At 48.4% G+C, this 113428-nt stretch carries 108 protein-coding genes, 3 tRNA genes and 1 pseudogene (1 of these 112 cut by a window edge); 56 read left to right on the top strand and 56 right to left on the bottom strand.

Annotated features, from left to right (window positions below):
* The 4 genes from HMPREF3139_RS04685 to HMPREF3139_RS04670 all read left to right on the top strand — a co-directional run.
* Positions 1-1405 carry the 3' portion of a heavy metal translocating P-type ATPase gene (locus tag HMPREF3139_RS04685; RefSeq protein WP_070460886.1) on the top strand. 758 nt of this gene lie to the left of the window's left edge, so only the last 1405 of its 2163 coding nucleotides appear in the window; its start codon lies beyond the left edge, outside the window; it ends in the stop codon at positions 1403-1405.
* 87 nt (positions 1406-1492) lie between these two features.
* Entirely contained in the window at positions 1493-1750 is a 258-nt protein-coding gene (locus tag HMPREF3139_RS04680; protein ID WP_004519821.1) for a hypothetical protein, read from the top strand.
* A 122-nt stretch (positions 1751-1872) separates the two neighbouring features.
* Positions 1873-2439, top strand: coding sequence for an SGNH/GDSL hydrolase family protein (locus HMPREF3139_RS04675; RefSeq protein ID WP_070460885.1), 567 nt, complete (start codon positions 1873-1875; stop codon positions 2437-2439).
* A 119-nt stretch (positions 2440-2558) separates the two neighbouring features.
* Entirely contained in the window at positions 2559-2873 is a 315-nt protein-coding gene (locus tag HMPREF3139_RS04670) for a CsbD family protein (RefSeq protein WP_070460884.1), read from the top strand.
* A gap of 64 nt (positions 2874-2937) precedes the next feature.
* Here HMPREF3139_RS04670 and trpD read toward each other — a convergent pair whose 3' ends face one another.
* Both trpD and HMPREF3139_RS04660 read right to left on the bottom strand, forming a co-directional pair.
* The gene (gene trpD, locus HMPREF3139_RS04665; protein ID WP_003747072.1) at positions 2938-3966 is read right to left on the bottom strand and encodes an anthranilate phosphoribosyltransferase; all 1029 of its coding nucleotides are present in this window, start codon (positions 3964-3966) and stop codon (positions 2938-2940) included.
* 88 nt (positions 3967-4054) lie between these two features.
* Positions 4055-4645 (bottom strand): aminodeoxychorismate/anthranilate synthase component II, encoded by a 591-nt coding sequence (locus tag HMPREF3139_RS04660; protein WP_003683598.1) that lies wholly within the window; start codon positions 4643-4645, stop codon positions 4055-4057.
* A 175-nt stretch (positions 4646-4820) separates the two neighbouring features.
* Here HMPREF3139_RS04660 and HMPREF3139_RS04655 point away from each other — a divergent pair, with 175 nt between their 5' ends.
* The 3 genes from HMPREF3139_RS04655 to kdsA all read left to right on the top strand — a co-directional run bounded on the left by HMPREF3139_RS04655 (position 4821) and on the right by kdsA (position 7741).
* A complete protein-coding gene (locus HMPREF3139_RS04655; protein ID WP_070460882.1) occupies positions 4821-6362 on the top strand; it encodes a YdgA family protein in 1542 nt (513 codons plus the stop codon).
* Positions 6363-6440: 78 nt separating this feature from the next.
* Positions 6441-6824 (top strand): aspartate 1-decarboxylase, encoded by a 384-nt coding sequence (gene panD, locus HMPREF3139_RS04650; protein ID WP_036490602.1) that lies wholly within the window; start codon positions 6441-6443, stop codon positions 6822-6824.
* Between the two features lie 74 nt (positions 6825-6898).
* A complete protein-coding gene (gene kdsA, locus HMPREF3139_RS04645) occupies positions 6899-7741 on the top strand; it encodes a 3-deoxy-8-phosphooctulonate synthase (protein WP_070460880.1) in 843 nt (280 codons plus the stop codon).
* 57 nt (positions 7742-7798) lie between these two features.
* Here kdsA and mutL read toward each other — a convergent pair whose 3' ends face one another.
* From mutL to HMPREF3139_RS04615, 6 genes are all read right to left on the bottom strand, one after another.
* The gene (gene mutL / locus HMPREF3139_RS04640) at positions 7799-9775 is read right to left on the bottom strand and encodes a DNA mismatch repair endonuclease MutL (RefSeq protein ID WP_070460878.1); all 1977 of its coding nucleotides are present in this window, start codon (positions 9773-9775) and stop codon (positions 7799-7801) included.
* A 36-nt stretch (positions 9776-9811) separates the two neighbouring features.
* The gene (locus HMPREF3139_RS04635) at positions 9812-10294 is read right to left on the bottom strand and encodes a GNAT family N-acetyltransferase (RefSeq protein WP_003747064.1); all 483 of its coding nucleotides are present in this window, start codon (positions 10292-10294) and stop codon (positions 9812-9814) included.
* A 72-nt stretch (positions 10295-10366) separates the two neighbouring features.
* Positions 10367-11503, bottom strand: a complete 1137-nt coding sequence (locus tag HMPREF3139_RS04630) for a 5-(carboxyamino)imidazole ribonucleotide synthase (protein WP_070460876.1) — start codon at positions 11501-11503, stop codon at positions 10367-10369.
* Between the two features lie 83 nt (positions 11504-11586).
* Positions 11587-12156, bottom strand: coding sequence for an RNA 2'-phosphotransferase (locus tag HMPREF3139_RS04625; protein ID WP_070460874.1), 570 nt, complete (start codon positions 12154-12156; stop codon positions 11587-11589).
* Positions 12157-12199: 43 nt separating this feature from the next.
* Positions 12200-13675 (bottom strand): anthranilate synthase component I, encoded by a 1476-nt coding sequence (gene trpE / locus HMPREF3139_RS04620; RefSeq protein WP_070460872.1) that lies wholly within the window; start codon positions 13673-13675, stop codon positions 12200-12202.
* A 135-nt stretch (positions 13676-13810) separates the two neighbouring features.
* The gene (locus tag HMPREF3139_RS04615; RefSeq protein WP_070460870.1) at positions 13811-14188 is read right to left on the bottom strand and encodes a hypothetical protein; all 378 of its coding nucleotides are present in this window, start codon (positions 14186-14188) and stop codon (positions 13811-13813) included.
* Between the two features lie 136 nt (positions 14189-14324).
* Between HMPREF3139_RS04615 and HMPREF3139_RS04610 the strand changes: the two genes are divergently transcribed.
* Positions 14325-14945: a Smr/MutS family protein gene (locus HMPREF3139_RS04610; protein WP_070460868.1), complete on the top strand. Its 621-nt coding sequence runs from the start codon at positions 14325-14327 to the stop codon at positions 14943-14945.
* Between the two features lie 52 nt (positions 14946-14997).
* On the opposite strand, the gene HMPREF3139_RS04605 is transcribed toward HMPREF3139_RS04610, so the two are convergent.
* The 6 genes from HMPREF3139_RS04605 to dnaB all read right to left on the bottom strand — a co-directional run bounded on the left by HMPREF3139_RS04605 (position 14998) and on the right by dnaB (position 19845).
* A complete protein-coding gene (locus HMPREF3139_RS04605) occupies positions 14998-15486 on the bottom strand; it encodes a PilX family type IV pilin (RefSeq protein ID WP_070460866.1) in 489 nt (162 codons plus the stop codon).
* A 4-nt stretch (positions 15487-15490) separates the two neighbouring features.
* On the bottom strand, positions 15491-16036 hold the full coding sequence (locus tag HMPREF3139_RS04600) for a pilus assembly PilX family protein (RefSeq protein ID WP_070460864.1): 546 nt from the start codon (positions 16034-16036) through the stop codon (positions 15491-15493).
* Complete coding sequence (locus HMPREF3139_RS04595; RefSeq protein WP_070460863.1) at positions 16015-16950, bottom strand: PilW family protein; 936 nt, start codon at positions 16948-16950, stop codon at positions 16015-16017. The genes HMPREF3139_RS04600 and HMPREF3139_RS04595 overlap by 22 nt, the downstream gene beginning before the upstream one ends.
* A 2-nt stretch (positions 16951-16952) precedes the next feature.
* The gene (gene pilV, locus HMPREF3139_RS04590; RefSeq protein ID WP_191620578.1) at positions 16953-17600 is read right to left on the bottom strand and encodes a type IV pilus modification protein PilV; all 648 of its coding nucleotides are present in this window, start codon (positions 17598-17600) and stop codon (positions 16953-16955) included.
* 12 nt (positions 17601-17612) lie between these two features.
* Positions 17613-18281, bottom strand: a complete 669-nt coding sequence (locus HMPREF3139_RS04585) for a GspH/FimT family pseudopilin (RefSeq protein ID WP_070460935.1) — start codon at positions 18279-18281, stop codon at positions 17613-17615.
* A gap of 157 nt (positions 18282-18438) precedes the next feature.
* Positions 18439-19845 (bottom strand): replicative DNA helicase, encoded by a 1407-nt coding sequence (dnaB, locus tag HMPREF3139_RS04580; RefSeq protein WP_070460859.1) that lies wholly within the window; start codon positions 19843-19845, stop codon positions 18439-18441.
* A gap of 154 nt (positions 19846-19999) precedes the next feature.
* Here dnaB and HMPREF3139_RS04575 point away from each other — a divergent pair, with 154 nt between their 5' ends.
* Both HMPREF3139_RS04575 and HMPREF3139_RS04570 read left to right on the top strand, forming a co-directional pair.
* On the top strand, positions 20000-20581 hold the full coding sequence (locus HMPREF3139_RS04575; RefSeq protein ID WP_070460856.1) for a superoxide dismutase: 582 nt from the start codon (positions 20000-20002) through the stop codon (positions 20579-20581).
* 223 nt (positions 20582-20804) lie between these two features.
* On the top strand, positions 20805-22346 hold the full coding sequence (locus tag HMPREF3139_RS04570) for an L-lactate MFS transporter (RefSeq protein WP_070460853.1): 1542 nt from the start codon (positions 20805-20807) through the stop codon (positions 22344-22346).
* 58 nt (positions 22347-22404) lie between these two features.
* Here the strand turns inward: HMPREF3139_RS04570 and HMPREF3139_RS04565 are convergent, their stop codons facing one another.
* The 10 genes from HMPREF3139_RS04565 to cmk all read right to left on the bottom strand — a co-directional run bounded on the left by HMPREF3139_RS04565 (position 22405) and on the right by cmk (position 32198).
* Positions 22405-23250, bottom strand: a complete 846-nt coding sequence (locus HMPREF3139_RS04565; protein ID WP_070460851.1) for a DUF817 domain-containing protein — start codon at positions 23248-23250, stop codon at positions 22405-22407.
* Between the two features lie 33 nt (positions 23251-23283).
* Positions 23284-24549, bottom strand: coding sequence for a flavodoxin-dependent (E)-4-hydroxy-3-methylbut-2-enyl-diphosphate synthase (gene ispG, locus HMPREF3139_RS04560; RefSeq protein ID WP_070460849.1), 1266 nt, complete (start codon positions 24547-24549; stop codon positions 23284-23286).
* Position 24550: 1 nt separating this feature from the next.
* On the bottom strand, positions 24551-25435 hold the full coding sequence (locus tag HMPREF3139_RS04555) for a helix-turn-helix domain-containing protein (protein WP_070460848.1): 885 nt from the start codon (positions 25433-25435) through the stop codon (positions 24551-24553).
* The gene (pilW, locus tag HMPREF3139_RS04550) at positions 25436-26191 is read right to left on the bottom strand and encodes a type IV pilus biogenesis/stability protein PilW (RefSeq protein ID WP_063075505.1); all 756 of its coding nucleotides are present in this window, start codon (positions 26189-26191) and stop codon (positions 25436-25438) included.
* Positions 26192-26199: 8 nt separating this feature from the next.
* Positions 26200-27288, bottom strand: coding sequence for a dual-specificity RNA methyltransferase RlmN (rlmN, locus tag HMPREF3139_RS04545; protein ID WP_003683577.1), 1089 nt, complete (start codon positions 27286-27288; stop codon positions 26200-26202).
* A gap of 168 nt (positions 27289-27456) precedes the next feature.
* Positions 27457-27882, bottom strand: a complete 426-nt coding sequence (gene ndk, locus HMPREF3139_RS04540; RefSeq protein WP_004519785.1) for a nucleoside-diphosphate kinase — start codon at positions 27880-27882, stop codon at positions 27457-27459.
* Positions 27883-27976: 94 nt separating this feature from the next.
* Positions 27977-29113, bottom strand: coding sequence for a cell division protein ZapE (gene zapE / locus HMPREF3139_RS04535; RefSeq protein ID WP_049333700.1), 1137 nt, complete (start codon positions 29111-29113; stop codon positions 27977-27979).
* A 260-nt stretch (positions 29114-29373) separates the two neighbouring features.
* Positions 29374-29688, bottom strand: a complete 315-nt coding sequence (locus tag HMPREF3139_RS04530; RefSeq protein ID WP_003678992.1) for an integration host factor subunit beta — start codon at positions 29686-29688, stop codon at positions 29374-29376.
* 10 nt (positions 29689-29698) lie between these two features.
* Positions 29699-31384 (bottom strand): 30S ribosomal protein S1, encoded by a 1686-nt coding sequence (gene rpsA / locus HMPREF3139_RS04525; RefSeq protein WP_141743133.1) that lies wholly within the window; start codon positions 31382-31384, stop codon positions 29699-29701.
* Between the two features lie 154 nt (positions 31385-31538).
* The gene (gene cmk, locus HMPREF3139_RS04520; RefSeq protein ID WP_070460846.1) at positions 31539-32198 is read right to left on the bottom strand and encodes a (d)CMP kinase; all 660 of its coding nucleotides are present in this window, start codon (positions 32196-32198) and stop codon (positions 31539-31541) included.
* 216 nt (positions 32199-32414) lie between these two features.
* On the opposite strand from cmk, the gene ruvB reads away from it, so the two are divergent.
* From ruvB to HMPREF3139_RS04485, 7 genes are all read left to right on the top strand, one after another.
* Complete coding sequence (gene ruvB / locus HMPREF3139_RS04515; RefSeq protein WP_070460845.1) at positions 32415-33446, top strand: Holliday junction branch migration DNA helicase RuvB; 1032 nt, start codon at positions 32415-32417, stop codon at positions 33444-33446.
* A gap of 122 nt (positions 33447-33568) precedes the next feature.
* Positions 33569-35476 carry an ATP-binding cassette domain-containing protein gene (locus HMPREF3139_RS04510; protein WP_070460843.1) on the top strand — a complete coding sequence of 636 codons (1908 nt, stop codon included), beginning with the start codon at positions 33569-33571 and terminating at the stop codon, positions 35474-35476.
* A gap of 90 nt (positions 35477-35566) precedes the next feature.
* Positions 35567-35998, top strand: a complete 432-nt coding sequence (locus HMPREF3139_RS04505; RefSeq protein ID WP_070460841.1) for a type II toxin-antitoxin system RatA family toxin — start codon at positions 35567-35569, stop codon at positions 35996-35998.
* The gene (locus HMPREF3139_RS04500; RefSeq protein ID WP_070460839.1) at positions 35991-36263 is read left to right on the top strand and encodes an RnfH family protein; all 273 of its coding nucleotides are present in this window, start codon (positions 35991-35993) and stop codon (positions 36261-36263) included. Before HMPREF3139_RS04505 ends, HMPREF3139_RS04500 begins: the two co-directional genes overlap by 8 nt.
* 54 nt (positions 36264-36317) lie before the next feature.
* The gene (gene pth, locus HMPREF3139_RS04495; protein WP_070460838.1) at positions 36318-36896 is read left to right on the top strand and encodes an aminoacyl-tRNA hydrolase; all 579 of its coding nucleotides are present in this window, start codon (positions 36318-36320) and stop codon (positions 36894-36896) included.
* A 103-nt stretch (positions 36897-36999) separates the two neighbouring features.
* Complete coding sequence (locus tag HMPREF3139_RS04490) at positions 37000-37209, top strand: dioxygenase (RefSeq protein ID WP_070460836.1); 210 nt, start codon at positions 37000-37002, stop codon at positions 37207-37209.
* On the top strand, positions 37206-37574 hold the full coding sequence (locus HMPREF3139_RS04485; protein WP_070460834.1) for a VanZ family protein: 369 nt from the start codon (positions 37206-37208) through the stop codon (positions 37572-37574). The genes HMPREF3139_RS04490 and HMPREF3139_RS04485 overlap by 4 nt, the downstream gene beginning before the upstream one ends.
* Before the next feature lie 111 nt (positions 37575-37685).
* Here HMPREF3139_RS04485 and HMPREF3139_RS04480 read toward each other — a convergent pair whose 3' ends face one another.
* The 8 genes from HMPREF3139_RS04480 to dapA form a co-directional block, all read right to left on the bottom strand.
* Positions 37686-38228 (bottom strand): opacity family porin, encoded by a 543-nt coding sequence (locus tag HMPREF3139_RS04480; protein ID WP_049344773.1) that lies wholly within the window; start codon positions 38226-38228, stop codon positions 37686-37688.
* A 135-nt stretch (positions 38229-38363) separates the two neighbouring features.
* Complete coding sequence (gene hemW, locus HMPREF3139_RS04475; RefSeq protein WP_070460833.1) at positions 38364-39539, bottom strand: radical SAM family heme chaperone HemW; 1176 nt, start codon at positions 39537-39539, stop codon at positions 38364-38366.
* 96 nt (positions 39540-39635) lie between these two features.
* Positions 39636-39998 carry a thioredoxin family protein gene (locus tag HMPREF3139_RS04470; RefSeq protein WP_070460832.1) on the bottom strand — a complete coding sequence of 121 codons (363 nt, stop codon included), beginning with the start codon at positions 39996-39998 and terminating at the stop codon, positions 39636-39638.
* Positions 39979-40569, bottom strand: coding sequence for a hypothetical protein (locus HMPREF3139_RS04465; protein ID WP_234396210.1), 591 nt, complete (start codon positions 40567-40569; stop codon positions 39979-39981). The genes HMPREF3139_RS04470 and HMPREF3139_RS04465 overlap by 20 nt, the downstream gene beginning before the upstream one ends.
* A gap of 75 nt (positions 40570-40644) precedes the next feature.
* The gene (rdgB, locus tag HMPREF3139_RS04460) at positions 40645-41238 is read right to left on the bottom strand and encodes an RdgB/HAM1 family non-canonical purine NTP pyrophosphatase (protein ID WP_070460830.1); all 594 of its coding nucleotides are present in this window, start codon (positions 41236-41238) and stop codon (positions 40645-40647) included.
* A gap of 9 nt (positions 41239-41247) precedes the next feature.
* Positions 41248-41478 carry an NGO_0222 family membrane protein gene (locus HMPREF3139_RS04455; protein ID WP_003679018.1) on the bottom strand — a complete coding sequence of 77 codons (231 nt, stop codon included), beginning with the start codon at positions 41476-41478 and terminating at the stop codon, positions 41248-41250.
* A gap of 122 nt (positions 41479-41600) precedes the next feature.
* Positions 41601-42731, bottom strand: a complete 1131-nt coding sequence (gene bamC / locus HMPREF3139_RS04450) for an outer membrane protein assembly factor BamC (protein WP_049351545.1) — start codon at positions 42729-42731, stop codon at positions 41601-41603.
* Positions 42732-42812: 81 nt separating this feature from the next.
* Positions 42813-43688 (bottom strand): 4-hydroxy-tetrahydrodipicolinate synthase, encoded by an 876-nt coding sequence (gene dapA, locus HMPREF3139_RS04445; RefSeq protein ID WP_070460828.1) that lies wholly within the window; start codon positions 43686-43688, stop codon positions 42813-42815.
* A 336-nt stretch (positions 43689-44024) separates the two neighbouring features.
* Between dapA and HMPREF3139_RS04440 the strand changes: the two genes are divergently transcribed.
* The 4 genes from HMPREF3139_RS04440 to nrdD all read left to right on the top strand — a co-directional run bounded on the left by HMPREF3139_RS04440 (position 44025) and on the right by nrdD (position 49371).
* Positions 44025-45416 (top strand): nucleobase:cation symporter-2 family protein, encoded by a 1392-nt coding sequence (locus HMPREF3139_RS04440; RefSeq protein ID WP_070460825.1) that lies wholly within the window; start codon positions 44025-44027, stop codon positions 45414-45416.
* Positions 45417-45532: 116 nt separating this feature from the next.
* Entirely contained in the window at positions 45533-46675 is a 1143-nt protein-coding gene (locus tag HMPREF3139_RS04435) for a THUMP domain-containing class I SAM-dependent RNA methyltransferase (RefSeq protein WP_070460823.1), read from the top strand.
* 287 nt (positions 46676-46962) lie between these two features.
* Complete coding sequence (gene nrdG, locus HMPREF3139_RS04430) at positions 46963-47472, top strand: anaerobic ribonucleoside-triphosphate reductase activating protein (RefSeq protein WP_070460821.1); 510 nt, start codon at positions 46963-46965, stop codon at positions 47470-47472.
* Between the two features lie 117 nt (positions 47473-47589).
* Positions 47590-49371, top strand: a complete 1782-nt coding sequence (gene nrdD / locus HMPREF3139_RS04425; protein ID WP_070460820.1) for an anaerobic ribonucleoside-triphosphate reductase — start codon at positions 47590-47592, stop codon at positions 49369-49371.
* A gap of 200 nt (positions 49372-49571) precedes the next feature.
* Here nrdD and HMPREF3139_RS04420 read toward each other — a convergent pair whose 3' ends face one another.
* The 5 genes and pseudogenes from HMPREF3139_RS04420 to rfbD form a co-directional block, all read right to left on the bottom strand.
* Positions 49572-50102 carry an REP-associated tyrosine transposase gene (locus HMPREF3139_RS04420; RefSeq protein ID WP_070460818.1) on the bottom strand — a complete coding sequence of 177 codons (531 nt, stop codon included), beginning with the start codon at positions 50100-50102 and terminating at the stop codon, positions 49572-49574.
* A gap of 301 nt (positions 50103-50403) precedes the next feature.
* Positions 50404-51027: a hypothetical protein gene (locus HMPREF3139_RS11085; RefSeq protein WP_210388920.1), complete on the bottom strand. Its 624-nt coding sequence runs from the start codon at positions 51025-51027 to the stop codon at positions 50404-50406.
* Positions 51028-51572: 545 nt separating this feature from the next.
* Positions 51573-52415 (bottom strand): putative phage abortive infection protein, encoded by an 843-nt coding sequence (locus tag HMPREF3139_RS04410; protein WP_070460816.1) that lies wholly within the window; start codon positions 52413-52415, stop codon positions 51573-51575.
* A gap of 23 nt (positions 52416-52438) precedes the next feature.
* Positions 52439-55289: pseudogene (uvrA, locus tag HMPREF3139_RS04405) on the bottom strand (excinuclease ABC subunit UvrA).
* 150 nt (positions 55290-55439) lie between these two features.
* Complete coding sequence (gene rfbD / locus HMPREF3139_RS04400) at positions 55440-56303, bottom strand: dTDP-4-dehydrorhamnose reductase (RefSeq protein ID WP_070460814.1); 864 nt, start codon at positions 56301-56303, stop codon at positions 55440-55442.
* Between the two features lie 445 nt (positions 56304-56748).
* Here rfbD and HMPREF3139_RS11190 point away from each other — a divergent pair, with 445 nt between their 5' ends.
* The 4 genes from HMPREF3139_RS11190 to dld all read left to right on the top strand — a co-directional run bounded on the left by HMPREF3139_RS11190 (position 56749) and on the right by dld (position 63427).
* A complete protein-coding gene (locus tag HMPREF3139_RS11190; RefSeq protein ID WP_283127008.1) occupies positions 56749-58188 on the top strand; it encodes a calcium-binding protein in 1440 nt (479 codons plus the stop codon).
* A 163-nt stretch (positions 58189-58351) separates the two neighbouring features.
* Complete coding sequence (locus HMPREF3139_RS04390; protein ID WP_070460812.1) at positions 58352-59215, top strand: phosphoribosylaminoimidazolesuccinocarboxamide synthase; 864 nt, start codon at positions 58352-58354, stop codon at positions 59213-59215.
* Between the two features lie 236 nt (positions 59216-59451).
* Positions 59452-61572 carry a polyribonucleotide nucleotidyltransferase gene (pnp, locus tag HMPREF3139_RS04385; RefSeq protein WP_003683274.1) on the top strand — a complete coding sequence of 707 codons (2121 nt, stop codon included), beginning with the start codon at positions 59452-59454 and terminating at the stop codon, positions 61570-61572.
* A 163-nt stretch (positions 61573-61735) separates the two neighbouring features.
* Positions 61736-63427 carry a D-lactate dehydrogenase gene (gene dld / locus HMPREF3139_RS04380; protein ID WP_070460810.1) on the top strand — a complete coding sequence of 564 codons (1692 nt, stop codon included), beginning with the start codon at positions 61736-61738 and terminating at the stop codon, positions 63425-63427.
* A gap of 60 nt (positions 63428-63487) precedes the next feature.
* On the opposite strand, the gene HMPREF3139_RS04375 is transcribed toward dld, so the two are convergent.
* From HMPREF3139_RS04375 to HMPREF3139_RS04365, 3 genes are all read right to left on the bottom strand, one after another.
* Complete coding sequence (locus HMPREF3139_RS04375) at positions 63488-64852, bottom strand: sodium-dependent transporter (protein WP_070460808.1); 1365 nt, start codon at positions 64850-64852, stop codon at positions 63488-63490.
* A gap of 781 nt (positions 64853-65633) precedes the next feature.
* Positions 65634-66317 (bottom strand): 16S rRNA pseudouridine(516) synthase, encoded by a 684-nt coding sequence (locus HMPREF3139_RS04370; protein ID WP_070460807.1) that lies wholly within the window; start codon positions 66315-66317, stop codon positions 65634-65636.
* 146 nt (positions 66318-66463) lie between these two features.
* Complete coding sequence (locus tag HMPREF3139_RS04365) at positions 66464-66940, bottom strand: NGO0322 family iron-responsive protein (protein ID WP_049348077.1); 477 nt, start codon at positions 66938-66940, stop codon at positions 66464-66466.
* A 342-nt stretch (positions 66941-67282) separates the two neighbouring features.
* Between HMPREF3139_RS04365 and dnaQ the strand changes: the two genes are divergently transcribed.
* The 5 genes from dnaQ to HMPREF3139_RS04340 all read left to right on the top strand — a co-directional run bounded on the left by dnaQ (position 67283) and on the right by HMPREF3139_RS04340 (position 70742).
* Positions 67283-68020 carry a DNA polymerase III subunit epsilon gene (dnaQ, locus tag HMPREF3139_RS04360; protein WP_070460805.1) on the top strand — a complete coding sequence of 246 codons (738 nt, stop codon included), beginning with the start codon at positions 67283-67285 and terminating at the stop codon, positions 68018-68020.
* Positions 68017-68703, top strand: a complete 687-nt coding sequence (gene ispD, locus HMPREF3139_RS04355) for a 2-C-methyl-D-erythritol 4-phosphate cytidylyltransferase (RefSeq protein WP_070460803.1) — start codon at positions 68017-68019, stop codon at positions 68701-68703. Before dnaQ ends, ispD begins: the two co-directional genes overlap by 4 nt.
* Before the next feature lie 32 nt (positions 68704-68735).
* Positions 68736-69215 carry a 2-C-methyl-D-erythritol 2,4-cyclodiphosphate synthase gene (ispF, locus tag HMPREF3139_RS04350; RefSeq protein WP_070460801.1) on the top strand — a complete coding sequence of 160 codons (480 nt, stop codon included), beginning with the start codon at positions 68736-68738 and terminating at the stop codon, positions 69213-69215.
* Between the two features lie 43 nt (positions 69216-69258).
* Positions 69259-69930 (top strand): ribose-5-phosphate isomerase RpiA, encoded by a 672-nt coding sequence (gene rpiA / locus HMPREF3139_RS04345; protein WP_070460799.1) that lies wholly within the window; start codon positions 69259-69261, stop codon positions 69928-69930.
* 74 nt (positions 69931-70004) lie between these two features.
* The gene (locus tag HMPREF3139_RS04340) at positions 70005-70742 is read left to right on the top strand and encodes a thermonuclease family protein (protein WP_070460797.1); all 738 of its coding nucleotides are present in this window, start codon (positions 70005-70007) and stop codon (positions 70740-70742) included.
* Positions 70743-70938: 196 nt separating this feature from the next.
* On the opposite strand, the gene HMPREF3139_RS04335 is transcribed toward HMPREF3139_RS04340, so the two are convergent.
* The 3 genes from HMPREF3139_RS04335 to HMPREF3139_RS04325 all read right to left on the bottom strand — a co-directional run bounded on the left by HMPREF3139_RS04335 (position 70939) and on the right by HMPREF3139_RS04325 (position 71303).
* Positions 70939-71029 (bottom strand) — tRNA-Ser (locus tag HMPREF3139_RS04335).
* A gap of 62 nt (positions 71030-71091) precedes the next feature.
* Positions 71092-71178, bottom strand: a tRNA-Leu gene (locus tag HMPREF3139_RS04330).
* A 38-nt stretch (positions 71179-71216) separates the two neighbouring features.
* Positions 71217-71303 (bottom strand) — tRNA-Leu (locus tag HMPREF3139_RS04325).
* Between the two features lie 94 nt (positions 71304-71397).
* On the opposite strand from HMPREF3139_RS04325, the gene rnr reads away from it, so the two are divergent.
* The 4 genes from rnr to recR all read left to right on the top strand — a co-directional run bounded on the left by rnr (position 71398) and on the right by recR (position 76994).
* Positions 71398-73878: a ribonuclease R gene (gene rnr, locus HMPREF3139_RS04320; protein ID WP_141743132.1), complete on the top strand. Its 2481-nt coding sequence runs from the start codon at positions 71398-71400 to the stop codon at positions 73876-73878.
* 81 nt (positions 73879-73959) lie between these two features.
* A complete protein-coding gene (locus HMPREF3139_RS04315; protein WP_070460793.1) occupies positions 73960-74307 on the top strand; it encodes an arsenate reductase in 348 nt (115 codons plus the stop codon).
* Positions 74308-74452: 145 nt separating this feature from the next.
* Positions 74453-76306, top strand: coding sequence for a SurA N-terminal domain-containing protein (locus tag HMPREF3139_RS04310; protein ID WP_070460791.1), 1854 nt, complete (start codon positions 74453-74455; stop codon positions 76304-76306).
* An 82-nt stretch (positions 76307-76388) separates the two neighbouring features.
* On the top strand, positions 76389-76994 hold the full coding sequence (gene recR / locus HMPREF3139_RS04305) for a recombination mediator RecR (protein ID WP_049348472.1): 606 nt from the start codon (positions 76389-76391) through the stop codon (positions 76992-76994).
* A gap of 62 nt (positions 76995-77056) precedes the next feature.
* On the opposite strand, the gene HMPREF3139_RS04300 is transcribed toward recR, so the two are convergent.
* Entirely contained in the window at positions 77057-77344 is a 288-nt protein-coding gene (locus tag HMPREF3139_RS04300; RefSeq protein ID WP_070460788.1) for a hypothetical protein, read from the bottom strand.
* Positions 77345-77558: 214 nt separating this feature from the next.
* Here HMPREF3139_RS04300 and HMPREF3139_RS04295 point away from each other — a divergent pair, with 214 nt between their 5' ends.
* The 4 genes from HMPREF3139_RS04295 (at position 77559) to HMPREF3139_RS04280 (ending at position 82677) form a co-directional block, all read left to right on the top strand.
* Positions 77559-78809 (top strand): lipoprotein-releasing ABC transporter permease subunit, encoded by a 1251-nt coding sequence (locus HMPREF3139_RS04295; RefSeq protein WP_070460786.1) that lies wholly within the window; start codon positions 77559-77561, stop codon positions 78807-78809.
* On the top strand, positions 78802-79485 hold the full coding sequence (lolD, locus tag HMPREF3139_RS04290) for a lipoprotein-releasing ABC transporter ATP-binding protein LolD (protein ID WP_070460784.1): 684 nt from the start codon (positions 78802-78804) through the stop codon (positions 79483-79485). Before HMPREF3139_RS04295 ends, lolD begins: the two co-directional genes overlap by 8 nt.
* Before the next feature lie 132 nt (positions 79486-79617).
* Positions 79618-81381: an exodeoxyribonuclease V subunit alpha gene (gene recD / locus HMPREF3139_RS04285; protein ID WP_070460782.1), complete on the top strand. Its 1764-nt coding sequence runs from the start codon at positions 79618-79620 to the stop codon at positions 81379-81381.
* Between the two features lie 96 nt (positions 81382-81477).
* Positions 81478-82677: a hypothetical protein gene (locus HMPREF3139_RS04280; protein ID WP_070460780.1), complete on the top strand. Its 1200-nt coding sequence runs from the start codon at positions 81478-81480 to the stop codon at positions 82675-82677.
* 93 nt (positions 82678-82770) lie between these two features.
* Here the strand turns inward: HMPREF3139_RS04280 and HMPREF3139_RS04275 are convergent, their stop codons facing one another.
* Positions 82771-83172 carry an RNA-binding S4 domain-containing protein gene (locus HMPREF3139_RS04275; RefSeq protein WP_003679090.1) on the bottom strand — a complete coding sequence of 134 codons (402 nt, stop codon included), beginning with the start codon at positions 83170-83172 and terminating at the stop codon, positions 82771-82773.
* Positions 83173-83376: 204 nt separating this feature from the next.
* Here HMPREF3139_RS04275 and HMPREF3139_RS04270 point away from each other — a divergent pair, with 204 nt between their 5' ends.
* The 6 genes from HMPREF3139_RS04270 to HMPREF3139_RS04245 all read left to right on the top strand — a co-directional run bounded on the left by HMPREF3139_RS04270 (position 83377) and on the right by HMPREF3139_RS04245 (position 88726).
* The gene (locus HMPREF3139_RS04270) at positions 83377-84336 is read left to right on the top strand and encodes an acetyl-CoA carboxylase carboxyltransferase subunit alpha (RefSeq protein WP_070460779.1); all 960 of its coding nucleotides are present in this window, start codon (positions 83377-83379) and stop codon (positions 84334-84336) included.
* Between the two features lie 88 nt (positions 84337-84424).
* Positions 84425-85759, top strand: a complete 1335-nt coding sequence (gene tilS / locus HMPREF3139_RS04265) for a tRNA lysidine(34) synthetase TilS (RefSeq protein WP_070460777.1) — start codon at positions 84425-84427, stop codon at positions 85757-85759.
* A 209-nt stretch (positions 85760-85968) separates the two neighbouring features.
* Positions 85969-86568 (top strand): RNA polymerase sigma factor RpoE, encoded by a 600-nt coding sequence (gene rpoE, locus HMPREF3139_RS04260; protein WP_036493687.1) that lies wholly within the window; start codon positions 85969-85971, stop codon positions 86566-86568.
* A gap of 5 nt (positions 86569-86573) precedes the next feature.
* Positions 86574-87122, top strand: coding sequence for a sigma-E factor negative regulatory protein (locus tag HMPREF3139_RS04255; protein WP_070460775.1), 549 nt, complete (start codon positions 86574-86576; stop codon positions 87120-87122).
* A 118-nt stretch (positions 87123-87240) separates the two neighbouring features.
* Entirely contained in the window at positions 87241-88032 is a 792-nt protein-coding gene (locus HMPREF3139_RS04250; protein ID WP_070460928.1) for a TrmH family RNA methyltransferase, read from the top strand.
* A gap of 34 nt (positions 88033-88066) precedes the next feature.
* Positions 88067-88726 (top strand): YecA family protein, encoded by a 660-nt coding sequence (locus HMPREF3139_RS04245; protein WP_049348483.1) that lies wholly within the window; start codon positions 88067-88069, stop codon positions 88724-88726.
* Between the two features lie 69 nt (positions 88727-88795).
* On the opposite strand, the gene HMPREF3139_RS04240 is transcribed toward HMPREF3139_RS04245, so the two are convergent.
* The 4 genes from HMPREF3139_RS04240 to HMPREF3139_RS04225 all read right to left on the bottom strand — a co-directional run bounded on the left by HMPREF3139_RS04240 (position 88796) and on the right by HMPREF3139_RS04225 (position 93537).
* Positions 88796-89284 carry a DUF456 domain-containing protein gene (locus HMPREF3139_RS04240; RefSeq protein WP_049333782.1) on the bottom strand — a complete coding sequence of 163 codons (489 nt, stop codon included), beginning with the start codon at positions 89282-89284 and terminating at the stop codon, positions 88796-88798.
* A gap of 143 nt (positions 89285-89427) precedes the next feature.
* A complete protein-coding gene (locus HMPREF3139_RS04235) occupies positions 89428-90663 on the bottom strand; it encodes an MFS transporter (RefSeq protein ID WP_070460773.1) in 1236 nt (411 codons plus the stop codon).
* 100 nt (positions 90664-90763) lie between these two features.
* Positions 90764-91162: an extensin gene (locus HMPREF3139_RS04230; protein WP_070460771.1), complete on the bottom strand. Its 399-nt coding sequence runs from the start codon at positions 91160-91162 to the stop codon at positions 90764-90766.
* A gap of 329 nt (positions 91163-91491) precedes the next feature.
* Entirely contained in the window at positions 91492-93537 is a 2046-nt protein-coding gene (locus HMPREF3139_RS04225) for a TonB-dependent receptor (protein ID WP_070460769.1), read from the bottom strand.
* Between the two features lie 393 nt (positions 93538-93930).
* On the opposite strand from HMPREF3139_RS04225, the gene HMPREF3139_RS04220 reads away from it, so the two are divergent.
* Complete coding sequence (locus HMPREF3139_RS04220) at positions 93931-94551, top strand: TetR/AcrR family transcriptional regulator (RefSeq protein WP_070460767.1); 621 nt, start codon at positions 93931-93933, stop codon at positions 94549-94551.
* A 91-nt stretch (positions 94552-94642) separates the two neighbouring features.
* Here HMPREF3139_RS04220 and ttcA read toward each other — a convergent pair whose 3' ends face one another.
* Positions 94643-95602, bottom strand: a complete 960-nt coding sequence (gene ttcA, locus HMPREF3139_RS04215; protein WP_070460927.1) for a tRNA 2-thiocytidine(32) synthetase TtcA — start codon at positions 95600-95602, stop codon at positions 94643-94645.
* A gap of 128 nt (positions 95603-95730) precedes the next feature.
* Complete coding sequence (locus tag HMPREF3139_RS04210; protein WP_049349838.1) at positions 95731-96084, bottom strand: RidA family protein; 354 nt, start codon at positions 96082-96084, stop codon at positions 95731-95733.
* 98 nt (positions 96085-96182) lie between these two features.
* Here HMPREF3139_RS04210 and HMPREF3139_RS04205 point away from each other — a divergent pair, with 98 nt between their 5' ends.
* The 5 genes from HMPREF3139_RS04205 (at position 96183) to hemB (ending at position 100097) form a co-directional block, all read left to right on the top strand.
* Positions 96183-96668 (top strand): YbaK/EbsC family protein, encoded by a 486-nt coding sequence (locus tag HMPREF3139_RS04205; RefSeq protein ID WP_070460765.1) that lies wholly within the window; start codon positions 96183-96185, stop codon positions 96666-96668.
* 15 nt (positions 96669-96683) lie between these two features.
* Complete coding sequence (locus HMPREF3139_RS04200; protein ID WP_070460763.1) at positions 96684-97316, top strand: DnaJ domain-containing protein; 633 nt, start codon at positions 96684-96686, stop codon at positions 97314-97316.
* Between the two features lie 3 nt (positions 97317-97319).
* Entirely contained in the window at positions 97320-98192 is an 873-nt protein-coding gene (locus HMPREF3139_RS04195) for a hypothetical protein (protein ID WP_070460762.1), read from the top strand.
* A gap of 160 nt (positions 98193-98352) precedes the next feature.
* On the top strand, positions 98353-99063 hold the full coding sequence (locus HMPREF3139_RS04190) for a DUF6973 domain-containing protein (protein ID WP_070460760.1): 711 nt from the start codon (positions 98353-98355) through the stop codon (positions 99061-99063).
* Positions 99064-99095: 32 nt separating this feature from the next.
* Positions 99096-100097 carry a porphobilinogen synthase gene (gene hemB / locus HMPREF3139_RS04185; protein ID WP_070460758.1) on the top strand — a complete coding sequence of 334 codons (1002 nt, stop codon included), beginning with the start codon at positions 99096-99098 and terminating at the stop codon, positions 100095-100097.
* Positions 100098-100287: 190 nt separating this feature from the next.
* Here hemB and lipA read toward each other — a convergent pair whose 3' ends face one another.
* From lipA to HMPREF3139_RS04170, 3 genes are all read right to left on the bottom strand, one after another.
* Positions 100288-101271 carry a lipoyl synthase gene (gene lipA / locus HMPREF3139_RS04180; protein WP_070460755.1) on the bottom strand — a complete coding sequence of 328 codons (984 nt, stop codon included), beginning with the start codon at positions 101269-101271 and terminating at the stop codon, positions 100288-100290.
* 129 nt (positions 101272-101400) lie between these two features.
* Positions 101401-102003, bottom strand: a complete 603-nt coding sequence (gene lipB, locus HMPREF3139_RS04175) for a lipoyl(octanoyl) transferase LipB (RefSeq protein ID WP_070460752.1) — start codon at positions 102001-102003, stop codon at positions 101401-101403.
* Positions 102003-102278, bottom strand: a complete 276-nt coding sequence (locus HMPREF3139_RS04170; RefSeq protein ID WP_070460750.1) for an HP0495 family protein — start codon at positions 102276-102278, stop codon at positions 102003-102005. Before HMPREF3139_RS04170 ends, lipB begins: the two co-directional genes overlap by 1 nt.
* 213 nt (positions 102279-102491) lie before the next feature.
* Here HMPREF3139_RS04170 and lon point away from each other — a divergent pair, with 213 nt between their 5' ends.
* From lon to HMPREF3139_RS04145, 6 genes are all read left to right on the top strand, one after another.
* On the top strand, positions 102492-104951 hold the full coding sequence (lon, locus tag HMPREF3139_RS04165) for an endopeptidase La (protein ID WP_070460749.1): 2460 nt from the start codon (positions 102492-102494) through the stop codon (positions 104949-104951).
* A 185-nt stretch (positions 104952-105136) separates the two neighbouring features.
* The gene (locus tag HMPREF3139_RS04160; RefSeq protein WP_003683413.1) at positions 105137-105406 is read left to right on the top strand and encodes an HU family DNA-binding protein; all 270 of its coding nucleotides are present in this window, start codon (positions 105137-105139) and stop codon (positions 105404-105406) included.
* 351 nt (positions 105407-105757) lie between these two features.
* Positions 105758-106027: a FeoA family protein gene (locus tag HMPREF3139_RS04155; RefSeq protein WP_003746882.1), complete on the top strand. Its 270-nt coding sequence runs from the start codon at positions 105758-105760 to the stop codon at positions 106025-106027.
* A 27-nt stretch (positions 106028-106054) separates the two neighbouring features.
* The gene (locus tag HMPREF3139_RS04150; protein WP_049323195.1) at positions 106055-107923 is read left to right on the top strand and encodes a ferrous iron transporter B; all 1869 of its coding nucleotides are present in this window, start codon (positions 106055-106057) and stop codon (positions 107921-107923) included.
* Positions 107920-108048 carry a FeoB-associated Cys-rich membrane protein gene (locus tag HMPREF3139_RS10530; RefSeq protein ID WP_003683546.1) on the top strand — a complete coding sequence of 43 codons (129 nt, stop codon included), beginning with the start codon at positions 107920-107922 and terminating at the stop codon, positions 108046-108048. Before HMPREF3139_RS04150 ends, HMPREF3139_RS10530 begins: the two co-directional genes overlap by 4 nt.
* A 118-nt stretch (positions 108049-108166) precedes the next feature.
* A complete protein-coding gene (locus HMPREF3139_RS04145) occupies positions 108167-111097 on the top strand; it encodes a class I SAM-dependent DNA methyltransferase (RefSeq protein WP_070460747.1) in 2931 nt (976 codons plus the stop codon).
* Positions 111098-111252: 155 nt separating this feature from the next.
* Here HMPREF3139_RS04145 and mpl read toward each other — a convergent pair whose 3' ends face one another.
* Both mpl and HMPREF3139_RS04135 read right to left on the bottom strand, forming a co-directional pair.
* Complete coding sequence (gene mpl / locus HMPREF3139_RS04140) at positions 111253-112629, bottom strand: UDP-N-acetylmuramate:L-alanyl-gamma-D-glutamyl-meso-diaminopimelate ligase (RefSeq protein WP_070460746.1); 1377 nt, start codon at positions 112627-112629, stop codon at positions 111253-111255.
* A 407-nt stretch (positions 112630-113036) separates the two neighbouring features.
* Complete coding sequence (locus HMPREF3139_RS04135; RefSeq protein WP_003683576.1) at positions 113037-113375, bottom strand: P-II family nitrogen regulator; 339 nt, start codon at positions 113373-113375, stop codon at positions 113037-113039.
* Positions 113376-113428 lie beyond the last annotated feature (53 nt).

Genomic DNA, 113428 nt, shown 5'->3' with positions numbered 1-113428 from the left:
TGCCGCCGACGGCATCATCGAGAGCGGCAGCGGTTGGGCGGACGAGAGCCATCTTACCGGCGAATCCAACCCCGAAGAGAAAAAGGTGGGCGGCAAAGTGTTGGCAGGTGCGCTGATGACCGAAGGCAGCGTGGTATACCGCGCTACGCAGCTCGGCAGCCAAACCCTGCTCGGCGACATGATGAATGCGCTGTCCGAAGCGCAGGGCAGCAAGGCACCGATTGCGCGCGTGGCGGATAAGGCGGCGGCGGTATTCGTGCCTGCAGTCGTGGGCATCGCGCTTCTGACTTTTATCGCCACTTGGCTGGTAAAAGGTGATTGGACGGTTGCGCTGATGCACGCCGTTGCCGTTTTGGTGATTGCCTGTCCGTGCGCGCTCGGTCTGGCAACCCCTGCCGCGATTATGGTCGGCATGGGCAAAGCAGTGAAACACGGCATTTGGTTCAAAGACGCGGCGGCAATGGAAGAAGCCGCCCACGTCGATGCCGTCGTGCTGGACAAAACCGGCACGCTGACCGAAGGCAAGCCGCAGGTTGCCGCCGTTTATTGCGTTTCCGACAGCGACTTTGACGAAGACGCTTTGTACCGCATCGCCGCCGCCGTCGAACAAAACGCCGCTCATCCGCTCGCCCGAGCCATCGTTTCCGCCGCCCAAGCGCGCGGTTTGGACATCCCCGCCGCACAAAACGCGCAAACCGTTGTCGGCGCAGGCATTACCGCCGAAGTGGAAGGCGTGGGTTTGGTGAAAGCAGGCAAAGCCGAATTTGCCGAACTGACCTTGCCGAAGTTTTCAGACGGCGTTTGGGACATTGCAAGCATTGTTGCAGTCTCGGTCGATAACAAACCTATCGGCGCATTCGCACTTGCCGACGCATTGAAAGCCGATACCGCCGAAGCCATAGGCCGTCTGAAAAAACACAATATCGATGTTTACATCATGAGCGGCGACAACCAAGGCACGGTCGAATACGTCGCCAAACAACTGGGTATCGCACACGCCTTCGGCAATATGAGTCCGCGCGACAAAGCCGCCGAAGTACAGAAACTCAAAGCCGCCGGCAAAACCGTGGCGATGGTCGGCGATGGTATCAACGACGCCCCCGCGCTCGCCGCCGCCAACGTCAGCTTCGCGATGAAAGGCGGCGCGGACGTTGCCGAACACACCGCATCCGCCACGCTGATGCAACATTCGGTCAATCAGCTCGCCGATGCCCTGCTGGTGTCGCAGGCAACTTTGAAAAACATCAAGCAAAACCTGTTTTTCGCCTTCTTCTACAATATCTTGGGCATTCCGCTCGCTGCGCTTGGCTTTTTAAACCCCGTCATCGCAGGCGCGGCAATGGCGGCAAGCTCGGTTTCCGTGTTGAGCAATGCCTTGCGCCTGAAACGGGTGAATATTGAGTGATAATATAAAGGCCGTCTGAAGACTGTTTTTTCAGACGGCCTTTAATCCATATTTTCTGATTTCGAGACTCAAGCGGGAGTATGTCGTATGGACATGATGTTGTTTACCAATATTGTATTGATTGTTTTATGTATTTTTACCATGTTGTTGGTGTGGTCGCGCAACTGGAAACGTAAGCAGGCGTATTTTGAGAAAATCAAAAGCAACCCGGAAAACCTCAAATGGGTTGGGCAAAATCTGACCGGTCAGGAATGGAAGGATTTGAAAGCCGTGAGCGACCGTTTTGGGCTGCCCATGTTGCAGGCTAAGCAATTAATTGATTTTTATAAAAACAGTCAGCGTTAATTGATGATTTAACGATAGAACTTGACTGAAGTTAAGGCCGTCTGAAATAGCACTCTTATAATAATATAAGTGATATTTCAGACGGCCTTGCTGTTGATTCAAATAAAGGGAGGAGAACAAAAATGACCGTTTACTTAATCGGCGACTCCGTTCGGCTTGCTTCGGAGCCTTACACGCGCGCCGCTTTGCCTGAGGTGGATATTGTTTCTCCATCGGAAAACTGCCGTTCGTCGCATGATGTGTTAGAGCATATCAGGCAATGGACAGAGGGCGCGACTGTGGGAGACATTATCCACATCAATTGCGGTTTGCACGACATCCGCCATAATCAAGGCTGTAATGAGCCGGTGGCCGATATAAAAACCTATCGCAGCAACCTGATTCAAATTTTCGATTATCTGAAACAGACAGGGGCAAAAATTATTTGGGCGAGCAGTACGCCGTTTTTGGAAAGCGTACACAATATCGTCAAACCCTCGCGCCGCTATCTGGCCGACTTGAAGGCCTATAACCGTGTGGCGGAGGATTTGGCAAGGCAATATGGTTTTACCGTCAATGATTTATACAGTCTGATGTTTGAGCAGGATTTGACCGATGTGATGCTGTGCGATGGACTTCATTTCAATGAGTTCGGCAGCAAGATGATAGGCGAGGCAGTAGCCGAAGCGATATTGAAACAGTTGTGCTAACTTGACGTAATCCATTTTTATTATGTTTTTAATATTGAGACAGACTTTAAGTTGCAACCCAATATCTATTGGGGTATAGTGATTACTCTTATCAACATGAAACTAAGAAGGAATAAATGATGACTGGCAAATTAGATCAAATCAGCGGTGAAGTAAAAGAGAAAGCCGGCGAAGTTCTTGACGATTCCAAACTCAAAGCTGAAGGCGTAGTTCAACAAGGCGTCGGTAAGACAAAAGAAGTTGCTGCGGATGCTAAAGAAAAAGCAGAAAACTTTGCAGGCGAGGCTAAAGAAAAAGTAGAAAACTTTGCAGGTGAAGCTAAAGAAAAAGCAGCTCATTTAGCCGGTGAAGCCAAAGAGAAAGTAGCACACTTGGCTGAAGAAGCCAAAGAAAAAGCTGAAGGCTTGATTAATGATATTAAAAGCAAATTTTAATATTTAAAGAATAAAAGGCCGTCTGAAAGATTTTTCAGACGGCCTTTGTTTATGGTTTTAAAGTTTAGGCAAACTGTTTGCCAAATTCGATAAACTCGTCTTTTTTGGCTTTGGCTTTGCCGGAGTCGATGGCTTCTTGCGCGGCTTTGACACCGTCCGCCAGCGATGCGACCACATTTCCTGCGTAGAGCGCGGCGGCTGCATTGAGGACGACGATGTCGCGTGCGGCACCGACTTTGCCATCCAGCACTTCGTTCATTTTTTGCAGGGATTCTTGCGCGTTTTCGACTTTGATTTCGTCCAAATTGCGGCGGATTTCCATGCCGAAATCGGCCGGGCTGATATCGTATTCGGTGATTTTGCCGTCTTTCAGTTCGGCAACGCGGGTTTTGCCGGTCAGCGTGATTTCATCCAAACCGCCTTCGCCGCACACAACCAAAACATGTTTGGAACCAAGCTGTTGCAATACGCGGGAAAGAATGCCGCACAAGTCGATGTGGAACACGCCCAAGAGTTGGTTTGCCGCGCCGGCAGGATTGGTCAGTGGGCCCAAGATATTGAAGATGCTGCGGAATCCGAGCGAACGGCGGACAGGGGCAACATAGCGCATGGCGCTGTGATGGTTGGGCGCGAACATAAAGCCGATGCCGGTTTGCTGAATGCTTTGGGCAACCTGTTCGGGGTTGAGATTGAGGTTGGCGCCCATTTGTTCCATGACATCGGCAGCGCCGCTGGATGAAGAAACGGAGCGGCCGCCGTGTTTGGCGACTTTCGCGCCTGCCGCAGCCGCGACAAACATGGAAGTCGTGGAAATATTGAAGGTTTTGGCACCGTCGCCGCCCGTGCCGACAATATCGACCAAGTCATCGGCGTTTTCCAGCGGCACTTTAGTGGCAAATTCACGCATCACGCTGGCTGCGGCGGTAATCTCGGAAACGGTTTCAACTTTAATCCGCAGGCCGGTCAGGATGGCGGCGATTTGCTCGGGCGGAACTTGGCCGCTCATGATTTGGCGCATGAGGTCGGTCATTTCATCGTAGAAAAGTTCGTTGTTGCTGATGAGGCGTTCAATCGCTTGTTGAGGGGTAATCATGATTTTTCCTTTGTTCGTGTCCGATGTGATTCAGGCCGTCTGAAAATGCGGTTTGAACACTGTCAAACACCTTTCAGACGGCCTTTCATTAAGATTTTTGCGGACGATAGTCTTTGAATTCTTCCAAGAAGTTTTTCAGCATATCGTGGCCGTGTTCGGTCAGCAGGGCTTCGGGGTGGAACTGTACGCCTTCGACGGCATATTCTTTGTGGCGTACGCCCATGATTTCGCCGTCTTCCGTCCATGCGGTAATTTCGAGGCAGTCGGGCAGGGTGGCGCGGTCGATGGCCAGGCTGTGGTAGCGCGTGCAGTTGACCGGATTGGGCAGGTCCTTAAACATGCCTGTGCCGTGATGGAAAACGGGGGAGACTTTGCCGTGCATCATCGTTTGCGCGCGCACGACATTGCCGCCGAATGCTTCGCCCATGGTTTGATGGCCGAGGCACACGCCCATGACGGGCAGCCTGCCGGCAAAGTGCTGCATGGCTGCAACAGAAATGCCTGCTTCTTTAGGGGAACAAGGGCCGGGGCCGATGACCAGATATTGCGGTTTTAGGGCTTCGATTTCTTCGATGGTGATTTCATCGTTGCAGCGTACCAAAACTTCCTGCCCCAATTCGGCAAAGTATTGGACGATGTTGTAGGTGAAGCTGTCGTAGTTATCAATGAATAAAAGCATTTGCAAACCTTTAATGACATTTCGGCAGACAGGGTAAGGCCTGCCAAAAGTATAAAAACCGTTTATATTTGCATAATATCACAATCTTCCCCTAAAGGCCGTCTGAAACGGCGGATAAGACAAAACAGCTAAAAAATGCTATGCTTTACGCTTTGAACCTAATCTGTTTGAAGTGATGAAAAAGTATCTTATCCCGACTGCCGCCGTTGTTGTCGCCGCTGCGCTCGGCACGCCTTATTATCTTGGTGTCAAAGCGGAAGAAAGCCTGACCGAGCAACAAAAGCTGTTGCAGGAATCCGGTTTCCTGACCGTTGAGTCCCACCAATACGATCGCGGCTGGTTCAGTTCAACCGAGACGACCGTCATCCGCCTCAAACCGACCCTGCTTCAAAATACGCAAAAATACCTGCCGGACAATTTGAAAACCGTCCTGCAAGAGCCGATTACGGTCATCAATCATGTGACGCACGGCCCGTTTGCCGGCGGCTTCGGTACGCGCGCTCACGTGGAAACCGAGTTCCAATATCATCCGGAAACCAAAAAAGTTTTGGACCGCTTCTTCGGCCAGCAAACGCCGTTGACCATGACCAATACGGTTTACCTTTCCGGCGACGGCAAACTCAGCCTCAATATCCCCGCCTTCGACTATGAAGAGCTCTCAGGTATCAAGCTCAACTGGAAAGGCTTTAGCGGCAATACCGATTACAGCCAAGGCTTCAAAAGCTATCGCCACGATTACCTTGCGCCGTCTTTACAAGTCAAATTGGCCGATAAAGGCGATGTGTCTTTGGAAAACCTGCGCTTCCAATCCGAAACGGAAGACGGCCTGACCAAGCTTGCTTTGGGCAAGAGCAGCATTACGCTGGATAAATTCCTGTTGCAATGGAAAGAAAACATCGATTACAACGTTAAGTTGAACGAATTGGTCAACCTTGTGACCAACCTGCAAATCGGTGCATTCATCAATCCGACCGGCACGATTGCTCCGTCTAAAATTGAAGTCAGCAAACTGCGTTTCGATACCCAAACCGGCGAAGTCGATAAATTCATCAACAGCGAAGGCCGCTTCCAATTTGAAAGCCTGACTTATGGCGAAGACAAATACGGCCCTCTGGATATCAATGTCGCTGCCGAGCATTTGGATGCGGCATCACTTCTGGCATTGAAAAACAAAATTGCCGAAGTGTCCGTGAAGAAAATGAGCGAAGAAGAAATTCAGGCTTCCTTGATTCAGACGGCCAAAAACGAGGCTTCGGGCCTGTTTACCAACAATCCGGTTTTAAACGTCAAAACCTTCAAATTCACCATGCCTCATGGCGATGTCGATGTCAGTGGCAAACTCGCGTTTAAAGGTTTGGCAGCCAAAGACCTCAACAATTTGGGCGATATGCTGAAGAAAACCGAAGCTGACTTCAACATGAGCGTACCGAAAAAATTGTTGGAGCAGCTCGCCGTCAACCAAGCAAGCAGCCTGTTTAGCGTCAATGCCGAAGATGAAGCCGCAGGCCGTGCCAGTATTGACGATATCAACGAGACCTTGCGCCTGATGGTGGACAGCACCATCAAAAGCATGGCAAGCGAGAAATATCTGACCTTAGAAGACGATAATGTCAAAACCCATCTGACTCTGCAAAACAGCGAGTTGAAATTAAACGGAAAAGTCCTTCAAAGCGACCCGGAACCCGAGTTTGACGAATCAGACTTTCCCAATAACTAATCCTCAATCACACAAACAGCGGTTTTAGCTTCACTGAAGTTAAAACCGCAAATCAACCCACAATCAAAAAGGAAACCCATGTTCCGTACCATGCTCGGCGGCAAAATCCACCGTGCCACCGTTACCGAAGCCGATCTCAACTACGTCGGCAGCATTACCATTGACCAAGACCTGTTGGATGCGGCAGGTATTTGCGTGAACGAAAAAGTCGCCATCGTCAACAACAACAACGGCGAACGTCTTGAAACCTACACCATCCCCGGCGAACGCGGCAGCGGCGTCGTTTGCCTCAATGGCGCGGCCGCGCGTTTGGTTCAAAAAGGCGATATCGTGATTATCATGTCTTACGTCATGTTGTCCGAACCCGAAATTGCAGCGCATGAGCCGAAAGTCGTCCTCGTCGATGAGAACAATAAAATCCGCGACGTGATTTCTTATGAGCCGCCGCACACCGTGTTGTAATATTCAAACAAAGGCCGTCTGAAACGTTTCAGACGGCCTGTTTCCCAAATTCAACTTATCTGAAAGGCTTTGCCGTGAATATCCAAATCAACAACATCACCGTCAGCAACGATGCGCCCTTTACCCTTTTCGGCGGCATCAATGTCCTTGAAGACCTCGACTCTACGCTGAAAGCCTGTGAACAATACGTTAAAGTAACTGATAAACTCGGCATCCCTTACGTGTTCAAAGCCTCTTTCGACAAGGCAAACCGCTCTTCCATTCACTCTTTCCGCGGTGTGGGTCTGGACGAAGGCATGAAGATTTTTCAAGCGGTAAAACGTGAGTTTAACGTTCCCGTGATTACCGACGTTCACGAGCCTTACCAATGCCAGCCGGTTGCCGAAGTCTGCGATGTCATCCAGCTTCCTGCCTTCTTGGCACGCCAAACCGATTTGGTGGTGGCAATGGCGAAAACCGGTAATGTCATCAACATCAAAAAGCCGCAATTCCTCAGCCCGTCTCAAATGAAAAACATCGTCGAGAAATTCCAAGAAGCAGGCAACGAGCAAATCATTTTGTGCGAACGCGGCGCAAATTTCGGCTACGACAATTTGGTGGTCGATATGCTCGGCTTTGGCGTGATGAAAAAAACGTGTAACAACCTGCCCGTTATTTTTGACGTAACCCATTCCCTGCAAACGCGCGAATCCGGTGCCACCGCATCAGGCGGCCGTCGCGCCCAAGTATTGGACTTGGCGCTTGCCGGTATGGCAACCCGATTGGCCGGTTTGTTCCTTGAATCTCATGCCAATCCCGACCAAGCCAAATGCGATGGCCCAAGCGCATTGCCGCTTGCCCAATTGGAAGATTTCCTGACCCGTGTTAAAGCAATCGATGAAACCGTGAAATCGTTTGCACCTATGGATATTCGTTAAGGGCGAATAAGTCAAAAGGCCGTCTGAAAGCATTTTCAGACGGCCTTTTTATCGGCGTTACTGTCCGCGTAAAAACAACGCATCCAATTCTTTTAAAGTCAGTTTGACCCAAGTCGGACGACCGTGGTTGCACTGGTTGCTGCGCGGCGTGTTTTCCATATCGCGCAGGAGTGCGTTCATTTCGGGCAAAGTCAGTTGGCGGCCGGCGCGGACTGAGCCGTGGCAGGACATGGTGGCGAGGATGTGGTTTTCGTGTTCCTCGATGGTTTGGCTGCTGCCGACTTGGGCAAGTTCGCCCAATACATCTTTGGCCAGCGAAACAACGTCGGCTTTACCGAGCATGGCGGGAACTGCGCGGATGGCAAGGATATTGCCGCCCATGTCGGACAATTCCAGCCCGAAGCCTGCCAGGGTTTCGGCATGATCGGTAAGGGCGGCGCATTCTTCGTGGGACGCGGCAAAGGTTACGGGAATGAGCAGGCGCTGGCTTTGCAGGTTGCCGTTTTCCTGACGTTGGCGTTTCATTTTCTCGTAGTTGACGCGTTCGGCGGCAGCGTGCATATCGATGAGCAACAGGCTGTCTTCGGCTTGGGCAAGGATGTAGATGCCTAAGAGTTGGGCGATGGCGAAGCCGAGAGGCGGCAGTTCGGATTGGGAGGGAAGGCCGTCTGAAAGCGGCGTATCTGTTTGGGGAGTAGGCGTTTCAGACGGCATATTACCGAAACGTGCCTGCTCGAATTGGCTCAACTCAAGGTCGATGTCGTCGGTTTTTTTGTAGAGCTCGGCATAAGTATTCATGGCCGCGCGGCTTTCTCGTAGGGACAGGCTGCGTTGTTGCGGCGCGCGCGCGGCTTGGTAAGGCATGGGCGCGGTTTTGCCTGATGAGCCAAAGGCATTGCGTGTATCGGGTTTGTTGCCTGTCGGGTAGTTTGATGTGTTATCAAACAGATTTTCGCTGCCGTTTTCAGACGGCATTGTGGTGGAAACAACGCCGGTAATGTCATGCAGCACTTCGCCTGCGTTGCTGACGCTTTCGGTCAAGTCGGCGCGCGTGTCGGCAAGTGCTTTGTTGAGTGTGTGGAACACAAGTTGGTGCACCTGCTGGCTGTCGCGGAAGCGGATTTCGGTTTTGGTCGGGTGGACATTGACATCCACGGCTTCAGGCGGCAGGTCGAGAAAGAGGACGAAAGCAGGCGTCAGCGCGTTGTGCAATACGTCTCGGTATGCCTGCTTGACGGCATGGAGCATGACTTTGTCGCGCACGAAGCGATGGTTGACGAAGCAGTATTGTTTGTCGGTTTTGCCTTTGGCGAAAGTCGGCTTGGCAATCGCGCCATAGAGCCGCAGCGCGCCATTGCCGCTGTCAATTTCCAATGAGGCCGTCTGAAAATCATCGCCGACAATGGCGGCAATCCGTTCATGCAGGCTTTGTGCAGGAAGTTTGAACACTTGTTTGCCGTCGCGTTTGAGTGAGAAGGTAATGTGCGGATGCGCCAGCGCAAGGCGTTCGAGCATGGTGGCACAGTGGGCGTATTCGGTGTTTTCGGATTTGAGGAACTTGCGTCTTGCTGGTGTATTGAAGAAGAGTTCGGCGGCTTCGATGGTGGTACCGACGGGGTGGGCGGCGGCGGTGGGGCTGCTGAGTTTGCCGTCTTCAGCTTTGACTTGGGTCGCGTGCGCGCTGCCGTCTTGACGGCTGGTCAGGGTCAGGCGGCTGACGGAGGCGATACTGGCCAAGCCTTCGCCGCGAAAGCCCATGCTGGCAACGTGTTCCAAATCGTTTAAGGTTTTAATTTTGCTGGTGGCGTGGCGGTGGAGCGCAAGCTCGATGTCGTCCGGATGGATACCGCTGCCGTTGTCGCTGACGCGGATCAGGCGGATGCCGCCGCCGGCCAGCTCGACTTCAATCGCCGTCGCGCCTGCATCGATACTGTTTTCAACAATTTCTTTCAAGGCGTTGGCAGGGCGTTCGACCACTTCGCCGGCGGCGATTTGGTTGACAAGATGGTCGGGCAGGGCGGCAATTCGGGACATCGGTTTCTTTCAAAAAAGCTACGGCGGAAGGGGAAATTACAGGTATTTGCGCATCAATTCGCATTCGACTCGGACGGTTTTGTTCAGCTGCAACACGGCAGTGCCGAGCGATTCGTAGCGGTTGAGGCGATAGAAAGGCACGGAATTGAGCGAGGCATACAGTTTGAGAAAGCTGAGGCCTGCATTTCGTGCCATTTCTTCGGCGCGGCTGAGCAGGGCCGTGCCCAAGCCGAGATTGTGGAAGAGCGGATGGACGTATAAGGCGTCCAGTTGCGCTTCTTTGAAATCGACTTGGAAGAAGCCTTGAATCAGCCCTTTGTATTCGACTACCCACAAGGCTTTGTTTTTATCGGAGATGGTTTCCAAATAGCTGTTGATGTCGAGCAGACTTTCCCATGCGTGCATAATGGTTTCGTCGTAACTGCGGATGCAGGCGTATTGAACGGCATGCAGATGGGCGTTGTGTATGGCTTGGCAGTCTTTTTCGGTTGCCGGACGGAGGATGGTCAGAAGGCTCATGGCGGATGGTCGGAAAAATTGATTTCAGACGGCCTTTGGCAATCAAAGGCCGTCTGAAAAAAGTGGGTAAAGTTACAGGCTTTGATGCAAAGTTTGTGCGGTTTGGAACGCGTTGTCCGCATCGTTGGCCAAGACGGTGAAGTGGCCCATTTTTCGGCCTTTGCGCGCGGCTTTTTTACCGTAAAGATGCAGATGTGCATTCGGGTTGCTTTGCAGCGGCAGCCATTCGGGTTCGCCGCCGTCTTCTTTCCAAACGTCGCCCAAAATATTCGCCATACAGCAAGAACTCAGCAATTTAGTGTCGGCCGGAGGCAGGTTGCACATCAGGCGGACCTGTTGCTGGAATTGGTCTGCCGCGCAGGCGTCGATGGTGTGATGGCCGGAGTTGTGCGGACGCGGCGCGATTTCGTTGACGACCAATTCATGCGTGTCGCCGACAACAAACATTTCTACTGCCAATACGCCGACGTAGTTTAATTCATCGGCCAAACGCTGTGCCATCTGCCGCGCCTGTTGCTGAATGTCGGCACTCAGTCGGGCTGGGACGATAGAGTAGGCGAGGATGCCGTTTTCGTGAATGTTTTCGGCAGGGTCGAAAGTTTGCACGTTGTCATTGTTCAGACGGCATACGATAACGGAAATCTCGCCGCGCAAATCCACCATTTTTTCCAAAACGCAATCCACGCCGCCGTGTTCGGCAAACGCGGCTTTGAGTTCATCCAATGTTTTTACGCGGATTTGGCCTTTGCCGTCATAGCCCAAAGTAGCGGTTTTCAGGATGCCGGGCAGAAATTGTACGCTTTCTTCAGTGATGTCTTCGGCTTTGCAAACTGCTTGATATGGTGCGGTTTGCAGACCTGCTTTGCGTATCCATGACTTTTCCTGAATGCGGTTTTGCGCGATGGCAACGCAGTCACCGCTGGGGGAAACGTTGGTGTGTTTGGCGAGAAAACGCATCGCGTCGGCATTGACGTTTTCAAACTCGGTCGTAACCGCCGCGCATTTTGCCAATTCTTCCAAAGCAGCTTGGTCGTCAAACGGCGCGCATAAATGACGGTCGGCAAATTCTGCTGCCGGCGCATTCGGGTCGGGATCGAGTACAGTTACTTTGTAGCCCATGGTTTTGGCAGCAACAGTAAACATTCTGCCTAATTGTCCGCCGCCAAGAATGCCGAGCATAGCAGGAGGGAGGATGGGGGATGTGTTCATGGATAATCGCTTTATGAAGAAATTGGGTAGGGTGTTTGCGGGCTGTCTGAAAAGGGTTTATGGGTTTCAGACGGCCTGATGTTTTAAAGTTTGCCGATAAATTGCGGCGGAACGTTTTCAGTTAACCATACGCCGTTGTCCGCCAGATAAAATTGATGTCCTGCCGCAAGCATGGCGACAGTGTCGATGGTCAATACAACCGGCTTGCCGTGGCGGGAGCCGACGTTGACGGCTGTTTCGGCATCGGCAGACAGATGGACAAAATGGCGCGAGGCAGAATGCAGTCCTTGTTCCAATATAGACGGCACAGACCGCTCAGCCGTACCGTGATACAAAATTTGAGGAGGTGTCGCCACTTTGTGTTCAACCTGAACTTGTGCCGTCGAATGACCTTGCGCCGCGCGGATGCGTTTGCCGTCTTCGGAAATCGTAAATCGTTTTTTATCGTTGTTTTCGACCACTTCCAACAATACTTCGTATGTCAGCGGATTGCCCGTAAAGCCGCGCTCGGGATGGTTTGCCTGCGTCAGTAGGGTATCAATATCCACCCAGCCGTCTTTATCCAAAGTAATACCGATTTGCTCGGGATGATGACGCAAGATAAAGCTGAGGAATTTGCTGATGGATTTTAGTTGTTTTTCGTTGAGTATCATAATCTTGTTGTTTAGTCATTTCAGAGCGCAGGCCGTCTGAAAATTATTTATCCAACCCTTCTTGCACCATTTGTGCTGCGCGTATTACTGCGCGGGCTTTATTTTGGGTTTCCTGCCATTCGGAGGTTGGGTCGGAGTCGGCAACTACGCCTGCGCCGCTTTGGACGAAGAGGGTATTGTTTTTAATCACGGCGGTGCGGATGGCAATGGCCAAGTCCATGTCGTTGTTGAAACTCCATACGCCGACTGCGCCGCCGTAGATGCCGCGTTTGCTCGGTTCGACTTCTTCGATGATTTCCATAGCGCGGACTTTAGGCGCGCCGGAAAGTGTGCCTGCCGGGAAGGTAGCGGCGAGGATATCCATATTGGTCATGCCGTCTTTCAGACGGCCTTCGACGTTGGAGACGATGTGCATCACATGGGAATATTTTTCAATCACCATTTTGTCGGTGACTTTGACTTCGCCGGTTTTACTGATACGGCCGACGTCGTTGCGTCCTAAGTCAATCAACATGACGTGTTCGGCAATTTCTTTGGCATCGCTCAGCAGGTCTTGCTCGTTGGCGAGGTCTTCAGCTGGTGTTTTGCCGCGCAGGCGCGTGCCGGCGATAGGGCGGACGATGACATCGTCGCGTTCGCGGCGGACGAGGATTTCGGGCGAAGAGCCGACAATATGGAAATCGCCGAAATCGTAGTAGAACATATACGGCGATGGGTTCAGCGTACGCAGGGCGCGGTAGAGGGCAAGCGGATTATCGGTAAATTCCATGCTCATGCGTTGGCTGGGGACAACCTGCATGCAGTCGCCGGCAAAGATGTAGTCTTTGATTTTATTGACGCAGGCTTTAAAAGGTTCTTCTCCAAATTCGCTGACCGCTTGAGTTTGCTTGCTGCCGAGGGAAAGTGGGATGGCGCAACTTTGGCGTAACTGGGTACGGATGTCTTCAAGACGTTCGCGTGCGCGTTCGTAGCCGTTGGTCTGAGACGGATCGGTATAAACAATCAGGTAGATTTTGCCGCTTAGGTTATCCACTACTGCAAGCTCTTGCGAGAGCATCAGGAGGATGTCAGGCGTACCGAGCGGATCGGCTTTGGCCGTATGTTTCAGGCGGTGGGAAAAATGTTCAAAATTGTAGATGGTTTCATAACCAAAGTAGCCGACCAGGCCACCGGTAAAGCGCGGCAGGCTTGGGATTTCGGGCGTTTTGAAGCGGTTGTGGAAGGCTTCGATAAAGGGCAGGGGATTGCCGTCGTGTTGTTCGACGATTTCGCCGTTTTGATACACATCGACATGTTTGCCGCTGGTTTTGAGATAGTGGCTGCAAGGCAGGCCGATAAAGGAATAGCGGCCGAAGCGTTCGCCACCGACAACGGATTCGAGCAGGTAGGTGAAAGGCTTGTTGGCAAGTTTGAGGTAGATTGAGAGCGGTGTGTCCAAGTCGGCAAGCAGCTCTTGAACGAGTGGAATGCGGTTGTAACCTTGTGCGGCTTGGGCTTGGTATTCTTGTTTGCTGATCATCTTGATAAGTCTTTCAGACGGCCTGTTTTAGGGTGTTAAATCGTGTGAAGAGTATAGCATTTTATTGGGATTGTTGACAGTCTGAGCGTTATGTCAGATATGGAAAACGCCGTCTGAAAAAGACGGCGCGAGGTATCAGGCAAGGGTATTGGAGATTTTGTTTTTCCGGCTTCGTTTCCACTTGAAGAGATAAGCGGCAATAACGGGAATCAGGGCAATAATGGATTTGAATGTCCAGCCTGAATACCATGTACCTTCGGGAACATCGCTTGCAAGCCAAGTGAAGTACGGCCACCAACAGGCAACTAGGCTGCCGAGGAACAGCGGCCAAATATGACGGCTTAAGTTGCGTTGCCATAAAAGGAAACAGATGGCCGCCCAAACGAAAGTCAGTACGGTAATCAGGAGAATGGTGTAGGCATCTGAAATCAGGATGGCGGCAATGTAGTAGCTGAGTACGACCCATAATAGGGCAAGTATCAAGACGATGATTTCTTCCGGGCGTTTAAACATATTTTCTCTCTTTTGTAAGACTGGCAATACGTTAATACTATACCCTAAACAAGAAGCGATGATAAGAGTCTTTCAGACGGTCTTGTAATCGGGTTTGCTATAATGTGCGCAATCAATTTTTTGGAAAGGACAAACCATGACGGCAAACTTTCAAGAAACGCTGAAGGCTTTGGGCAAACAGGTGAAAAAGGAAGCCGCGGAGCGGGAAGCCGAAGCGAAGGCTAAAAAGCTGGTAGAGGATGTAGATTTCAGCAAGGCGGTTGGCAAGGTTACGCCGTTGAAAAATGCCGGTAACTATTATGAACAGCCTCGTGATAAATCACCTATCAAGCCGCGACCTAAAGAAATGGCGACTTTGGAGCAGGAAGATTATTTTTATGTAGGCAGCGGCGGCTGGGAAGAACCGCCGGCTTCGTTCAGTAAAAACGGGCAGGGTAAAAATGATTTGATGCGTTTGCGAAACGGCCATTATCCCGTGGTGGCGGATGTAGATTTGCACGGCTATACGCAGGAAGAAGCGCAGCAGGTATTGAACGAATTTATTGAGTTTACGAAAAAACGCGGTGTTTGCGGCGAGATTGTCCACGGCAGCGGCTTGGGTTCTGCAGGCTATAAACCGGTTTTGAAAAATATGACGCGTCGCTGGTTGATGCAGCATCCTGATGTATTGGCTTATGTCGAGCCTCGACAAGGCAATGATGGCGCAGTCAGGATCTTGTTGAAACGCCAACGCCGAGACGATGATTGGAAACAGTAAAATATAAAAAGCAGTGTCGATAAAATGACACTGCTTTTTTATGGTTGTCAGACTAAGAAGATTTCTTTTTGGAAACCGATTCGCAACCTTTTCCATTGGTCATTGTGGTTTTGAAATCTTTGGCAGAATCCATATCAGTGCATTTGTAAGCATTGCCCAAACTATCCATCCAAACGGAAAGGGTGTAGCCAGTTTTTGTGGGAATGGCTTTCAAACGATAGGCTCGGCTTTTATTGGTATCAATCATTTCGGCAGAGTATTGGTATTTGTCTGCCAAATCTTTATGGCCTTTATATGAGGAAATAAAGTCATCCAACTTGGTTTTAATCTCATCAGTTTTCCACTTTGGATTTTTAACCATCTGGGTTTTAAAAGCAGAATTGATGGCAACTAACTCGGCATGCGCTTGTGATTGGTAGCCGCGTTCAATGTAGCGGTTGTAAGAGGGAATGGCAATGATGCTCAGAATGGCTAAGATGGCGACGGCAATCATCATCTCAACCAGCGTAAAGCCTAGTTGTTGGGTAGAGGTAGTATTCATTTTATTATTCGCTGGCAACGTAAGACTGAAGGACGACTTGGGTATTGGCATTCTTACCCCATGCTTTGGCAGTAACGCGGTAGGTAATTCGACCCTCGGTAGTTTTGCCTAAATATTCGATGATGTAGCGTGGATTGTTTGCGATGCCGCTTTTTTTATCTAAAGGATATTCCGTACCATTGGTGTCAATACACAGGCTTTTGTCGCATTTACGCTTCCAAGCATCTACGGTTGGGCTACCTTCTTCAGTAAAATCGCCATTGGATTTGACATTTGGTGTGGAACATAAACCTTTTTCACATTTTGCGGTAAAAGTAGTCTTTTTCCCTTCAATATCAAAAATTTGATTTTCACCTTCACGCAATGCCGCTTCGGCCAAAGTGGTTGTCAGTTTGCGGTCGGCATCGTTGGTGCTGATACGCTGTTCAGTATTGTAGGACTGGGTAGCTGTGACCACGAGCAGGGCGATGACGACCATCATCATTAAAACGATAAACAAAGCATAGCCCTGCTGCCGGTCAGGTTTGATTAGAGTGATCGGTCGGCGCATACGTTTCCTCCGCGGATAGTGGCATTAATATTATAGATATCGACTTTATTGTCTTGTTCTTTTGATGGGTCAATACTGCCGTTATTCAGTACGATTTGGATAGAAGCCGGAGACTTAGCCTCAGCTGAGATATCCAATGCGTTTTTGTAATCAAATGATTCTGTATTTACTCCGCTGGCAGATGCATTTTCAGAATTAGGACATTCTGCATAGATATAGTGGATATCCATGGTTGTAATGCCTTTAATCAACAGCTGCGGATTACTCCATGAGCCATCATTTGATAATTGGAAACGGAACAAACCGCTCTCTTCGCCAAGTTTGCCGACAGCGTAGGCAATCATTTCATGTTTCATGATGGCGATACTGCCGTCTTGATCAGAGTCGTTAATTTTTAAAGCCAATTTTGCCGCCGCCAAATCTTTAATTTCTGTTTGAGGCTTTGCAATGCCTGAGCAGCTACTAACAATAGCAGTTTTTGCAGCAGGGTTTGCTTTGTCGATTCCATATTGAAACAGCAGGGCTTTGCCGGTTTGAGCAAAACCTGCATAGCCTAATTTATTGATTTCTTTAACCGGTAACAGCTTATTCACACTAGCTGTTTTCAATGTGTATTCATCCGAGCTTTTGTCTTCTATTACTGCAGAGGCGGGAGAATTCGACATATTGAAGCAACCGAAATTGCCTGCCATACGCGCATCGCGGACGATCATATTGGCGGTGTTGCGCAAATCTTGCTGGATACCGATGCGGGAGTTGGCAGATTTGTTTAATCCGCGTGCAGTGAAGTAGGTGGAGCTGACAGCCATTAAGACGATCATACTGAGCAGACTGGCAACCAGAAATTCAAGGATGCTGAAACCGCGCATCGCGGTTTTATTGGGAATATGGTTGAGTAAGCGTTTATTGTTCATTGTTAGTCTCTTACGCGTGATTGGTAGGTATAGACAACGTGATGCCCCGATTTATTGAGATTTTTTGCGCTATTTTCTTCTTCGACATCTTGCAACCATAAAACTTTCACGATGGTCGTGTCGCCTTTGCCATCGCATTTTGCGTTAAACCCATTTTCGTAAGTCGGCTCTGCACCGGAAGAATCTTTACAGATGGTCGAGAAGACTTGGGCTTCGGGAAGGGCTTTGGCTAAGTCGGCCTTAAACTGGGCAATTTGCGCCTGCGCAAGTTGCGCTTTGGTCATTTTGGCTTCAAATTTTGCAGTTTGTTTAGAGTCTGATTTGAGGTAGGCATCGTAGGATTTTTTATAACGAGTAGTTTTTTCGCCTGCAGTATCGGTTTCTTCAGAGAGCGTCGGATTAATGAGCATGCCTTCAATCAAATTTTGCGTAATTTGGGCGACTGTGGTTTGATTTTCAGACTCACGCACGTTGGATACGGTACGTAATTGAACAGCCAGAAGGGCCAGTACGCCGATAGCAAGGACAAACATGGCAATCAAAACTTCAATCAGGGTCATGCCTGATTGAAGTTTTGGGGTAAAGCTTGATGAGCTCGTTTTCAGACGGCCTTTAAATGATCTGAGATGAGTAGGATTAGTAATGTTCATAAGATACCGTTGTTATTCTTTGGAAGTGTATTCACACATTTTGCGCTCATCGTTTTTAGCACAGATTTCGACATGCCCATTGCCATTGATTAAAAGTACGGTAGCACGGGCTTTCTTGGTTTCAGCATCGGTGGCAGATTTATCTGACAGGCTGATTTTGATGTGGCCGTCTGAAAATTGATAATCCTTGCCATCAGTTGAATGGCCAAATGTACCATTGGGAAGAAATCTCCACCAGACTTCTTTTGGAGCTGAAGCAGAGAGGGCAGAACGGTCATTGCCGATAGGGATATAGTTGAAGCTGTATTCTACTTTTTCGGTATCTCCATTAAGAATAATGGAGCGGATGGATAAATCGACTGTATCGTTTTTATAGTTGGAATCTCCGTTTTTATCGGCGTAGGCCAACATACCATTACCGGCATATTTGGAATCGCAACCATTATTGGGCGAGCCATCGGATTTGATTTTGACCGGGCAGATGTAAACGGGAAGATTGAGACGGACGGCCTCATTTCGCGCGAAACGCAGCAGATTAGCAATTTGCTCTGCTTGCGATGCCGCACGTCTGGAGGCAATCCATTGATTCATATTGGGAAGTGCGATGACGGCCATTACTGCTGCAATAGTAATGACGATCAGCAACTCAATTAGGGTGAAGCCTTTTTGTGTCTGATACATGAGTGATTTTTTGGTAGTAATGTGTTGGGTAACTGACGTTTTCTCTTTTGCATTTGCCTGTGGCAATGCTTTTGCTTTTATTGGATTTATTCTAAACGATTTTGGAATGCGTGACTAATAAAATATGAAATTCGGTTAGTTTTTCAGACAATCTGTCTCAATCTTCCATCAACATAGATTCTGGAACATAGGCAGCATTATCAAATTTGGTAAATTGACCCATCCAAGTGAGGAATACTTTCCCGACTGGACCGTTACGGTGTTTGCCGATAATACATTCCGCCAAGCCTTTTGCGGGTGATTCTGAGTTGTAGTATTCATCACGATACATGAACATAATCAAGTCGGCATCTTGTTCGATTGCGCCGGACTCACGCAAGTCGGACATCATCGGGCGTTTGTCGGTACGCTGTTCAACGGTACGGCTCAACTGCGACAGGGCAATGACGGGAACTTGCAACTCTTTCGCCAATGCTTTGAGGGAGCGCGAAATTTCGCCAAGTTCGGAAGCACGGTTGTCAGAACGGCCGGAGCCTGACATTAATTGCAAGTAGTCGATGACGATCAAGCCCAATTTACCGTTGAACTGGCGAGCAAGACGGCGGGCGCGGGCGCGCAGTTCGAGCGCGGTCAAGCCTGGAGTTTCATCGATATACATGGGTGCATCGGAGAGTTTAACAACTGCTTCGTTCAGACGGCCCCAGTGTTCGTCTTGCAATCTGCCGGTTTTTAAAACGCTTTGGTCTAAACGTCCGACTGAACTCAGCATACGCATAACCAGCTGCGCACCGCCCATCTCCATCGAAAATACGGCGACAGGCAGCTTGCCCTCTACGGCAACGTGTTCCGCAATGTTGATCGAAAAGGCAGTTTTACCCATGGAAGGACGGCCTGCGACGATAATCAAATCGCCCGGTTGGAGGCCTGATGTTTTTTTGTCGAGGTCGATAAAACCTGTCGATATGCCGGTTACTTCATCAGGATTGTCGCGCGAATAAAGCATATCGATGCGCTCGACCACTTCTTTCAAAAGGTCGGGCATCTCAAGGAAGCCTTGTTTGGATTTGGCGGTACTTTCGGCGATTTGGAATACTTTGTTTTCTGCCTCGTCCAAAAGCTGGCCTGCATCGCGCCCTTGCGGATTGTATGCGCTGCGTGCAATTTCCGTGCCGACTTCGGCAAGCTGGCGCATGATGGAACGCTCGCGCACGATTTCGGCGTAGCGGCGGATATTGGCAGCAGACGGCGTGTTTTGCGCCAGCGTAATCAGATAATTGAATCCGCCTGCCGCTTCCAATTCTTCATTGCGCTCCAAACTTTCTTGAACGGTAATGACGTCTGCAGGACGGCTTTCATTAATCAGGTTGGCAATCGCACGAAAAATCAGGCGGTGTTCGTGGCGGTAGAAATCTTCGCCGGAAACGACATCGGCAATACGGTCCCAAGCAGAATTTTCCAGCATCAGACCGCCTAAGACGGATTGCTCCGCTTCTGTGGAATGTGGCGGCAGTGACAATGCGCTGATTTCACGGTCTTCAGACGGCATATCGGAATAATTGCTCATGACGGGCATCTCTGGCTGGAAAATTGCAATCCACTATTATAGCGCAGTGTAAGTTCAATTGGTTTGTTTAGGCTAAAGCAGGTAAAATAGCAATGTTGTCGATTTGACAACACACACTACCAAAATATAAATATCAATAATTAGGAGCATAAAAATGGAACACAAGCTGCCACAATTGCCTTATGAACTGGATGCGTTGTCCCCTCATCTGACCAAAGAAACTTTGGAATTTCACTACGGCAAACACCATCAAACTTACATCACCAATTTGAACAATCAAATCAAAGGCACTGAGTTTGAAGAAATGCCTTTGGAAGAAATCCTGAAAAAATCTTCCGGCGGTATGTTCAACAACGCTGCCCAAACGTGGAACCATACTTTCTACTGGCTGGGCTTTACCCCTAAAGGCCAAGGCAAACCTGCCGGCGAATTGGCTGCGGCCATCGATGCCAAATGGGGCAGCTTCGAGAAATTCCAAGAAGCGTTCGATGCTTGCGCGGCCGGTACTTTCGGCTCTGGTTGGGCATGGTTGGTGAAAACGCCTGCCGGTGAATTGGATCTGGTTTCTACTTCCAATGCAGGTACTCCGCTGACTACTGAAAACACTCCGCTGTTGACTTGCGACGTATGGGAACACGCCTACTATATCGACTACCGCAACAGCCGTCCTAACTACCTGAAAGGTTTCTGGGAAATCGTTAACTGGGATGAAGTTGCCAAACGCTTTGCCGCATAAAACGATATGAATGAAAAGGCCGTCTGAAGAATTTTCAGACGGCCTTTTTGTCGATATGGGCGTGATGAAATGGTTTAGATGAATGTTTTTTCTGTTTGATGCGCAAAATTATCATGGAGCAGAAAAAAGGATAAACGAGAGATTATGCTAAAATATTGTCAACAATTTTTCGATTCCGCATGATATGGAATCAGCGTTTGACACATATAGACAAGAGGATTTTATGAAATTTTTAGACCGTGAGGCGATCATTGCCAAACCCGGCTTTAATCGTTGGCTGGTACCGCCCGCTGCTTTGGCCGTGCATCTTGCCATCGGGCAGATATACGCTTATTCCGTGTTCAATGCGCCGCTGACCAAGCTTATCGGTATCACTGAGTCGGCTGCAGGAGATTGGAAGCTGACCACGGTGGGTTGGATTTTCAGTATTGCCTTGGCGATGTTGGGCGCGTCTGCGGCCATGTTCGGTACATGGATGGAACGCGTTGGGCCGCGTAAAGCAATGTTTGTTGCCGCCTGCTGCTTTAGCTTGGGCTTTTTTGTGTCGGCGATCGGCGTCCATACGCACAATCTGTTTTTGCTTTATTTGGGCAACGGTGTGATTGGCGGGGTTGGTTTGGGCTTGGGCTATATCGGGCCTGTATCGACTTTGATGAAATGGTTTCCCGATAAACCAGGCATGGCTACAGGTTTGGCGATTATGGGTTTTGGCGGCGGCGCGATGTTGGCTTCGCCTTTGTCGGTATCGCTGATGAGTTTTTTCTCCAGTGAAACTTCGGTTGGCGTCGCGCAGACTTTTGTGGTTTTAGGGTTGTTTTATTTGGTGTTGATGATGTTCGGTGCATTTACGATCCGTGTACCTGCCGATGGCTGGAAACCTAAAGGTTATGTTGCGCCGAAAATCAAAAGCAAATTGGTCAGCAGTAATCATGTCAATGTCTCACAAGCCATGAAAACGCCGCAATTCTGGCTCTTGTTTTGGGTGTTGTGTCTGAACGTGACGGCGGGTATCGGCGTTTTGGGTCAGGCTTCTGTCATGATTCAGGAGCTGTTTTCTGAAACTTCTGTCGGTAAACAGGCTGCCATTGGTGCGGGTGCGGCGGCAGGTTTTGTGAGCCTGTTGAGTCTGTTTAATATGGGGGGGCGCTTTTTGTGGTCCAGCGTGTCCGACAAAATTGGCCGTAAAAATACTTATACTATTTTCTTTGTGCTCGGCTCGCTGTTGTATTTTGCCATTCCGTCGATTGGCGAGAGCGGGAACAAGGCTTTGTTTGTTATTGGATTCTGCGTCATCATTTCCATGTATGGCGGCGGTTTTGCAGCGATTCCGGCGTATCTGAAGGATTTGTTCGGCACTTATCAAGTCGGTGCAATCCACGGCAGGATTTTGCTGGCATGGTCAACTGCGGCTGTTATTGGCCCGGTGTTGGTCAACTATATCCGCCAAAGTCAAATTGAAAGTGGCGTTCCGGCTGCTGAGGCTTATAGCATTACCATGTACATTATGGCAGGTTTGTTGATTGTCGGTTTGTTGTGTAATTTGAGTGTCCGTTCGGTTCACGAAAAGCATCACGAAAAAGACATTAAAGTCGCGGCACATAGTGGCAACCCCGATGATGAAACCGCTGTATCCGATGCCTATCTGATCAGCAAGAAGGTATCAGCCGGCGGTATCGGCGTATGGTGGCGCTGGGCTTTGGTCTGCATTCCTTTGGGCTATGGCGTCATTATGGTGTTTGTTAAAGCCTTAAGTTTGTTTAATTGATTGTTGAAAATTAAAGGCCGTCTGAAAGTTTCAGACGGCCTTTTCAAATGTTAAATAACTAATCTTTTGATACGCTGATGGTATGTTTGATGTGTTTTAAATTCGCGACGATGGTAAAAGTCATCATCACCAGTAATGCCCATGAACTCCATTTGCTGATGTGTACCGATGCCCACGCGCCGATTTGGTTGGGATAGCGCCAAACGCCGAATAGGGTTCCCAAATTTTCCGCCAGCCAAATGAAAAATCCGATCAGGACGAAAGCGAGCAGGAGCGGCATTTTGCGAGTGGTGTCATAGGGCGTGTATAAGACCGTTGTCCGGGCGTATAGGCCGAGAGCAAAAGCAGCGAGATACCAGCGATAGTCGCCGATATAGTGATGGGTGAAGAAATTGATATAAATCGCCAGTGCGCACAAAGTGCCCAACCAATACGGCGGATGGCTTTTGATTTTGAGGTCAAACAGCCGCCATGCTTGAATGATATAGCTGCCGACTGCGGCATACATAAAGCCTGCAAACAGCGGTACGCCGCCAATTTTGGTGTATGCCTCATCCGGATAGCTCCAAGACTGGATATCACCTGAGGTTTTGAACCATTCTAAAGCAAAGCCCACCAAGTGAAACAGCGTAATCGATTTCACTTCATCCCAAGTTTCCAGCTTGAAATACAGCATGGCTGCTTGTACGGAGATGGCAAAAATCAGCAGCAGGTCATAGCGCGAAATCCCTAACCAGCCTGTTTTTGGGATGAGGAACATGGCAATGAAAAACAAGCCTGCAAATAAGCAGGCTCGTGCTTCTTTCAAACCGAAGAACCAAAATTCAACGATAAAGCGTCGCCAACCATGCAAATCCTTGCGTTTGGGATGCTCAGTCAGCCAAGTATCCAGTTTTCCCAACATATTTTCAGACGGCCTCTTTATCTTGATAATGTTTTAGGCAGACTGAATTGGAATGACACGGTTTTGCTTACGTTTTGCGCCACCTTCGCAATAGTTGGTTTTGACATAATCTTCAACGATTTGTAAAAACTCGGCAGCGATATTGTCACCTTTGAGGGTCACTTTGCGTTCACCGTCTACATAAACCGGTGCAATCGGAGTTTCGCCTGTACCGGGCAGGCTGATACCGATATCGGCAAGCTTGCTTTCGCCCGGGCCATTGACTACGCAACCCATTACGGCAACGTTCAATGATTCAACGCCTGGATACTCAGTGCGCCAAATAGTCATTTTTTGGCGTAAATAGTTTTGTACGTCTTGCGCCAATTCTTGGAATACGGTGCTGGTGGTACGGCCGCAGCCTGGGCAGGCTGTAACCATTGGTGTGAAGGAACGCAAGCCCATGGTTTGCAGGATTTCCTGACCGACAATGACTTCCTGAGTGCGCGAACTGCCGGGCTCGGGGGTTAGGGAGATTCGAATGGTGTCGCCGATGCCTTCTTGCAATAATACGGCCAGAGCTGCGGTGGAAGCCACAATGCCCTTGCTGCCCATGCCAGCCTCAGTCAGACCGAGATGGAGCGGGTAACGGCAACGGCTGCCTAATTCCCGGTAAACCTGAATCAAGTCTTGTACGGCGCTGACTTTGCACGACAAAATGATTTTGTCTTCAGGTAAGCCCAAAGCCACGGCTTTTTCTGCCGATTCCAGCGCCGAAACAATCAAAGCCTCTTTCATGATTTCTTCAGGCGGCTTCGGTGTAGCAGAAGCTAGGTTGGCATCCATCATGCGCTTGGCAAGGCTTTGATCAAGCGAACCCCAGTTCACTCCGATGCGTACGGCTTTATTGTTTTTTGCCGCTGTACGAATCATAAAGGCAAATTTCTCATCGCCTTTTGCGCCTTTGCCGACATTGCCTGGGTTGATGCGGTATTTAGACAGGGCTTTGCCGCACTCGGGAAATTCAGCCAATAAGCGTTCGCCATTGAAATGGAAATCACCAATCAAAGGCGTGGTATAACCCATATCGTCTAAGCGGCTGCGGATTTCGGCGACTTTGGAAGCTGCTTCTGGAGTATTGACCGTGATGCGTACCATTTCCGAGCCGGCATCGCTCAACTCTTTGACCTGTCGGGCGGTTGCTTCTGCATCTGCGGTGTCGGTATTGGTCATAGATTGCACAACAACGGGCGCATCCGAACCGACGATGAGATGATCGATTTGTACTTGATGTGTCAGACGGCGTTTAGGTATGGTCATTTTAGTTTTTTCCTGCAACAAAAGAGGCGGATTTTTCACCGGCAACACGGTATTTCAAAGGTTCGATAGGTGTGCCGCCGTAATTGGCTTCAGAGCCGGCTGCAATACCGATCCAAACATTGTAAGGCGCGCCGCCTCTCAGATGTTGTTCGCTTCCGGCCGGAACGATACGGCTGAATACTACTTTTCCATCTTTGTCTGTAATAATCAGATTGCTTCGGTATTGGACTTTAATCCAAAGTTCGTCTTTCTCAACTTTGACGGCAGGCTTCTCATCTTGTACGACGGCGGAAGCTGCTGAGGCAGCTTGATCATTAGCCGCTTCAGACTTATTGGTGATTTCTTTTTTGCCGTCTTCTGTCATTTCGCTAACGGCAACATTATCCGTTTTTAAGGCAGGCGTTTTCATCGTATCAGCAACATCTTTGCTGTTCTGAATATTTGCCTGCTCATTTTCAAAACTGGATTTGCTTTGCCAAAAGTAAACGCCGCCTACAGCCAAAGCCAATGCGGCTATTCCCAATATCCATTTTGGGAAGCCTTGTTTCTCAGTGTCTTTGTAGCTTAAGCCGGTGTTAGTGCTGCGTGTTACCGCGTATACATGGTCTTCAAGTTGCGGAGTAATGGAGAGCAAATGTTTGGCGATGGTTTGTTCGTCAATTTTCAGAAATCGTGCATATGAACGCAGATAGCCTGAAACAAAGACTAAACCGGGAAAACCTGAATATTCCCCTTTTTCCAAAGCATCAATTTGTTCGGCAGACAGTTTCAAACGTGAAGCAACATCTTGAATATCGATTTTGGCATCAGTTCTGTGTTTGCGTAATTCATCCCCCAATGTTTTGGCGGCTTGTGTGTCGTAGTTGATTTTATCGTTATTTTCCATTTAGTGGCCCGTTGTGACAGTTTGTAGTTCGTCTGAATAGGGGAAGTTTGCCCTAAGTTGGGCTTCATATTCGTATGCGGCGTGTTTATTGCCCAAGGCGGTAGCCAAACGCCAGCCTAAGAGTAAATCGTCAGCCTGCAGGACATCAACTTTGCTTTGGTATTGGCGGAAATAATAGTCGGCATCGTTCAGATTGCCTGCCATCATTTTGGTTCGGGCAAGTTCTTTGAAAGCAGGGAAGAATTGCGGATTCGCTGCTAAAGACCTTTCCAAATAGGCTTGGGCTAAAGAGTATTGGCCTAACCTTGCGCTGCAAATGCCTTTATTCATATTGGCAATAAAGGGGCTCGGGTAGGTCGGGTCGGCCAGTGCCTTATCAAAATAAGCCAAAGATTCGGCTGGTGCATTCATTTGATTGCACAAAAACCAACCGTAGTTGTTGTTAACTTCTGCACTATCAGGTTTTAAAGACAATGCTTTAAGAAAGCTTTCCTGGGCTTTGTCTTTAACCTTCAAATACTGATAAATCTCAGCGCGTACCAACCAAGCAAGGTCATTTTTGGAATTGGACTTAAGCGCCTCTTCGATACTTTCAGTAGCTTGGCGGTAGTTTTGGCCGCGCATATATTCCACAGCCAGTTGGGTTTTGATATTAGAAACTTGAATGGCACGTTCTTTAGGGCTTGGGCCGGAAGAGGAAGCGCAGGCAGAAAGAGTCAGTGCGGTAAGTAAAGCGAATCCGAACTTGATTTTCATAATTAACCTTATTGTTCGACCAAAATCTGTTGCCATTTTTGTTGGCGGCGTGTTTTATCTTGTACTTGTCCGGCCAATTGTCCGCAAGCGGCATCGATATCGTCGCCGCGGGTTTTGCGGACAGTAACGACAAAGCCGGCTTGTTGCAGAATATCGCGGAAGACACGGATATTTTCATTGGTAGAACGTTCGTAGCCGGAATTTGGGAAAGGATTGAACGGAATCAGATTGAATTTGCATGGTACGTCTTTAACCAATTCAATCAATTCGCGCGCATGTTGTGCTTTATCATTGATACCGTCGAGCATAACGTATTCAAAGGTAATAAAGTCACGGGGGGCTTTGACCAGATAACGTTGACAGGCCGCCATCAATTCTTTGAGCGGGTATTTTTTGTTGAGAGGAACAATCTGATCGCGCACTTCATCGTTGGATGCGTGTAAAGATACAGCCAAAGCAACAGGCATTGCATCACGCAGTCTGTCCATTTGTGGAACCATGCCCGAAGTGGAAACAGTCACGCGGCGGCGGCTCAAGCCGTAGCCGTGATCATCCAGCATAATGCTCAAAGCGGTAACAACATTATCAAAGTTTGCCATGGGTTCACCCATGCCCATCATCACCACGTTGGAGATAACGCGTTCGTTTTTAGGGGTAACGCCCATGGCTTTATTTGCCCACCAAAGCTGACCGATAATTTCAGCGGCAGTCAGGTTGCGGTTGAAACCTTGTCGTCCGGTAGAGCAGAAGGTGCATTCCAATGCGCAACCGACTTGGGAAGAGATACACAAAGTTCCGCGTTCGGCCTCGGGAATGAAAACGGTTTCTACACCGTTGCCCGTACCGACATCCAGCAACCATTTGCGTGTACCATCAGTAGATTCTTGTGCCATCATTAATTTAGGCACTTCGATTGTGGCTTGTTCATTCAACTTGGCGCGCAATGATTTGGCCAAGTCAGTCATTTCTTCAAAGTTTTGTGCACCGGCTTGATGCATCCAACGCATTACTTGCTTGGCACGAAAAGGCTTTTCGCCCATTTCGGCAAAGTGTTGCGTCAGTCCGTTTAAATCATAATTCAGTAGATTGGTTTTCATGTATTTTTATGTTTCTCAGTAAAGCTTTTAAAGCAAAGAGGCTTATTGAGCAGCTTTGCTTTAAAAGCCTTTGGGTTTTCAGACGGCCTTTAATTTGTAGGACATACAAAGCAGTTTTGCCGTCCGATATGAATCGGACGGCCGTAAAGCGGCTACAGGCTTTTACTCTTAGCGTGGGCAGATTTCGCTTTGGCTGAAGAAGTAAGCAATTTCAATCGCAGCATTTTCAACGCTGTCAGAACCATGTACGGCATTAACACTGACAGATTCTGCAAAGTCGGCACGGATTGTGCCAGGAGCTGCATCGGCTGGATTGGTTGCGCCCATCAATTCGCGATTTTTGGCAACGGCGTTTTCACCTTCCAATACCTGGATCATAACGGGATTACGTGTCATGAATTTAACCAAGTCTTCATAAAAAGGTCGGTCTTTGTGTACGGCATAAAACTCTTTTGCTTCACGCTCAGAGAGATGTTTCATTTTCGCCGCAATAATGCGCAAGCCGTTTTCTTCAAAGCGGCTGTAAATCTTGCCGATGACGTTTTTTTCTACTGCATCGGGTTTGATGATGGAAATCGTACGTTCGATGGCCATGTTATGTCCTTGTTTTTATTAATAGGTAAGTTGCCGTAGCCAAGAGGCGAGGGAAGTGTATTCTACCAAATTTCGCCCCTTTTTGGGAAAGGCATTATTTGCTTAAAGTCAGGTGTGGTTGTTCCAAATAGACTTCAGATTGCATTTCGATCATACGGCTGGCTGTACGGGTAAATTCTTCGGCAAAATCGCCTTCAACGTAAATATCGTTTACGCCAACTGCGCTAGTGGCGCACAGCTTCACACGGAAATCATATAAAACGTCAATTAACCATGTCAGACGGCGTGCTTCTGCTTTTTCTTGCGGGGTTAGACGTTCTAATCCTGAAAGGAAAACCATCTCGTAATGTTCGGCTAAATACAAATAGTCAGCTTGTGAGCGCGGGCCAAAACATAATGCACGGAAATCAAACCAGATGGCGCGTTCTGACTGGGCTTTATGGGGGATTTCCCGTCCATGGATAATGCTGATGCCTGGGTTTAATTCAGAGATTCCGCTCATTTCTTTAAATAAAGCAGCGAGTTTTTGCTCGTTTTCTTCATTATTGGGGACAAAGAAAATTTCGGCAGGACGCAGCGTACGCAAGCGGTAATCTTCGCCGCCATCCACATTTAAAACGGTCAGGTTGGACTCGATAAGGGCGATGGTTGGGAGAAAGCTGCTGCGGTTTTGGCCTTGAGGATAGAGTTCGGATGGGGCGTAGTTGGAAGTGGCTACCAAGACTACACCTTCACTCAACAGGTTTTCCAGTAAACGGCCCAAAATCATGGCATCGGCAATATCACTGACGTGAAACTCGTCAAAGCATAATACGCGTGTTTCTTTGGCAATTTCTGTTGCAACGGCTTTTAAAGGATTGGCTTCGCTTTTCAAGACTTTAAGGCGTTGATGGATTTCGGCCATGAAAGCATGGAAATGCACGCGACGCTTACGGCGATAAGGGAGGCAACCGAAAAAAGCATCCATCAAAAAGCTTTTACCGCGTCCTACGCCGCCATAAAAATAGAGTCCTTTAGGTACTTGAGGGGAACGCAAGCTACGGCCGAGAAAACGGTTGCGTTTGCGTTTGAACATCATCAGCTCGGTCCATAAACGATCCAAATATTCAATGGCTCGCGCTTGGGCTTCGTCGCGGATAAAGTTGGGCTGTTCGGCTGCAGCTTGATACCAAGTCAATGGGCTGTGGTTTTCAAATGGAGGTGGTGTGAATAGTTGGTCTCTATTGCTCATGTGTAACCTTTATTATGCTTTACTGGCGATAGTTGAAACATCATCCGCAATAGTTTGGACAGTAGTTGGAATGATGTTTTCATTACAGAATAGTCGGTCTATTATAAATGATTTCAGACGGCCTGCGTTTTTTGCAAAAGCATTGTAGTAAATATAGTTGAAATAGTGTGTGATTGAGGTATGCGTGAAAAGAGCCGGCTTTAGTATTTTTGGTGAAAACAAAAAAACGCCGCATTTCTGCGGCGTTTTGCTACTAAGTATTAATGAGCACTTTCTTGCAATGCCAAGTCTACACGCTCACGCAACTCTTTACCCGGTTTGAAGTGAGGAACATGCTTTTCTGGCACTTCCACGCGTTCACCGGTTTTCGGGTTGCGCCCGATACGGGCAGGGCGGTGGTTCAAGTCGAAGCTGCCGAAGCCGCGGATTTCGATACGTTGTCCACGAGCCAGTGAGCGGGTCATGGTATCAACCAAGACTTTTACACTGTATTCGACATCTTTAGCCAGCAGTTGGTTGCCATTTTTTTCGGCAAACACTTCTGCAAGGCGAACCATCAATTCAGACTTCGTCATGTCTGCAACCTTATTCTTGGTCGCCGGACAGTTTGGCTTTCAGCAAGTCGCCCAGGCTGGTAGTACCGGCATTGGCAGTTGCAGCGGCGTTAACTGAATTCAGCGCTTCGCGGTTTTCTTTAGCGTCTTTCGCTTTAACAGACAGACGGATGCTGCGGTTTTTGCGGTCAACGGTAACGATAACGGCTTCAACTTCGTCGCCTTCTTTCAGTTTGGTAGTCAGGTCTTCAACTCGGTCAGCAGCGAATTCAGAAGCAGGCAGGTAGCCTTCAACTTCTTCAGACAGAGCAACTACGGCACCTTTGGCGTCAACAGATTTCACAGAACCTTTAACCAAAGAACCTTTGTCGTTTACGCTGATAAAGTTGCCGAACGGATCACCTTCCAGTTGTTTGATACCCAAAGAGATGCGTTCTTTTTCAACGTCGATGGCCAATACAACGGCTTCAACTTCTTCGCCTTTTTTGTATTTGCGTACAGCTTCTTCGCCGGCTTCAGTCCAAGACAGGTCAGACAAGTGAACCAGGCCGTCGATGCCGCCAGGCAGACCTACGAATACGCCGAAGTCAGTGATAGATTTAACTGCGCCGGAGATTTTGTCGCCTTTGTTGTGGTTGGCGGCAAACTCTTCCCAAGGGTTAGCTTGGCATTGTTTCATACCCAAAGAGATACGGCGGCGGTCTTCGTCGATTTCCAGGATCATTACTTCAACTTCGTCACCCAATTGAACAACTTTGCTTGGGTGTACGTTTTTGTTGGTCCAATCCATTTCGGAAACGTGTACCAAACCTTCGATGCCTTGTTCGATTTCAACGAATGCACCGTAGTCAGTCAGGTTGGATACTTTACCGAACAGGCGGGTACCTTGTCGGTAACGACGGGTCAGGCCGCTCCAAGGATCTTCGCCCAGTTGTTTCATACCCAAAGAAACGCGTTGTTTGTCTTGGTCGAATTTCAGGACTTTAGCTTCTACTTCTTGACCAACTTCCAAAACTTCGCTTGGGTGTTTCACACGGCGCCATGCCAAGTCGGTGATGTGCAACAGACCGTCGATGCCGCCCAAGTCAACGAATGCACCGTAATCGGTGATGTTTTTAACGATACCTTTGATAACTGAACCTTCTTGCAGGTTTTCCAGCAAGGCTTTACGCTCTTCGCCCAAAGTAGCTTCCAGAACAGCGCGGCGGGACACAACAACGTTGTTGCGTTTTTTGTCCAGTTTGATCACTTTGAATTCAATTTCTTTGCCTTCGAAGTGAGAAGTGTCTTTTACAGGACGTACGTCAACCAAAGAACCCGGCAGGAATGCGCGGATGCTGTTGATCATAACAGTCAGACCACCTTTGACTTTGCCATTGATAACGCCGGACAGGATGTCGCCGTTTTCCATAGCTTCTTCCAAAGCGATCCAGTCGGCAGCGCGTTTGGCTTTTTCGCGGGACAGTTTGGTTTCGCCGAAGCCGTTTTCAACAGATTCGATGGTAACGGTAACGAAATCGCCAACTTTAACTTCAATCTCGCCCTGAGCGTTTTTGAATTCAGCAACATCAATCAGAGATTCTGATTTCAGACCTGCGTTAACGGTAACGAAGTTTTGATCGATGCCGACTACTTCGGCAGTAATCACTTCACCTGGGTTCATCTCTTGCAGGGTAAAGCTTTCTTCCAGCAGCTGGGCAAAATTTTCCATAGTCATATATACTCTTTTCGGTACACCGCCAAGGGGTGCGGGTTAGGTTTGAAATGACCTGCCGTCCTTGGCGCGGCAGGTTGGGAAATGTTTTCAGACGGCCTTGTTATAGGGCTAACAGGCCGTCTGAAATGAAAACTTCGCGATTATACTCCAAATTTTAAACTTTATGATACCAATCAAGCACTTTTTTTACAGCTTCTTCGATAGAAAGGTTATCGGTATCTAAAAGCAGGGCGTCGGGCAGCTGTTTCAACGGAGCAACAGGGCGGCGGCGGTCTGCTTCGTCGCGCGCTTCAATGTCCGACAAAATACGCTCGAATGCAACGCCTTCGCATGGGATACCGAGTTGTTGGGCGCGACGTTGGGCGCGGACATTGGCACTTGCGGTCAGGAAAATTTTTAATGCAGCATCAGGGAAAATAACCGAGCCGATATCGCGGCCGTCGGCGACCAAGCCTTTTTCGGTTAGGAAGTCGCGTTGGCGTGGCAAAAGGGCGGTACGCACTTTAGGCAACTGCGCGACGGCAGATGCGCCCATACCGATCGCTTCGGTACGGATTTGCTCGGATACATCTTCGCCGTTTAATAATACGGCGCTGCCTTCAAATTGTGCGGGCAAAGTTTCTGCCAGTGTGCTGACGGCGTCTTCATCTGTCCAGGCAACATTTTGTTTTTGTGCGTAAAGCGCAGTCAGGCGGTAAAGCGCACCGGAGTCGAGGTAAAGAAAACCCAAGGCTTCGGCTACGCGTGAGGCAACCGTTCCTTTACCGGATGCGCTGGGGCCGTCGATGGCGATAACTTTTTGCTTGAGGCTCATGTGTTCTCCTGAATGCGATAGGTATTTGAATTAACCGTTTATTATACGTTGCTTTGGCCGTCTGAAAACGAAAATTTTTGTGTGATTTAGATTTGAGGGAAAAGCGGCTCGGCCTTATCAGGTATAATGGCCAAAATCATAATTTAACCGCTTTATCTGATTGTTCGGGCCGTCTGAAACAACGGGTCGGGAACGGTCTTAGAATTTAGAAACATTATGTTACAAACCGATAATCTTACTTCTGCACAACCTCAGCGCATTATCACTGCTCAAAATATTTCCGCTCAGGAAGAATTGCTTGAACGCGCTTTACGTCCGAAAACTCTAGACGACTATATCGGACAGGATAAAGCAAAAGAGCAGTTAGCTATTTTTATTCAGGCGGCAAAAAAACGTGGTGAAGCGCTTGACCACACTTTGTTGTTTGGTCCTCCGGGTTTGGGCAAAACTACTTTGGCGCACATTATTGCCAAAGAGTTAGGAGTTAATTTGCGCCAAACCAGCGGCCCGGTTTTGGAACGTGCTGGCGACCTTGCAGCCTTGTTGACTAATCTCGAGCCGCATGATGTGCTGTTTATCGATGAAATCCACCGTTTAAGCCCAGTGGTTGAAGAAATCCTTTATCCTGCGCTTGAAGATTATCAGTTGGACATCATGATAGGCGAAGGTCCGGCCGCGCGTTCGGTCAAAATCGATTTGCCGCCGTTTACATTGGTGGGCGCAACGACCCGTGCCGGTATGTTGACCAATCCGTTGCGCGACCGTTTCGGTATCGTGTCCCGATTGGAGTTTTATCAGAATAAAGATTTGGCGACTATTGTTGCCCGTTCTGCTCAACTATTGCAGTTGGATATGGGCGACGAGGGCGCTATGGAAGTGGCCAAGCGCAGCCGCGGCACTCCGCGTATTGCCAACCGCCTTTTGCGACGTGTACGCGATTATGCCGATGTGAAAAACAACGGCATCATTGATGCGGAAATTGCCGATGCGGCTTTGAGTATGCTGGATGTGGACGGGCAAGGTTTGGATGTGATGGACAGGAAATTCCTTGAGGCGATTTTGCACAAGTTCAGCGGCGGTCCTGTCGGGTTGGAAAACGTGGCCGCTGCGATTGGCGAATCGACCGATACCATCGAAGATGTGATTGAACCATATCTGATTCAGCAGGGCTTTTTGCAACGTACACCGCGCGGACGCGTAGCAACCGAACGAGCCTATCTGCATTTTGGCTTGAAGGTTCAAGAATAATAATGAAGGTCGTCTGAAAACTGCTTTCAGACGGCCTGATACTTTCAATTTCATATGATTGTCGGCAAATATCTGCCGATAATTGGTTAAAATGTTCCCCTTTTCTTTTTTGAAGTTTCCCCATGAATATCTTATCCGTAGAAAATGCTTCTTTTGCTGTCGGTCATGTCGCCTTGCTCGACAAAACTTCTTTTCAACTCGACAGCGGCGAGAAAATCGGTTTAATCGGCCGCAACGGTGCGGGTAAGTCTTCGTTTTTAAAAATCCTCGCCGGTGTACAAAAGCTTGACGATGGACAGATTATTGTTCAAAACAACCTCAAAATCGTTTATGTGCCGCAAGAATCCTTTTTTGATAAGGATGCAACCGTATTTGATACCGTTGCCGAAGGATTGGGCGAAATTCGCGATTTATTGAGCCGTTATCATCATGTCAGCCATGAGTTGGAAAATGGTTCGAGTGAGACTTTGTTGAAAGAGCTCAACGAATTGCAGCTTGAAATCGAAGCGAAGGACGGCTGGAAACTGGATGCGGCAGTCAAGCAGACATTGGGCGAACTCGGTTTGCCGGAAAACGAAAAAATCGGCAACCTCTCCGGCGGGCAGAAAAAGCGCGTCGCCCTGGCGCAGGCTTGGGTGCAAAAGCCCGACGTATTGCTACTGGACGAACCGACCAACCATTTGGACATCGACGCGATTATCTGGCTGGAAAACCTGCTCAAAGCATTTGAAGGCAGCTTGGTTGTGATTACCCACGACCGCCGTTTTTTGGACAATATCGCCACGCGCATCGTCGAACTCGACCGCGGCACTCTGCGCTCCTATCCCGGATCGTTCTCCAAATACAGCGAGAAAAAAGCGCAAGAGTTGGCAGTCGAGGCGGAACATAACCGCTTGTTTGATAAATTCCATGCTCAGGAAGAAGCATGGATACGCAAAGGCATCGAAGCGCGCCGTACCCGTAATGAAGGCCGCGTGCGCCGTTTGGAAGAGCTGCGCCGCCAGCGCGCCGAGCGCCGCAATGTACAAGGGCAGGTCAACTTTAAGCTCGACAGCGGCGAAAAAAGCGGCAAAATCATCGCCGAATTGGAACACGCTTCTTTTGCCTATGGCGACAAAGTCATCATGGACAAATTCTCCGCCATTTTGCAGCGCGGCGACAAAATCGGCTTAATCGGTCCAAACGGTATCGGTAAAACCACCTTCCTTAAGCTGATTTTGGGCGAATTGCAGCCGACCTACGGCAGAATCCGTATCGGCAGTAAACAGGAAGTTGCTTATTTCGACCAGTTCCGCAGCGCGTTGAACGAAAACGACACCGTGTTTTACACGCTCGGACAGGGCAATGATTACGTTGAAGTCGGTGGTAAGAAAAAGCATGTGATGAGCTATTTGGAAGATTTCCTGTTCCATCCAGCCCGCGCACAAAGTCCCGTTTCATCACTCTCCGGCGGCGAACGCAACCGACTCCTGTTGGCAAAACTCTTTACCCGCCCTGCCAATATCCTGGTCTTGGACGAACCGACCAACGACTTGGACATCGATACCCAAGAGCTGCTCGAAGACCTGTTGCGAGATTACCAAGGCACGGTATTCCTTGTCTCGCATGACCGTATGTTCTTGGATAATGTGATTACTCAAAGCATTGTTTTCGAAGGACAAGGCCGTCTGAAAGAATACATCGGCGGCTATCAGGACTATATCGACGCAAAATCGCGGGAAGATAAAATTCAGACGGCCTCTGCGCCTAAAGCGGTTGCCGAGCCTGAAAAAATCAAACCCAAAGCCAACCGCACGGTCAAACTTTCTTATAAAGAACAGCGCGAACTCGATGCCCTGCCTGATGAAATCGCCGCTTTGGAAACCGAGCAGGCTGAAATCAATACCCAGCTTTCCGATCCTGAAATTTTCAAAGATTACGAAAAAGCAGGTGCATTGCAAAGCAGGGCTGAAGAAATTGAGATGTCGCTTTTGGAAAAGCTGGAACGCTGGGAATGGCTGGAAGCGAAACAAAATGGCGAAGCGGTTTAAATTAGGAATTTTGTCCCAAAGTAGGGCAGATATTTTTCTAAATCATGCCGTCTGAACCCCGAATATTCAAAAACAAGGTCTACAACCAACATGAAAAAAGTCGAGAAAAACGTATTGGTGCTGCATAGCGCTAAGGAAATGTTTGAGCTGGTGGACAAAGTTGAGGACTATCCAAAATTTTTGCCGTGGTATAGCAAGACCGAAGTCATCGAACGCAAAGGCAACGAACTAAAAGCGCGCCTGTTTATGGACTATATGCGTGTCAAGCAATCATTTGCGACGCACAATCACAATATCCCGGGGCAGGAAATCCGCATGGATTTGCTCGAAGGGCCGTTTAAAATCCTGCGTGGCACTTGGAAATTTATCGACTTGGGCGATGATATGTGTAAAGTCGAATTCAGATTAGAATACGATTTCTCCAATGCCATACTCTCTGCCATGATTTCCCCGGTGTTCGGCCATCTCGCCGGTACATTGGTGGATGCTTTTATTAAAGAGGCCGACCGCCGCTATGCTTGAGATTGAAATTGTTTACGGACTAGCCGATAGGCAAGTGTTGAAGGGTATGACCGTTGCCGAAGGTACAACCGTACGCGAAGCTGCCCTGCAAAGCGGTTTGGAGGTGGAGTTCCCAGAGTTGGATTTACAGCAAGCGCCTTTGGGTATTTTCGGCAAGGTCGTGAAAAGTGAGACTGTGTTGCGCGATGGCGATCGGATTGAGGTTTATCGTCCATTGTTGATTGATCCGAAAGAAGCGCGACGTAAACGCGCTGGGCAAGAATAAATCAAAGGCCGTCTGAAACTTTTTCAGACGGCCTGTCAAACTGAAAGAACAGTAATGAGCTTGAAAATTAAATTAATCGTCGGTTTGGGCAATCCAGGCCAAGAATACGAACAAACGCGCCACAATGTTGGCTTTTGGCTGTTGGATGAACTGGCGTGGAAATGGAAAGTTAATTTTAAAGACGAAAAGAAATTTTACGGCGAAGTAGCACGCGCCACTACGCCTGATGGTGATGTTTGGCTGCTCAAACCCATGACCTTTATGAACCGCTCCGGTCAGGCCGTTGCCGCTTTGGCTCAGTTTTACAAAATCAAGCCGGAGGAAATCTTGGTGATCCATGACGAGCTGGATATTCCATGCGGCCGTATCAAATTCAAACTTGGCGGCGGCAACGGCGGACACAACGGCCTCAAAGACATTCAGGCTCGTTTGGGTACGCCTAATTTCTACCGCCTGCGCTTGGGCATTGATCACCCTGGCGACCGTAATCTGGTTGTCGGTTATGTGTTGAATAAACCGTCAGCGGAACACAGACAGCAAATTGATGACTCCATCGCCAAATCCCTGCAAGGATTGCCGGCCGTGTTGAATGGCGAATGGGAAGAAGCAACACGTTTTTTACACAGTAAGTAAGCGTATCCGAATCAAACGGGCAGCCTTGCACATCATGTTCAGACGGCCTGAAAACAGGCAGCGCGATCTGACTAGCGATAAACCAATTAAAGAAACAGTAAATATGAACGAACTGACCAGCCTTATGCAGACCGAAGCCCCAGGCATTGTTGGCGAAACATTAGACTTCTGCCTTTACGAATGCAGTATTGAAGATGCCCCGGATGCTGAAGAAGTGGCACAATGGCGTGATATTTTGAAGGCTCGGGGTGGGAAATTTGTCCGCTTGGCAGACATCTGCCAAACATGGCTGGATGAAGAGGCCGAGAAATGAAAGCCTTACCATTAAACAAATTTACTGTCGCTGCCTGTATTTGGTTTGCCGCCGCCATTTATGCCTTACTTTTCAAAGAGGGCGGCAATAGCGCTCCACCATTTCCCCATTTTGATAAAGTTGGCCATTTCGGACTGTTTTTCGGACAGGCATGGCTGTGCGCAAAAATATTTATTCAAGACAATAGGAATATTCCCCATAAAGGCATTCTGTTTGCCGCTTTATTGTTTGCAATAGGAAGCGAGCTGGCTCAGGCATTTCTGACTACTACGCGCCAGGGTTCGATCGCGGACGGCATTGCCGATATGGCAGGTACGGCTGCGGCGCTGTGGTTTGCAGCAAAAGTAAAAGCAGCAAAAAGTTAGACATATTTAAACAACTTAAAGGCCGTCTAAAATCCTGAGAAACAGGTTTCAGACGGCCTTTTGTTACTTGATGCATGAAGCAATCGTTACTTCATGCCAAGTATTTAAATATTAGAATTTTACGCGTACACCGGCAGATACTTCGTGGGAATGGAGCTTAACGTTATTGATCTTGCTCCAGTGGTTATAGCGATAGCCTGCATCCAGTGCTACATTTTGAGTTACATCATAACTTACACCAGCCATTGCACCTACGCCAATTTTAGTATCCTTACGTTCAGCTGTTTGTTCGGCTGTTTGATATTTATGAGTAGAGTGGTTAAGACCCAGGCGAACACCTACATAAGGTTTTACAGGAGCTTGCAGGTCAAAATCATAAATAGCAGATACACCGGCACTGTGATATTTAGCCTCAGCATATACCGAAGGTACATTAATCTTTGCAGATTTATAATGCGTATAGTCGGCAGCAACACGGAAATCGCCGAAATCGTAGCCTGCAGAAATACGAGGGCTAAAGCCTTTAATTGATGCGCCACCCAGTTTTACAGTAGCATGACCAGCATCAGCCTGAACATAAAAACCTTTGGTTTCATCAGCCAATGCAAATGCAGGCAGGGAAAGAGCAATCAGTGTTACCAGAACTTTTTTCATTGTTTTGTCCTTAATGTAGGATTAGGAGTAGTGGATAATCGCCGGGATTGTTCATTCCCAACAATTATTCTGATTGTATTTTCTTGTGGAAAATTAAGCAAATCTAAAAATGTGTCAGCTGTTGTAAAATCGCACTTATAAAAAACACTGTAACAAATCGTTTAAGAACAAACAGCCTTGTTCGGTCGGGCGGAACACGGTCGGGTCTGATTCAAGCAGGTCTTTTTGTCTGGCGGTTTCGATTTGTGCCATGATTTTTGCAGTGGGTACGCCGGTACGTTCCTGCAACATTGCGGCAGGTACGCCGTCGGTCAGGCGCAGGGCGTTCATCATGAATTCGAATGGAAGGTCTTCGGCGGCAACGGTTTTGCGTTCAACTGCTTCATGCGGATTGCTCTGCATGGTGGCAAGATAGTCGTTGGGATGACGGCGGCGGACAGTTCGCTCGATGCGGTCGGGATAGGAAATTTTGCCGTGTGCGCCCGCGCCGATGCCCAAATAATCGCCGAACTGCCAGTAGTTCAAATTGTGGCGGCACTGCATATTAGCTTTTGCAAAAGCCGATGTTTCGTAGTGGACAAAGCCTGCGCCTTCCAGCGCGCCGTGTACGGCATCTTCAATATCCAATGCTGCTTCATCTTGCGGCAAATCTTTTGGCGGCGTATGACCAAAAGGTGTGTTCGGCTCCATGGTCAGATGATATGCGCTGATATGCGATACGCCTGTTGCAATAGCGGTTTGCACATCGTTTAAGGCCGTCTGAACCGTTTGGTTTGGCAGGGCATACATCAAATCGATATTGACTTTTTCAAATAATTTCAAGGCAGTATCAATGGCTGTCAGGGCTTCTTTGCCGTTGTGAACGCGTCCCAATCGAGCAAGCATATCGTCGTTAAAACTTTGTACGCCGATAGACAGACGCGTAATGCCTGCGTCTTTAAATCCTTGAAACTTCTCAATTTCAAATGTGCCGGGGTTCGCTTCCAAAGTAATTTCCGCTTCGGGTTGCAAGCGCAACAGTGAGCGCACGCCGCTTAACAAACGGTCAATCGATTCCGCTTGAAACAGGCTGGGCGTACCGCCGCCGAAGAATATGGTTTCCACCGGTCTGCCCCAAATATTCGGCAACTCAAGCTGCAGGTCGGTTAATAGGGCATCGATATAGGCTTCTTCCGGCAGGCCGTTTTTCAGGCTGTGGGAATTGAAGTCGCAATACGGGCATTTTTTGATGCACCAAGGAATATGGATATAGAGTGATAAAGGAGGTAGGGCGGTTAGCTGGCCGGGGCGTTGGAAGGTGATTTGGGTCATGATATGTGTTGAGGCTTGAGGCCGTCTGAAATTTTTAGGGCCTTATTTTAACTGAAATGTCGGCCGGGAAAGTAATCAGTAGGAAATTTGCGCAGTCTAAGCGCTCAAAAAAGCTTCAATTTCTTCTTCTGATAATTTGGAATTGCAGACAAATTTTATTTTGCCTTGTGAGATGTTGAGTAATGCGGGAACAGTTTTGATGCCGTGTTGTTCACGAAAAGTTTTTAAAGCCGCTTTGTTGCTGCTGTCTGTAAAGCGGATGGTAAACTGCTTGTTTAAGGAAACGGTAGACAGTTTTGCAACAAAACGGCGACAGTATGAACAGCTTGGTTTGCCTAAAAAGACGATAGCAGTTTCTTGACTGTCAATGAGTTGCAGAAGTTCGTCAGGTGTGGTTGGGATGAAGGCAGCAACGTGTTTTGCAAAGGCTGCCAATTCTTCAGGTGAGGGCTTGGGCATGGGAATGAATGTAAGGTAGGCCGTCTGAAGGTTTCAGACGGCCTTTGGTTTTTATGTAGTTAAAGTCTTTTTTGCATCCAAGATGAGAGTTTGGGTGCACCGAATAGCAGGAAAATGCCGATAAAAAGCTGCGCGATGTTGGCAAGTATGCCGGCTTGGTTTTGTGCGCCGAGGTCCGCCCAAACGGATGTATGTGTGTCGATAGCAATAGACTGTACAAAAAGATAGAGAGAGAGAACTGGTAAATTAGGTCGGGGATAGCTTGGAAAACAGTATATATGCCTATTAATACAATACCGGTCGTCAGCCATGGTGCAGGGTGTTTTGGGGCTTCCTGTACGGTTTGCAGATGTTCGGGCAACAGGCGGTTGGCAATGGTGGCAGGGAAACACCATAGCAGCAGCCATGCAATTAAATACAAGCCGTAGAACATCAGTACGGGCGGAATTTGTTTGCTGTCATACATGCTTTCTGACTGTGCGAATATGGTAGCAATGCCGCCAAGTGTTTGTACGATGCCGATTAAAACGACCAAGCGGATGGCGACAATCAGGATTTGCTTAGGGGACATGGATTTCTTTCATTATTTGTTGGATTTAGAACATCTAAAAAAACGTTTCAGGTTTTCAGACGGCCTATTATTGATTTATAAGGATTCGATTTTTCTTAATAGTTCACGCAATGCTTGGGCGCGGTGGCTTTCGGCATTTTTGATTTCAGGATCAAGCTCGGCAGCGGTGCAACCATGTTTGGCCAGATAGAAATGTGGATCGTAGCCGAAGCCGTTTGTACCGGCTGCCTCGGTCTGCCATTGTCCGCGCCAGATGCCTTCTGCGATGATGGGTTGCGGGTCGTTTTCGTGGCGGACGAGGACAAGGACGCAGACGTAGTAGCAGCTTTTGTCGTCTTTATCGGCAAGATCGGCAGAGAGTTTGGCGTTGTTTGCGGCATCGGATTTGGGGTTTTCGCCTGCATAACGTGCGGAGAAAATACCGGGTGCGCCGTTTAAGGCGTTGGTGCAGATGCCGGAGTCGTCGGCAAGTGCCGGTAAGCCGCTGTATTGGGCGGCATGACGTGCTTTAGCCAGGGCATTTTCAATAAAGGTATGGTACGGCTCGGGACATTCGGGCGTATTGAACTGCGATTGCGGCAGGACTTCGATGTTTAAGTCGGCAAAGAGGCGGGAAAATTCTTTGAGTTTGCCTGCGTTGCCACTGGCAAGGACGATTTTTTCAAACATGGTTTTTCCTTAATGGTTTTCGGTTTGCTGCATACGAGCCATTTGTGCGCGTGCTTTGTGGCGGATGTAAAGGGCAAGGCTGCCGATTTGGGCAAAAACGGCGGCAAAGGCAAACAGAAAGGCGGCAACGGCAAATTGTTTGCTGTGAATGCTCAGAAGATAAGCACCCAACAGAATCAGTACGATAAACATCAGGGTAAACAGGGCGGTCAGGAGCAGATAGGCTTTTTGTCGGGTCATGGCAGCTTGGGTAAGGGGGAAAAATGTTCTGATTATAACGTCAGATTGGGAATTTGAAACCATGCCGGATTCGTTAAAAAGGCCGTCTGAATATTTCAGACGGCCTTAAGTCGAATAACGGATTAACGCAATTCTGTGTGCAGGCGGCTCAGCAATGTGGAGGCATCGCTGCCTTTGTATGGGCTGCCGTCTTTGTTCAACAGATGGAGGCGTGCGCCATTGTTGATAGGCTCAACATACACGATGATTTCAGGATACGTTTTTGGCGCTTCTGCTTTGCCTTTGCCAAATACGCGTTTGAACAGGCCCGGTTTTTTATTGGCAACTGCTTCGCCTTCAGTTGGCGCTTGTTGAACCAAGAAAGCGCGGCGTTCGGCATTTTGACCGATAACAGTCAGGCCGATGCGGTCAAGCGCAAGGGCGGTACGGCGCCAGTTGCGGCCGTAATCGCCTGCCAGCAACAGAGTGCCGTTGTCCACACGCGCCAATTCAGAAGCATTGCTGCGGGCAGCAACGCTTTGGGTCAGGGCTTGTTCGGCTTGCTGACCGTCAACGCCCAAATATTGCATAAAGCGGGCGAGGAATGCGGCTTCGAGGTTAGGGTCGTTTTCACCCGGTTGCCACATCGTAGTGTCTTTTTTACGGTCGGCATAAACTTCTTTCATGCCTTTGTGGGCGAAGAAGATGTCGGTCGAACCGTTTTTACCTTGTTCGATGCGGATGATGAACTTGTCGCGTTCGCTGGTAGAGTAGATACCGCCCAAGCCGACTTTGTCCAACAGACGGCGCAGGCTGTCTTGAGGGATTTTGGCTCGGTTTTCTGCCCACTCGGTTTCCATTTGGCCGATGGCAGGTTCTTCAGATTTGATGTCGAAACCGTTTTCTTGCCAGAACACTTTCAGCAAAGGCCAAATTTCGCGAGGTGATTTGCCATCGACAACCAACCAGCGTTGGTTGCCGTCACGCTCAAGGCGTACGCCTTTAACGGATTTCAAGACTTCTGCATTGGCAGGTTGTTGTACAGCTTGAGTGCGGCGTTTGTTGAAGTCGCTGGCGCGGACGGCACCGCTGCCTGCCGGTAATTGATAGAGGTTGCCTTGGTCTGGGTTGTTCAAATCAGGTGGTACTTCCAGTTTGACCAAGCGGTGTGATTGACTTTGATAGTCGAGTTTGGGTTGTTCTTTTTTGCTGCCGGAACAGGCAGTCATGCTAATCAGGGCGAGGGCTACTACGATGGGTTTGATATAGGTCATCTTGTTTTCCTGTGGATGGAGTTCTTAACAGGGAGGCCGTCTGAAAAGGGTGTTTGGAATTCAGACGGCCTTATTTCCGGATCAGATTTGTCCTGATTTTTCCAGAGCGGCTCGGACTTTGGCTTGACCGGCTTCGGTCAGTGCTACCAAAGGCAGACGAACATGGGGTTCGCATTTGCCCAATAAGCTCAGGCCCCATTTGGGCGCGGCCGGGCTGGGCTCGCAGAACATGGTGTTATAAATTGGGATAAGTTGCTCGTTTAGACGACGGGCGGTCGCAATATCGCCCTCAAGGGCGGCTCGACACATATCGGCAAAGAGTTTCGGTGCAACGTTGGCTGCGACGGTTACCACGCCATGACCGCCACACAGCATGAAAGGCAGGCCGGTAGGGTCATCGCCGGAGAACACGGCAAAACCTTCAGGAACGCTGTTGATCAATTCGATGTTGTTGCCGATATTGCCGCTGGCTTCTTTCACACCGACGATATTCGGAATCTCGGCCAAACGCAAAATAGTGTCGTTGCTCATGCTCACGACGGTACGGCCGGGAACATTATAAATAATCATCGGAATCGAAGTGGCTTCGGCGATGGCTTTGAAATGTTGGTAAATGCCTTCTTGCGAAGGTTTGTTGTAGTAGGGAACAACAGATAAGGTGTAGTCCGCACCGGCTTGCTCGGCTGCTTTGGAAAGGGCGATGGCTTCGACAGTATTGTTGGCGCCTGTGCCGGCGATAACGGGAACGCGCTTGTTGACGTGTTTGACAGTGGCTTCAATAACGGCCAAATGTTCTTCGACAGGCAGGGTGGCTGACTCGCCGGTGGTACCGACTGCGACGATGCCGTCGGTGCCGTTTTCAATGTGCCAGTCGATTAAGTCATGAAGTTGTTCGTAGTTGATGCTGCCGTCTTGATTCATCGGAGTAATCAGGGCAACCAGACTGCCTTTTAACATACGGAAACCTTTAATTTTATGGTGTGGGTGGATTATTCATCGGATTGTAGCTTACTTTGTTGTTTGTGTGAAACATATCCGCTATGAGGCCGGGCCGTTTAATCGTGACTTGTCATTATCTTAATGAATAATACATTTTTAAATCATTGGTTTGTTTGTTTTAAGATGGAAAAATGATGTCAAGAATTAAAATGTGTTAAGGCGGTTTGAGGCCGTCTGAAAACGATTGGGCGGAGCTTTCAGACGGCCTGATGGTTTTGAATTTGCTGATACATTTCAAATTGGTTAAAATACGCATCTTAATATTTTTTAACGATTCTTGAGAGAAGGTTCAACATGGCCGGAATGACTGAAAAACAAGCGGAACCGCTTGATTTGGTTTATGGTTTGGAAGATAAGCCGCCGTTTGGGAATGCGTTGTTGAGTGCGGTTACGCACCTTCTAGCGATTTTTGTTCCGATGATTACTCCGGCACTGATTGTCGGTGGGGCATTGGAGCTGCCGGTTGAAATGACGGCTTATTTGGTGTCGATGGCGATGGTGGCTTCCGGTGTCGGTACTTATTTGCAGGTCAACCGTTTCGGGCCGGTCGGTTCGGGTATGTTGTCGATTCAGTCGGTCAACTTCTCTTTTGTTACCGTGATGATTGCGCTCGGTACCGGTATGAAAGAGGGCGGCTTGACTAAAGATGTGATGATTTCAACGCTCTTGGGAGTGTCCTTTGTCGGCGCGTTTTTGGTGTGCTTCTCCGCTTGGCTTTTGCCTTATCTGAAAAAAGTGATTACGCCGACTGTAAGCGGCGTGGTCGTCATGTTGATCGGCTTGAGCTTGGTGCATGTCGGCATTACTGACTTTGGCGGCGGCTTCGGTGCGAAAGCAGACGGTACGTTCGGTTCGATGGAAAACTTAGGTCTGGCATCGCTGGTGTTGCTGATTGTATTGGTTTTCAACTGCTTGAAAAACCCATTGCTGCGTATGAGCGGCATCGCGGTGGGTTTGATTGTCGGTTATATTGTTGCGCTGTTTTTGGGCAAAGTAGATTTTTCCGCCCTGCAAAACCTGCCGCTGATTACCCTGCCTGTTCCGTTTAAATATGGTTTCGCATTTGATTGGCACGCGTTTATCGTTGCCGGTGCGATTTTCTTGTTGAGCGTATTTGAAGCAGTAGGTGATTTGACGGCGACTGCGATGGTCTCCGAGCAGCCGATTGAGGGTGAGGAATATACCAAACGTCTGCGCGGCGGCGTATTGGCAGATGGTTTGGTATCTGTGATTGCGACTGCGTTGGGCTCTTTGCCTTTGACTACTTTTGCGCAAAATAACGGCGTGATTCAAATGACCGGCGTGGCTTCGCGTCATGTGGGCAAATATATTGCGGCGATTTTGGTATTGTTGGGCTTGTTCCCTGTCATCGGCCGTGCGTTTACCACGATTCCGAGTCCGGTTTTGGGTGGCGCGATGGTGTTGATGTTTGGCCTGATTGCGATTGCCGGTGTGCGGATTCTGGTCAGCCACGGTATTCGCCGTCGTGAAGCGGTTATCGCGGCAACTTCTGTCGGTTTGGGTTTGGGCGTGGCGTTTGAGCCGGAAGTGTTCAAAAACCTGCCGGTATTGTTCCAAAACTCAATTTCCGCAGGCGGTATTATGGCGGTATTGTTGAACTTGGTTTTGCCGGAAGATAAAACCGATAAAGCGGTTAAGGTTGAAACCGACAGTTTGGATCACTAAGCAAGCTTTATTCAAAGGCCGTCTGAAGTTTCAGACGGCCTTTGGTTTTTCGGCTATAATATTGTTTTTATTTGTTATCCGAGTGGTTCGGATAGCTCTACCCGGAAAGGTTTTATATGACGGTTTATTCACTTTTTATCACTTGTCCTCGCGGTTTGGAAGTGCCTTTGACGCAGGAACTCGAAAATATGGTATGTCAGGATATCCGCGCTGTTGACGGCGGTGTGGCATGTAAAGGCACGATGGAGCAGGTGTATCGCATCAACCTGTATTCGCGCGTTGCCAGCCGTGTTTTGCTGCGCTTGACCAAAGGTGGTTATCGCAATGAACACGATATCTACAAATTGGCACGAAATCTCCATTGGACAGGTTGGTTTAAGCTGGAGCAGACCTTTAAAGTCAAAGTCGAAGGCAAGCGCGCTAATGTGAAAAGCTTGGATTTTGTCGGTTTGAAAATCAAAGATGCCGTCTGCGATGCCTTCCGCGATATTTATGATGCGCGTCCGAGCGTGGGTAAAATCAACCCCGATATCCGCATTCATGCCTTTATCGATGAGCGCAATGTGGAAATCTTTATCGATACTTCCGGCGAAGCACTCTTCAAACGCGGCTATCGTCAGGATACCGGCGAAGCGCCATTAAGAGAGAACTTAGCGGCAGGTTTGCTGCTTTTGGCAGGCTACGACGGTACGCAGCCTTTCCAAGACCCGTTTTGCGGTAGCGGTACGATTGCCATTGAGGCAGCATGGATTGCGACACACCGTGCGCCGGGCTTGATGCGCCGTTTCGGTTTTGAAAAACTGCAAAACTTCGACAAAGAAAAATGGCAAGCCTTGCGCCGTGAAGCTGAAAAACAAATCAAACCGGCAGCCGCGCCCATTTCCGGCAGCGACAACGACCGTTATATGATTCGTGCCGCATTGGCCAATGCTCAAGCCGCCGAAGTGGATAATTTCATCCGCTTTGACGTGCAAGATGCGCAGACCGCTCGACCAAACGGCGAACACGGCATTATGATTTCCAATCCGCCTTATGGTGTGCGCCTTGCCGAAATTCAGGCTTTACAGGCGCTTTATCCGCAACTGGGGACATGGTTGAAACAGCATTACGCAGGCTGGCTTGCCGGAATGTTGACCGGCGATCGCGATATGCCGAAATTTATGCGCCTTTCTCCGAAGCGTAAAATTCCATTGTTCAATGGCAACTTGGATTGCCGATTGTTTTTGATGGATATGGTTAAAGGCTCGAATCGGGGCTAAAACCTGAAATAGAGGCCGTCTGAAAGATGATTTCAGACGGCCTTTTTTGATTTGTTAAAACCGTCTTTGTTATAACGGAGTTTGCTTTACGTATTCTGATTTTAGGCCGTCTGAATCGTGTTCAGACGGCCTTTTTATTGGTTTAAAACTGCTATTTTATAGTAATAGACAATCATATAAATAATAAAAATCTATTACATGAGTAAAATGCATTGTTAAATAAAAATACCATATCTAGTAGTCTTGTGTTTTAATTCGCACCATATATTGTGTTTTGTGGTATTGCAATGAGTAGCTTGAAATTTACAGTTGAGCAAATTGTCTGGCAGGAAGTGCCGGGCGAAGTGTCGCTGGCATTTCTGTTTTCAGGTTGTCCGCTGCGTTGTAAAGGTTGCCATAGTGCCGATACATGGAAAGAGGGCATTGGCACGGAATTGACCGAGGATTATTTAAAAGGCCGTCTGAAACGCTATCGCGGATTAATTAGCTGCGTGTTGTTTATGGGCGGGGAGTGGCAACCGAAAGCCTTACAGAAAATGCTGGGCATCGTGACGCAGGAAGGTCTAAAAGCCTGTTTGTACACCGGCCTGGAGCGTGAGGAGCTGGAAGCGGTTTCAGACGGTATCCTGCCTTATCTGACGTATCTGAAAACCGGCCGCTGGCAGATGGAGCTGGGCGGCTTAGACAGCCCGACCACCAATCAGAAGTTTGTCGATTTGCGCACGGGTGAAGTGTTGAACCGATTGTTTATCAAAGACAAACCCGCGCCTAAAGTGTTTCCAGTGGCTTCAATTTAGCTGGGTGCTGTATTGCACTGATTTAAATTGAATCTATTGTATTCGCTGACAGCGATGTTTCAGACGGACTGACCGTCATTGCTTGATAAATCATCCAGACCTTATAGGAGAATTAACATGATTCGGCTGCATCCCGAACAGTTAAACGGAAAACTACAATTCATGCGCGACTACATCAGCGCGCAAAACGCGGCGGACGGCTCGAAAATGGATGCCAACGCCAACGTTACCCAGAAAAACATCGCCACGATGGAAGCGGAAATCATGAAAGACTTTTTCGTGCAGATTAACCGCGCCCAAGTGTCGCGCAAAATTGCCGAAATTTTCGACCAATCCGTTGCCGACGAATACATCCGTCAGATTGAGGCGCATGAGATTTATGTGCACGACGAAACCAGCCTCAAGCCTTATTGTGTGTCGGTTACGCTGTATCCCTTCCTGCTTGACGGCTTAAGTAAACTCGGCGGCGAATCCAAGGCGCCGCAGCATCTGGCTTCGTTTTGCGGTTCGTTTATCAACCTGGTGTTTGCCATCAGCGCGCAGTTTGCCGGCGCGGTGGCGACGGTGGAATTTCTGACTTATTTCGACTACTTCGCCCGCAAAGACTACGGCGACGATTATTTGGAAACCCACGCCAAAGAAATCGCCAACCACATGCAGCAGGTAGTGTACAGCATCAACCAGCCCGCCGCCGCGCGTGGCTATCAGAGCGTGTTTTGGAATATTTCCGTTTACGATCAATACTATTTCGACGCGATGTTCGGTGATTTCGTCTTCCCCGATTTCAGCAAACCGGTGTGGACGAGCGTGGCGAAGCTGCAAAACTTCTTCCTCAAATGGTTCAATCAGGAACGCACCAAGGCCGTTTTGACTTTCCCCGTCGTGACCGCTGCGATGCTGACCGACGGCGGCAAATGCAAAGACACCGTGTTTGCCGATGAAATGGCGAAAGAGTTGGCGGAAGGCAATTCCTTCTTCGTCTATCTTTCCGATAACCCCGATTCGTTAGCTTCCTGCTGCCGCCTGCGCAACGCCATCGAAGACCGCACCTTCAGCTACACCCTCGGCGCGGGCGGAGTGGCGACCGGTTCCATCAACGTCATCACCATCAACATGAACCGGCTGGAACAAGACGGGCGCGACCTTGCCGCCGAAGTCGCCAAAATCCACAAATACCAATACGCCTACCGCAAACTGATGGAAGAATACCAAGCCGCCGGAATGCTGCCCGTTTACGATGCAGGCTTCATTACGTTGGACAAACAGTTCCTCACCATCGGCATCAACGGCATGGCGGAAGCCGCCGAATCGCAAGGCATCAAGGTCGGCTACAACGATGACTACATCAACTTCGTCCAAGGCCGTCTGAAAACCATATTTGAAGCCAACCAAGCCGCCAGCAAACACTACGGCGTGAAGTTCAATACCGAGTTTGTCCCCGCCGAAAACCTCGGCGTGAAAAACGCCAAATGGGACAAAGCCGACGGCTACAAAGTCAGCCGTGACTGCTACAACTCCTATTTCTACGTCGTCGAAGATGAAGAAATCAACGCGCTCGACAAATTCCTGCTGCACGGTAAAGAACTGGTGGACTGGCTCGACGGCGGCTCCGCGCTGCACTTGAACCTCGACGAAGCACTGCCCGAATCCGGCTACCGCTCGCTCTTGGACATCGCCGCGCAAACTGGCTGCAACTACTTCTGCGTGAACGTGCGCATCACCATCTGCAACGAATGCGGCCACATCGACAAACGCACCCTGCACGCCTGTTCCTCCTGCGGTAGTCACGACATCGACTACGGCACCCGCGTCATCGGCTATTTGAAACGCGTATCCGCATTCAGTAGCGGACGGCGTAAAGAGCACGCACTCAGGCATTATCACCGTAAAGCGGCGTAATCGTTGACAAAAAGTTACTTAAAAAAGCAAAGGCCGTCTGAAATTTCAGACGGCCTTTAGATAGACTGACTCTTTCAACTGTATGATTTTAATTAAATTAAACAACAATGCTTGATACTTTAATATTTTGAAGTTCCGTGTGATTCGCTGGTAGGGTGTGTGGCGCAGCCACGCACGCGGTCGGTAATTTTTTATAGTATTCACTCTCCGAAACTCATTACTGCCGTTTCTTTTGTTCCGCCCCAATCCAATGGCAGCCATCCATCCCGCACATAACGGTGAAACGACGAAAACGCCCAATCGCGAACATTGCTGCACAATCCATGTTTGACGGGATTGAAATGGATGTAGTCCGCGCAACGCTGCAAATCCGTTTCGTCGCGCACGGTGTGTTCGTAAAAACGCCGTTGCCAAATACCGCGTTCGTTTCGACGCTGTTTGCTGGCGGACAGGTTTTCGGCACGAGGGAAATGTGCGGAGAATTTGGTTTTAATCAGCCGCCAGCGCAGGGAATAATCCGCATCATCGAGCGGCAGCGTCCAAATGGCGTGAATGTGGTTCGGCAGTACGCATACGGCGACGGTTTCAAAGGGGTATTGTTTTTGCACATCCATATAAGCCGCACGCAATAAGTCGATATGTTCGACAAGCAGGCGCGATTTTGGGTCGGCGAGTTTGACGGTGAAAAAGAATGTACCGCCGGCAATGAAGTTTCTGCGATAACGCGCCATAGGTTTTTTGTTTGTGGTTTGGGTGTTGGAGAAGGAATGGTTTGTTGTTTAAGGTTTTAAAACTTTGTTGAAGTTGACGCTTTCAGACGACATTGGAGGCCGTCTGAAAGCGCTAGCTTCAACAAAGTTAAAAGTTGAAACGGCAAACCGTCAATCAAGCAACCGCGTGCGTGCGTACCGCACACACCCTACATGTTGGTTTTGAAGTGCCGCGTAATTCACAGGTAGGGTGTGTGGCGTAGCCACGCACGCGATAGGTTGAGTATACAGACTACGGTTTGCTAAAGTGAACAGTTAGAGCTTATTGGTTTAAATACTGTATTTTTGCATCATTTAAACTATCGGCTAGTTCTTGGATACTGTTCAGTAGTTTATCAATATCCTGTTCAGGATCAGCATAGAAATAGTCGATGGTGAACGTTAGAGTTTTACCAAACTGCTCAGGGATTGGGGGAAGAGCCAGAGCGCGCAGCTGGATACTATCTCCACCTCGTGCATGGTCGCGTACCCACCATGACAAAAACTCTAATGCTTTCAATCCGGTTTCATCACGTGTAATCATGAAGTCGATCGAAATCAAGATTTCGTCCGGTAAACCGCCATCAGTCCGTTTTAATGCACCTAACGGATAGTCACCAAACATGGGAAGCGTAAAATCATCCGATGTGATTTCGAATAGCATATGGCGATTTACCGCAGCAAGTTTGATACCGGGAATACTTTTAATGGCAGTGCTGAGTTCTTGTACGGGTTGAGGAATATCGGAATTGTCTTCGTCTGATTCCGGCTCTAATTCTTGGTTATCTTGAGTGAATGCCAAATTTTCCTGTTCTAGCTCTACAACAATTTGTTTTACTTGGATTTTTGTTTCATCTTTTTCTTGTTTTTGTTTTAGTATAGTGGAGAGAAAGTCTTTAATACTCATGATAATGGTTACTCCTAAATTTGAGATAACAGTAAAAATTTGTTTGTATTTTATTTCTTTAATGTGTCAAGATGACAAAATAATTTATAGATAAATAAACCTTAAAGTCAAGTGAGGTATGTGGCATAGCTACTCACGCAGTTGGTTGAGTATGCAGGTTACGACTTGCTACGCGTTGGTTTTGAAGTTTCGTTTGATTCACAGGTAGGGTGTGTAGCGCAGCCATGCACGCGGTTGGTTGGATATGCAGACTACGGCTTGCTACGTTGGTTTTAAGATTTCTCATGATTCACTGGTAGGGTTTGTGGCTAAACCACGAACGCGGTCGGTCGGGTATACAGGCTACGGCTTGCTTTCAGACGATTTTTGAGGTCGTCTGAAAGCGCTAGCTTCAACGAAGTTAAAAGTTGAAACACGGCAACCCGTCAATCAAGCAACCGCGTGCGTTTGATTGAAAGTTCCATGTTATTTGCAGGTAGAGTCTTAGTGTAGCAACGCTCACGATGAGTTAGGTGTGCAGGATAGAGCTTGCTACGGTTTACTTATTACGACTTATTCTTAAGTGATTTTTGATTTTCTTGTTGTTCGTTATATTCGACACAAATTTCTTTATTATCACCATAAGCTGACTTCTCATACTTAATTAAATCGGTAGATGAAATTTCATTTTGAAGATGCTCAAAAAAACTATATTTTTCTATCAGTGGTTTGAATTTCTCAATCCCCCATCTTGATAATCCACTATAAAATAGAAAAAATAACTCATCGCTAGAAATTTGTGCTCTCAGCATATGTATATAGAAAATCTTTTGTTCTTCATTTAATATGTCGGATGTGTCTACATATTTTATAGTAGTATAAATAGCCCTGAAATAATGACTCAATACTCGATGAAGAAAATCTGTGTAAAAATCTTCGTATTTTCCAATGTTTCCATTTGAATGACTAACTATATTTTCTAGAATAAAATTATCTCTCAATATAACAAAAACTATCCTTCCCGATATATCTCCAGGAATCTTTATTTCGTATTTTTCACATTTTTTCGGATTATTTTTATAAGGATAAATTCTATAAGTAACCGTTCCTTTAAAAAGACTAATCCCCGCAATAATATCCCTGATACTATTCAGCTGTTGAAAAAAATGATCTTCAAATTGCCTTGAATTTCTTTCTTCGTTTCCGACATACAAGGCAAAAAAAGCTCCTGCCATTGCTAATCCTGTAAAAATTGTATTTAGTCCTCCATATGTATCCCCCCATTGTCCAAGCTTTTCTTGCTCAATTAACCCAGTATGGTTGGAAATTAGAACAGGGTAATACCACCAAATAAGTGCCACAATAATGAAAACAATCAAAGATAAAATTTTAAATTTCAAATTTTTCATTTTACATCTCAGTTGAACGAATTTTAAGATAATATCGTTTCCAAATACTTCCCAGTATAGCTCCCCTTAACCTTCGCCACCTGCTCTGGGCTGCCTTTAGCAATAATCCGCCCCCCGCCATCACCGCCTTCCGGTCCTAAGTCCACAATCCAATCCGCAGTTTTAATCACATCCAGATTATGCTCGATAATCACAATCGAGTTGCCTTTGCCTTTCAGACGGCCTATGACTTCCAGCAGCAGCGCGATGTCGGCGAAGTGCAGGCCGGTGGTGGGTTCGTCGAGGATGTAGAGCGTTCTGCCGGTGTCGCGTTTGGATAGCTCCAAGGCGAGTTTGACGCGTTGGGCTTCGCCGCCGGAGAGGGTGGTGGCGGATTGGCCGAGGCGGATGTAGCCCAGGCCTACGTCCATGAGGGTTTGCAGTTTACGCGATACGGTGGGGACGGCGTCGAAAAATTCGCGGGCTTCTTCGACGGTCATGTCAAGGACTTGGCTGATGTTTTTGCCTTTGTATTGGATTTCGAGGGTTTCGCGGTTGTAGCGTTTGCCGTGGCAGACTTCGCAGGGGACGTACACGTCGGGCAGGAAGTGCATTTCGACTTTGATGACTCCGTCGCCTTGGCAGGCTTCGCAGCGGCCGCCTTTGACGTTGAAGGAGAATCTGCCGACGTTGTAGCCGCGTTCACGCGAGAGAGGGACGCCGGCGAAGAGTTCGCGGATGGGGGTGAACAGGCCGGTGTAGGTGGCGGGGTTGGAGCGCGGGGTGCGGCCGATGGGGGATTGGTCGACGTTGATGACTTTGTCGAGGTGTTCGAGGCCGTGGATGTCGTCGTATGGGGCGGGTTCTTCTTGGGCGCGGTTGAGTTCGCGGGCGGTGATTTTGGCGAGGGTGTCGTTAATCAGGGTGGATTTGCCACTGCCGGATACGCCGGTGATGCAGGTAATCAGACCGAGCGGCAGTTCGAGGGTGACGTTTTTAAGGTTGTTGCCGCGCGCGCCTTTGAGGACGAGCATTCTCTCGGGATTGACGGGCGTGCGTTCAGACGGCACGGCAATGGATTTTTTGCCGCTGAGGTATTGTCCGGTAATGGATTTTTCGCATTGGGCGACGTTTTCGGGCGTGTCGGCAATCAGTACGTTGCCGCCGTGTTCTCCTGCGCCGGGGCCCATATCGACGACGAAATCGGCTTCGCGGATGGCGTCTTCGTCGTGTTCGACCACAATCACGCTGTTGCCCAAATCGCGCAGGCGTTTGAGGGTGGCGAGTAGGCGGTCGTTGTCGCGCTGGTGCAGGCCGATGGAGGGTTCGTCCAAAACGTACATCACGCCGGTCAGGCCGCTGCCGATTTGGCTGGCGAGGGCGGATGCGCTGGGCTTCGCCGCCAGAAAGGGTTTCGGCGGAGCGGCTCAAGTTCAGGTAATCCAGCCCGACGTTAATCAAAAAGCCGAGCCGCTCGGTGATTTCTTTGAGGATTTTTTCGGCGATTTGTTTTTTGTTGCCGTCCAAATCCAGCGTTTCAAAGAATTGGTGGGTTTTGGTCAGCGGCCAGGCGGAAACTTCGTGCAAGGGTTCGCCGCTGACGTAAACGTAGCGCGCTTCTTTGCGCAAACGTGCGCCGCCGCAGCTCGGGCAGGCGCGGTGGTTTTGGTATTCGCGCAGTTTTTCGCGCACGGTTTCGCTGTCGGTTTCGCGGTAGCGGCGTTCGAGATTGGGAATGATGCCTTCGAAGGCGTGGCTGCGGTTGAAGGTGGTGCCGCGTTCGGACAGGTAGGTGAAGTCGATGACTTCTTTGCCTGAGCCGTGCAAGACAACTTTTTTGACTTTTTCAGGCAGTGTTTCCCATGCTGCATCCGCATCAAACTCATAATGGCGTGCTAACGATTGAATCATTTGGAAATAGAATTGGTTGCGTTTGTCCCAGCCGTCAATCGCGCCTGCTGCTAAGGATAATTCGGGATGGGCGACTACTTTTTCGGGATCGAAGAAGTTGGTGTTGCCCAAACCGTCGCAAGTCGGGCAGGAACCCATCGGGTTGTTGAAGGAAAACAGGCGCGGCTCTAATTCGGGCAGACTGTACGAACATACGGGGCAGGCAAAACGCGCGGAGAACCAATGCTCTTCGCCGCTGTCCATTTCCATCGCCAACGCGCGCTCGTTGCCGTGGCGTAGCGCGGTTTCAAAACTTTCTGCCAGCCGCTGCTTGATGTCCGCCTTCACTTTCACGCGGTCGATGACGACGTCGATGTTGTGTTTAATGTTTTTTTCCAGCTTCGGTACTTCGTCAAGCTGATAGACCTCGCCGTCCACGCGTACACGCGCAAAGCCTTGCGCCTGCAAGTCGGCAAAGAAATCGACAAACTCGCCCTTACGCTCACGCACCGCCGGCGCCAGAATCATCACGCGCGTGTCTTCCGGCAGCTTCAAGACGGCATCGACCATCTGAGATACGGTTTGGCTCGACAGCGGCAGCTTGTGTTCGGGGCAGTAGGGTGTGCCGACGCGTGCGTACAAAAGGCGCAAATAGTCGTGAATTTCCGTTACCGTGCCGACGGTGGAACGCGGGTTGTGGCTGGTGGATTTCTGCTCGATGGAAATTGCAGGCGACAAGCCTTCAATCAAATCGACATCGGGTTTGTCCATCATCTGTAAGAACTGACGGGCATAGGCGGAAAGGCTCTCAACATAACGGCGTTGGCCTTCGGCATATAAAGTATCAAACGCCAGCGACGATTTGCCGCTGCCTGACAATCCTGTTACCACCACGAGTTTGTGGCGCGGAATGTCCAAATCGACATTTTTTAAATTATGTGTACGCGCGCCGCGGATGCGGATGGTGTCATTATCGTGTGAATATTTGGGATGATGGTTGCACATATTGTCAGGCCGTCTGAAAAATAAAATAAACGGCTATTGTAGCACTTTTCAAATGACAGACTGGATAGATAAAGCATTTGATATAAAAGAAACAAAGAGGCCGTCTGAAAATATGTTTTCAGACGGCCTTGATATAGATGGATCAGCTTATCAGTCAATTTTGCGGAGAATTTCGCGCAGGGCTCTTTGCCAGTCGGACGGTTTGATACCAAACTCGGTCTCTAGGCGTGAGCAATCCATAATGCTGTATGCCGGACGCGGAGCGGGCAGGGGGTATTGTTCGGTGGTAATCGCGTTCAGTTCCGGAATGCGGAAGCTGTCGTCTAATTGGTGGGCCGTCTGAAAGATGGCTTTGGTAAATTCGTACCATGTTGCCGATTTGTTGCCACAGTAATGGAAGATGCCGCGTGGGGAAGTGGGCTGTTGCAGTAAACTGATGATGGCGTGAGCCAAGTCGCCTGCATAAGTCGGGCAGCCGGTTTGGTCGTGAACAATGGAGAGGGAATCACGTTCTTTGGCAAGGCGCAGCATGGTTTTGACGAAATTGCTGCCGTATTCGCTAAACAGCCATGAAGTACGGACGATTGTACTTTCCGGATGCGCGGCTAAAGCCAAAAGTTCGCCTGCTACTTTGGATTGACCGTAAGTGCTGCGCGGATTGGTATAGTCGGTTTCGCGGTAAGGGCGTTTGCCTTCGCCGTCGAATACATAATCAGTGGAAATATGGATAAAGCGGGCGTGTGCGGCGCGGGCGGCTGCGGCCAGGTTGTGAACAGCAGTTGCGTTGACGGCAAAAGCAGCCTCTGCGTTTTCTTCTGCTTTATCGACGGCAGTGTAAGCTGCGGCATTAACGATGGCATCTGGTTGGAAGTTTTTAATCATATGATGCACGGCTTCGGTATCGGTAATGTCTAGCGAAGTAGAGTCGGTAGCAATCAGTTCCCAATCTTCGGGCAGGCGGTCGCGCAGACAACGGGCAAGCTGACCTTTGGCTCCGGTCAATAAAGTACGCATGGTTGAGTATCTCCTCTGATAGCTGTTAAATAGGTATTCGTGTCATTATAGTGTAAATACGACAAATTCACATTATTGGCGTAGAACAAAATGCAGAGGCGGCTGTATTTGGGCAAATTATCGATATTATCTATCCATAATAATAACCATTTATTGGTATTATGTTTGTTTACTATAACTAGAGTTAAAGTTCAGCTTTTAATAAGATAGATAAAGGATCTATGCTGTTTGAGAGAATGTGAATCAATGTTAATGTTTTTATTGTTGCTAGGATAATGGAATTTAAAAACAGGCGAAACTCCGTCCTTTTATCGGCAAATTCTACCGTTTGATATTTTTGAGTAAATATTTTGCAAAATATTACTAAAATAATAATTGAGCAAGGGCGGAATTTGCTCGTTCCGTCAGCTCAATATCTTTATTAACTATTTTGGGAGTAATTATTATGGCATACTGTTACGGGGGGTATTATGCTAGACCCCTGGTTAGTTCTTACTGCGCTCCTGCGCCTAAGGCTTCCTTCTCATCTTACTACTGCGCTCCTGCAGCAAAATCTTCTGTTTCTATCGGCAGCATCGCTAGCATTGCCAGCGTCGGCGTGTCAGTAGGTAATGCGGTAACTGGTTTGGTTTCTGCTATTGCGGCTTTCTGCCCACCAGCAAAAACCACCGTTTACAAATGTGTTCCGGTTTGCCCACCTTACAACTGTGATCCAATCAAACCGACACCACCACAACCAAAACCACGACCTCAGCCTAAACCTCAACCTAAACCTGAGCCTAAACCTGAGCCACAACCAGAACCGCAACCAGAACCAAAACCTCAACCAAAACCTGAGCCTAAGCCAGAACCAAAACCTGAGCCTAAACCAGAACCAAAACCTGAGCCTAAGCCAGAGCCAAAACCTGAGCCTAAGCCAGAGCCAGACTGCAAAGACTGTGTTGACGATCATAACCAAAACAACTCATCCGGTCACGAAGATAAAAACCCAGGTAATGTCATCCGTGCTGAAGACTGCAAAGACGGCAACGTTATCCGCGGTACTGATGCTAAAGATACCATTTATGGTACTGCTTGCGAAGACATCATCTACGGTGGCAACGGCACAGACGTAATCTACGCCGGTGCTGGTAACGACACCATTTACGGTGATGCCGACGGTGACTCTCTGTACGGTGAAGAAGGTAAAGACTACCTGCAAGGTGGTGCCGGTAACGACTACCTGAACGGTGGTTCAGGTGCTGACATCATGCGCGGTGGCGACGGTAACGATGTTTATTTCGTTGACAATGCCAACGACCAAGTTATCGAGTACGGCAATGCACAAGCCGGTATCGATACTGTTCGTACCGTTATTGACTACACCTTGACCGATCACGTTGAAAACCTGTTCTTGCAAGGTATGCAAAACCTGAACGGTACCGGTAACTCTTTGAACAACAACATCGAAGGTAACGGCGGCAACAACCATCTGTACGGTTTGGCCGGCGACGACTGCCTGGTTGGCAAAGACGGTAACGACTACCTCGACGGTGGTGTCGGCAACGACATCCTGATCGGTGGTACCGGTAACGACACTTACTTCTTCGACAAAGGTTACGGTCATGATACTATCCGTGAAGAAAGCGGTAATGACACCCTGTTGTTCGGTAAAGGCGTTGCAGCTTCTGACGTATTGCTGAGCAAATCAGGTGCTAATCTGACTGTTTCTGTCGGTACTAACGACAGCATCACCATCGACGACTGGTTCACTGGTAACAATCACAAAGTTGAAAACTTCAAGTTTGCTGACGGTAGCACTTACCAAGTAACTGGCCACGGCGACTACTACTCTCTGTCTGCTGTAAACCACATCCAAGATCAGACTCAAGTTTCTGTAATCTGATAGGATGGTGATTTTCAGGGTTTTTCTCTGAAATCAACGGATAAGGCCGTCTGAAACCAAAATATAAGGTTTCAGACGGCCTTTATTTTGTAAACAATCTGACGAAAAATTCCAAATTGGGCTAAAATACCGCATTCTTCTGTCTACTAAAGAGATACCTGAAATGTCTGAAATCAGCTTGAAAAAAATCTACTCCGGCAAAGTCCGCGATTTGTACGAAATTGACGATAAACGTATGCTGATGGTTGCTTCCGACCGTCTGTCTGCATTCGATGTGATTTTGGATGACCCGATTCCGGGTAAAGGGGAGATTCTGACGCAGATTTCCAATTTTTGGTTTAAAAAACTGGCTCATATCATGCCTAACCATTTTACCGGCCATACGGTTTACGATGTTTTGCCTGAAAACGAAGCTAAAGTTTTAGAGAAACGCGCCGTCGTGGCTAAAAAACTCACTCCGGTGAAAGTGGAGGCTATTGTGCGCGGTTATCTGGCAGGCAGCGGTTGGAAAGATTATCAAAAGACAGGCTCTGTTTGCGGTATTCAACTGCCCGAAGGTATGCAGGAAGCGCAACAGTTGCCCGAAGTGATTTTTACGCCATCGACCAAAGCCGCAGTTGGCGATCATGATGAAAACATCAGCTTTGAAGAATGCGAACGCATTATCGGAAAAGAATTGGCGGCGGAGGTGCGCGCCAAAGCGATTCAGCTTTATACAGAAGCGGCCGAATATGCGAAATCTCGCGGTATTATCATTTGCGATACCAAGTTTGAATTTGGTTTGGATGAAGAAGGTACGCTGACTTTGATGGACGAAGTATTAACGCCTGACTCCAGTCGTTTTTGGCCTGCAGACCAATACAAAGTCGGCACCAATCCGCCGTCTTTTGACAAACAATTTGTCCGCGACTGGCTGGAGCAAAGCGGTTGGAATAAAAAAGCGCCTGCGCCTAAAGTGCCTGCCGATGTGATTCAAAAAACAGTCGAAAAATATCAGGAAGCATTGACTTTGCTGACTCAGGATTGATTTTTAAGTTTGAAGGCCGTCTGAAAAGGATATGTTTCAGACGGCCTTTTTATTGTATAAATACTGGATTTTAAGGATGGTTGCCTTTATAATCGAGAGTTGTTTTCAGCGCCTTAAAGGCCGTCTGAAAGCTTGTTTATAACCTGCCGCACGGTCTGAAACCCTAACTATGCACATTCGGATTTTAGTGTGCATTATTAGTGTTTTAGCAGTGCGGTATTTTGAAAGGAACAATAATGTTCAATAAACACGTTAAGACCTTCCAATACGGTAATCAAACCGTTACTTTGGAAACCGGCGAAATCGCCCGCCAAGCCGCTGCTGCCGTTAAAGTATCCATGGGCGACACCGTTGTTTTGGTTGCTGTGACTACCAACAAAGAAGTGAAAGAAGGCCAAGACTTCTTTCCTCTGACTGTCGATTACCTTGAGCGTACTTACGCAGCAGGGAAAATCCCCGGCGGTTTCTTCAAACGCGAAGGCAAACAAAGCGAAAAAGAAATCCTGACCAGCCGTCTGATCGACCGTCCGATTCGTCCTTTGTTCCCTGAAGGTTTCTATCACGACATCCAAATCGTAGCGATGGTGGTGTCTGTTGACCCTGAAATTGATTCTGACATTCCTGCAATGTTGGGTGCATCTGCCGCGCTGGTGTTGAGCGGCGTACCGTTTGCCGGTCCGATTGGCGCGGCACGCGTAGGTTATGTAAACGGCGTGTACGTTTTGAATCCGACTAAAGCCGAATTGGCTAAATCACAATTGGACTTGGTTGTTGCCGGTACTTCTAAAGCCGTGTTGATGGTGGAATCCGAAGCCGACATCTTGTCTGAAGAAGTGATGCTGGGTGCGGTTGTTTACGGTCATGATCAAATGCAAGTGGCCATTAATGCCATCAATGAGTTTGCCGACGAAGTTAATCCGGAAGTTTGGGATTGGAAAGCACCTGAAACCAATGAAGAATTGGTTGCAAAAGTACGCGAAATTGCCGGCGAAACCATTAAAGAAGCGTTCAAAATCCGTCAAAAACAAGCGCGTTCTGCCAAATTGGACGAAGCTTGGAATGCTGTAAAAGAAGCGTTGATTACCGAAGAAACCGACACTTTGGCAGCCAACGAAATCAAAGGCATTTTCAAACACTTGGAAGCCGATGTTGTCCGCAGCCAAATTTTGGACGGCCAACCGCGTATCGACGGTCGCGACACCCGCACTGTTCGTCCGTTGAACATTCAAACCGGCGTATTGCCGCGCACTCACGGTTCTGCACTGTTTACCCGTGGCGAAACCCAAGCTTTGGCGGTTGCAACTTTGGGCACTTCACGCGACGAGCAGATCATTGATGCACTGTCCGGCGAATACACCGACCGCTTCATGCTGCACTACAACTTTCCACCATACTCTACCGGTGAAGTGGGTCGCGTAGGTGCGCCAAAACGTCGTGAAATCGGTCACGGCCGCTTGGCTAAACGTGCATTGTTGGCCGTATTGCCGGAACCTGAAGATTTCAGCTACACCATGCGCGTGGTTTCTGAAATTACCGAATCCAATGGCTCTTCCTCTATGGCTTCCGTCTGCGGCGGCTGCCTGAGCCTGTTGTCTGCCGGTGTGCCTTTGAAAGCACACGTTGCCGGTATCGCCATGGGTCTGATTTTGGACAACAACAAATTTGCCGTCCTGACCGACATCTTGGGTGACGAAGACCACTTGGGCGATATGGACTTTAAAGTAGCCGGTACAACCGAAGGTGTGACCGCACTGCAAATGGACATCAAAATCCAAGGTATTACCAAAGAAATCATGCAAATCGCTTTGGCTCAAGCCAAAGAAGCACGTTTGCACATCTTGGATCAGATGAAAGCCGCTGTTGCAGGCCCGCAAGAACTGTCTGCACACGCGCCACGCTTGTTCACCATGAAAATCAACCAAGACAAAATCCGTGATGTGATTGGTAAAGGCGGTGAAACTATTCGTTCGATTACTGCTGAAACCGGTACTGAAATCAACATCGCTGAAGACGGTACCATCACTATCGCTGCGACTACTCAAGAAGCAGGCGATGCAGCGAAAAAACGTATCGAAGAAATCACTGCCGAAGTGGAAGTGGGCAAAGTGTACGAAGGTACTGTGGTTAAAATCCTCGACAACAACGTTGGTGCGATTGTCAGCGTGATGCCGGGCAAAGACGGTTTGGTACACATCAGCCAAATCGCCCACGAGCGCGTACGCAATGTCAGCGACTACCTGCAAGTAGGTCAGGTTGTGAACGTGAAAGCATTGGAAGTAGACGATCGCGGCCGAGTACGCCTGTCTATCAAAGCTTTGCTAGAAGCTCCTGCTCGCGAAGAGAAAGCAGCTGAATAATTTGATTGTGCAAGCTTGAAACAAAAGGCCGTCTGAAAATTTCAGACGGCCTTTTGTTTATTTGAATGATGAATTTAAAAATGAGTTTGCCTTTACTTTGATAAAAGGGATTACTACAATATTTGTAATTTAATAAATATATTCATTTCTCAAGGAGTATGCAATGAATGCTACACAATTAATCAGTCGGCTGACGCAAACCGTCGGCGAAAAATATATCATCACAGACCCGGCAAAAACTGAACAATACCGTCAAGGCTACCGTTTTGGCGAGGGCAAGGCGCTAGCTGTTGTCCGTCCGGGTACGGTTTTGGAAATGTGGCAAATCTTGCAGGCGTGTGTTGAGGCTGATGTTATCGTGATTACGCAGGCCGCCAATACCGGTTTGACTGGCGGCTCGACTCCTGACGGCAATGATTACGACCGCGATATCGTGATTGTGAATACCATGCGTCTGAACATCATTCAGCCGATCAACAATAACGAACAGGTTGTCTGCCTGCCCGGTTCTACCTTGAATCAATTGGAGCTGCTGCTGAAACCTTTAGGCCGTGAGCCGCACTCAGTGATCGGTTCGTCCTGTATCGGCGCATCTGTATTGGGTGGCGTATGTAATAACTCGGGTGGCGCACTGGTACAGCGTGGCCCGGCTTATACGGAAATGGCCCTGTTTGCGCAAATCAACGAAGAGGGCAAACTGGAGCTGGTCAACCATTTGGGCATTGATTTGGGCGAAACCCCTGAAGAAATTTTGACCAACTTGCAAGGTTTCCATTATCAGCGAAAAGACATTGCGCAAGATGCCGGCAAAGGGCATGACCATGCGTACTGCGATCATGTCCGCCAAGTGAATGAACCGACTGCCGCCCGTTTTAATGCCGACCCTGCGCGTCACTACGAAGCATCAGGTTGCGCGGGCAAGCTGATGGTGTTTGCCGTACGCTTGGATACGTTCCCGCAAGAAAAACAGACTGCCGTCTTCTATATCGGCACCAATGATATTAATGAGCTGACCGATATTCGTCGTGCCGCTTTGAGCGAGTTTAAAAACCTGCCTATTTCCGGTGAGTATATCCATCGTCATGCTTTTGATATTGCTGCCGTTTATGGTAAAGATACTTTTTATATCATCAAGACGTTCGGTACCCACCAACTTCCGAAACTGTTTGATCTGAAAGCCCGTGTGGATAGATTCAGCAAAAAGATAAGTTTCTTACCAAAACACTTCTCTGATAAATTCATGCAACTGATCAGTAAGATTTTGCCCGATCACTTGCCGAAGTCTATGCGCAACTATCGGGATAAATATGAACATCACCTGATTTTAAAAATGGGTGGCGAGGGCGTAGAAGAGGCGCGTGCTTTCTTGAAGGAATATTTTGCAACCCATGGCGGGGCATTCTTCGAATGTAATGCCGAAGAAACGCAGGCGGCCATGCTGCATCGCTTTGCTGTGGCTTCTGCCGCGATCCGTTACCGTTCTGTACATGATGATGAAGTAGAGGATTTGGTTGCACTCGATATCGCCTTGCGCCGTGATGATCGTGATTGGTTTGAAACACTGCCGCCGGAAATTGACAATAAAATCATCCATAAATTGTATTACGGACATTTTATGTGTCATGTGTTCCATCAGGACTACATCATTAAAAAAGGCAACGACTGCATGGCCTTGGAACATGAAATGCTCCACTTGCTTGACCAACGTGGCGCGCAATATCCTGCCGAACACAATGTCGGTCATCTGTATGAAGCCAAGCTCGAGCTGAAACAGTTCTATAAAAAACTTGACCCGACCAACAGCTTCAATCCAGGTATCGGTAAAACCAGTAAGAAGAAAAACTGGGCTGAATAAAGCATAGTCAAAACAAAGGCCGTCTGAACATTTCAGACGGCCTTTTTATATGTTTGCTTATCAGAACAGGTTGCTGATGAAAATCAGCAGAATGACCAATGGAACGAGATATTTCACATAGGCAAACCAAATATTGACCGTCGTATGGTTGCCTTTATAAAGTAATTCATCCTTCGCTTCGTCCTTCATCACGAAACCGACAAACAGCGCGGAGCCGAGCGCGGTCAGCATAAACAAGATGTTGCCGCTGATGTAGTCAAAGGCATCAAAAATATTTTTACCAAACACGGAAATATCTTTCCATGGGCCGTAGCTCAAGATGGAAGGGATATTGCCGAAGATAAAAATACCTGTCAGTACGATGGTAATAGCCGCTGCGCGGCGGATTTTGGTTTTCTCCTGAATGGTCGTAATCAACACTTCATAAATGGTCAGAGAAGTGGTCAGCGCGGCAATCAGAAGCAGTGAGAAGAAAATCACTGCAAATACAGGGCCTGCCCACATATTGGAGAACACGATCGGCAGGCTTTGGAACACCAGCGTCGGGCCGGAGTTAGGGGCAACGCCAAAGCTGAAGAGGGATGGGAAAATCATAAAGCCGGCCAACACGGCAATCAAAGTATTGGTAATCGCGGTAATCACTGCCGTCTGAACCAGATTTTCGTTTTTATCCAGATAGCTGGATAACGTAATCATCACGCCGAAACCCAAGCTCAAGGCGAAGAATACTTGTCCTAAAACGAAGACGAACAGTTCGGCGGTAATTTTGCTGAAGTCAGGTTTCAGATAGAAGGTAATGCCTTCCATTGCGCCCGGTAGGGTAACGTTGCGCACGACCATGGCAATCAGGAATAAAAACAGCAAAGGCATCAGGTATTTTGCCGCTTTTTCAATACCGCCGATCACGCCTTTGACCAAGATCCATTGGTTTACGACCACAAATAGGAAGGTGTAAAAGGCAATTTCCCAAGGGCTGTTTTCAATGTGTTCGGTAAAGAAACTTTTGGTGACTTCTCCGGAAACAGGGCTGGAAATATCCAAATTACCGCCGATGATATTGATGATGTAGCTGATAACCCAGCCGCCGAGCACCATGTAATAGGCCATGATGCCGAATGCGCCGAGTAGTCCCATCCAACCGACCAATTTCCAAACTTTGGCAACGGGTTTGCCATTCATTGTGCCGCCAAACGCATCCAGCGCGTTCACGCCTTTACGGCGACCGATGACGTTTTCGACCAAAATCATTGGAATACCGATGACCAGCATGGCGATACAGAACAGAAACACATACGCGCCGCCGCCGTTTTCACCGACCAAATACGGGAAACGCCAAGTTGCACCAAAGCCGACAGTCGCGCCGGCAACGGTAAGGATGTAAGTCAAACGGTTGGACCAGGTTTGACGGGGTTGATTGGAAGACATAAATACTCAGATGCATAAAAATAAAGACAACATTTTACCGCAAAGATTTAACGAATCTTGACTAAAGTCGGAAAAGAAAATTAGTTAAAAAAACCATGTAATGAAGAATTTTTAGTGGGTTTCTCTGGTTTGCTTGGTATTGAAACCTGCAAACAGAGAATTTGTCTGAAGCGATACGAATGATTGAAAGAGCCCTAACGATAAAGGCCGTCTGAAAGGTGGGATATGGGAAAGGGTTGTTGTGAGGAGATTGGATAGCACTAAGGTGTGCTTTCAAATATGTCGGCAACAAAGATGGTATTTCTCTGAGGTTGTCTAATAACATCCTGTAACCTTAGCTTGGATAGTCGCCGATGGTTTTTCTTTCTATAAAACGATTTGTCTGAAATTGGAACGGTACAGATTGATGCGGAAGAGACGAGAAAGAGAAAAGGAGGAATGGCAAGGTAATGAGTGGGAGATGAGGTTGAGTAATGATGGCTTCTTTAGATGAGAAAGACCGTCTGAAAGTACATTCGTTTGGTTACCAAATTTTAGATAAAAAAAACCATCTATACTAAGGGGAAAGTATAGATGGCCAAACACATTACGGGGAAAACGTCTTACTCACTTACTCACTTCTTTCGAAGCAAGTGTTACTCAGACAGGCGAATTATACAATAGTTCAGTCTTTACAGTGTTAAATTCTGTTAAATAAAAATAATAAGGTTTAGATGTTTGATTTTAAATATATAAAAAATCTATATTGTTTAAAAATTTATCGAAAAAATTTGGAATTTTTTTAGATTTGGATAAATTTCCATTCTCCTGCGGCCAAATCATCGACATTCCAGTCGCCGAATTTCTCACGATGGAGCTGCTCGACACGGTTGCCTGCGGCTGCAACCATGCGTTTGACCTGATGGTATTTACCCTCTGTAATGGTCATCATCAATGTGGTTGGGTCGGCCAATACTGCTTCGGCCGCGGCGACGGTTTCATTATCGTCATGTAGGAGGACGCCGTTTTTCAGCGTAGTGCAAAGGGTATCGTCGGCAGGATGTTTCAAAGTGACGCGGTAGAGCTTCGGAACTTTGTGTTTGGGCGAGGTAACGCGGTGGTTAAATTGCCCGTCGTTGGTAATCAGAATAATGCCGGTTGTGTCTGCATCCAAGCGGCCGACTGCCTGCATATCGATATTGCGCATGTGGTCGGGAAACAGGCTGAAGATGCTTGGATATTGCTGGGGTTTGTGCGAAGTCTCGTAATCTGCAGGCTTATGAAGCAGAATGTAGAAATAGGGCATGGGTACGGCGGCAATTTCTTCGCCATCAACAGACAGGGTATGCACTTGAGACGGATCGATATCGTTTTTGGTACGATTATGGATTTCGCCGTTGATGGCAATGCAGTCATTGTCTATCAGCCATTGGCATTGCTTGCGGCTGCCGAGGCCTTGCGATTGGATGTATTTGAGCAGTTGCATGGTTGGTTGAAAAGTAGGAAATGTTCAGACGGCCTTTATTGTACTGGAAAACCGGTGTTTAGGCCGTCTGAAAAGTAGAGGCAAAAAAATCGCCCCTTTAAAATGTTAAGGGGCGCAAAAGGAACACAAACCACTACCAAAAACTGTTACAGGGCAAATTCTCCTATTTGATGTGTTGCCGGATAAAGTGCTTTCATCAAGTCATGTGGTGAAAGCGAGAAATCTTTGCTGTTTGTCGTCAGACGGCCTTGCTGAGGCGTTAGCTCAAGCAATCGGGCGTTTGCCGACTGGATAAACTTGTTCTTCGTGCGCTGCATTTTTCTTTGCAGGGCGGAAACAACGCGGTTGTACAGACTGTCTTTTTGCTTGACTTCGCGTGTATCGGCAACCCAGCTCAAGCGTGTATTGCCGTCTTCATCTTCAATCAGCAGGATGCCGGTTTCTGATTGGGGCGATTTGCCCATACAAGGGAGCCAAACATAATATCGGCCATCTAAAGTAATGAATACTGCGTCGTGTACTTCGCACTCATCGCAACATTTGGTGGCGATTAAAGAGCGGATGGCTTGTTGGTGCAGTCTCAGAATGTCAAGGGAGACTTGCTTAAAAATACTTTCGGGCATTTTCTTCTCCTTTCATTCTGTTGTGCGGTTGTTTTGTTTCGATGGGTTGTATTATACGGCGATTTTTTAAATTTGCAAATGATAATTGTTCCTATTATTTAATTTATACGTAAGATGTTAATTATTAAAGAAATTAAATTTAAAAAAATTTGTAGAAATTGGGTTTTCTACTCAAAAATGACGTAAATAGATGGCTATTAGATAAAAAAAGAATAAAGGCCGTCTGAAAAAATCCAGCCGTAAAAAGGCATTTAAAAAGCAGCTAAAGTTTTGTTGACTATACATTTCAGACGGCCTTCAGTATGATTCAGGGCGTTTTGATAATTGCAGAAACCACCAACCATGAGCCAACGTCAGATTATCCTCGATACGGAGACCACGGGTCTTTATCCTGAAAACGGTGACCGTCTGGTCGAATTTGCCGGCTTGGAAATGATCAACCGCCAAATGACCGACTCCAACCTTCATTTATATATCCATCCCGAACGCGATATGCCGGAGGAAGCGGCGAAGGTGCATGGTTTGACGATTGAAGTATTGGAAGCGAAGAATGCGCCGCCGTTTGCCCAAGTGGGTAAACAGATTGCTGACTTTATACGTGGTGCAGAGCTGATTATCCATAATGCCAAGTTTGACGTCGGCTTCCTGAATATGGAATTTCGCCGCATGGGCTTGCCTTCTATTGAGGAACTGGGTTGTAAAGTGACCGACACGCTGGCTATGGCACGTGAAATGTTTCCGGGACAAAAGGCAAGCTTGGATGCGTTGTGTAACCGCTTTTCCGTTGACCGCAGCAAACGGGTTTTGCACGGCGCTCTAATCGACTGCGAGCTTTTGGGTGAAGTCTATCTTGCCATGACGCGTCAGCAGTTCGATCTGATGGGCGGTGAGACGGAAGAAGAGGGCGAAGTCAAACAAACCGTTATTGCGGAAACCAAACGTACCTCGCAGTTGAAAGTCATCAAAGCCAATGCGGACGAGCTGGCGGCACATGAAAAATATTTGGACGATTTGGGCGAAGCGTGTGTATGGCGCAAGGCCGAAACTTCTGATGAGGCTAATGCCGGAGCGTCAGCATGATACGCCGCAATATCGCTTTGATTCCTGCTGCCGGTGTGGGAGCGCGATTTGGTGCAGGAAAACCAAAACAATATGTTGAAATAAATGGTAAAACCGTATTGCAACATACCATAGAAATTTTTGAGCAACACTCCCGCATAGATTTAATTGCCGTTATTCTTTTGCCGGAAGATTCGGTTTTTCAGACGGCCCTGTCTGAGAAAGTGCGCGTTTTTCGAGTAGGCGGCGCAAGTCGTGCCGAAACGGTACGCAATGGTGTGTCCGTTTTATTGGAGCAAGGTTTGGCCGAGGCGCAAGACAATATTTTGGTTCATGATGCTGCACGCTGTTGCCTGCCTGCCGAAGCGTTAACGCGTTTGCTTGATGAGGCGGGTGAGAATGATGAAGGCGGTATTTTGGCCATACCGGTGGCCGATACGCTCAAGCGCTCAGACGGCAATCATCATATTGATGAAACCGTTGCGCGCGCAGGATTATGGCAGGCGCAAACGCCGCAGCTTTTTCAGACGGCCTTATTACACCGTGCTTTATCGGTTGATGATTTAAGTGAGATTACGGATGAAGCGTCAGCGGTTGAAAAACTGGGTATCCGGCCACGCTTGGTGCAGGGCGATACGCGCAATTTAAAATTGACGCTGCCGCAAGACGAATACATTGTCAGATTGTTGCTCAAGGCCGTCTGAACAATCAAAACCCATTATTTAAGGAAACAAACATGAATATCCGTATCGGACAGGGCTACGATGTCCATCAGTTGGTCGAAGGGCGAGATTTGATACTCGGCGGCGTCAACATTCCGTTTGAAAAAGGCTTGCTGGGTCATTCAGATGCCGATGCGCTCTTGCATGCGATTACCGATGCCCTGTTGGGTGCGGCCGGTTTGGGCGATATCGGCAGCCATTTTCCTGATACTGCCGCCGAGTTCAAAGATGCCGACAGCCGTGTGCTGTTGCGTGAGGCTTATCAAAGCGTGCAGAAATTGGGTTGGAAGGTGGTTAATGTCGATACGACCGTGATTGCGCAAAAGCCAAAACTTGCGCCGCATATTCCGGCAATGCGCGCTAATATCGCCGCAGATTTGGGTTTGCCTGCAAACTGCGTGAATATCAAGGGCAAAACCAACGAAAAACTTGGCTATCTGGGACGTATGGAAGCCATTGAAGCGCAAGCGGCAGTATTGCTGATTAAAGCCTAAGAGCTTAAAATTACTTTATTATTCAAACTGAAAGACTGACAACATGGCAACTCAAGACGAACTTAAACGCATTGCCGCCGAAAAAGCGGTGGAATTTGTTCCTGAAAACGAATACATCGGTATCGGTACCGGCTCTACCATCAACTTTTTTATTGAAGCTTTGGGTAAAAGCGGTAAGAAAATTAAGGGTGCCGTGTCTACTTCTAAAAAATCCAGCGAGCTTTTGGCAAAATACGAGATTCCAGAAGTTTCACTGAATGAAGTGATGGGATTGGCGATTTATGTTGACGGCGCAGACGAAGTCAACCACGCGCTGCAAATGATTAAAGGCGGCGGCGGTGCGCATTTGAACGAAAAAATCGTGGCCAGCGCATCCGATAAATTTGTCTGTATCGCCGATGAAAGCAAATATGTTTCTCGTTTGGGTAAATTCCCATTGCCGGTAGAAGTGGTTGAAAATGCCCGTTCGCTGGTGTCGCGCAAACTGCTTGCCATGGGCGGACAGCCTGAGTTGCGTGTCGGCTATACTACTTTCTATGGCAACCAAATCGTTGATGTTCACGGCCTCAATATCGACCAAGCCCTGAAAATGGAAGACGAAATCAATAAAATCACTGGCGTACTCGAAAACGGTATTTTTGCCCGCGATGCCGCAGATGTGTTGGTTTTGGGTACGGCAGAAGGCGCAAAAGTCATCCTGCCTTGTCAGGATTAATGAAGATTAATCAATCTTAAAAGGCCGTCTGAAAGTGCATTAGGTCTTTCAGACGGCCTTCAATTTGGCAAAATATGCAAATCAGTAAAATTATAAAATGGTTGCCTGTTGTTGTATCCGTTTTGGGCGCACTTGGTTACAGTTCACGTGATACTGAGGTGATTCGTACAGGGGTAAGCGTTGCTGCAACATTGGCACAAGGCGACAATATCGGTTTAGAAAAGGTCAATGAATGGCTGGGTGAAAATGTCGTCAAAGCCACATCTGACACTAAAGCCGAAGCTAAACCCAAACCGGAACAAAAACAAAAGTCATCGCGACAATCCTACACATACAACGGAAAAATCATCAAAATCCATGATGGCGATACCATGCACATTATCGATAGCGACGGCAGGAAACACAAAATCCGCATGGCATATATCGATGCGCCGGAAATCAACCAGGCTTATGGTACGCAATCACGAGACAATCTGATTGATGCAGCATTGCATAAAAAAGCCAAAGTCCGCGTGTTTGAAGCCGACCGCTACCAGCGCGAAGTTGCCCAAGTATCAGTCGGCACGATTGATTTGAATTTGATGCAAATACGGGATGGCGCCGCATGGCATTATGAAAGTTATGCCAAAAAACAACAAAGTAAAACCGCTTACACCGACTATTCGGCAGCACAAAAACAAGCCAAGGAAAAGCGTAAAGGCTTATGGAAAAAAGACAATCCGCAAGCACCTTGGCAATTTCGCCGTCAAAACCACGAGCAGCAGAACGGCAATAAAAAGCAGTCTGATAAACAATGGTTTGGGATTTGGTAGATTTTAAGAAAGAGGCCGTCTGAAAACTTTCAGACGGCCTTTAATCATTACGGTTTAGTATAAGACAAGAATGCGTCGGAGGTTTCTGATTAGAATGTAAGGGAAATAAATGTAAGGGAAATAAAAGTGTGATGTAATATTTTTAAGAAGGGCAGATATGAAAAAAGACACCGTTAGCTAGTGTCTTTAGTATCTATGGCAGAGAGGAAGGGATTCGAACCCTCGATACGCTATTCACGTATACACGCTTTCCAGGCGTGCGACTTAAACCACTCATCCACCTCTCTGTGGACTATTATCCTGACTTGTTATCAGAATAATGTAAAAACTTGACTTATTGATTTATCAGTGGTGCCCAGGAGAAGACTCGAACTTCCACACCCGTGAGGATACTAGCACCTGAAGCTAGCGCGTCTACCAATTCCGCCACCTGGGCAATTTAAATTTTCTTAAGCAAAGAAGTACCAAAATATTTGGTGCCCAGGAGAAGACTCGAACTTCCACACCCGTGAGGATACTAGCACCTGAAGCTAGCGCGTCTACCAATTCCGCCACCTGGGCTTTGCTTTATTCTTCAATTTAAGGTACAGTTGAATACCTGAACTGCGAAGAAGCAGCTATTATATATTTTAAAAAAAGAATGTCAACTATCAAAATGAACAAAAATACTAAATCTTTAAATTTACGAGAAAAAGACCCGTATTTGGAGCGGGAGAAACAACGTTACGCTCATCCGTTGCCCAGCCGTGAATGGGTCATTGAATTATTGGAACAAAAAGGTGTGCCGACAAAAATCGAAGCTTTGGCACATGAATTGTCGATTACAGAAGATGAATATGAATTCTTCGAGCGCCGTCTGAAAGCGATGGCACGCGATGGTCAGGTGTTGATCAACCGACGTGGCGCGGTGTGTGCTGCAGAAAAATTGGCATTGGTTAAATGCCGTGTCGAAGCGCATAAAGACGGCTTTGGTTTTGCCGTGCCGCTAACGCCGACAGGCGAGGGCGATTTCGTTTTGTATGAGCGTCAAATGCGCGGTGTAATGCACGGGGATATTGTTACCGTTCGTCCTGCCGGTATCGACCGCAGAGGCCGTCGTGAAGGTACGGTTTTGGATGTAGTGGAGCGTGCGCAGTCTAAAGTGGTCGGCCGTTTTTATATGGATCGCGGCGTGGCCATTTTGGAGGCCGAAGACAAGCGTTTGAGCCAAAGTATCGTACTGGAACCTGAAAGCGTGGCGCACTTTAAACCGCAATCCGGCCAGGTGATTGTGGCTGAAATTGAGACGTATCCTGAAGCGCATCGTCCTGCAGTGGCTAAGCTGATTGAAGTGTTGGGCGATTATGCCGACAGCGGTATGGAAATTGAAATCGCTGTACGCAAGCACCATTTGCCTCATCAATTCAGCGAAGCGTGTGTCAAAGCCGCGAAGAAAATTCCTGATCATGTGCGTAAAACCGACTTGAAAGGGCGTGTGGACTTACGTGATTTGCCTTTGGTAACCATTGACGGTGAAACTGCGCGGGACTTTGACGATGCGGTTTTTGCTGAAAAAGTCGGCCGCAATTACCGTTTGGTGGTGGCGATTGCCGATGTCAGCCATTATGTCCGTCCTGATGACGGAATTGATGTAGATGCTCAGGAACGCAGTACCAGCGTGTATTTCCCACGCCGTGTGATTCCGATGCTGCCGGAGAAGTTGTCCAACGATATCTGCTCGCTCAATCCTGATGTTGAACGCCTGTGTATGGTGTGCGATATGGTGATTACCTATGCCGGCAATATCAAGGAATACCGTTTCTATCCGGCAGTAATGCGTTCGCATGCGCGACTGACTTACAATCAAGTTTGGGATTGGATTTCAGACGGCCGGGATCATCCGTTTAAGCAGCAAATCGATACTCTATATAAGTTATTTAAAATCTTGCAGAAAAAACGTTTCGAGCGTGGCGCGGTTGAGTTTGAGAGCGTTGAGACTCAGATGATTTTTGATGACAACGGTAAAATCGACAAGATCGTTCCCGTTGTCCGCAATGATGCGCACAAGCTGATTGAAGAATGTATGTTGGCGGCGAATGTTTGCGCGGCAGAATTTTTGCTGAAAAACAAACATACGGCTTTGTTCCGCAATCACTTGGGCCCGACTCCCGAAAAACTGGCCACTTTACGCGAGCAGCTTGGTTTGCTGGGGCTGAGTTTGGGTGGCGGTGATAATCCGACGCCGAAAGATTATGCTGCGCTTGCCGAACAATTTAAAAACCGTCCAGATGCGGAGCTGTTGCAAGTGATGATGTTGCGTTCTATGCAACAGGCGGTTTATGAGCCGCATTGCGACGGTCACTTTGGTTTGGCTTATGGTGCATATGCACACTTTACGTCGCCTATCCGCCGTTATCCGGATTTGACGGTGCATCGTGCTATCAAAGCTGTATTGAACGGACAAATTTACCAACCCAATAAAACCTGGCAGGCTTTGGGCGTGCATACCTCTTTCTGCGAGCGCCGAGCCGATGATGCCAGCCGCGATGTGGAAAACTGGCTGAAAACTTATTATATGCGCGACAAAGTCGGCGAAGTCTTTAGTGGTAAGATTTCGGGCATGACAAGCTTCGGTATTTTTGTAACCTTGGACGACATTCATATCGACGGTTTGGTACACATCAGCGATTTGGGAGAGGATTATTTCAACTTCCGTCCTGAAATTATGGCAATTGAGGGCGAACGCAGCGGTGTCCGTTTCAATATGGGCGATACGGTTACTGTAAAAGTCGCGCGTGCCGATTTGGATACCAGCAAGATTGATTTGACCTTAATCAGCGGCGGTTCAGTCGGTAAGAAACGCGGCGGAAGAAAAGCGAAACCTGTGAGTAAGCCGACAGCTGCTGACAAGCCTGTCGAAAAGCGTAAGCGTAAACTTTCGGCTAAAGAAATTGATGAAGCGTTGGCTACTCCTGTGAAGGCAAAGAAGAGCAAGGTGAAAAGTAACCCTGCCTCTAAGCCTACTAAGCCAAGCAAACCTAAAGCCGCAAGCAAGAAAAAAGCGCAGGCGAAAACAGCTTCCGTCAAAGCCGGGCGTAAAAATAATGCTCAAGGTAAAAGCGTGAAGATTAAAGTGAAGAAAGCTGCTAAGAAATAAGTAGCATTCAATTCAGGCCGTCTGAAAAGTTTCAGACGGCCTGAATTCGTGATTTTATGAATAAAACCAAGGATAAATAAGATGATAAAACTATACGGTATTCCCAATTGCGATACGGTTAAAAAAGCGCGCAGTTGGTTGGCGGAAAACGGCATCGAGTTTGAGTTTGTAGATTTTAAGAAAAACGCCCCGACTGCCGAATTGATTGATGGCTGGCTGGAGCAGGCGGCTTTGGAAATTTTGCTCAATAAAAGAGGTACGACTTGGCGCAAGTTGGATAAAGATGCGCAAGAATCTGCCGCGACAAAAGAAGGTGCGATTTCTTTGATGGTGGGAAATCCCAGTATCATCAAGCGGCCTGTATTGGTCAAAGAAGGACAGGTTCATGTCGGATTTTCAGTAGAAGCGTATCAGGAAATTTTCGGATAAGGCATTTTTAGGTTTTTAGGCCGTCTGAAAAAGCAAGCCTCGAAAAAATACGTTACAATACGCGCTTTGAGCCTGTTTTCAGGATTTTAAGATTTTTGCGGCAGCATTTTCAGGCTGCCGCGCCAAACTTTTCTTTCGGATAAATATGTTCCATATTGTTGAAAAATATAAAACACCCGCCCAGATTGTTTTAGGTATCATCGGTCTGACCTTTATCGGATTCGGTGCCAATAACTTGTCTTCGCCGGGTTCTGATTACATTGTCAAAGTCGGGGATGAGAAGGTCAGCGAGCATGCTTTACAGATTGCGATACAAAATGAGCAGGCTGCCGGCAATAATGCGCCTTCGCGTGATGCGATATTCCAATCTTTATTGCAAAGAGCTTACCTGAAGCAGGGTGCCAAGCTGATGGGCATTGCTGTGTCTCAGGAACAAATCAAGCAAGTTATCGTGGATGATCCGAATTTCCATGATGCTTCTGGCAAATTCAGTCAGGATTTGCTCAAGAAGTATTTGGATCAGCGCAAAATGACGGAGGATCAGTTTGTTGAAGACATCCGTGAACAGTTCCAATTGCAAAATCTGTTGAATTTGGTGCAAAACGGTGCGTTGGTCAGCGATGCGCAAGCGCGTCAGTTGATTAACCTGACTCAAGCAACACGTACCATCCGTTCATTTACTTTCAGCCCTGAAGCATTTGCGGCACAAGTAAAAGTAGATGATGCGGCTTTGCAAAAGTATTATGAAGCGCATAAGAAAGATTACTTGATTCCTCAAGCCGTTAAGCTGGAATATGTGGCTTTGAACATCAAAGATTTGGCTGACAAGCAAACCGTCAGCGCAGAAGAAGTACAAAAAGCTTACGACAGCAAAAGCGTAGATTTGTCGCCAAGAGCCGAAATTGCGCATATTTTCATTCCTGTTATGCCTAACGGAGATGAAGCAAGCAATGCGGAAATTAAAGCCGAAGTAGATAAAATGGCTGCAGAGCTCAAAGCGCACCCAGATGCTTTCGCCGAGCTGGCGGCCAAGTACTCCAAAGATTTGTCTAGCAGCAACAAAGGCGGCAATTTGGGCTACCTGAGCAAAAGCGGCGGCAGTGGCTTTGGACCTGAATTTGATAAAGCGGCATTTGCATTGGGCAAAGGCGAAGTCAGCGATACCGTTAAATCATCTTTGGGTTATCACGTTATCAAAGTTTTGAATGTCGAAGCTGAGCCGACTTTGGAACAAGCCAAAGCGCGTATCGAAGCAGCCTTGAAACTGAAAAAAGCAGCTTCTGCCTTTAATGCCGCTAAAGAAAAATTGGGTGAAGATGCCTTCAATGATCCATCTTCTTTGGCAAAAGCAGCCGCCAATTCAGGTTTGAAAGTGGAAAACTTGGATGAGTGGGTGACCAAAGCGGGCGCGAAGGAAGCCGGCTTGCCTGAAGCATTGATTAATGCCGCGTTTAGTGATGATGTACTGAAGAAAAAACACAATTCTGAAGTGATCGCCATCAACAACGATACCGTTTGGGTCATTCGTGCGAAAGAAGTGCGCGAAGAGAAAATTGCACCATTTGCAGAAGTCAAAGACACTGTCCGTGCAGCATATCTGCGCTCTAAAGCTGCCAAACTGGCGGAGAAGAAAGCCCAAGAAACTTTGGCCGCATTGAAAGCCGGTAAAGCTGCCGATATTCAATGGTCGCCTGTTTCTCAATTGAGCGCACAAGATGCACGTAAAACCATGTCTCCGGAAGCTTATGCGGCTTTGCTGAAAGCGCGTCCTGTCGGCGGCAAACCTGCGTATACATTGTTGGAAGGTATGCCTGCGCCGGTGATTATGGAAGTTCAGAGCGTTTCTGCTCCTGAAAATGCCGATTCACAGATTCCGGCTGCCAAACAGGCTTTGGTTCAGCAGCTTTCTGCCAATGTGTTCGATAATTTACTCCAGTATTTGGATAAAAAAATCGATCGTAAGCAAGGCGCACAGCAAGTTAATAATGCTGCCGAATAAGCAGAGTATTTGAGTAGGGCAGCCGGATGAATTCCGGCTGTTTTCTTATTTTTAGCTATCTTTTTAAAGGCCGTCTGAAATCATGAGTAAAAATCCTGATGCCTTTGTCCGCTTGATTAATGCATTAAAAATCCTGCCCAATGTCGGCCCAAAATCCGCCCAGCGTATGGCTTACCAGCTTTTACAGTACAAACGCGAAGAAGCGCAGGAGTTGGTGGATGCTTTGCAGTTTGCTTTGAGACAGGTGCAACATTGTCGGATGTGCAACACATTTTGCGAAGGCGATTTGTGTGAAATTTGCGCAGACGAAAAACGCGATAAAAGCCGTTTGATGATTGTGCATATGCCGGCGGATGTCTCCAGCATGGAGGCGGCTAATTGTCATGATGGCCTGTATTTCGTTCTGATGGGGCAAGTCAGTCCGGCGCAGGGCATGGATATTTCGGCAGTAGCGTTAGATAAGCTGGTTGTCCGTTTGCAGGCGAGTGATATTGAGGAAATTATCATTGCAACCAACTTCACAGCCGAAGGCGATGCGACAGCATATGTATTGGCGGAATTGTTTAAAAATCTTCCTTATAAAGTCAGTCGATTGGCGAGGGGAATCCCTTTGGGTGGTGAGATGGAATATGTGGATGCTGGTACTTTGGCTCAGGCTGTTTACGATAGAAGGAATATTCAATCTTAAATGGCAATATAAAAAGGCCGTCTGAAAGTTTTTCAGACGGCCTTTTCATTGATTAAATCAGATTATTTGCAACTGACACCTTGAATTTGAGGCGTATCTCCGTTACCGACTTTGAATGCACATTTGGTTGCGCTGCTGCCGGATACGGTAACAACACCGTTTCCGCTGTTGAGGCTGACAGGTTCTTTTACGCCCATGCCGACAGCAGTGGCTGCCAGTTTTTGAACATCGGCGTCGGAGTAAGCGGTATTGTTTGAACTGATTTTGATTTCTTTGGCGGCATATGCATTGAAGCTGAATGACAAACCTACAGCTACGGATGCGAGGGCCAAGAATTTTTTGCTGTTCATTAGTGTATTTCCTTTTTGATGGTGACAAAGTGTGTCACAGCTTCAGAATAAGGGCGATTGGCAGATTGTGCAAGTTTTTCGGCGGAATTTACGGGAAGATACATGGTTTTACATACACTTTATCCCTGAATGCTATATCAGTCGGGCAATCGGACGACCTGTCGGTTTTACGGTACAATAAGCCTTTTTTGACAAACGAATGAGGCATTTTTGAATGGCTTCTTTAGAAACTTGGATAGGCCTGCGCTATTTACGTGCGAAAAAACGCAATGGCTTTATGTCATTTATTACCATGATTTCAATCGCCGGCATCGCCTTGGGCGTAACGGCGCTGATTGTGGTGTTATCGGTAATGAACGGATTTCAGAAAGAGATACGCGGTCAATTGTTGAACGTCGCACCTCATGCGGAAATCGGCTATTACGATGTCGGCAGTGCGCCGGGTTGGCAGAATTTGCGCGAATTTGTAAAAGGCAAAAAGGAAGTATTGGCCAGCGCGCCTTATGTTTCCGATCAGGCTTTGCTTGCCAATGCCGGAGAAGTACGCGGTGTGCAAATACGCGGTATCTTGCCGTCTGAAGAAAAAAATGTCGTCGATTACGGTAAGGATATGCCGGCCGGCAGTTTTGATGATTTGAAGCCGGGCGAGTTTGATATTATTTTGGGCCAAGGGCTGGCTGAGGCATTGGGTACGGAGATGGGCGGCAAGGTTACAGTGATTACACCAGAGGGTAACGTTACCCCTGCCGGCGTAGTACCGCGCTTGAAGCAGTTTAATGTAGTCGGTGTGGTAAAAACCGGTGTTTATGAAGTCGATAATACCTTGGCCATGACGCATATCAAGGATGCGCAAGTCTTGTATCGACTGGGTGAAAATGTCGGCGGGCTGCGTTTGCGACTGGCTGATCCTCAGAATGCGCCGTCTTTCATTGCCAAGTTGATTCCTGATGCTAAAAAAGATGAGGTATGGGTGCGCGACTGGACGTTTAACAACCGCAGTTATTTTGAAGCCGTTGAGTTGGAAAAACGCATGATGTTTATCATTTTGACATTGATTATCGCGGTTGCTGCGTTTAACCTCGTCTCTTCTTTGGTAATGGCGGTAACGGAAAAACAAGCCGATATTGCGATTTTGCGCACTTTGGGTTTATCCCCGGGCGGCGTCATGAAGATTTTCTTGGTGCAGGGTGCGTTTGCAGGATTCTTCGGTACGCTTGTGGGTGTAGTATGCGGTGTATTGCTGGGTTGGAATGTCGGCAAGATTGTCGCATTTTTTGAAGACCTGTTTGGCGTGCATTTGATTAACTCACAGGTTTATTTCATCGATTACCTGCCTAGTGATGTGAACTTGAAGGACGTCGCCGTTATTGCCTGCATTTCGCTTGGCTTGGCATTTATCGCCACACTATATCCGAGCTGGCGTGCTGCAAAAACCCAACCTGCGGAGGCTTTGCGTTATGAGTAAGACAATTTTGAAATGTATCGGCGTTGGCAAAAGCTATAATGACGGCGCATTGAATGTACAAGTGTTGAATCATTTAGATTTTGAAGTTGCCGAAGCGGAAAGCGTGAGTATCATCGGTTCGTCAGGCAGCGGTAAATCCACATTGCTGCACCTTCTTGGTGGTTTGGATATGCCGTCTGAAGGCAAGGTAATGTTGATGGATCAGGATTTGGGCGGTTTGAGCCAAAAACAGTTGGGCGAATTGCGCAACCGTTATTTGGGCTTTGTGTATCAGTTCCACCATCTATTGCCTGAGTTTTCTGCTTTGGAAAATGTCATGATGCCGCTTTTAATCGGCAAAATGCCCAAGGCGATGGCTGAGGAGAAGGCTGTTAAGATGCTGAAAAAGGTCGGCTTGGACAAGCGTATGCTGCACCGTCCGAGCGAACTTTCCGGCGGCGAGCGTCAGCGTGCGGCCATTGCCCGTGCTTTGGTTAATGAACCGAAATGCCTGTTGGCAGATGAGCCGACGGGGAACCTTGACCGTAAAAATGCGCAAAATGTGCTGGATATGATGCTGGATTTGAAACGCGAATTGAACACCAGCCTGATTGTGGTAACCCATGATGACGAGCTGGCTGAGCGTTTCGACCGGGTAATGACCATGAAAGACGGCAGTCTGCAAGTGCTGCAATAAGGTTATTATTTCAGGCAAATATTTTATGTTTTGAACGGTATAATAGAGGCCGTCTGAAAAATAGGTTTTCATTTATGGAAACACTGTTTTTCAGACGGCCTTTCTTTTTTCCGTATCAATCAATTCTGAGCCATGAATCCGACCGACTCTATCCTTTCCTCTGCCGCAGATGCGGCCATAGCGTTTTTCCGCCGCCACGAAGTACAGGGCGCATCCGTTATTGAGCCTTATGTGGTTCGACTGTTTGCAGCCTTGCAAAACGGGCATTCGTTTATTTACTTGGATAAAGCGGATGTCGATGCCTTAAGCAACTTGCCGAACTTGGTCGGTAATGCGGATAAACCGCTTATCCTGCAAGGCCGGAAATTGTTTTTGGGGCGGATGTGGCAGTTGGAGCATGATTTGGCTATTGAAATCAAACGGCTGGCAAGTGCCGAGGCGGAAGAAGTGAATTTTATGGCGGCTTCAAAAAGTCTGAGCGATTGGTTTGATACTAAAGACAGTAAAGAGCAACGGGATGCTGCGGCTTTGGCTTTGCTGCAAAACTTTATGCTGATTACCGGCGGGCCGGGTACGGGTAAGACGACGACCGTAGCAAAGCTTTTGGGTCTGATTTGTAATAACAGTACGAAGCTGCCCCGTATTGCGTTGGCGGCGCCGACGGGCAAAGCGGCTGCGCATATGGCACGGGCCTTGCAACGTGCTTTGGATGGTTTTGATTTGTCTCCGAGCATTAAAGCTCATTTAGAAAACTTGGAAGGGCAGACTGTCCATCGTTTGCTGAAACTGCGGCCGCCGCAAATGCGCCCTGCATTTAATCATGAATATCCGCTTGCTTTGGATGTTTTGGTGGTGGATGAGGCTTCGATGTTGGATCTACCGCTGGTATTGGATTTGTTGCGTGCCGTGCCGACCGGCTGTCGTCTGGTGTTGCTTGGCGATGAAAACCAGTTGCCGTCGGTTGGCTTGGGAGCCGTGTTGGCAGCATTGTCGCGTCCGACGGCTTTGGATAAAGAAACTGCTGAAAAGTTGGAAGTTTACCTGCCCGATCATGGTTTTGAGATTAAAGGACAGCCACAGGCTTTATCGCAAAACAATGCTAAATTGACGTTCAGCCACCGTTTTGGTGCAGACAGCGGTATTGGTTGTTTGGCAAGGGCGGTGGTGTCCGGGGAAAAGCAAACTGCGGTCGAACAGTTTGACAAGTTCCCCAAAGAATTGGAAATGAAATCAGGCCGTCTGAAAGAGCAGGTCGCCTTGCTGTATCAAAAGCAACAGGATTATTGGCAGGCCGTGGCAGAGAATAATGTCGCACTCGCCTACGGTCATGCGGCCGATGTGGTGGTATTGGCGGCTTGGCGGCAGGATGCGGATGATTTGAATCAGGCTTATCAAGAATATTTGCAACGACAAGGCAAGGTTTCGGGCGAAACGCCTTGGTTTGCCGGACAAATCATCATGATTACCCACAATGATTACATGCTGGAAGTGTTTAACGGCGACATCGGGCTGATTATGAAAGATGAAGAATCGTTGAATGGCTTGTCTGCCTATTTTCCTGAGAAAGATGGATTTAAAAAAATTGCCATCAGCCGTTTGCCCGATTTTGAATCGGCTTTTGCCATGACGGTGCACAAGAGTCAAGGTTCGGAATATCGGGAAGTATGGCTGTTTCCGCCGTCAGTGCCTGCAACGACGGAGGGCGAAGAGGAAGCCCGAGGGTTGGATAAGGCTTTGCTTTACACAGCCATTACCCGCGCGCGTGAACGTTTCGTGTTCTGGGGAAATGCAGAGGAATTGGTTAAGGCTGTGGGATGCCACCAAAAACGCAGGACGGCATTGGCCGATGCCTTGGAACGGCAGTTTGAACAGCTTGATGAGCAGGATTCTGTTTGACTTGAATCAAGAGGCCGTCTGAAAGAGGATAAAGCGTTTAAATCTGCTTGACTGATTACACTAATTTACATACGATAAAAATAATTAGTAAATAAAATGAATAATTTATACGAAATTCATAATTTTGTACGCTTTATCGAATACTTCACTTTCAATACCTTCTTTTGGAGAGTCGGCATGAAATTTCAAACCAAACTGATTGTAACCTGTATTTTATTGGCTTCATCGTCTTATTCTTTGGCAGAAAATGCTGATGGCGGGCATGATGCGGCGGCTTTGGCCACCACCAACGATTACGTCAATTCCGGCAGTATCATTCGTAAAGATGACGATAAAATCAGTATTTTCAATGATTTGTTGACTGTGAATGGTGGTTTGCGCGTACGTGCGGATACCAAAGACATCAATGCCAATAACAGCGGTATCAATCCGACGCCTGAAGATACCAATGCCAACTTTAATGCGGAGTTTTGGTTGCGCGCGAAACTGTACAAAGACTGGAAATTGGTTGCACAAATCGAGCCGAATATCGATTTGGAAACCGGTAAGTTCAACGGCGATCATGATGTGCCGGTCAATAAACTGTATGCCGAAGGTACTTTGTACAACAACATTAAAGCGCGTGTCGGTAAATTCGGCGCATTCTCTTCCTATGGCCGCGTATGGGATACCGAAGTAACCGGCGGCGAAATCTTCTTCGACAATAAAACCCTGCCTACCAAAATCTATGCGGGCCGCCGTACTGGCAATCTGAACGACAACGCATGGGGCATTGGCGGCCGCCGCAGACATTTTGCCGCGGTGCAAAGCATGTTGCCTGTGAATGAGAATATTAACGTCGGCGCAACCGTCAGCTACATGAAAGACATCGATGTACGCGGTGCGAAGAAAAATGCGGTCTTCGGAGAAATCGGTACGGACATCAAATTTAATGACGATTGGCATTGGATGGCTGCAGTCAGCAAGTCCAATATCAAAGCCTATAATGATGCCGGACAAAAAATCAAAAATGATGGCGTGTTCACTGAAGTGCGCTATAAATCAGCCGACTGGAATGCCCGCAATTCTTACGACGTATTCTTGAACTACCGCCGTGTCGGATCGTTGTCCGGTGTCTCTTCTGCTGAGGATTACAGCAAAAATGTCCAAGGCGTGCAAATCGGTGCGACCTATATTCCTTGGAAAAACTGGAAACTCAAAGGCTTCTATTTGGCCGGCAAACAGGTTACGCCTACCGTCGGTACGGATAAGCAGGATGTAAACGTTATTCGTGGTCAGTTAGAGTATAAATTTTAATCATCACAAATAAAAACAGGCAGGATGTCCTGCCTGTTTTTAGTTTTCAGACGGCATGGATATAGAGCCGTCTGAAACAATGGATGAAACGCTTTACCAGCTATCGCGCTTCATACGGTCGAGCTGGCGGCGGTCGCGTTTGGTTGGGCGTCCGTCCGGATAAGCGGCACTGATGCGACTGGCTTGGTCGAGTTGTTTTTGAGCTTCGCGTTCGGCAGCCGTTTTCATGTCTTCTTCGTAGAGTAAACGCGCTTCCGGTGCCGGGCGGCGTTGATGATTGAGCGCGGCAACTTTGAATTTGTAGGGTAGGGAGTTCAAAGTCATGTCGATGGTGTCGCCGGCAGAAATATTTTTGCTGTTTTTCACCTTCGAGCCGTTTACCAAAACCCTGCCCAGCTCAATATGTTTTTGTGCCAGCGCGCGGGTCTTGAAAAAGCGTGCGGCCCACAGCCATTTGTCCAAGCGCATGGACGAATTGTCATGATCGTTTTTCATAGCCTGTTTGAAATGATTGAACTGAATTGAAGTTTATCATAAGATACGGCACTTCATTCATTTAGTGCAGATATACTATTTCTTTGTTAAAGGCCGTCTGAAAGATTTTTTATTGCAAAAGATGGCAGTTTCCCTTTGAGAAATGCTGTCAAATACGTCTGATTAGCGTATCATGTCAGCAACCGTTACCGAGAGCTTTGTTTTATGAAACCCGTTTTTTTGGACTTCGAACAACCCATCGCCGAATTAACCAATAAAATCGACGAGTTGCGATTCGTACAAGATGAATCTGCCGTTGATATTTCCGACGAGATTGCCAGACTGCAAAAGAAAAGCAGTGAGTTGACCAAGTCGATTTTCAGCAAGCTGACTCCGGCTCAAATTTCACAAGTGTCCCGCCATCCGCAACGACCTTATACTTTGGACTACATCAACGGTATTTTTACCGATTTTGAAGAGTTGCACGGCGACCGCCATTATTCTGACGATCATGCCATTGTCGGCGGTTTGGCGCGTTTCAACGGCCAAAGCGTGATGGTTATCGGTCATCAAAAAGGCCGCGATACCAAAGAAAAAATCCGCCGTAATTTCGGTATGCCGCGTCCTGAGGGTTACCGTAAAGCACTGCGTTTGATGCAGACTGCCGAAAAATTCAATATTCCGGTCATGACCTTTGTCGATACCCCGGGTGCGTATCCTGGCATTGGCGCGGAAGAACGCGGCCAGTCTGAAGCCATCGGCCGTAATTTATACGAACTGACCCGCCTGCATGTGCCGGTATTGTGCACCATTATTGGCGAAGGCGGTTCGGGTGGTGCATTGGCAGTGGCTGTCGGCGACTACGTCAATATGCTGCAATACTCGACTTATTCGGTGATTTCTCCCGAAGGTTGCGCCTCTATTCTTTGGAAAACTGCTGAAAAAGCAGCAGATGCCGCGCAAGCATTGGGTATTACCGCCAAACGCCTGCAAGAATTGGACGTCATCGATAAAGTGATTGATGAGCCTTTGGGCGGCGCACACCGTGATTTTGAAACCACGATGAAAAACGTTAAAACCGTTTTGGAACAGCAATTAAGCGAAGCGCAAAGCATGACCATGCCTGACTTGCTTGCTCGCCGTTTCGACCGCATCATGGCTTACGGTAAATTTACCGATAAATAAGTTTTACTGCTGAAAAAGCAAGCAGATACCGCTGCTTGCTTTTTTTGTGTTCTATTTTTGAGTTATTCACAATTTCAGGCCATCTGAAATGTCGCAAGTATCCCCTGATTCCCTATTTAAAAGTTTTCAAGCAGCTGTTCCTGATTTGCCGAGCCATACTGTTGTTGAAGTTGGCTTGAGTGGCGGATTGGATTCTGTCGTCCTGCTGCATCTTTTGCATCGGATGCGCGAATTTAGCCATTTTGATTTGCGCGCCGTTCATGTTCATCATGGTTTAAGCACTAATGCCGACAGTTGGGCTAAATTTTGTCAGGATTATTGTCAGCGTCTGAATGTTGTCTTGCGAGTGTGTCGTGTCAATGTGGAAAAACAAGGAAAAGGTTTGGAAGCGGCGGCTAGGGCTGCACGATATCAGGCATTTTCAGACGGCCTGAAGAAAATTATTGTTTTGGCACACCATCGCAATGATCAAATCGAAACATTTATGCTGTCAGCCGTGCGCGGGGGCGGATTGCGCGGTATGGCGGCCATGCCGGTATGGCGTGATTTAAATGAAGAGATTCAAATTTGGCGACCGCTTTTGGCATTTTCCCGTCAGGAACTGGCTGAGTATGCGCAACAATGGGGATTATCTTTTGTTGAAGACGAAAGTAATGAAGACTCCGGCTATTTACGCAATTGGATGAGAAATCAGGCTTTACCGCAATGGCAGCAGCGTATTCCGAATTTTGAGCGGCAAATTTGTGCCAATGTTCGATTATTGCAGGAAGATTTGCAGCTTTTAGATGAATTGATTGAGTCTGAATATCAGCGCATCAGTCCAAACGGAATATTCAACATCAGTCTGTGGCGGAAATGTACGCCGCTTTTGCGTCGTCGGTTGCTTTGGTATTTTTTACGAAAGCAAACGGAATCATTGCCTTCTTATCACAGTATTGCCGATTTTGCCCGAGTGTTAGAAACCGTAGATCAGGCGCAGTTGAATTTGTCAGATGGGGAACTGGTCGCATATCGAGACAAGCTGTTTGTTTATCAGGAAAGTGAGTTTCAAAAACTGCCTTGGTGTAATGGCAGGGAAGTTCAAGGCCGTCTGAAAGATATTTTGCTCGAAAATGGTTTTGTTTTATTACCGTTTAAGGGAGGTTTGTCGGCAGAGGAGTTGGAGAAGCCGGCGGTACTTAGAAGTGTGGCCAAAAGTGATGTGATTCAGTCGGGACAGAGGGAAAAATCAGTCGAAAAACTATTGCAAGAGTGTCATATTGTGCCACTCGTCCGTAAATATTGGCCGATTATCCTAAGTATGGGCAACAAGTGCCTTGCTGTTGTTAATCTTCGGGTGGGAAGCGATGTTCAAATAGGGGAAGGCTATCTGCCTGTTCATGAAAAGTTGGTCAAATATATAGCAGAAAAGCAAAGAGAATAACTTTAAATTTAGTAAGTATTAGTAATTTAACTACTTGTGCTAAGTGTATATATAATAAGCAATACAGCTTATGTTAGAGCATCTGCACGAATAAACTTTTGCGATTAAATGTAATCTCGTGGAACTATTTCAAAGCGTTGCTGTCTTTACTGTGCACAGCACGCTTTACTATTTTTGGTTTAAAGCAGTAAAACGATTAAAGGTTGAATATGAACGATCGCCAAATAGATCAAGTTTTGGTGGAGCGCGCACAGAAAGGTGACCATAAGGCATTCGAGATGCTGATGTCCAAGTATCAGCGTCGGCTAAACAGACTGATTTCCCGTTTTATTCAGGATGAGCATGAAGTGCACGATGTAACCCAAGAGGCAATGATTAGGGCTTATCGTGCATTGGCAAATTTTCGTGGAGAAAGTGCATTTTATACATGGCTGTACCGTATCGGTATCAATACGGCAAAGAATTTCCTGACCACTTCGGGTCGTCAGTTTTTTGTCAGCTCGGAAGCGGCCAATGAGGAGGGAGATGTTCTTGATTTAACCGATCAGATTGCGGATTACCATACGCCGGAAGCTGAAATGATGAATCGGGAAATCTTGCAGACCGTCGAAGCAAGCATCGCGCAACTGCCAGACGATATGCGTCAAGCCATTACGCTTAGGGAAATGGATGGCTTGTCTTACGAAGAAATAGCTCGGGTAGTGGATTGTCCGATAGGTACAGTACGTTCGCGTATTTTCAGAGCGCGTGAACTGATTGCAAAAGATTTGCGGCCGCTGTTGGATACTTCTGAAGATCAAAGGTGGTAATAAAAATGAACGACAAAACAAATAAAGCATTGGAGTATGTGTCCGCATTGATGGACGGTGAAGCATTGACTGATGAGATGCTGGATGCCGTATTGGCAGACGAGGAAGCATTGCGCGCTTGGCATGAGTACCACATTATCGGCGACTGTATCCGTCAGGGTGCGGCGGCGAAGGTGGCTGATGAAACCATGCAAAGCAAAGCATTTACAGTGCCTCAAGCTGAGATTGCCGGCAAGCAGAAAAAATATACTCACCGCGAAGCGGCCAATAACGGCTTCTTTAAATTCTTTGCAGCCGCTGCCAGCGTGTGTGCCATTGCTGTGACGGCATGGCAGTTTACGCCGCAAACTTCTCGTGACGCTATGCCGGTTGTTGAGAAGTCTAATGTTCAGCCTGCACAAGATATCATTCCGGTAAGCGGTACGCCTGACGATAAAGTGGCTTCTGAGCCTGGTGAAACCGTTGTGCCGAATGCGGCGAAAGATGGCAAGATTGAAAACCGTCCGACTGTCCGTACCGAGCAGAAAAATGAGCAGCAGACTGTTGTGCAGTAAAAAATGAAATCATGCAAAACCCTTGCTTTATGGCAAGGGTTTTTATTTTTGCAGTAAAACCGTCAGGCCGTCTGAAAGCATAGCTTCAAAGAAGTCAAAAACAGTTATAATGCGCTCCATGAAACTGATTACCTCTGCTCAAAACGAACAGCTCAAACATTTATTCCGTCTTTTGACGCAGGCCAAAGCAAGGCGCGAAAGCGGTGAAACCGTATTGGAAGGCGTACATCTGCTGCAAACTTATTTGCAAAGCGGCGGTACGCCCAAACAGGTTTACCTGCCTGAAAAGAAACAGCAACATCCTGAAATTCAAGAAATTACGGCGCAGTTGGACGAGGGATTGATTACTTGGGTCGGTAACGAAGCGCTGTCTAAAATCACCAGTCTGACCGATGCCGATGATGTGATGACTTGGATTGATATTCCGAAACAGGCAGGCTTGCCTTCAGACGGCGATTGCGTGGTATTAGAGCGGGTACAAGACCCCGGTAATGCAGGGACGATTTTGCGCAGCGCGGCGGCGGCCGGAGTCAAGCAAATCGTGTGCAGCAATGATTCCGTGGATATCTGGTCGCCCAAAGTGTTGCGGGCGGGAATGGGCGCGCATTTTCTGCTGTCTATTTTCAGTCGGGTGGAATTATCCGCTTGGATGGAAACGTATCAGCATCCAATTTGGGCAACAGCTTTGGGTGGCCGCAATATCGGTTTGTATGAAATGAACCTCAACCAACCTTGCGCTTGGGTGTTTGGCAACGAAGGCAGCGGCGTGAGTGAAACGACGAAAGAGAAGGCTGAAGCCTGTGTCAAAATCCCCATGTTGGGGCAAACCGAATCCTTGAATGTCGCGATGGCGGCAACGGTTTGTCTGTTTGAACAAATGCGGCAACGTATCCATGCCCAGGCCGTCTGAAAACCATAATACGATTTTATTTTAAGGAACGAAAATGCAAATACTGACTTTTGATGAAGCGGCACGCAGCCGATTGATGGAATTGCTGGATGCCAAATCCGAAGCCCACAACACCATGCGTTGTGATGAAGTGCAGGGTTTTATGATGGCTTTGTTGAGCGGTCCGGATGCTTTGAATCCGACCAACTGGCTGCCTGAAATTTTGGGTGAAGAATCCTTGTTTGATGCCAAAGAGCGTACCGAAATCGAGCGTTTGGTCATGGCAATGGCCGCCGATATGCGCATGAAGCTTAATGAGAAAATCCTGCCTGATTTGTGGTTTTATGAAGACGAAGCCGGCAATCCGGATTTCTACACATGGTGTAACGCCTACCTTTACGCACTGGATATTGTGCCTACCGATTGGTTTGAGGCAGTCGATCAGGAAGAGTTTGAAGATTTGTTCTATCCGATTATGGCTTTGGGCGGCATCTATGACGATGAGGAAAACGGCGAAGTCATCTTGCATCTGAATGAAAAAGAGCTGACCCAGTTGGAATCTGATTTGCCGCACGTCCTGCTGGATATTTACTGGTATTGGCAGGCCATCATCAATAAACCGCAAACCGTCCGCCGCGAAGGCGAAAAAGTGGGTCGCAACGATCCTTGCCCATGTGGCAGCGGTAAAAAATACAAAGCCTGCTGCGGCAAATAAGAAAAATAAATAGTGAAATGAAAAGGCCGTCTGAATACTTGAAATTCAGACGGCCTTTAATGTTTTGTCTTAGAACAATGAGGCCAACCAAACAAACAGAATGGTCAGCGCAATGGTCAATGCGCAGCCGATTTTGGCCACAGTACCGATGATGAAGCCGATAAACGTACCGATACCGACTTTGCCTGCCTGCCAAGTGTCTTTGCGTGCGATAAATTCGCCGATGGCCGCACCGGTCAAAGGGCCGAGCAACAAGCCGGGAATGGAGAAGAATGCGCCGACGATGCCGCCGATAAACGCGCCCCAAACCGCGGTTTTACTTGCTCCGGTATATTTTGCCCCCAATGCCCCTGCCACATAGTCCATCGCAGTGCCGAATACGGCAACGATGGCCAAAAATGTCAGCGTACCCGAGCCAAACACTTGATAATCGCCGGCATAACCCAACAGCCATGCACCACCAAACATCAAACCTAATCCGGGCAAGGCAGGGTAAATCGTGCCTAAAATGCCGACAACAATGGCGATCAAGCCGAGAACGATGAGAACAGCAGTCATGAGGTTCCTTTTGAATTTAAGAGTGTAATAACGGCAGTATTATGGGCACATTTTGTTATATTTTCATGAGAGATTGTGCAATAAAATGAAAAATTATCCAGAGGAGCGCTCAATTAAAATCGATGAATAAATACCTAAGCGAATTATTGTGAATCACGATCCGAATGATTGAATAAATTTCTATTCAAATATAAAAGCAGGCCTACCAATACGGCCAAGTACACTGCAACCCAATACGCATCTGTATAACCAATAGCCTTTGCCAGACGTAGGGCGGAGAAACCGGCCGCGTAACTGCCGAGCAGGACGACAGAAAATTGCAGGCTGCTGTCGAGTGCAGCGGTGGCGCGGTCGGATTTGTCCATCACCAACGCTAGTATCACCGGCAGCAGTAGCGTGTAGCTCAGGCTCAGGGCGATGATTTGCGCGGGGGGCAGCCAAGGGTGGACGCGTGCGAGCGTATCGATGGCGGTCATGGATGCCAAAAGCGGCAGTTGCAGCACGTAGAGTAGGAACACGAGTTTGCGGCGTGAATAATTGCGCGAAAACCAGCCCGACAGCGGCGTAACGATCAGGCAGGCAACAGGAATGCCCACCGCCAGAATCCCGCCCGTCTGCTTCGGGTTGAAGCCCAAATCCGCCAGCTTGGGCACAAAGGTTGCCGCCATAAACGCATACGGTACGGCAACGGCAAACAGCAAAACCAGCCACCGCCAGCCCGTTTCAGGTTGCTGCCAAAAAGAAACCAGCCGCGTTGCCAACGCCGTCCAACTGCCTTGCGCCGTCGGACTTCCCGGCTCGCGGTAGTACAAGAGTTGCAGCAACATCAGCAGGCTGAACGCCAGCATAAAGCCGGCCGCCGCCGTCTGTCCGTATTCCTGATACAGCCACAACACCAGCGCGCCGCCGATTATCTTGCCGCCGCGTGCCGCCATCGTTTGAATCACGCCGCCGAAACCGCGTTCGCGGTGCGGCAGGACGATGCACGACAAACCCAGCATCGCGCAGCCGTACACCGCCGACATGGCCGAGAGCAAAACGCAGCAGGCCAGAAGTAGCGGGAAATTCTGCGTGATGTCGGTGCAGGCCATCAGCCCGAATACTGCCGAAAGCCCCAGTGTCGCCGTCAGCAGCCAGCCGCGAAACCGCCCGAACCGCCCCGCCGGCCGCTGCTCCATCAGTGCGGCAAACAATACTTTCGCTGCTTCGATACTGCCGATTAAATGAATCCAGCTCAGTTGGTTCAGGCTGTAACCGTGATTTTTCAAAATAGCGATCAGCGCGACCAGATAAAAACCGGTTAGCGTGAATTTGTAAGTGCTGCCGCCGATAAGCAGCAGCCAGTCGCGTGAGTTTGGGGAAGTCTGATTGTCGGACATCACATGATTCTTTTGAAGATAAGGCAAATAAAGGGACAAGGCCGTCTGAACATATTGGGTGGCAATACTTGATTTGTATTTAAATAGGTTTAGTATCTTTTCAGACGGCCTTCAACGCTTCTTCTGCGCGAAGCAGGGCGGTTGTTTCATCTGCTTCGACGATGTAGTTCACGCCCAGCGCGGGGCCGAGTTTGGACGATTGTTCGCGGAAGAACGCCAGTTGCGCCGCGTCGGGTTCGATGAGGAGCATGGCGGCGCAGCGTTCGGCGAGTTGCGGCCGGTGTGCCTTTATCCATTCGATGTAGGTTTTGCGGTCGGCAATGCGCTGTTCGTCGCTTACCTGCCGTCGCATGGGGGTGCAGACGGTGGCGAAGCGGCGGTTTTGGTTTAACAGGGTTTCGAATTCGGCCAGCCAGTCGGAAAAGTCGGCGACGTGGGTCAGGTCGGTCAGGTAGATGGTGCCTTCGGGCAGGGTTTTGGCGGGGGTGAAGTAGTGCATCGGATTCCTTTGGGTGTTGGGAAGCAGGGTAGGTTAATAGTTGGGCATTTATGCTTGGCTTTTTATTTAGACTTCTTGTGCCGTCATTCCCGCGCAGGCGGGAATCCAGAATGGAGACTCGAAGGCACTTCTTTATCCGATAAGTTTCTGTGCGGATAGGTCTGGATTCCCGCCTGCGCGGGGGTAGCGAAGCAGACTTGCGTAAGCTAATGACGATAATCGGTTGTTACGGCTGTTTCAGACGACCTTCGTTATTCCAGTCACCGTAGGTAGAGCATTGATGCCCGACCTACGATTGTTTCAGACGGCCTCCATCATTTCAGCCCCGCCTAAAACTTCCATTCCGCGCTCACGCCCACGCTTCTGGGGCGTTGGTAGAGTGCGTCTTGGCGGTCGGCGCTAGAAATGAATATGGGTCGGCGGCGGTTGAACACGTTGTCGGCGTAGAGCGAGATGCGGCCTTGTTTGAAGTTGTAGGCGGTGTAGAGGTTGACTTGGTTGTATGCGCCGATTTTGCCTGATTCGGCATTGTCGGCGGCGGAGTAGTAGCCGCCGTAGAAGCGCACGTCGCCGCCGGCTTCCCAGCCTTTGTCGTTCAGGTATTTCACGCCGATGTTGGCGGTGTATTTGGGCGCACGGCCGAGTTTGTTGCCTTCGATGCCACTGTCGGGATAGCTTTTGATTTTGGTGTTGAGCAGCCCCAGTCCGGTGGTGAGTTTCAGGCTGTCGGTCGCCTGCCAGTCGGCGGCAAGTTCCGCGCCGTAGGTATGGACTTTTTTGGCGTTGCGGATGACGACGGAGTTGGTGCCGAGATAGAAGGGGAGCTGCATGTCGCGGTAGTGGTTCAGGAACAGGTTGCCGGTGAGTTGCAGGCGGTGGTCTGCGCTGCGCCAGCGGGTGTACCACTCGTAGTTGTTCACATATTCGGGTTCATAAGTGTAGGTTACGACAGGGCGGCCGAAAGTGATGCCCGCGCCGCCCGGATTGTAGCCGCGCGCGGCTTTGATGCCGCTGACCCATTGGTCGGTGGGTTTGAAAGCGATGTCGATTTTGGGCAGGAACACGGTCTGGCCTTTGTCTAAATCAAGGTGCAGCGCGCCGCTGCCGCCGCTTCGTTTGTGCGTTTCTTTTTCAAGGCGGGCGGCGGCCGTGATGTCCCATTTTTCGCTGGGGCTGTATGTGGTTTCGGCAAACAGGGCGCGCACGCTGTTGCGGTCGTCAAAGGTGTTGCGGCCGCCGACGCTGCGGATATCTACCCATTCGTCTTGTTTGCTGCGGAAGTAGTGCAGTCCGGCAAGGCCTTTCAGACGACCTTTGTTGGAAAAATGCAATACCGGCTCCCATTGCAGTTCGCGGCCTTTGAGTTCGGCGGGCACGCCTTGCGGGCTGACGGTCATCGGCAGGTGCAGCCGCTCGTTGTGGTAGCGGCCGTAAATCAGTTTGTTTTCCAGTTTCAGATAGTCGTTAAGCTGCCACGATACGTCCCAGATGCCCGATGTCGAGCCGGTTACGAACACGGGCTTTTCTTTTAAAAAGCGGCGGCTGGCGGTGTTGCCCATGATTTCGTTTTGCGGCGCGCGCGAACGGATGTGGTTCAGCGTCAGGCGGCTGTAAAAATCGGGATGGTTTTCGGGCGTGAGCAGGAGTTTGAAGCGCACGTTGGTGTTTTCCACGCGGCGCGGGTTGCCGGTCGGCTCATAGGACACGAACGGTTCGTAGCTTTCGCGTTGCTGCCGCTCCGCGCTCAAGCGGAAGGCAAGGTTGTTTTTCACAATCGGGCCGGACACTACGCCGGCAACATTACGCGTTTTTTGGTTGCCCAAACCCAAGCGCAGCGCGCCTTCCCATTCGTCGGTCGGGTCTTTGGAACGCATCACCACCGCGCCCGCCACCGCGTTCTGCCCGCGCACATGGCTTTGCGGCCCGCGCAAGACTTCCACCTGCTGCATGTCCCACAGCGACTGCGTGCCGAAGGCGAATTCATTGTAAGTGGCGGAGCGGCCGTCTATGGAGAGGTTCAGGCGCGGCCGCGTGCCCGCGAAAAACGCCACCGCGCCGACGGCGGGACCGGAGCCGTCCACACCGCGCACGGTCGGCAAATCGTTGCCGCTGCCCAAGTCCACCGTGTTTACGGTCTGTTTCAGCAGGTCGGTCGCGGAAAGGTTGTGGCCGCTGCGGTCGATGTTCGGCGTGGTGAAGACGCGGTTGGACGTGGCGGTTTCAAAGCCGCTGCGGTTGGTGCGTTCGCCGGTTACGACGACTTCTTCCAACTGCACCTGTTCCGCATCTTGCGCCGCATCGGCGGCATAAATCCATTCGGAGGCGAAAGCGGCAGCAATCAATAGGGGGAGGCGGCGGAGGGTGTGTTTCTGCATTTCCTTATCCTTTCAGACGGCATACGTCGGGGTGGATTGAACATCAGGTAATCCAATTGCTCCGTCAGTATGCAAATATTTGTGTTTACACATTTACATAAAACAAACTATTAATGTAAAGTATAAGAAATAAGAAACAGGAATGCAAGTGTTTATCATTCACTTTGTTTCCCCTCTTATCGTGAATTGTCCAAAAAAATCCCTCTCCTATTTGGGGAAGAAGGTTGGAGGAGGAAAATTATGTAATCTTCATGAATTTAGCCTGCTAAGCATTCGACAGCCTCTATCAGTAGGGCAGTGAAGGAATAAGGAAAGAGGCCGTCTGAAACGCCGCCGTATTGCCATTGCCGCCGTGGGGAAATATGATGAGTATCCGACTTGCGGATAACTTTAATGAAAACCCTTTATGAACAAAATCAAAATCTTCTTACCGTCATGACTGCCAGCAAACAACAAACCATCGCCGACACCGCCCGCCGCCTGTTCCGCGAACATGGCTTTTCCGCCGTATCCGTAGGCAGCATCTGCGCTGAGGCCGACGTCAGCCGCGTCACTTTTTACAAATATTACAGCGGTAAAAACGCACTCTTGCAGGCAATAGTTACCGAGCAGAAAAACCGCGTCCGTGCCGAATTTGAAAATCTGCTTGAACGGCAATGCAGCCTGCGCGAAGCCGCTGAGGCTGTGTTTGCCCTGCAAAAACAATCGTTTGAAGAACTTTATTCCGCCGCTTTCCTGCGCGACATTGAAGAGAACATCGATTTGGAGCTGGAGCGCTTTTTCCGCGAATTGAACGAAGAAAAATACGCCTTTATGCGCGGATTCTTCCATGCTCTGCAACAACGCCGCCTGATTCAGCCCGATTTGCCGGTGGAACTCATCGACCTGTTCATTCGTCAGGCGGATATATTGATGCGCCATCCTCAACTGACCGCGCTTTATGCCGCCGCGCCGCAAAAGCTGCCGCAAGACGTATTGGGATTGCTGCTGCACGGTTTGTCAGGGAAAGAATAGATAAAAAAGAATAGAAAAATTTTAAATATGAATATTCGGACGGCCTTTCGGTAAATAGCTACCGAAAGGCCGTCTGAATGTCTAAACGCGTTTACATACCGCAGGTTTTGGGTTTATTTGCCAAAATATTGATGACTTTGCGTTCGGCTTTTTGCGGTTCGATTTTGATTTCGCTTTCGTCTTCTTCGCTGCCGTCGGAGAAACGTTCCGGCATTTTTTCGCTGTCAAACGCCAAGTCGCCGCCGTGTTTCAGGTTTTGACCGCGTTCCAAGCCGACAAAGTCGAAGAGTTCGGTATCGACTAAATGTGATGGAACGACGTTTTGCAGGGCGGAGAACATGGACTCGATACGGCCGGGGAAGCGTTTGTCCCAATCGCGCAGCATGTCGCCGATAACTTGGCGTTGCAGGTTGGGCTGGGAGCCGCAGAGGTTGCATGGGATAATTGGGAATTGCTTCAGCTCGGCGTATTTGATCAAGTCCTTCTCTTTGACATACGCCAGAGGACGGATGACGATATGTTCGCCGTTGTCGCTCACCAGTTTGGGCGGCATGGCTTTGAGTTTGCCGCCGTAAAACATATTCAGGAACATGGTGGCGAGGATGTCGTCGCGGTGGTGTCCCAAGGCGATTTTGGTGCAGCCCAATTCTTTTGCAGTGCGATAGAGAATACCGCGGCGCAAACGGCTGCACAGCGAACAAGTCGTTTTGCCTTCGTCCAACACGCGTTTAACGGTGGAGTAGGTGTCTTCTTCAACGATTTTGTAGGGAACGCCGATACTTTCGAGATAGGTCGGCAATACTTCTTCAGGGAAGCCCGGCTGTTTTTGGTCGAGATTGACGGCGACCAGTTCGAAATCAATCGGCGCACTGGCTTGAAGCTGGCGCAGAATATCTAAAAGGGCGTAGCTGTCTTTGCCGACGGAGAGGCAGACCATGATTTTGTCGCCCGGTTCGATCATATTGAAATCGTTAATGGCATCGCCGACGGCGTGGCGCAGGCGTTTGCTGAGTTTGTTGTTTTCTAATTCTTGCTTGGTTTTTTTGGACATGGCTGTTTGTGCTTTGAAATAATAGAAAAATTTAAGGGCGGTATTGTACCTCAAAAGAATAAAGGCCGTCTGAAAAACTGCGCTTGCTTGGTTGAAGCGGCGTTTTCAGACGGCCTGATATTTGTGCTTTATTTGATTTGAAGGGCGGTAATTTTGATTTCAACCTTCCAGTCTGGTGAAGCCAGTTTCGCTTCCACGCAGGCGCGGGCCGGAGCGCGCTCAGGGGCTGTCCATGCGTCCCAGGCTTCATTCATAGCGGCGTAGTCGTTCATATCGGGCAGATAGATGGTAGCTTCTAAAATGTGGGCTTTGTCGGATTGGCATTGTGCGAGCCATGAATCGATTTGCGCCAAAACGTTTTCAGTTTGTGCTTTGGCGTCGGCTTCAGGATTTTCGGGAACCATGCCAGAGAGGAAAACCAAGCCGTTGGCTACGACGGCTTCCGAATAGCGTTTGCTTGTGCCAAGATAGCGGATGTCCATGTTGTCTCCTGATTTCAAAAAGAAGGTATGGTAACATTGCAGTTGTTTACGTTCCACATTTAAGAGGGGCCGTCTGAAAAGGGTGGCGGAAAACAACCATGAGTAAAGCAGAATATCCGGTTACGCAGGCAGTGCGCTTTTTACGCAGTAAGAAAATTGATTTTGTCCCTTATGTTTATGCGTATGAAGAACATGGCGGTACGGCGCGTTTTGCCGAATGTACGGGCAAGCCCGAGCATCAGGTCATCAAAACGATCGTTTTGCAGGATGAGCATAAAAAAGGCTTGGTTGTGTTAATGCACGGCGACAAACATATTTCTACCCGCAATCTGGCGTGCGAACTGGGCTTGAAACACATCGTGCCGGCAACGGCAGATCAGGCGGCGAAATGGACAGGATATTTGGTTGGCGGTACGTCGCCGTTCGGTATGAAAACCGCATTGCCGGTTTATGTGGAAGAAAGCATTTGGGCTTTGGACGAGATTTTTATCAATGGCGGCAAACGTGGGTTTATCGTAGGCATGAAGCCTGAAAACCTGCGGACGCTCAATCCGAAAGATGTTCATGTTGCAGTCGATTCATAAAGGATAGGAATACAGATGGAACAATTAAATTTATACGAAATCTTGGGTGTATCTCAGGATGCTGATATCAGCGTTATCCGCGAGGCTTACGGTAAATTGGTTGCCAATCCGGATATTCAGAAAGATGCGGAGCGTTTCAAAGCCATCGGACAGGCGTTTGAAGTATTGTCTCATCCGGAAAAACGTCTGGCTTATGATGCGGCGATGCAGTACGAGCGTCAGGAAGTCAAAGAAAACAGCTTCAATGATACGGCGGCCAATCATACGGCAAACTATAATACAGGGAACAATAATACGGGGGGCAATATGGTCAATACGTCCAAATCCGAAGTGAAAAACTATGTTTTTATTGCCTATGTGACATATGCCTTGGGCTTGTTTATTTGGTTTACACCCGTCGTCGGTGTGATTTTGGCGTTTATCAAACGCGATGAAGCGCAAGGCAGCATTTACGCCAGCCATATTGATTATCTGATTAAGACATTTTGGGTGTCTTTGATTGGTATGGTTTTAGGGATGCTGACCATACTTATCTTAATCGGTTGGCTGATTTTGGCGGCAACCGGTGTTTGGCTCATTTATCGTGTAGTCGTCGGATTGATTAAACTGAATGAAGATAAGCCTGTTTCTAATCAAGGATGGTTCTAAAGCATGACATATTTATTGGCAAGTATCGTTTGCAGCGTGTTGGTTTCAGTACTGCTGAAAGTGGCGCGCAAGCAAAAAATCAATATCGAGCAAGCGGTGGCGGTGAACTACATCGTTGCCATCACTTTGACCATGCTGGTGTTAAAGCCTGATTTGAGTAATCCGCAGGTATTTTTACCGACTTGGTGGCTTTTTGCGGCATTGGGCATTTTGCTGCCAAGCGTGTTTGTCATTATGGGCAAATCGGTAGATGCGGCAGGTATCGTCAAATCGGATGCGGCGCAACGCTTATCGCTGTTTCTGCCGATTGTCGCTTCATTCACGCTTTTCCATGAGCAGTTGACCGAAGGCCGTCTGATAGGTTTGGTATTGGCATTTACGGCACTGTTTTTCTTGCTTTGGAAAAGCGATGGCGGCAAGAAATCCGGTGGCTTCAGCACGCAAGTAATGCTGCTTTTGGGCGTTTGGTGCGGCTACGGCGTCATCGATATTTTATTCAAACAAGTGGCAAAAAGCGGTACCGCGTTTGCCGGCAATTTGCTGGTGGCGTTTTGTTTGGCCGGCATCTTGATGTTTGGCTACCTGTTTGCCAAAGGAAGCAAATGGACCAAAGAGGGCATAGTAGGCGGTATGATTTTGGGCTGTCTGAACTTTTTGAATATTGTTACCTACATTTCTGCACACCAAATCATGAAGGATAATCCGACTTTGGTGTTTGCGGGTATGAATATTGGTGTGATTGTTTTGGGTACGCTGATTGGTGCGGCAAAATTTAAGGAAAAAATCAGCAGCATTAATGCAGCCGGTATTAGCATTGCTATTTGCTCGATAGCCTGCCTGTTTTACTGGCCGCAGATTCGCAGCTTACTGGGTTAAAAATACTCAGGCCGTCTGAAAGTTTTCAGACGGCCTTATTTTTATTATAAAATAGCCATTTATGCGCCGATTTGTCCGTATGGAAATTAATTTGCGCTTACGGGCGTTTCTATGTTAAACAAAGAAGTTGAACTCACACAATAATATCGATAGTTACATCATGAAACATATTAAAAAACACATTCAATGCGCCGTTCTCGGCATGCTGGTATTGTCCGGCTGTCAATCGTATCAGGAAGATCAAAGCCGCCGCAGCAAAATGGCTCAATTCGCGCTTAACCATCCCGTAGCTGCTCAAGTTATCGGCATGGAAGACGAAGGCTTAATCAATATGACCAGTAATGCCACACGCTTTGCCGAGCGTACAGGTTTGGACGACAAAGCAAACGGCGACAGTAGGGGAACACAGGTCAATGCCGTACGCCAAGCATTATGGCAGGCGGGGATTGCTTCCAAATTCGACAGCATTATTGCAGAAAAAGCAGGTAATGCGCGTCTGACGGATATGGAATTGCGTGAAGGTAAAGATGACTACTTCAGCCGCTACCTTGCCGACCAAGCGGTTGATCAGCGCAACAACCGTATCGGCCGCAGTATCGGCAGTGCCAAGCCTGACAGCGATATGAAAACGCTAGCGGCAAGCATTTTGTTCTACTACAACAAAGTAGGCTTATGGACGGCTTCCGAAGTGAAAAACCGTTGGCACATCAAACAGGAAAAACTTTCAGACGGCCAGTATGCCGAGGCATTGAAAAATATCGCCCAATTGGATCAAAACGGCATGACCGAACAGGAACGTAGCGGTTATAAAACCGATACGCTCAGCGAAATCAAGCGTTCGGTTAAGGCCATGCGTCAAGTCGAAGACTGATTTTAAGACTTCATCATTTAAAGGCAATTATTATGAATTTCCCTCCGCGTTATGTCTCAAACACCCGTATGCGCCGTATGCGTAAAGACGATTTTTCACGTCGCCTGATGCGCGAGCATACTTTGACAGCAGATGATTTGATCTATCCGGTTTTTGTATTGGAAGGCCAAAATCAGGAAGAGGCGGTCCCATCCATGCCGGGTGTCAAACGCCAAAGTTTGGACAAATTATTGTTTACCGCTGAAGAAGCACTGAAGCTCGGTATTCCTATGCTGGCTTTGTTTCCTGTGGTAACGCAAAATAAAACCGAGTTTGCGGAGGAGGCTTATAACCCTGAAGGCTTGGTGCCGACAGTGGTACGAACCCTGCGCGAGAAATTCCCAGAGTTGGGTATCATGACCGACGTTGCCTTGGACCCCTATACCATTCACGGCCAAGACGGTTTAACCGATGAAAATGGCTATGTCCTCAACGATGAAACCATTGAAGTTTTGGTAAAACAGGCTTTGTGTCATGCTGATGCGGGCGCACAAGTCATTGCCCCGTCAGACATGATGGACGGACGTATTCTTGCCATCCGTGAAGCCTTAGAAGATGCTGGACATATCCATACGCGCATTATGGCGTATTCGGCAAAATATGCTTCAGCGTTCTATGGCCCGTTCCGCGATGCCGTCGGCAGCTCCGGCAATTTGGGTAAGGCAGACAAGAAAACCTACCAAATGGACCCTGCAAACACTAATGAAGCCTTGCACGAAGTAGCATTGGATATTCAAGAGGGCGCAGACATGGTCATGGTAAAACCGGGTCTGCCATATTTGGATGTCGTCCGTCGAGTCAAAGACGAGTTCGGCGTACCGACTTATGCTTACCAAGTTTCCGGCGAATATGCCATGCTTCAGGCTGCCATTCAAAACGGCTGGTTGGATGGTGAAAAAACCATTTTGGAGAGCCTGTTGTCATTCAAACGCGCCGGCGCTGATGGTATTTTGACTTACTATGCGATTGAAGCGGCAAAATTGTTGAAGAAGTAAAATAAAGAAATAAATCAAAAAGCGGCAAACAGTGTTTATCCTGTTTAGCCGCTTTTTTATATTACTTAAGATTGGCTCAATAGGGCCTGACTAAGGTTTATTTTTTGAAAATCTAAAGAGTTTTGCATAAATAAAGGCCGTCTGAAAAACAGTTACCTGATTTTTCAGGCGGCCTTATATGATTTAAACCTTAGTGGTGGCTGCAACCGCCGTGGGTTTCACGCAAAGCTTCGGCTGCTTGTTCGTCTGCGTGGTAGCTGGAGCGAACCATTGCGCCGATGGCGGCATTAGTAAAGCCCAATTCGTATGCTTCTTTTTCAAAAACTTTGAATTGGTCGGGCGTTACATAGCGCAAGACGGGCAGGTGGCCGTCTGAAGGTTGCAGATATTGGCCGATGGTAATCATCTCGATATTGTTGGCACGCATATCGCGCATGATTTCGCGCACGTCCTCGTCTGTTTCGCCCAAGCCGACCATGATGCCAGATTTGGTCGGGATATGGGGCATCATTTCTTTGTAGCGACGCAAAAGCTCGAGGGAGTGTTGGTAGTTGGCACCCGGACGGGCTTTTTTATACAGGCTTGGATGGGTTTCTAAGTTGTGGTTCATCACGTCGGGCGGTGTTTCTGCCAAGATTTCCAGTGCGATGTCCAAACGGCCGCGGAAATCGGGAACAAGGATTTCGATTTTGGTATTCGGGCTGGTTTCGCGGATGGCTTTGATGCAGTCGGCGAAGTGTTGGGCGCCGCCATCACGCAGGTCGTCACGGTCGACGGAAGTAATCACGACATAGCGCAGGTTCATGGCTTTGACGGATTCTGCCAAATGTTTAGGCTCGTCAGGATCCAGCATATTCGGGCGGCCATGGCCAACGTCGCAGAATGGGCAGCGGCGGGTACAAATATCGCCCATGATCATGAATGTGGCCGTACCCTTGGTAAAGCATTCGCTGATATTGGGACAAGATGCTTCTTCGCACACGGTATGCATTTTTTGTTCGCGAAGAATGTTTTTGATTTCAAAGAATTTCTTGCCCGGTAATTTGGCGCGGATCCATTCGGGCTTTTTCAATTTTTGTTCCAATGGAACAACTTTAATCGGAATGCGTGCAGTTTTATCTGCGCCTTTCAGTTTGATGCCGCGTTTTGGGTCGTTTTTTACTTCTTCACTCATGGTGATGTGTTCTTTCTGTCGTTATAAAGGCCGTCTGAAAAGCTGATTGCGGCCTTTATGGCCTAAGGGCTTGTGGGTTCAGAGGGGCTGTTAAAGGATGGCGTTGGGGCTGAATATTTTCAGACGGCCTTATGCCAGCTCTTTTTGTAAATGCTTGGTCATTTTGTCTGCAACTTCTGCCAAACTGGGTGCCGGAGAGACATAGTCGGCAATTTGGGTCATTTCCATACCAGCATAACCGCAGGGGTTGATATGGGTAAACGGACTTAAATCCATGTTCACATTGAGAGCCAAGCCGTGGTAAACGGAGCCGTCTTTGATACGCAGGCCCAGGGAAGCGATTTTACGCTCGCCGACATAAACGCCGGGACGCTTGGGGTCGGCGGCTGCTTCGATGCCGTATTCTGCCAAAGTGGCGATGATGCTGTTTTCAAGTGCGGAAACGATATGGCGGACGCTGGTTTTACGGCGTTTGAAATTAATCATCGTATAGACGACCAATTGGCCGGGGCCGTGATAGGTAATTTGACCTCCTCTGTCAATTTGGACAACGGGAATATCGTCGCGGATGAGGAGGTGTTCGGGCTTGCCGGCCAAGCCTTGGGTAAATACGGGTGGATGTTCGACCACCCATAATTCGTCTTCGGTGTTTTCGTCACGCGAGGCATTAAATGCCTTCATGGCTTCGAAAGTCGGCAGGTAATCGACCAAGCCTTTGTGCACGATTTTCATTACAGCACCACTTTTACCAATTCGTGTGAAGTCAGGTCGCGGTAGATATTGTCGAGCTGCTCTTGGTTGTCGACATTTACTTTGACGGTTGCGCCGGTGTAGTTGCCTTTGCTGCTTGGGCGCGTAGTAATGTGGTGCGGCTCGGTATCGGGAGCATGTTTGCGCACAGTTTCCAAGATGGCGGATTCAAATTCCGGATGAACCGCGCCCATGACTTTTACAGGGAAGGTGCAAGGGAATTCAATCAGTGATTTTTTTTCAGTTGAGTCTGTCATGGTTTACTGCCTTGTTTGGTTTGCTTGGGCCGTCTGAAAAGTTTTCAGACGGCCCGAAATCCGATATATTTTATCGTAAACGTCCATATCGGGCTATTAAAAATGATGTTTTTGAAAATAGGTGCGGATAAGCTGTTTTCAAGTCTTGAAATGGAGCGCTTCAGCCCAATTTTGAGCTACATTCTGATTTAACAATGATTGAGATTATTAACTATGCCGACAAAAGACAAATATTTCGAGGAATACAGTGCGCTGGCTACCTTGCCTTTACGCGATGTCGTGGTGTATCCGCATATGGTATTGCCGCTGTTCGTCGGTCGTCCTAAATCGATTGCAGCCCTTGAGGCGGCAATGGCCAATGATGATCCGGTTTTTCTGTTGGCCCAGCTTGACCCTAATACAGAAGACCCTAAAGCTGAAGACTTGCACCAAACTGGCACAGTCGCCCAAGTTTTGCAGGTTTTGAAACTGCCTGACGGTACCGTTAAAGTATTGGTAGAAGGTATCCGTCGTGCGCGCGCATTGACGGTTGACGAAACAGGCGGACTGTTTTTATCCCATGTTGAGGCGATTGATGAAAACAGCGACAAGGACAATCCCGAAATTGAAGCCTTGCGTCGTACCTTGCTGACTCAATTTGAGCAATATGCGAAATTGAACAAAAAAATCCCTGCTGAAGTTATCAGTACCATCAGTAGTATCGATGACAACAGCCGTCTTGCCGATACCATTGCCGCGCATTTGCAGCTGAAATTAGAGCAGCGTCAATATGTACTGGAGACTGCCGGCATTGTTGATCGTTTGGAATTTCTGCTGGCGCAGTTGGAAGCCGAACTCGACATCATGCAAGTCGAGAAGCGCATCCGTGGCCGTGTAAAACGTCAAATGGAAAAATCCCAACGTGAGTATTACTTGAATGAGCAAGTAAAAGCGATTCAGAAAGAATTGGGCGAAGAAGACGAGCGCGACGAGCTGGATGCGCTGGAAAACAAAATCAAAGAAGCAGGCATGAGCAAAGAGGCTGAAGAAAAATGTCTGTCTGAATTGAAAAAACTGAAAATGATGCCGCCGATGTCTGCGGAATCTACTGTCGTGCGCAACTATATTGATACTTTGCTTGAGCTGCCGTGGAAGAAAAAATCCCGTGTCAGCAAAGATATTGCCAAGGCTGATTTGATTTTGAATGCCGACCACTATGGTTTGGAAAAAGTCAAAGAGCGCATTTTGGAATATTTGGCTGTTCAAAAACGTATGGACAAGCTCAAAGGCCCGATTTTGTGTCTGGTTGGTCCTCCGGGGGTGGGTAAAACTTCCTTGGGTGAGTCGATTGCCAAAGCCACAGGCCGACAATATGTGCGTATGGCGTTGGGCGGCGTGCGTGATGAAAGCGAAATCCGAGGCCACCGCCGTACCTATATCGGCTCTATGCCAGGCAAAATCCTGCAAAACATGGCGAAAGCGGGTGTGAAAAATCCATTGTTCCTGCTGGATGAAATCGACAAGATGGGCAGCGATTTCCGTGGCGATCCGGCCAGTGCATTGCTTGAGGTGCTGGATCCTGAGCAAAACAACAAGTTTGCCGACCACTATGCCGAAGTCGATTATGATTTGAGCGATGTGATGTTTATTGCCACTTCAAACAGCTTGAATATCCCGACTCCGCTGCTTGACCGTATGGAAATCATCCGTCTGTCCGGTTATACAGAAGACGAAAAAATCAATATCGCCATGCAATACCTTGTGCCGAAACAAATGAAGCGCAATGGTGTGAAAGAAGGCGAGTTGGTGGTTGATGAAAGTGCGGTGCGCGATATTATCCGTTACTACACCCGCGAGGCCGGTGTCCGCTCGTTGGATCGCGAAATTGCCAAAATCTGCCGCAAAGTAGTGATGCAGGTTACTTTGAATGAGGACAAGAAAAAAGCGTCCAAATCCAAAACAGTAAGCAAGGCCAAGCCTAAAGCGATTAAAGTTACTGAGAAAAATCTGCATGACTATCTGGGCGTGCGCCGTTTCGACTATGGTGTGGCCGAAAGCGAAAATCGCATCGGTCAGGTAACCGGTCTGGCTTGGACCGAAGTCGGTGGCGAGTTGTTGACCGTTGAGGCGGTTGCCTTGCCGGGCAAAGGTACGATTCAATGTACCGGCCAACTGGGCGATGTCATGAAAGAATCGGTATCGGCCGCATGGTCGGTTGTCCGTTCACGTGCTGAATCAGTGGGTCTGGCTCCTGATTTTTACGAGAAGAAAGACATTCACGTCCATGTACCTGAAGGTGCGACGCCGAAAGACGGTCCGAGTGCAGGTATCGCCATGACTTTGGCGATGGTTTCTGCCTTTACCAAAATTCCGGTGCGTGCAGACGTGGCGATGACCGGCGAAATCACTTTGCGTGGCGAAGTCTTGCCGATTGGCGGTTTGAAGGAAAAACTGCTGGCTGCTTTGCGTGGCGGGATCAAGCATGTATTGATTCCAAAAGACAACGTCAAAGATTTGGAAGAAATCCCTGAAAATGTCAAAACCGGTCTGACCATTCATCCGGTCAAATGGATTGATGAAGTGTTGGCTTTGGGTTTGGAAACTCAGCCTGAGCAATGGGCGGCTGAATTGGCGGTTGACGAAACTCCGCAAACTTCTAAGACGAAGTCAAGAACAAAAGCAACCAAGCATTAAGTTGGCCGTCTGATGTTGCAAAAAATGTGGTTTTGCCCTGAATGCCACAAAAATAGGGCAATTCCACATCTTTTACTTGACATGATAATTTCAGAATTGCTATAAAGTGCGTATGTGCTTTAAAAGTGCTTAAGCCCCGAGTATTCGGGCATTTCATCATTTTTTACGATAGGAAGGGACTAATTGTGAACAAGTCTGAATTGATCGAAGCAATTGCTCAAGAAGCCGGCATTTCCAAATCTGCTGCGCAAAAAGCTTTGGATGCTACTACTAATGCCGTAACCAACGCGTTGAAAAACGGCGACACTGTTACTCTGGTCGGTTTCGGTACTTTCTACGTCGGCGAACGCGCCGAACGTCAAGGCCGCAACCCAAAAACTGGCGAGCCTTTGACTATTGCTGCTGCTAAAACTCCTAAATTCCGTGCCGGTAAAGCATTGAAAGACGCTCTGTAATTTAGAGTCTTTCCCTGAATGGGAATAAAAAACCGATTTGATTCGGTTTTTTATTTTGAAGGCCGTCTGAAAGTTTTCAGACGGCCTTTGGTTTGTTGAGTGTATAAAAAGGCTGAAATCCTAATGATAAAAGGATTTCAGCCTTTTTAGTTTATCTTGTTACATTTGATTTTTATATTGATATACCTTATCATTAAGGGAAACAATAACAGTATTCAAAACAAACCGCACTTATCGAAAGAAGGGGCAAATAGCCATTCGTAAACAATCTTTCAAATGTGCTACACATTCATCATACTTCTCACGTTTTTTCAATAATCTATTTTTAAAACAAAAAGAAAAGAGAGACTTATGTCTGCTGTTCCTTTGTCGCGCCTGAAAAAAGGCGCAGTCGTACATATTGATTCCATTGCTCCCAATCCTGTTTTTGGTGATTTGGATACCTTGGTAACCCGTCGTCTTGCAGATTTGGGTTTTTCCAGCGGAATGCCGTTGCAAGTGATTGCAGTGGGTGGTTTTGGGAGAGGCCCGTTTGCGGTACGTTTGGGTAACCAATCTCAATTTTCCCTGCGTTCGGAAGAGGCCGGGAAGATTATGTGTCGTATCGTTGAGGCCGTTTAAGGCCGTCTGAAAGAATAAGGAAAAATGATGGAACTAAGCTATTTTGCCTTGATTGGCGCGCCAAACTGCGGCAAAACCGTTTTGTTCAACGGTTTGACCGGCTCACATGCCAAGGTTGCCAATTATCCGGGCGTAACTGTCGATAAGCGCGAGGGCGCCTTCCTCGACGACGAGGCCGTCCGCATTATCGACCTGCCGGGCACATACAGCCTACGCACGACCAGCCCCGACGAAGCGGTGGCGAAAGATGTAATGGTAGGCAAGATGGGCATTCCGCCCGATGCCATTATTGCCGTTGCCGACGCGACCAACCTGCGTATGACCCTGCGCATGATTTTGGAACTGAAAACGCTGGGACTGCCTATGGTGGTGTCGCTGAATTTGAGCGACGTGGCCCGCAAAAGGGGCTTGAATATCGACGCGGCCAAACTGAGCGAGTTGTTGGATGCACCTGTTTTGGAAACAGTTGCAGTGAGCGCGTCGGGTGTACAGGCTGTACGCGAAGCCGTGGCGAAGCTGCCGCGCAAACGCTCTTTCCCCGCAAACCCCGCCTCTGCCGAACGCACGCTCGATGCGCTGGATAGCGACAAACTTTATCAAGAAGTCGAATCGATTTTGGCACAAGTGGTACGCACCCAGATGACGCTGCCCGCATGGCACAAAAAACTCGACGACATCGTGCTGCACCCCGTCTGGGGCATGATTATGCTGCTGGTCATCCTGTTTATGGTGTTCCAAGCGGTTTACACATGGGCGGCGCCGATTATGGACGCCATCGAAGGTGGCTTTACCGCGCTGGGCGAATGGATAGGCGCCAACATGGAGCCGGGCATCCTCAACGATTTGCTGGTCAACGGCGTCATTGCCGGTTTGGGCAGCGTGTTGGTGTTCCTGCCTCAGATTACGATTTTGTTTGCCTTTATCCTGCTATTGGAAGACTCAGGCTATCTGCCGCGTGCAGCCTTCCTGCTGGATAACATCATGGCAAAAAGCGGTTTGTCCGGCCGTTCGTTTATTCCCCTTTTGTCCAGCTTTGCCTGTGCCGTTCCTGCCGTGATGTCGGCGCGTACCATTAACGACCCGCGCGAACGCCTTGTTACCATCGCGGTTGCGCCGTTGCTGACTTGTTCCGCACGTTTGCCGGTGTATGCGCTGATTATCGCCGCTGTTATTCCTGACCGTACAGTGGGTGGGATTTTCAACCTGCAAGGCCTGACATTGTTTATTCTTTATATCGTAGGCATTCTGTCGGCCGCATTGGCAGCGTATATCATGAAACGCTTGGCGCGGATGAAAGGCAATGTGCAACAATTCCCACTTTTGATGGAATTGCCGACTTTCCGTACGCCTAACTTCAAACACATCATGACCAGCTTGTGGGATAGGGTAAAAGCCTTCCTGAAACGCGCGGGTACCATCATTTTTGCGTTGGCCGTGGTTCTGTGGGGCTTGGTAAGCTGGCCGCAACCGCCTGAAGGCGCAACCGGTGCCGCCATCGATTACAGCTTGGCAGGTACGCTTGGTCATGCTATTCAGCCGTTTTTTGCACCTTTGGGTTTTACTTGGGAAATGTGTATCGCCATGATTCCGGGTATTGCCGCGCGCGAAGTGGTCGTTGCCGCATTGGGTACCGTTTATGCCGTCAGCGCGTCGTCTGAAGATGCCGTACAAAACGCATTAATTCCCATCATACACAACAACTGGGGCTTGCCGACCGCCTTTGCCTTCTTGGCTTGGTATGTGTATGCTCCGATGTGTGCCGCGACTTTGACCGTGATTAGACGCGAAACCAAATCCACGAAAAATATGCTTATGATTACAGGCTATTTGTTCCTGATGGCTTATTTTGCCGCATTTGTGGTTTACCAACTTTCTTCAAGGATACTATCGTCATGACTCAATATATTATCGTCGGCTTGATTATGCTCGCCTGCGTATTCTTCCTCTTGCGAAAATTCGTGTTCAAACCGAAAAAACGCGACTGCAGCAGTGGCTGCGGCAAATGCGGTGGTTGCGGTTAAATATTGATAACCAGAAAGAAGAAAGGTCGTCTGAAAAGAGGTTTCAGACGACCTTTTTAACGCAAACCGTTATAATAACGCCCCATCCATTTATACAATACATTCATTCCATAAAGTCATGAAAACCCTGCTCCAACTCCAAAGCGCTGCACAAAATTTCGCCGACCACTATAAAAACCAAACCGACGAACGCCGTGAAAAAGACACTTTTTGGAATGAATTTTTTGCGATTTTCGGCATTGATCGCAAAAACGTCGTCCACTTCGAATATGCCGTTAAAGACCCGAGCAACAACACCCAATTTGTCGATGTCTTTTGGGAAGGCATCTTCCTGGCAGAACACAAATCCGCCAACAAAAACCTAGCCAAAGCCAAAGAACAGGCGGAGCGTTATTTGCAGGAAATCGAGCGCACCAAGCCGTCTGCCTTACCTGAATATTACGCCGTCAGCGATTTTGCCCATTTCCACCTTTATCGTCGCGATCCTAAAGAAGGCGTAGAAAACCAATGGCAATTCCCGTTGGAAGAATTGCCCGAATACATTACGCGCGGCGTTTTCGACTTTATGTTCGGCATCGAAGCCAAAGTCCGCCAAATTCAAGAAGAAGCCAATATTCAAGCGGCGACGGCCATTGGCAGACTGCACGATGCCTTGCAGGAAGAGGGCATTTACGAAGAACACGAACTCAGGCTCTTCATCACGCGCCTGCTTTTCCTCTTTTTTGCCGACGACAGCGCCGTTTTCCAGCGCAACTACCTCTTTCAAGACTTTTTAGAAAGCTGCAAAGAGGCCGATATGCTTGGCGACAAGCTCAATCAACTCTTTGAATTCCTCAACACACCCGACCAAAAGCGCAGCAAGACCCAAAGCGAAAAATTTAAAGGTTTCGAATACGTCAACGGCGGCCTTTTCAAAGAACGCCTGCGCACTTTCGACTTCACCGACAAGCAGCACCACGCCTTAATCGACTGCGGTAATTTCGACTGGCGCAACATCAGTCCAGAAATCTTCGGCACGCTCTTCCAATCCGTCATGGACGCACAAGAGCGGCGCGAAGCAGGCGCACACTACACCGAAGCCGCCAACATCGACAAAGTCATCAACGGCCTTTTTTTAGAAAACCTGCGCGCCGAATTTGAAGCCGTCAAAGCCCTCAAACGCGACAAAGCCAAAAAACTCGCCGCCTTCTACCAAAAAATCCAAAACCTGCAGTTCCTAGACCCGGCCTGCGGCTGTGGCAATTTCCTTATCGTTGCCTACGACCGCATCCGCGCCCTTGAAGACGACATCATCGCCGAAGCGCTCAAAGACAAAGCAGGCGGCTTATTCGACAGCCCGTCCGTCCAATGCCGTCTGAAACAATTCCACGGCATCGAAATAGACGAATTTGCCGTCCTTATCGCCCGTACCGCCATGTGGCTCAAAAACCACCAATGCAACATCCGCACGCAAATCCGCTTCGACGGCGAAGTCGCCTGCCATACGCTGCCGCTCGAAGACGCCGCCGAAATCATCCACGCCAACAGCCTCCGCACACCTTGGCAGGCGGCAGACTACATCTTCGGCAATCCGCCCTTTATCGGCTCGACCTACCAAACTAAAGAGCAGAAAAACGACCTCGAAAGCATTTGCGGCCATATCAAAGGCTACGGCCTGTTGGATTACGTCTGCAACTGGTATGTCAAAGCCGCCGGCATCATGGCGCAGAATTCCCAAGTTCAGACGGCATTTGTCTCCACCAATTCCATCTGCCAAGGCCAGCAGGTCGAAATCCTCTGGGGCAGCCTTTTGAACCAAGGCATCGAAATCAACTTTGCCCACCGTACCTTCCAATGGACGAGCCAAGCCGCAGGCAAAGCCGCCGTCCATTGCATCATCGTCGGCTTTAGCCGCAAACCGCAAACGTCGTCTGAAAACGGCGGCGCAAACGCTTCGGCAAATCCCGCTCTGCCCAAATACCTCTACGACTATCCCGACATCAAAGGTGAACCCCAAAAACACGCCGTAGCCAACATCAATCCTTATCTGATTGATGCGCCCGATTTGATTATTGCCAAGCGCAAAACCCAAATCAGCGGAGAAATTGAAATGGTTAGTGGAGGCAAGCCTACCGAAGGCGGCAACCTTATCCTTTCCACCGATGAAAAAGAAGCCTTGATTGCTACCGAACCATTGGCGGCAAACTACATCCGTGCCTTCTCGATGGGTAACGAATTCCTTAATGGTATCGAACGTTGGTGCATTTGGTTTAACGGCGTACCTGATGTCAAACGCAACCACGACCTGAAACAGATGCCTCAAGTCCAAGCCCGTATTCAGGCAGTCAAAGCCATGCGTGAGGCTAGTAAAGATAAGCAAACTCAAAAAGATGCTATGACTCCTTGGCTTTTCCAGCAATTACGCAATATTTCAGACGGCAATTATCTTGCCATCCCTAAAGTATCTTCTGAAAATCGCCGTTTCATTCCCATCGGCTATTTGGATTCCCAAACTATTGCCGGAGATAAGCTATTCATGTTACCTAATGCCACTCTTTACCACTTTGGCATTCTCTGCTCCACCATGCATAATGCCTTTATGCGTACTGTTTCAGGCCGTCTGAAAAGCGATTACAGCTATTCCAGTTTAATTGTGTACAACAACTTTCCCTTCCCAGAAAGCTGCCGTAAACCCAACGATGACGAAACTGCCTGTCAGGAAGCTTCGGGCAAAAAAGGCGAAACGCCAAGGCCGTCTGAAAACAATCCCCTCCGTTCCGCCATCGAAGCTGCCGCCCAAGCCATCCTTGACACTCGCGAGAAATACCGTGCCGATGCGCTTGCTAACGATCTGCCTCCCCCTACGCTCGCCGAACTTTATGCGTCCGACGCAGGCTATCCCGACCTCGTCAAAGCACACGCCACCCTCGACAAAGCAGTAGATAAAGCCTACGGCTACAAAAAAGGCAAAAACACTGACGATGAGGCAGAACGCGTCACCTTTCTGTTTGACCTATACCGAAAGGCAATAGAAAGCCAAAATACCAAGCCGCCCAAAAAATCCAAATAAAGGCAAACGGCAAATCCGGCTTGGTTTATAACCAAACCTGATTCGCCGGAAATATCGGTTTTTCCCCATCTCATTACTTCACAACCAAAAGGCCGTCTGAAAACCAAATTCCGGTTTTCAGACGGCCTCAATCATTCAAAATTTTCAACAAACCTTTATTTCAACGCTTCCAGCAGCTTTCCGTGTATTCCGCCGAAACCGCCATTGCTCATGACCAAAATATGGTCGCCTGCTTCGGCATTTTTCACGATTTCGGCAACAAAGGCATCGAAGTCTTTGCCCACATGCAGCTTGCCGCCTAAAGGTGCGAGGGCTTCGGCGACGTCCCAGTCCACGCCGCCGGCGTAGCAGAATACTTGGTCTGCATCGTTTAAGCTTGCGGGCAGGGCGGCTTTCATGGTGCCGAGCTTCATGGTGTTGGAACGTGGCTCGAGGACGGCGAGGATGCGTGCGTTACCGACGCGCTGACGTAAGCCTTCGATGGTGGTTTCGATGGCGGTCGGATGGTGGGCAAAGTCGTCGTAAACAGTGATGCCGTTTACTGTACCTTTGATTTCCATACGGCGTTTGACGTTTTTAAATGCACTCAAAGCTTCGCAGGCCGTCTGAATATCGACTCCGGCATGACGCGCGGCAGAGATAACGGCGAGGGCGTTCATGCGGTTGTGTTCGCCCATCAGTTCCCAAGCGACGTGTCCGACCGTTTCGCCGTGATGGCGTACATCAAACGAGCCGTCGGCATGGACGGTACCAACCTGCCAGCCTTGTTCGGTACCGAATTTCTCTACGGGCGTCCAGCAGCCTTTGTCTAGAGTATCTTGCAGGCTTTGCTGCTGGCCGTTGCAGACGATGAGGCCTTCAGACGGCACGGTGCGTACCAAATGATGGAATTGGGTTTGAATGGCGCCCAAATCGGCAAAAATATCGGCGTGATCAAATTCCAGATTGTTCAAAATGGCGGTACGCGGACGGTAATGTACGAATTTGGAGCGTTTGTCAAAAAAGGCGGTATCGTATTCGTCGGCTTCGATAACGAAAAACGGCGATTTGCTGTTCGGGTCTTGGCGCGGCGTTTGCGGCAGGCGGGCGGAAACGCTGAAGTTTTCCGGTACGCCGCCGATGAGGAAGCCCGGTGCAAGGCCGGCATATTCTAAGACCCATGCCAGCATGGAGGCTGTGGTCGTTTTGCCGTGTGTTCCTGCCACGCCGAGTACCCAGTGCCGGTGCAATACGTTTTCAGCCAGCCATTGTGGGCCGGAAGTATAAGGCAGACCTTTGTTCAAAATGGCTTCAATCACATCCATGCCGCGTTTGGCAACATTACCGATAACGTAAATATCGGCTTTAAATTCGTCCAATTGAGCGGCATCAAAGCCTTCGTGTACGTCAATGCCCAAGGCTTCGAGCTGGGTACTCATCGGCGGATACATCTTGGCGTCGCAACCGCTGACTTTAAAACCTGCTTCTTTGGCAATAGCCGCTACGCCGCCCATAAATGTACCGCCGATACCGATAATGTGGATGTGTTTCATGATAAGACCGTTTTGGGAATGAATTAATTTTAAAGCCGTCATTATAACGGAGTTTGGATAAAGAAAGGGGTCGTCTGAAAAGTTAGGCAACAATAAGAATAGGAAAAAAACACGAGGAATTTGATTTTAAAAGGAGGGCATTGAGGTTTTGCAAGTATGGGATTGGGTAAGCACTACTTTGGAAAGAGTTATTTGATACGGTAAAGTCGTTTACGAAGGTCAGGTGAAGCATTGCCTCGAACTCCTCCATGCTTGATAGCGTGAGGTTTTCGATAATAGGTTTACTTGGATAGACTTTAGAAAATGGGGGCGTATTCAATTAATGCCGTCTGAAAAATAAGTCCTGAGCAAACCACGCTACGACTTATTTTCAGACGGCATTTGTATTCTGTATTTTGCGATTTCTATTAAAGCGCTGCTTCCGAGCGTTCACCGGTACGGATACGGATAGCTTCTTCAACCGGATAAATGAAGATTTTACCGTCACCAATTTTGCCGGAATGCGCGGTTTCTAAAATGGCATCCACAGCCTGATCGACTTTATCGTCAGCCAATACTAATTCGATTTTTACTTTAGGCAGAAAATCGACTGCGTATTCTGCGCCACGATAAATTTCCGTATGGCCTTTTTGGCGGCCGAAACCTTTGACTTCGCTGACAGTCATGCCGGTAATGCCGATTTCAGTCAGGATTTCGCGTACATCGTCGAGTTTGAAAGGTTTGATAATAGCTTCGATTTTTTTCATATTAAGTCTCCTTGTTTGCAAAAAGGCCGTCTGAAACATTCAGACGGCCTTTG

It is taken from the genome of Neisseria sp. HMSC15G01 (genome assembly GCF_001808255.1).
Lineage (GTDB): Bacteria > Pseudomonadota > Gammaproteobacteria > Burkholderiales > Neisseriaceae > Neisseria > Neisseria subflava_A.
This window is presented reverse-complemented; position numbering and strand designations above follow the sequence as displayed.

Excerpts from the sequence above, each read along its gene's own strand:
- HMPREF3139_RS04680 (WP_004519821.1), top strand. The coding sequence starts at position 1,493 with ATGGACATGATGTTGTTTACCAATATTGTATTGATTGTTTTATGTATT.
- HMPREF3139_RS04675 (WP_070460885.1), top strand. The coding sequence starts at position 1,873 with ATGACCGTTTACTTAATCGGCGACTCCGTTCGGCTTGCTTCGGAGCCT.
- HMPREF3139_RS04670 (WP_070460884.1), top strand. The coding sequence starts at position 2,559 with ATGACTGGCAAATTAGATCAAATCAGCGGTGAAGTAAAAGAGAAAGCC.
- trpD (WP_003747072.1), bottom strand. The coding sequence starts at position 3,966 with ATGATTACCCCTCAACAAGCGATTGAACGCCTCATCAGCAACAACGAA.
- HMPREF3139_RS04660 (WP_003683598.1), bottom strand. The coding sequence starts at position 4,645 with ATGCTTTTATTCATTGATAACTACGACAGCTTCACCTACAACATCGTC.
- HMPREF3139_RS04655 (WP_070460882.1), top strand. The coding sequence starts at position 4,821 with ATGAAAAAGTATCTTATCCCGACTGCCGCCGTTGTTGTCGCCGCTGCG.
- panD (WP_036490602.1), top strand. The coding sequence starts at position 6,441 with ATGTTCCGTACCATGCTCGGCGGCAAAATCCACCGTGCCACCGTTACC.
- mutL (WP_070460878.1), bottom strand. The coding sequence starts at position 9,775 with ATGTCCCGAATTGCCGCCCTGCCCGACCATCTTGTCAACCAAATCGCC.
- HMPREF3139_RS04635 (WP_003747064.1), bottom strand. The coding sequence starts at position 10,294 with ATGAGCCTTCTGACCATCCTCCGTCCGGCAACCGAAAAAGACTGCCAA.
- HMPREF3139_RS04630 (WP_070460876.1), bottom strand. The coding sequence starts at position 11,503 with ATGAACACATCCCCCATCCTCCCTCCTGCTATGCTCGGCATTCTTGGC.
- HMPREF3139_RS04625 (WP_070460874.1), bottom strand. The coding sequence starts at position 12,156 with ATGATACTCAACGAAAAACAACTAAAATCCATCAGCAAATTCCTCAGC.
- trpE (WP_070460872.1), bottom strand. The coding sequence starts at position 13,675 with ATGATCAGCAAACAAGAATACCAAGCCCAAGCCGCACAAGGTTACAAC.
- HMPREF3139_RS04615 (WP_070460870.1), bottom strand. The coding sequence starts at position 14,188 with ATGTTTAAACGCCCGGAAGAAATCATCGTCTTGATACTTGCCCTATTA.
- HMPREF3139_RS04610 (WP_070460868.1), top strand. The coding sequence starts at position 14,325 with ATGACGGCAAACTTTCAAGAAACGCTGAAGGCTTTGGGCAAACAGGTG.
- HMPREF3139_RS04605 (WP_070460866.1), bottom strand. The coding sequence starts at position 15,486 with ATGAATACTACCTCTACCCAACAACTAGGCTTTACGCTGGTTGAGATG.
- HMPREF3139_RS04600 (WP_070460864.1), bottom strand. The coding sequence starts at position 16,036 with ATGCGCCGACCGATCACTCTAATCAAACCTGACCGGCAGCAGGGCTAT.
- HMPREF3139_RS04595 (WP_070460863.1), bottom strand. The coding sequence starts at position 16,950 with ATGAACAATAAACGCTTACTCAACCATATTCCCAATAAAACCGCGATG.
- pilV (WP_191620578.1), bottom strand. The coding sequence starts at position 17,600 with ATGAACATTACTAATCCTACTCATCTCAGATCATTTAAAGGCCGTCTG.
- HMPREF3139_RS04585 (WP_070460935.1), bottom strand. The coding sequence starts at position 18,281 with ATGTATCAGACACAAAAAGGCTTCACCCTAATTGAGTTGCTGATCGTC.
- dnaB (WP_070460859.1), bottom strand. The coding sequence starts at position 19,845 with ATGAGCAATTATTCCGATATGCCGTCTGAAGACCGTGAAATCAGCGCA.
- HMPREF3139_RS04575 (WP_070460856.1), top strand. The coding sequence starts at position 20,000 with ATGGAACACAAGCTGCCACAATTGCCTTATGAACTGGATGCGTTGTCC.
- HMPREF3139_RS04570 (WP_070460853.1), top strand. The coding sequence starts at position 20,805 with ATGAAATTTTTAGACCGTGAGGCGATCATTGCCAAACCCGGCTTTAAT.
- HMPREF3139_RS04565 (WP_070460851.1), bottom strand. The coding sequence starts at position 23,250 with ATGTTGGGAAAACTGGATACTTGGCTGACTGAGCATCCCAAACGCAAG.
- ispG (WP_070460849.1), bottom strand. The coding sequence starts at position 24,549 with ATGACCATACCTAAACGCCGTCTGACACATCAAGTACAAATCGATCAT.
- HMPREF3139_RS04555 (WP_070460848.1), bottom strand. The coding sequence starts at position 25,435 with ATGGAAAATAACGATAAAATCAACTACGACACACAAGCCGCCAAAACA.
- pilW (WP_063075505.1), bottom strand. The coding sequence starts at position 26,191 with ATGAAAATCAAGTTCGGATTCGCTTTACTTACCGCACTGACTCTTTCT.
- rlmN (WP_003683577.1), bottom strand. The coding sequence starts at position 27,288 with ATGAAAACCAATCTACTGAATTATGATTTAAACGGACTGACGCAACAC.
- ndk (WP_004519785.1), bottom strand. The coding sequence starts at position 27,882 with ATGGCCATCGAACGTACGATTTCCATCATCAAACCCGATGCAGTAGAA.
- zapE (WP_049333700.1), bottom strand. The coding sequence starts at position 29,113 with ATGAGCAATAGAGACCAACTATTCACACCACCTCCATTTGAAAACCAC.
- HMPREF3139_RS04530 (WP_003678992.1), bottom strand. The coding sequence starts at position 29,688 with ATGACGAAGTCTGAATTGATGGTTCGCCTTGCAGAAGTGTTTGCCGAA.
- rpsA (WP_141743133.1), bottom strand. The coding sequence starts at position 31,384 with ATGACTATGGAAAATTTTGCCCAGCTGCTGGAAGAAAGCTTTACCCTG.
- cmk (WP_070460846.1), bottom strand. The coding sequence starts at position 32,198 with ATGAGCCTCAAGCAAAAAGTTATCGCCATCGACGGCCCCAGCGCATCC.
- ruvB (WP_070460845.1), top strand. The coding sequence starts at position 32,415 with ATGTTACAAACCGATAATCTTACTTCTGCACAACCTCAGCGCATTATC.
- HMPREF3139_RS04510 (WP_070460843.1), top strand. The coding sequence starts at position 33,569 with ATGAATATCTTATCCGTAGAAAATGCTTCTTTTGCTGTCGGTCATGTC.
- HMPREF3139_RS04505 (WP_070460841.1), top strand. The coding sequence starts at position 35,567 with ATGAAAAAAGTCGAGAAAAACGTATTGGTGCTGCATAGCGCTAAGGAA.
- HMPREF3139_RS04500 (WP_070460839.1), top strand. The coding sequence starts at position 35,991 with ATGCTTGAGATTGAAATTGTTTACGGACTAGCCGATAGGCAAGTGTTG.
- pth (WP_070460838.1), top strand. The coding sequence starts at position 36,318 with ATGAGCTTGAAAATTAAATTAATCGTCGGTTTGGGCAATCCAGGCCAA.
- HMPREF3139_RS04490 (WP_070460836.1), top strand. The coding sequence starts at position 37,000 with ATGAACGAACTGACCAGCCTTATGCAGACCGAAGCCCCAGGCATTGTT.
- HMPREF3139_RS04485 (WP_070460834.1), top strand. The coding sequence starts at position 37,206 with ATGAAAGCCTTACCATTAAACAAATTTACTGTCGCTGCCTGTATTTGG.
- HMPREF3139_RS04480 (WP_049344773.1), bottom strand. The coding sequence starts at position 38,228 with ATGAAAAAAGTTCTGGTAACACTGATTGCTCTTTCCCTGCCTGCATTT.
- hemW (WP_070460833.1), bottom strand. The coding sequence starts at position 39,539 with ATGACCCAAATCACCTTCCAACGCCCCGGCCAGCTAACCGCCCTACCT.
- HMPREF3139_RS04470 (WP_070460832.1), bottom strand. The coding sequence starts at position 39,998 with ATGCCCAAGCCCTCACCTGAAGAATTGGCAGCCTTTGCAAAACACGTT.
- HMPREF3139_RS04465 (WP_234396210.1), bottom strand. The coding sequence starts at position 40,569 with ATGTCCCCTAAGCAAATCCTGATTGTCGCCATCCGCTTGGTCGTTTTA.
- rdgB (WP_070460830.1), bottom strand. The coding sequence starts at position 41,238 with ATGTTTGAAAAAATCGTCCTTGCCAGTGGCAACGCAGGCAAACTCAAA.
- HMPREF3139_RS04455 (WP_003679018.1), bottom strand. The coding sequence starts at position 41,478 with ATGACCCGACAAAAAGCCTATCTGCTCCTGACCGCCCTGTTTACCCTG.
- bamC (WP_049351545.1), bottom strand. The coding sequence starts at position 42,731 with ATGACCTATATCAAACCCATCGTAGTAGCCCTCGCCCTGATTAGCATG.
- dapA (WP_070460828.1), bottom strand. The coding sequence starts at position 43,688 with ATGTTAAAAGGCAGTCTGGTTGCCCTGATTACTCCGATGAATCAAGAC.
- HMPREF3139_RS04440 (WP_070460825.1), top strand. The coding sequence starts at position 44,025 with ATGGCCGGAATGACTGAAAAACAAGCGGAACCGCTTGATTTGGTTTAT.
- HMPREF3139_RS04435 (WP_070460823.1), top strand. The coding sequence starts at position 45,533 with ATGACGGTTTATTCACTTTTTATCACTTGTCCTCGCGGTTTGGAAGTG.
- nrdG (WP_070460821.1), top strand. The coding sequence starts at position 46,963 with ATGAGTAGCTTGAAATTTACAGTTGAGCAAATTGTCTGGCAGGAAGTG.
- nrdD (WP_070460820.1), top strand. The coding sequence starts at position 47,590 with ATGATTCGGCTGCATCCCGAACAGTTAAACGGAAAACTACAATTCATG.
- HMPREF3139_RS04420 (WP_070460818.1), bottom strand. The coding sequence starts at position 50,102 with ATGGCGCGTTATCGCAGAAACTTCATTGCCGGCGGTACATTCTTTTTC.
- HMPREF3139_RS11085 (WP_210388920.1), bottom strand. The coding sequence starts at position 51,027 with ATGAGTATTAAAGACTTTCTCTCCACTATACTAAAACAAAAACAAGAA.
- HMPREF3139_RS04410 (WP_070460816.1), bottom strand. The coding sequence starts at position 52,415 with ATGAAAAATTTGAAATTTAAAATTTTATCTTTGATTGTTTTCATTATT.
- rfbD (WP_070460814.1), bottom strand. The coding sequence starts at position 56,303 with ATGCGTACTTTATTGACCGGAGCCAAAGGTCAGCTTGCCCGTTGTCTG.
- HMPREF3139_RS11190 (WP_283127008.1), top strand. The coding sequence starts at position 56,749 with ATGGCATACTGTTACGGGGGGTATTATGCTAGACCCCTGGTTAGTTCT.
- HMPREF3139_RS04390 (WP_070460812.1), top strand. The coding sequence starts at position 58,352 with ATGTCTGAAATCAGCTTGAAAAAAATCTACTCCGGCAAAGTCCGCGAT.
- pnp (WP_003683274.1), top strand. The coding sequence starts at position 59,452 with ATGTTCAATAAACACGTTAAGACCTTCCAATACGGTAATCAAACCGTT.
- dld (WP_070460810.1), top strand. The coding sequence starts at position 61,736 with ATGAATGCTACACAATTAATCAGTCGGCTGACGCAAACCGTCGGCGAA.
- HMPREF3139_RS04375 (WP_070460808.1), bottom strand. The coding sequence starts at position 64,852 with ATGTCTTCCAATCAACCCCGTCAAACCTGGTCCAACCGTTTGACTTAC.
- HMPREF3139_RS04370 (WP_070460807.1), bottom strand. The coding sequence starts at position 66,317 with ATGCAACTGCTCAAATACATCCAATCGCAAGGCCTCGGCAGCCGCAAG.
- HMPREF3139_RS04365 (WP_049348077.1), bottom strand. The coding sequence starts at position 66,940 with ATGCCCGAAAGTATTTTTAAGCAAGTCTCCCTTGACATTCTGAGACTG.
- dnaQ (WP_070460805.1), top strand. The coding sequence starts at position 67,283 with ATGAGCCAACGTCAGATTATCCTCGATACGGAGACCACGGGTCTTTAT.
- ispD (WP_070460803.1), top strand. The coding sequence starts at position 68,017 with ATGATACGCCGCAATATCGCTTTGATTCCTGCTGCCGGTGTGGGAGCG.
- ispF (WP_070460801.1), top strand. The coding sequence starts at position 68,736 with ATGAATATCCGTATCGGACAGGGCTACGATGTCCATCAGTTGGTCGAA.
- rpiA (WP_070460799.1), top strand. The coding sequence starts at position 69,259 with ATGGCAACTCAAGACGAACTTAAACGCATTGCCGCCGAAAAAGCGGTG.
- HMPREF3139_RS04340 (WP_070460797.1), top strand. The coding sequence starts at position 70,005 with ATGCAAATCAGTAAAATTATAAAATGGTTGCCTGTTGTTGTATCCGTT.
- rnr (WP_141743132.1), top strand. The coding sequence starts at position 71,398 with ATGAACAAAAATACTAAATCTTTAAATTTACGAGAAAAAGACCCGTAT.
- HMPREF3139_RS04315 (WP_070460793.1), top strand. The coding sequence starts at position 73,960 with ATGATAAAACTATACGGTATTCCCAATTGCGATACGGTTAAAAAAGCG.
- HMPREF3139_RS04310 (WP_070460791.1), top strand. The coding sequence starts at position 74,453 with ATGTTCCATATTGTTGAAAAATATAAAACACCCGCCCAGATTGTTTTA.
- recR (WP_049348472.1), top strand. The coding sequence starts at position 76,389 with ATGAGTAAAAATCCTGATGCCTTTGTCCGCTTGATTAATGCATTAAAA.
- HMPREF3139_RS04300 (WP_070460788.1), bottom strand. The coding sequence starts at position 77,344 with ATGAACAGCAAAAAATTCTTGGCCCTCGCATCCGTAGCTGTAGGTTTG.
- HMPREF3139_RS04295 (WP_070460786.1), top strand. The coding sequence starts at position 77,559 with ATGGCTTCTTTAGAAACTTGGATAGGCCTGCGCTATTTACGTGCGAAA.
- lolD (WP_070460784.1), top strand. The coding sequence starts at position 78,802 with ATGAGTAAGACAATTTTGAAATGTATCGGCGTTGGCAAAAGCTATAAT.
- recD (WP_070460782.1), top strand. The coding sequence starts at position 79,618 with ATGAATCCGACCGACTCTATCCTTTCCTCTGCCGCAGATGCGGCCATA.
- HMPREF3139_RS04280 (WP_070460780.1), top strand. The coding sequence starts at position 81,478 with ATGAATAATTTATACGAAATTCATAATTTTGTACGCTTTATCGAATAC.
- HMPREF3139_RS04275 (WP_003679090.1), bottom strand. The coding sequence starts at position 83,172 with ATGAAAAACGATCATGACAATTCGTCCATGCGCTTGGACAAATGGCTG.
- HMPREF3139_RS04270 (WP_070460779.1), top strand. The coding sequence starts at position 83,377 with ATGAAACCCGTTTTTTTGGACTTCGAACAACCCATCGCCGAATTAACC.
- tilS (WP_070460777.1), top strand. The coding sequence starts at position 84,425 with ATGTCGCAAGTATCCCCTGATTCCCTATTTAAAAGTTTTCAAGCAGCT.
- rpoE (WP_036493687.1), top strand. The coding sequence starts at position 85,969 with ATGAACGATCGCCAAATAGATCAAGTTTTGGTGGAGCGCGCACAGAAA.
- HMPREF3139_RS04255 (WP_070460775.1), top strand. The coding sequence starts at position 86,574 with ATGAACGACAAAACAAATAAAGCATTGGAGTATGTGTCCGCATTGATG.
- HMPREF3139_RS04250 (WP_070460928.1), top strand. The coding sequence starts at position 87,241 with ATGAAACTGATTACCTCTGCTCAAAACGAACAGCTCAAACATTTATTC.
- HMPREF3139_RS04245 (WP_049348483.1), top strand. The coding sequence starts at position 88,067 with ATGCAAATACTGACTTTTGATGAAGCGGCACGCAGCCGATTGATGGAA.
- HMPREF3139_RS04240 (WP_049333782.1), bottom strand. The coding sequence starts at position 89,284 with ATGACTGCTGTTCTCATCGTTCTCGGCTTGATCGCCATTGTTGTCGGC.
- HMPREF3139_RS04235 (WP_070460773.1), bottom strand. The coding sequence starts at position 90,663 with ATGTCCGACAATCAGACTTCCCCAAACTCACGCGACTGGCTGCTGCTT.
- HMPREF3139_RS04230 (WP_070460771.1), bottom strand. The coding sequence starts at position 91,162 with ATGCACTACTTCACCCCCGCCAAAACCCTGCCCGAAGGCACCATCTAC.
- HMPREF3139_RS04225 (WP_070460769.1), bottom strand. The coding sequence starts at position 93,537 with ATGCAGAAACACACCCTCCGCCGCCTCCCCCTATTGATTGCTGCCGCT.
- HMPREF3139_RS04220 (WP_070460767.1), top strand. The coding sequence starts at position 93,931 with ATGAAAACCCTTTATGAACAAAATCAAAATCTTCTTACCGTCATGACT.
- ttcA (WP_070460927.1), bottom strand. The coding sequence starts at position 95,602 with ATGTCCAAAAAAACCAAGCAAGAATTAGAAAACAACAAACTCAGCAAA.
- HMPREF3139_RS04210 (WP_049349838.1), bottom strand. The coding sequence starts at position 96,084 with ATGGACATCCGCTATCTTGGCACAAGCAAACGCTATTCGGAAGCCGTC.
- HMPREF3139_RS04205 (WP_070460765.1), top strand. The coding sequence starts at position 96,183 with ATGAGTAAAGCAGAATATCCGGTTACGCAGGCAGTGCGCTTTTTACGC.
- HMPREF3139_RS04200 (WP_070460763.1), top strand. The coding sequence starts at position 96,684 with ATGGAACAATTAAATTTATACGAAATCTTGGGTGTATCTCAGGATGCT.
- HMPREF3139_RS04195 (WP_070460762.1), top strand. The coding sequence starts at position 97,320 with ATGACATATTTATTGGCAAGTATCGTTTGCAGCGTGTTGGTTTCAGTA.
- HMPREF3139_RS04190 (WP_070460760.1), top strand. The coding sequence starts at position 98,353 with ATGAAACATATTAAAAAACACATTCAATGCGCCGTTCTCGGCATGCTG.
- hemB (WP_070460758.1), top strand. The coding sequence starts at position 99,096 with ATGAATTTCCCTCCGCGTTATGTCTCAAACACCCGTATGCGCCGTATG.
- lipA (WP_070460755.1), bottom strand. The coding sequence starts at position 101,271 with ATGAGTGAAGAAGTAAAAAACGACCCAAAACGCGGCATCAAACTGAAA.
- lipB (WP_070460752.1), bottom strand. The coding sequence starts at position 102,003 with ATGAAAATCGTGCACAAAGGCTTGGTCGATTACCTGCCGACTTTCGAA.
- HMPREF3139_RS04170 (WP_070460750.1), bottom strand. The coding sequence starts at position 102,278 with ATGACAGACTCAACTGAAAAAAAATCACTGATTGAATTCCCTTGCACC.
- lon (WP_070460749.1), top strand. The coding sequence starts at position 102,492 with ATGCCGACAAAAGACAAATATTTCGAGGAATACAGTGCGCTGGCTACC.
- HMPREF3139_RS04155 (WP_003746882.1), top strand. The coding sequence starts at position 105,758 with ATGTCTGCTGTTCCTTTGTCGCGCCTGAAAAAAGGCGCAGTCGTACAT.
- HMPREF3139_RS04150 (WP_049323195.1), top strand. The coding sequence starts at position 106,055 with ATGGAACTAAGCTATTTTGCCTTGATTGGCGCGCCAAACTGCGGCAAA.
- HMPREF3139_RS10530 (WP_003683546.1), top strand. The coding sequence starts at position 107,920 with ATGACTCAATATATTATCGTCGGCTTGATTATGCTCGCCTGCGTATTC.
- HMPREF3139_RS04145 (WP_070460747.1), top strand. The coding sequence starts at position 108,167 with ATGAAAACCCTGCTCCAACTCCAAAGCGCTGCACAAAATTTCGCCGAC.
- mpl (WP_070460746.1), bottom strand. The coding sequence starts at position 112,629 with ATGAAACACATCCACATTATCGGTATCGGCGGTACATTTATGGGCGGC.
- HMPREF3139_RS04135 (WP_003683576.1), bottom strand. The coding sequence starts at position 113,375 with ATGAAAAAAATCGAAGCTATTATCAAACCTTTCAAACTCGACGATGTA.